This is a genomic window from Streptomonospora wellingtoniae (genome assembly GCF_031845375.1).
Taxonomy (GTDB): domain Bacteria; phylum Actinomycetota; class Actinomycetes; order Streptosporangiales; family Streptosporangiaceae; genus Streptomonospora; species Streptomonospora wellingtoniae.
In genome coordinates, this window is the sequence record NZ_JAVREK010000007.1 from 1 (window position 1) to 115,343 (window position 115,343).

A 115,343-nucleotide genomic window follows, 5' to 3' on the forward strand; every position below is an offset into this window, starting at 1 on the left:
CGGCGCCTCCGAAGGCGACACCCGGCGTCCGCGCAGCAGAGCGAGAAGCCGAACCCTCCAAGACAACACCACGTTGGAGAGGCGACGAGCGAGCGGAGCGGACGGCGCATCCGCTGAACACCCCAAGGCGGCGTGGATCCGGCTGGAGGACGTCCGGCTCGTCTACCCCGGCAGGGAGTCCCCCGCGCTCGACGGTGCGAACCTGCTGATCGAGCCGGGCCGGTCGATGCTGCTGGTGGGGCCGAGCGGGTCCGGCAAGAGCTCACTTCTCTCGCTGCTGCTGCGGTTCACCGAGCCCGTGTCGGGCCGGATCCTGGTGCGCGACGCCGACGACCGGCCGGGCGCCGATCGCACCGGCGCCGGGTCGGCGCCGGACGGTGCGGCGTGGAACCCGTTGCCGAGCATTCCCGCCGACGCGTGGCGGAGGCGCATCGCGTGGGTCCCGCAGTCGCCCTACCTCTTCGACGACACGGTCGCCGGCAACATCCGGCTGGGCTCGCCCGGCGCGGGCGTCGACGAGGTCCGGCTGGCCGCCGAGCACGCCGAGGCCGACGAGTTCATCCGCGCGCTGCCCGAGGGCTACGAGACCCGGCTGGGCGAGCGCGGCGCCCGCCTGTCCGCCGGGCAGCGGCAGCGCATCGCCGTGGCGCGCGCGTTCCTGCGCGACGCCCCGATCGTGCTGCTGGACGAGCCCACCGCCCATCTCGACGCCGACAACGCAGCAACGGTGCGCAGGGCCGTCAGGCGGCTGCTCTCCGGCCGCACGGGCGTGGTCGTCGCCCATGACACCCGCTGGGCAGACGCAGTCGACGAGGTGGTCCCGGTGCGGGGCGGACGCGTCGAATCGGGAGTGGCCTCATGAGCGGCGAAAGCACCCCGCAGCCCGCGCAGAGTGCTGCCGGGGCCGCGGCGGGGGCCGAGCACGGTGCCCGCCCGGCCGCTCCCGGCCGGGATCCACTGTGGCGGATGATCGCGCTGGCGCGGCCGCGAAGCAGCCGCTTCGTGCTCGGGGTGGTGCTGGGCGCGCTCGCGACGGGGTCGGGGGTGGCCCTGCTCGGCGTCGCCGCGTGGCTGATCGCGCGGGCGGCCGAGCACCCGCCGATCACGGCGCTGAGCGTGGCCGTCGTCGCGACCCGGGCGCTGGGGATCTCCAGGGGTGTCACCCGCTACCTGGAGCGCCTGGTGACCCACGACGCCGCGTTCCGGACGCTGGCCGACGTGCGTGTGCGGGTCTACGAGCGGCTGGCGCGCACCGAGCCGGTCCGGCGGTTCCGCTCCGGCGACCTGGTCTCGCGCCTGGTCAGCGACACCGACGCCACTCAGGACCTGCTGGTCCGCGGGCTGACGCCGCCGCTGGCGGCGCTGCTGACCGGCGGCTCGGCGGTGGTGTTCTGCACGGTACTGCTGATGCCGGGCGGTCTGGCGCTGGGCGCGGGGCTCGTACTGGCGGGGCTGGCGGTGCCGCTGTTCGCGGCGGCACTGGGGCGGCGCCCCGGGCAGCGCCAGGCCGCGGCCCGCGGCGAGCTGGCCACGGCTCTGGTGGACACCCTCTACGGAGCGCCGGACCTGGTGGCCTACGGCGCGATGGACCGCGCCGTGGCGCGGGTGAACGACGCGGACGAGGAGCTGACGCGGATCGCGCGGCGCGACGCCGCGGTCCTCGGCTTCGGGGCGGGAGCGGTTTCGCTGATCACCGGCCTGACGGTGTGGGGCACGCTGCTGCTCGGTGTCGCGGCCGTGGAGGGCGGTTCGCTCAGCGCCGTCTCGCTGGCCGTACTGGTGCTGACGGCCCTGGCGGCGTTCGAGATCGTGGCGCCGCTGCCCGCCGTCGCTGCGCGGCTCGGGTCGATCCGCGCGGGCGGCGAGCGGCTGTTCGACATCCTTGACACCCCGCCCGAGATCGCGCCGCCGCCGGAGCCGGGGCGTCGGCTGCCGTCCGCGGGCGGACCCGACGGCTCCGGCGGCGACGGCGCGGGGAGCGGCCTGCGCGTGCGCTCCCTCAGTGTCCGGTACGGACCGCAGGAGCCGTGGGCGCTGAAGGGGGTCGATCTCGAACTCGCCCCGGGCAGCACCGTCGCGGTGGTCGGGCCCAGCGGCGCGGGGAAGAGCACCCTGGCGGCCGTCCTGCTGCGGTTCCGCGACCCCGACGGCGGCGCGGTGGAGCTGGACGGCGCCGACATCACCCGCTACGACCCCGACGAGGTCCGCGGAGCCGTGACCGGAGTGCCGCAGGACCCGCACATCTTCGCGAGCACCGTGCGGGAGAACCTGCGGCTGGCCGCACCGGGTTCGGACGACGACCGGTTGTGGGAGGCGCTGGGACGCGCCCGGCTGGCCGACGAGGTGCGTGCGATGCCGCAGGGGCTCGACACCGAGGTGGGGTCGCACGGAATGCGGCTGAGCGGCGGCATGCGGCAGCGGCTCGCGCTCGCGCGGGCGCTGTTGGCGGCGCCTCGGGTGCTTGTTCTGGACGAGCCCACGGCTCATCTGGACCCCGAGACGCGCGACGCGGTCACCGACGACCTGCTGACGGCGGCCGAGGGGTACTCAACGCTGCTGATCACCCACGACCTGGCGGGACTGGACCGGGTGGACGCCGTCTACGTCGTGGCCGACGGCGAGATCCTCCAGCACGGCACCCACCAGGAACTGGCGGAGGTGGACGGCTGGTACGCGCGCGCTCTGCACGTGTAGGGGACGGGCGCGGTGCGCGTCGGCGCTTCTCCGCCGCATGCCCGGCCCGAAGGACGAGGAGCCGGACGGCCCGCACACTCATGGGGCGGAGGCGGCGGCGCACGTCCCGCCCGGCGTGCGAGCGGTACCGCTCCGCACTTCTTCCACGCCGCAGCCGGCCGCGGGGCGCGGGGAGCAGCCGGTCGGAGCCGTCCACAGGCGGTGAATCCGTCTGGAACCGGGCCTTCCGGAACTTCGAGCATGGAGGTCGACCGGGCGTCCATCGGGGACGTCCTCAGCTCCATCGGAGGTGCACCATGCGCATGACCGCCCGAGTCCTGTTCACTGTCCTCGTCTGCACAGTGCTCGCCGTCGGCGTCGGACCGCTGCCACCGCCGCCGGCCGGCGGCGCGGTCGAGGAGGTCGGCATGCACGAGCTGGCGGGCTTCACCGTCGGACACCTGCCCGAGGGCGTCGGAGGCCAGGTCTCCGACTTCCACACCGAGTGGGGCGGCGTCGCGTTCTCCTCGCGGGTGTGGGAGCGGGAGCTTCCCGACGGCGGCTACACAGTCGACCTGAAGGTCAACGTCCTGCGTGGTGAGCGCTTGGGCGACCTCGCGGCGGTGCGGGACTTCCTCTCCGAGTACCACGAGCGCGACATGGCCGACGGGGCCCTGCGCCCGTTCCGCCACGGCGAGGCGGCCGGGCACCGGATTGACGGCCTGGTGTTCTGGCTTGTCGAACCCGGTCTCGTGGTGGAGGTGCGCCTGGATCCGGCGCACTTCGGCGAATCCGCGCTCACCGCGACCGCGCTGGGTGTGCACCGGGTGGAGCAGACCGAGCGGAGCGGCTGACCAGCGCCGAGCGGACTCGGGCCGACCGGGCGTCCCGGGCCCTCCGCCCCAGCCGCCGCAACCGCTGCGGGGGCCTGCCTTCACCACATCGTCCAGTCCACCCAGTCGTCCATCGGCCGCCGATAGCGCACCCGAAGGGCTCCGCCCTTGATGTTGCCGGTGATCCGGAAGTGCGGGGCCGGCGGGGCGGGTATGTCGGGCACGGCCGAGTCGCAACTGCCGAATAAGGACGTGTCCACGGCGGCAACAGCCGTAGCCGCGTCCGGAAGAACGATCTTGATAAAGCCCCACGGGCCGTGCAGCACGATATCGACTGTGTCGACGAGCAGGTTCGCCTCGGAGAAGTCCAAGCGGGTGTCGCCGTAGGGATTTCCGATCTCGACCCGCCGGGGCACGCGCCAGTTCCCGTTCCGGACCACGGTGCCGGCCGTCGAGCGGATGACCAGTGGAGTGGAGGGGCCGGTCAGCGCCGCCGCGCCGGCGCCTTCCCGCGGTGCGGGCACCGGCGCCGGCGGCGCGACCCCCGCCACGGGGAGATCGGCGGTGACGGGCGCGAGATCGGCGTAGGTGCGGGCACGGTAGGTCAGGTCGAGGCGTTCGTGCAGTTCGTCGAGCGTGATGCGGCCTTCGGCGACCGCCTCCCGCAGGAGGCGCGCCACTTCGTCGCGGTCGTCGTCCGACGCCCGCATCGACCGCGCATCGCTGTCTGGCTCCACTCCGCTCCCGTCGCCGTGCCGGACCGGTCGTCGTCGGCCGGGGCTCCGCGTGCCGGGGCGCTTCCGTGCCCTCGGCGTGCGCGAAAGTTCTGTCGCCCGTCGGTTTCACTTATAGCGGCAAATCATCCCAGAGGACTATAGAGGGACGGAATCATCTCAAGGTAAGCAAAACAAGACCCTGGGAAAAGTGCTCAGTATTCCGCTGTACGTGCGATGATTGTTCGTCGATTTGATCGGTGGGTGCGACGCGAGGACATCTCCCCTGCCTAGGCCCGGTCGTCGGCGCCGCGAGCAGCATGCCCGCGCTGCCGAAGCGCCATGCGGATCGATTCTTCGCATGCGGTCGTCCGCTCGCGGTGCCGGGTGTTCGGCCCCGGAGCCGGAGGAGCCGTCCCACCGGACAAGTCGGCTGAGGCCCCTGCCGGGGTAGGACGGGCCCCGGCAGGGCCCTGAGCCTCCACCCGTCCGCGGTGCGCGGCCGCGCCGCTCGGGCGCAGGCCCCCTCCGCACCACACTTAACGGACACCCCTGACACCGTGCTCCGCCACGGGAGCCGACTGGGATCGTTCCGCTTGTCTCCGGGCCTTTCCGCATCAGTCGCCCCTTTTTCGGTCAGCCGGAAAACTGCCTTCCGGACTCCGCAGGCACCCCGCTGAATCGGACCTCATCGCCCGCATCGGCACCATCCCACCCACTGCATCGAAAACACCTCCGAAACAGGCGCCGTGAGCTGCCCTTTCATCGCCGGGGACGATGCGCCGGAATCCGCCTGGCATCCGCCGTCCCGCCGCGTTTGCCCAAATTCCGGCGCGAGCATGCCTGTTAATGAACGCGCTGGTCGGCGGCCGATCCGCCCCCGAAACCCCTCCCGACACGACCTCGACACAGCACCTCAGGAACGCGACCGGAGGAATACGCAGACGTGCCCAAGCTCGCCATTTCCCCGACCTTCCTCTCCGAGTTCTCCCGACTCGACCATGGCATCCAGACCGCGGCGCTCACGGCCGTGCAGGCGTACATGACGGGCGACGGCGCCCCGACCGAGACCGTCGCCGACGCATCCGACCCCAGGGTCCGACTGCTGCAGGTCGGCCAGGAGTGGAGCGGAGTGGTCGCCCCCGGCGCCGAGGGCTCCGAGTGGCTGATCACGATCCGCCCGCACGACGAAGCGGCGGCGCTGGCGCGGGAACTGCCCGCGGCGGAGCGTCCGCCGGCGCCCCGTGCGGGATCGTCCGCGCTCGCCGAACCCGACGACGGCGCGGTCGAGCTCGTCGAACAGGCCTCGGACGGCTCCCCTGCGCTCACCGGACCGCCCCGCGTCTCGGGCCCCGAGGAGCTCTCCGCCGTCCTCGCCAAGTCCTTCGCCGACTGGCAGATCACCCTGCATCCGCGCCAGCACCGCATCGTCGACGCCCGCTTCGCCGGCTCGGCGCAGGTCACCGGAGGCCCGGGCACCGGCAAGACGGTGCTCGCGCTGCACCGCGCCGCACACCTCGCCCACCGCGACGCGGCCCGGCACCCCCACGACGAACGGCGCAGCATCCTGGTCACCACGTTCAACCGGGTGCTGGCCCAGATCCTGTCCCAGCAGCTCGACCGCGTCCTTCCCGACCGCGAGCTGCGCGACCGGGTCGAGGTCGCCACCGTCGACAGCCTCGCCCGCTCCCTGGTCCAGGAGCGCAGCGGACGCAGCCCCGAGACGCTCGGCCGCGAGGAGCTGAGTGGGCGCTGGCGCGACGCCGCCCGCGCCGACGGCCTGCCGTACTCCGGCCGGTTCCTCGTCGACGAGTGGGAGCAGGTGATCCTCGCGCAGAACCTCACCCGCCTGACCGATTACATCCGCTGCGAGCGCAGCGGCCGAATGCTGCACCTGGCGCCCGAGCACCGAACGCAGGTGTGGGAGACGATTCAGCGCTACACGGGCGGGATGGAGGTCGCCAACGAGTGGTCCTATCCGCAGGTCGCCCTGGAGGCCGCACGCGTGCTCGGGCGCTCCGGCCCCCGCTACCGCCACGTCGTCGTCGACGAGGCCCAGGACCTGCACCCGACCCAGTGGAGGATGCTGCGCGCCGCGGTGCCCGCCGGTCCCGACGACCTGTTCATCGTGGGCGACCCGCACCAGCGCATCTACGACAACCGCGTGTCCCTGGCCTCTCTGGGGGTGAACGTGCGCGGCCGCAGCCACCGCCTGCGCGTGAGCTACCGCGTCTCCCAGGAGATCCTCAGCTGGGCGATGCCGATCCTGGGCCGCCATCCGGCGTTGGGCATGGACGACAACGCCGACACCCTCGCCGGCTACCGCTCGCTGCTGCACGGCCCCGAGCCCGTCGTGCGCGGCTGCGCGTCGCGGACCGAGGAGCGCGCCGCCATGGGCGACTGGGTGCGGGTCTGGCTCGAGGCCGGCGTCGCTCCCGGCTCGATCGCGGTGGCGGGCCGCAACCAGTGGGTGGTCCGGCACATCGCAAAGGAACTGCAGGCCCGCGGCGTGCCCACCGCTCCCCTGGACTCCGCCGAGGACGTCCGCGCGGTCCGGGTGGGCACGCTGCACCGGCTCAAGGGCCAGGAGTTCCGGTGCCTGGCGATCGTGGGCATGAGCGATCCGCTGCTGCCGCCCAAGGCCGCGGTCGACTCCGCGGAGGGCGACCCGGTTGCACTGGAGCAGGTCTACCAGCAGGAGCGCAACCTGCTGTTCGTGGCCGGCACCCGCGCGCGCGATGCGCTCTACGTCTCCTACACCGGTGCGCCCAGCCGGCTCCTGCCGCGCGTGGACGGCGTCGGCCCGCACGCCGGGGCGGCCGAGCCCGCCGGGGCGCTGTCCGGAGTCTGACCGGCTGAGCCGGCCCGGTCGGCACGGCAGCGGTGGGGCGGTCTGCGGACCGCCCCACCGTCCGTTCGGCGGCGGCAGGCCCGCCCGCACCGGGGCGGACGGCGGCGCCGTCGGGGGGTGCCGTCGGCGGGCGCCGCCCTCAGGGCTTCACCCTCTCGTCGAGGCCGGTGATCTCCACCGTCCGGGCTTGGGCCAGCGGCTGGTCGGCCTCCAGGTCGGTCACGGTCATCGACGGCAGCAGCAGCGGGGGCGGGAAGTCCGGCGTGAACTCCAGCGGGATGCCCAGGATCCGCACCTTCATCCGGGTGACGTGCATGACGACGTCACCCGACATGGTCATCGCGGGGATGCCGAGCGACGTGGTGGTGCCGTCGTGCTCGCTCCACTGCCGCGCGCCGGTGAACTCCGCGGTGTCCATGGTCAGCTTGAGGTAGCGCACGGTTCCGCCCTCGACGGGATACTCCACCACACCCTCGAAGGCCGCACCCTCCATGCTCAGTTCGTCGGCGCTCAGCCCGGAGGTCTCGGTGTGGGCGAGCCACCGCCCGTCGCCCTGGTGCACCTGGAACTCGGGCGCCTCGCCGTCCTCCTTGGCCTGCCGGCAGGCTTCGAGCAGCGCCCGGTACTCCTCCTCACCCATGGCGGACGGCCCCTCCTGGACCTCGCACTCCGCGGCGGTCGGGGGCTCCTCCTCGCCCTGCCGGCCGGAGCCGTCCTGCCCTTCTTGCCCGCCGGTACCCGTACCGCCGTCGGTGCCGCCGTCCGAACCGTCCGCGCCTCCCGAAGGCGACGGCGCGGGCGAGGAGGTGGGGGTAGGAGTGGCGGAGGGGTCCCCGGGGGCGGGGGTCTCCTCGCCGCCGCCGAACCAGTCGTCCCAGGGCCAGGTGACCGTCGCGGGCACGGGGACCGCGATGGCCAGCGCCGCGGCCACCGCGGCCAGGGAGTGCAGCCGGTCACCGCCCGAGGAGCCGCCGGCCCCGCTGCCTCCTCCGGAGGCGGGGTCGTCGGCGGCCCGCCGACGGCGGCGCCCCGCGGAGTCGCCGCCGGGCGGGCCCTCCAGCGACGTGAAATAGGTGGCACCGCCGACTCCCGCGCCGCCGCGGACGGTCCCGGCCGCGCCCTCGGCGCCCTCGGCGGGGCTGCGCGCCGGGGCCGCTTCGTCGCGGGCCGCGGCCCGGTCGCGCTCCGGCGCGCCGGTTTCGGCGGAGGTTTCGTCCCCGCCGCTCTCCGCGGCCTCGTCACCGGCCTCGCCGGCCGCGCCCTCGCCCGCCCCGCCGCCGGGCCGGTCGATGGCCCGCTCCGCACCCGCGCGCCCGCGTTCGCCCGCGGGCTCCCTGCGCTCGCGGTGGGGCACCCAGGCCGCGGTTAGCGCACCGCCGACCAGACCGAAGAGCATCCCGAATACGAAGCCGCCGAAGTTCGAGGTGATGAAGGAGACCAGCGAGAGCAGCACCGCCGCGACGCCGTAGAAGATCCGCTGCGGCGGCTGGAGCCACACCAGGACTCCGACGGCCATCAGCAGGAGTCCGGAGAAGTACCCGGAGACGCCCGCGATGCCCTGCTGCACGATCAGGTCGAGGGGGTTGAGAGCGGGCGCCGCGACGATCACGATGCCGGCGAGGAGGATCAGCAGGCCGCCCCAGAATGGGCGGCTCCTGCGCCACTCCCGGAATGCCGAGCGCGTGGCCTTCCCCTCGCGTGGGGTGCCGTTCGGGGTCATCGAATCAGTAGCACTCGTGGTTGCCGGGCTTCACGCTCAGCTTCAGTCCGGTGAGGCTGAAGGTGCCGGCGTTGACCGACCACGCGGTCTGGCGGAGCCCGTCGATGGTGACGGTGTCGGCCTGCTGGCCGAAGACTCCGGGCTCGCCGCTCTCGCCGCTGGTGTTCTCGACCGTGCTGCCGTCGCGTCCGATCTCCATCTCGGTGAACTCGGCGTCGCCGGAGAGCTGCTGGACGTCGATCACCATGTTCTCGGCGACGGCCGGTTTTTCGCCCTGACCGGCCCTGACCAGCAGGGTCACCTCTCCGACCCCGGTATCCATCAGCACGGACTGGCAGAGGTTGCTCAGTTCGGCGTGGTCTATGACCGAGATGGCGACGGGGTGCTCGGTGCCGTCGGCGGAGGTCGCGGTGTCGGCGAACTGGGCGAAGCCGGACCCCTTGAGCTGGTCGGCGGAGACCTTGAAGCTCTCGCCCGAGACCGCGAACGACGCGGCGAGGGTGCCTTGGGCGGTCAGGCCGACGAGGATTCCCGCAGCGCCCAGCGCCGGGATGAAGGCGAGCGCGAACCGTTTCCACGCGGTGCCTCCGGAAGCGCGGGGAGCCTCCGCTTGCGTCTCCTCTGCCATTGGACTTCCTCCTTTACGGACACCGGTTCCGGAGTCCGCGACGGGGCGAGGGGGTGTGAGGGGTCGGCGGCGGTGTGTTACGCAGGACACCTTACCGGCCGGTAGGTGAGGAACATTACAATAGTTGATGTCACATTTCCAACCGCCCGACTCGCGCGCGGTTTCCGCCGGGAGGACGGCTTCAGCAGCATGAACGCTTCAAGGAAGGCGAGGCCGTGGCAAGGGACGAGAAGAGCACCGAGCCCGGGGGCGGCTCGGCCCCCACCTCCGGAACCGACGGGTCCGACAACGGCTTCGACTATGACGTCGCCGTGATCGGGTCGGGTTTCGGAGGCGCTGTAAGCGCCCTGAGACTGACCGAAAAGGGCTACCGTGTCGGCGTCCTGGAAGCGGGACGCCGCTTCACACCCGAAACCCTGCCCGAGACCTCGTGGGACGTCCGCAACTTCCTGTGGGCACCCGCCCTGGGCATGTACGGCATCCAGCGCATCCACCTGCTGCGCGACGTGATGATCCTCGCCGGCGCCGGAGTGGGCGGCGGATCGCTGAACTACGCGAACACGCTCTACACCCCGCTCGACGACTTCTACGACGACCCCCAGTGGCGCGACATCACCGACTGGCGCTCGGAGCTGGCCCCCTACTACGACCAGGCCCGCCGGATGCTCGGCGTGCGCACCAACCCGACCGTCACGCCCTCGGACGCGCACCTGAAGAAGGTCGCCGAGGACATGGGCGTGGGCGGCACCTTCCACCTGGCGCCTGTCGGCGTCTACTTCGGCGACAGCGCCGACGGCGACGGCCACCACACCGCCGAGCCGGGCAGCTCCGGCGGCGACCCCTACTTCGGCGGCGCGGGTCCCCGGCGCCGCGCCTGCATCGAGTGCGGCTCGTGCATGACCGGCTGCCGCCACGGCGCCAAGAACACCCTCACCGAGAACTACCTCTACTTCGCCGAGCGCGACGGCGCCGTGATCCACCCCTTGACCACGGTCGAACGGCTGCGCGAGCTGCCCGCCGAGGGCGGCCGGGGCCCGGGCTACGCCGTGGACGCGCTGGCCACCGGCGCCCCGCGCAAGCGCAGCTACGCCCGCACCTTCACCGCCCGCCAGGTCGTGGTCGCCGCGGGCACCTACGGCACCCAGACGCTGCTGCACCGCATGCGCGACGCCGGCATGCTGGCGCGGATCTCCGCGCGGCTGGGGACGCTGACGCGCACCAATTCCGAGTCGCTCGCGGGCGCGATGACCCAGAGCACCACCCCGGTCGAGGACTTCTCCCGGGGCGTGGCGATCACCTCGTCGATGCACCCCGACTCCCACACCCACGTCGAGCCGGTCCGCTACGGCAAGGGCTCCAACGCCATGGGCATGCTGGCCACGATCCAGGTCCCCGGCGGCGGCCGCGTGCCGCGGTGGCTGCGCTTCCTGGGTCTGGCCGCGCGCCACCCCTACATCTTCACGCGCAGCCTCTCGGTGCGCCGGTTCTCCGAGCGCACCATCATCGGGCTGGTGATGCAGTCCCTGGACAACTCGCTGACGACGTTCACCAAACGCGGCCTGCTCGGCCGCCGGATCCTGAGCTCGCGCCAAGGCCACGGCGAGCCCAACCCCACCTGGATCCCGCAGGGCCAGGAGGTGATGACCCGGCTGGCCGACGAGATCGGCGGGCACGCCGGCGGCACCGTCGGCGAGGTCTTCGACATCCCGCTGACGGCGCACTTTCTGGGCGGCTGCCCGATCGCCTCCTCCCCGGAGGACGGGGTCATCGACCCCTACCACCGGCTCTACGGCCACCCCGGCGTGCACGTGGTCGACGGATCGGCCGTCTCGGCGAACCTGGGCGTCAATCCGTCGCTGACCATCACCGCCCAGGCCGAGCGGGCGATGTCGCTGTGGCCGAACAAGGGCGGCGAGGACCCCCGGCCCGCGCCCGGCGCGGACTACCGGCGCGTCACCCCCGTGTTCCCGCACAGCCCGGCCGTGCCCGCAGGGGCCAGCGGCGAGCTGCGCTTCACGGCGCCGCTGCCGCTGAGCGTGGTCAACCGGCACGGACCCGGCTCCGCACCGGCGGAGGAAGCCGACCGCGTCTGACCCGGCCGCGGCGCGCCGCGGCGGCCCGCCCGGTCCCCGCGGGGCACCGGCCACCGGGAGCGCGGCCTCCCCCACCCCCGAACGCGAAGGAGGCGCCCCGTGCCCCCGCTCCGCAACGCCGTGGACCGGGCCCGGATCGTTCAGACGCCGGACGGCGCCGAACTGCAGGTGCACATCCGCGGCCCGGCCGACGCGCCGGTGACCGCGGTCCTGGCGCACGGCTGGGCGCTGGCGTCGGACACCTGGCGGCCGCAGGCCGCGCGGCTTGCCGCCGAACCCGGCGTCGCCGTGCGCACCGTCCGCTGGGACCAGCGGGGCCACGGCGGCTCCACGCTGGGCTCGCGCCCGCTGGGCAGCGCCGTGCTCGGCGACGACCTGATGCGCGTGCTGGAGCACTGCGCCCCGGAGGGACCCGTCGTGCTGGGCGGCCATTCGACGGGCGGGCGCGCGGTCATCGCACTGGCCGCGGCCCACCCCGGTTTCACGGCCGATCGGGTCTCGGGCGTCCTGCTGGCGGCGACCGGCGCGGGCCGACTGGAGGCGACCGGCCCCGGCCGGCCGCTCGGCGCGCGGGCGGGGGCCGCCGCCCGGCGGTGCGCGATGCGCGCGCTGGGGCTGGCTCCGGGTGCCGTCGACCGGCTGCGCCTGCTGCTTCCGCCGCACGCGGGCGCCTTCCGCGCGGCCGTGCGGCGGACCGCGTTCGGGCCGCCGCCGATCCGCTGCACGTGCGGGAGTGCGCCGAGCTGATCCACGGCACGCCGACCCGGGTGGTGGCCGGGTTCTACGAGTCGCTCGCCGGCCAGGACCTCTCCGCCGGGCTCGGCGCGCTGCGAGGGCTGCACGTGCGTGTGCTGGCGGGCGACCGCGACCGGGTGGTGAGTCCGCGCCACCCCCGCGAGCTCGCCCGCGCACTGCCGCGGGCGCGCCTGCGCGTGATGGCGGGCTGCGGCCACATGCTTCCGATGGAGGCGCCCGATGCGGTCGGCGCGGAGCTGGCGGCCCTGTGCCGCGGGGCGGTCGGTCTGCGGGAGGGCTGAATCAGGCCGAGCGCCGCCCGGCGCCGCTGCCGGGTGCGCCTCCGCCCGGCGCATCGTCCGGCGCCGCCCGGTCGGGCGCGCCGGCGCCCGGCGCATCGTCCGGCGCCGCCCGGTCGGGCGCGCCGGCGCCGCCGCCGGCCGTCCCCGCCGCAGCGCCCTTGCGCTCATTGATGTGCTCCAGGACCTCGGCGAAGTGCTCGCCCATCACCTCATGCAGGCTGCGAGCCATCGCGTCGGCGAGCATGGCGTCGACCGCGGTCTGGGCCAGCGGCCGCAGCCGGCGCACCAGCGTCGCGGTCTCGGCTATCTCGTCGCCCTGCAGGATGCCCTGCGGGGCGTGCTCGGCCAGGATGTGGTCGGCCACCGCGCGCACGAGCTCGCCGGCGAGGGCGCCCACACGCTCCTTGAGTCGCTCGGAGATGTCCAGCACGGTGCTCAGCTCCATGCCGGCGGCCACCAGTTCGGCGCCGGCGTTGAGCAGCCTCGGGCTGGGCACCCGGAAGCGCAGCCCTTCGCGCTCCAGCAGGCCCAGCCGCAGCGAACGCGTCACGTTCGGCGCGCTCACCTGCCCGGGGAACATCTCGCGCAGCTCGCGCATGGTGACGTAGCCGGGGATCTCGTCCGACCAGGGGTCGCCCATCGCCGACTCGAAGCCGAGGATGTCGTTGAGGTCGCCGCCGCGCTCCCAGACGGTGACGAGCTCACTGATGTTGGCGAAGGTATAGCCGCGCTTGAGCAACTGGCCGATCAGCCGCAGCCGCGCCAGGTGGGCCTCGGTGTAGATGCCCACGCGCCCCTCGCGGCGCGGCGGAGAGAGCAGCCCGCGGTCCTGGTACACCCGGACGTTTCGCACCGTGGTACCCGCGAGCCGCGCCAACTCGTCGATGCGGTATTCGGCCATGGCCCCAAGCCTATGGCGTCGCGCCCCGGCCGGCGGTCCACCGCGAGCGCGGGCGGGCGCGGCAACCGAATCCGGCACCGCCTCGCCTCCGCACACGACTACCGGTTGAATTGTGACAATGTCCGTTGTAATGTTTCGGCAACCGGTGTGGACGAGATCACATCCGCCCCTCAAGGCGCGGCCCGGCGCCCGCCGGCGGGACCAGCCGGTCCCCCCAGCGCCCGCAGCCGCCGGGCCGCCGCCGGATGAGGACGAGGAGGACCGACGTGACCGTTGAGCCGCAGACCCGCACGACCGACCGCGAAGACATCGCCAAGCGCCTGCTGCGCTCGTCGGCCAAGGCGTCCTTCGACCCCCTCGTGGAGATCGACTGGGACGCCCCTGTCGATCCGGACCGCTACGCCATCCGGCCCGAGCGCCTGTCCCTCTACGGCACCGAGCTGTGGGACTCCCTCACCGAGGAGCAGCGCAAGGAGCTCAGCCGCCAGGAGATCGCCAGCGTCGCCAGCATCGGGATCTGGTTCGAGACCATCTTGATGCAGATGCTGGTGCGCCACGCCTACGACCGGGACCCCACCACTAACCACGTCCAGTACGCCTACACCGAGATCGCCGACGAGTGCCGCCACTCGGTCATGTTCGCCAAGCTGCTGGACAAGCTCGACGCGCCCTTCTACCGGCTCGACCCGGTCGCGCACGTCCTCGGCAAGGTCTTCAAGACCGTCTCCAACGGGCCGCTGACCTTCAGCGGCGCCCTGTTCGTCGAGGAGATCCTGGACCAGCTGCAGCGGGAGATCATGGCCGACGAGGAGCTGGAGCCGCTCACCCGGGCGGTCTCGCGCATCCACGTTGTGGAGGAGGCCCGCCACATGCGCTACGCCCGCGAGGAGTTCGCCCGCGACTGGAACAGGCGCGGCGCCCTGGTGCAGCACTACAGCCGGCTGGTCCTCGGCCTGGTCGTCTACTACTCCGCGACCCGGCTGATCAGCCCCGAGGTCTACGAGCGGATTGGCCTGGACCCCCGCGCGGCCCGCAAGGCGGCCCGGCGCAACCCGCACTGGACCGACACCAAGACCTGGGCGGCCCGCAAGGTCGTCGCCACCCTCGACCGCGCCGGCGCCATCTCCGGCCCCGGCAGGTACCTCTGGCGCAAGGCCGGACTGCTCGGCCGCCCCGGCGCGGCCCCCTCGACCGCCGGCCCGGAGGCTCAACGCGCCTGAGCACCCGGGCCGGCTCTTTCCGCCGGCCCCGGCCGGGCCGCGCGGAGCTGCGGCCCGGCCGGGCGCCGGACCGCTCCACCGGCCGGAAAGGATCGGTTGACGTGACCGACGACCAGGACGTGACCGAGGACCAGGAGGCGGCGGCCCCCCATTTCCGGGTCGCCGTGATCGGCACCGGCTTCGCCGGGATCGGCATGGCGGTCCGGCTCAAGCGGGCCGGACTCGACGACATCGTGCTGCTGGAGCGCGCCGACGACGTCGGCGGCACCTGGCGGGACAACGACTACCCTGGCGCCGCCTGCGACGTCCCCTCCCACCTGTACTCCTTCTCCTTCGCCCCGAACCCGGACTGGAGCCGCAGCTTCTCGCCGCAGCCCGAGATCTGGGACTACCTGCGCCGGGTGGCCAAGGACTACGACGTGGTGCGCCACATCCGGTTCGGCCACGACGTGGAGGAGGCCCGCTGGGAACCCGAGCACGGCCGCTGGCGGGTGCGCACCAGCGGCGGCACCGTCACCGCGCAGTTCCTGGTAACCGGCTGCGGACCGCTCGCCGACCCCGCCTATCCCGCCATCCCCGGGCTGGACACCTTCCGCGGAGCCGTCTTCCACTCGGCCACCTGGGACCATGCACACGACTTCGCCGGCCGGCGGGTCGCCGTCGTGGGCACCGGCGCGTCGGCGATCCAGTTCATCCCCGAGATCCAGCCGACCGTGGGCAGGATGCGGGTGTTCCAGCGCACTCCGCCCTGGGTGATCCCGCGGCACGATCGCGGCATCACCGCGGCGGAGCGGCGGCTCTACAACGCCGTGCCGCTGCTCCAGCGCCTCGCCCGGACCTGCATCTACTGGGGACGGGAGACCTACGTCATCGGGTTCGCCAAGAACCCGCGGCTGCTCAGGATCGTCGAGAAGCTCGCCCGGGCCAACCTGCGGCGCGGGGTCGAAGACCCCGGTCTTCGGCGCAAGCTGGTCCCGGACTACACCATCGGCTGCAAGCGCATCCTGATGTCCAACGACTACTATCCCGCGCTGGACGCCCCCAACGTCGACGTGGTCACCGAGCCCATCGCCGAGATCGAGCCCGACGCCGTGGTCACACGCGACGGCACCCGCCACGAGGTGGACACGCTCATCTTCGGAACCGGCTTCCACGTCACCGACAGCCCTGTCTCGCACCGCATCCGCGACGGCGAGGGGGTGCTGCTCGCCGACCGCTGGCGCCGGGGTTCGGACATGCAGGCGCACCGGGGCACCACCGTCGCCGGCTACCCGAACCTGTTCGTGCTGGCCGGACCCAACACTGGCCTGGGACACAGCTCCCAGTTGTTCATGCTGGAGGCCCAGATCGGCTACACGATGGCCGCGCTGCGCTATGCCCACGACCGCGGCGTCGAACGACTGGAGCCGCGCGCCGAGGCGCAGGAAGCCTACAGCCGGTGGGTCCAGGACAAGACGGGGGGCACCGTCTGGGTCACGGGCGGCTGCGACAGCTGGTATCTCAACGACCAGGGCCGCAACACCACGCTGTGGCCCGGCTTCACCTGGGACTACAAGCTGCGCACCAGCCGCTTCGACCCCGGCGGCTACCGCCTGTGGCCCGCGCCCGCGTCCGGCCGGACGCGAGCCGCGGCGGGCCGGGCGCGGGAAGGGGGCAGGCGGCAGTGAGCGGGATGGGCGACGACGAGGAGGAGTACCACGGGTCGGCGACCCTGGTCGCGGGCGGCGTCGAGGCCGAGGTCGAGACGCACCTCGCCGGGCGCTTCGACCCGCTTGTGGGCGCCTACCGCTGGGTCGGCCGCGTCTCCGCCGGTCCGGCGGCCGACGCCGCCTACCGGTCCGGCGATACCGAGGTCCTGCTGCGCACCCCCGGGGGGCACGAGGGCGCCGGCACGCTGGCCGAGACCAACGTCTGGGGCGGGTACCGCATCGTGGGCACCGGGACGCCCCCGTTCGCGGTGCCCGAGGTCGCGCCCGACGAGGACTGAGGCGCGGCCGGGGCGGTCCGCCGCGGGCCGGTTACCAGGGGTCCTCCTGGCGGAAGAACGCCGCGCCGGCCCGGTGGACCTCCAGCTCGGCGTAGCCGGGCTTGATCACCCGGTCGATGAGCGCCAGGCGCTCGTCGTGGCCGATGAAGGCCGACTTCATCGCGTTGACCGTGAACCAGCGCAACGTCTCGGCGGTGTAGCCGAACTCCGCGCTGATCCGCGCCAGCTCCTCGCTGAGGCAGGTGCTGTCCAGCAGCCGGTTGTCGGTGTTGACGGTGACGCGGAACCGCAGCCGGCGCAGCGCGTCGACCGGGTGCTCGGCCAGCGACGGCAGCACCCCGGAGCTGACGTTGGAGGTCGGGCACAGCTCCAGCGGGATGCGCTTGTCGCGGATGTAGGCGGCGAGTTCGCCCAGCTTGGCGGAGCCGTCGTCGGCGAGGGCGATGTCGTCGACGATCCGCACTCCCTGGCCGAGGCGGTCGGCGCCGCACCACTGGATCGCCTCCCAGATGGAGGACGGCCCGAACCCCTCGCCGGCGTGCAGGGTGAGGTGGAAGTTGGCCCGCTTGACGTGCTCGCAGGCGGAGATGTGGCGGGTGGGCGGGAAGCCGGCCTCGGGTCCGGCGATGTCGAAGCCCACCACGCCGCGGTGCCGGTAGCGCACCGCCAGATCGGCTATCTCCAGGGAGTCGGCGGCCTGGCGCATGGCCGTGAGGAGCAGGCGCACGTCCGTGTGCGCACCGAACAGCCGCGCCTTGGCTCGACCGACCCGCAGTCCTTCCAGCACCGCGTCCACGACCTGCTCGCGGGTCAGCCCGCCTTCGGTGTGCTGCTCGGGCGCGAGCTTGACCTCGGCGTAGACCACGCCGTCGTCAGCGAGGTCCTGGGCGCACTCGGCGGCCGCGCGGGTCAGGGACTCGGTGTCCTGCAGCAGCGCCGGGAGCGGGTCCAGCCGGCGGGCCCGCTCCTCCGGGGTGGTCGCCGCGGCGGCGAACCAGTCCCGCAGGCGGGCGGGGTCGTCGGCGGGCAGGTCGGCGCCGGAGCGCGCGGCCAAGTCAAGCACGGTGCGCGGACGCAGGCCGCCGACGAGGTGGTCGTGCAGCAGCACCTTGGGTAGGCGCCGGATCGTCTCGTAGCCGAGTGGTGTCATCTTCCTCCTTGGAGTCCGTCGGGTTCAGACGCTGAGGGCGGTCACCGCCCTCATGCGGGTAAATTGCCCGGAAGTCTAGACGACCCCCGTCCGGCGCGGGCCGGGAGGGGGTCGGTGATTCCCGTTGATCTTGTAGCCATCGTGAAGGAAAACGATTTCCAGTGACGATAGCTACAAGATCAGCGGTGATGTGCCGGTGGTGTGGTCTCCGAGGGGCATCAGGCGCCTGAGAACGGCTGGCTCGCGGGCGGTCCCGCCGGCGGCAGGACGTGCTCGGAGACCTCGGAGTGCACCTGTTGGAGCCGGGCGCGCGCGGCGCGGCGCAGCCGGCCCAGACACTCGACCGCCGCCGACTCGTCGCCGACGAACCCGCCCTTGACCACCGCGGGCACGCCGTCCAGCGGCCCGCCGTTCAGCGTGCCGTGCACGGCCAGCGGCAGCACCTCTCCGGCCACGACGAACCCGTGCACGCCCAGCGCGTCGAACACGCTGGAGGTGACGTCGCCGCCGGTGATGAACAGGCCGCTGGGCAGGGCGTGGGTCCCGGCCTCCTCCTCGACCGCCTCCATCACCCCGGCGAGCAGGTCGGCGAGGCGGGCGGGCAGGGCCCGTTCGGCGCGGCGGGAATCGGCGGCGGGACCGGGGTCGAGCAGCCGCAGCGCCACGACGTCGGGGAAGACTGCGGAGGTCAGCCGGTCGATGAGCTGCCGCGCGACATCGGCGGCGTGGCTCCGGTCGCCGACGCCCAGGCGGACGGGATCGGCGTCGACGAACCGCGCGGGCCCCGAGCGGGCGAGGGCGTCGAACTGGCGCCGGGTCGGTCCCGTGGTGCTGCCGGCCACGGCCAGCAGCGGCCCCGGTGCACCGGCCTGGCCGCGCAGGCGCAGCGCATAGGCCAGCAGTGCGCCGCTGGGGCCGGGGTCGGCGGCCACCCACACCGTTCCGTCCTCGCGGTGCACCTCCGCTGCGGCCTGCGCGAGACCCTCGATGCGCTGCTCGTCCGCGGCGTCGCAGACCAGCACGGGATCGTGCCCGGAGCGCAGCTCGGCGGCGAGCATGCTCTCGGTGACCTGGCGGGCGGGCAGCCTGCGCACGCCCAGTGTGCTCTGGCGGGCGAGGATCGCCGCGACGTCGCCGGTGTCCATCGGGCAGAAGGGGTCGCGGGCCAGATCGGTGGCCTCCAGCGGCTGCCCGCCGAGCAACTGCACGCCGTCGACGGTGGTGCAGCCTGCGGTGGGGAACGCGGGCACGACCAGCGCGCGCACGGCCCAGCGGGCGGGCACGCGCTCGCGCACGGCCCGCCAGGCCGCCTCCAGTTCGGCGCCGACGTTGCCGCGCAGCGCGCTGTCGAAGCGCTTGACGACCAGGCCGACCGGCCAGATCGCCTCGACGACGTCGGTCACCAGGTCGGCGGCCTGCTCGGGCGAAGCGTGGCGGCTGTCGAGGTTGGCCACCACGACGTCGTACTCCTCGGCGACGGCGGCCACGTGCTCGGGGGTGACGGTGGCGACCCGCATCCCGGCGCGCGCGAAACGGGCGCCGGTGGCGTTGGCGCCGGTGAGGTCGTCGGCGAGGACGAGTACCTGGGCCACGGCTACCTTCCCTTCCTGCTGCACTGCGCCGGTCGCGGCGGCACCGCCCGCGGGCTTACGAGCCTCTCATCCCCGGCGCCCGAGCAGCACGGTTCCAGCCAGGGCGGCGACCGCGCACAGCGCGAGGACGTAGGCGACCACACCGGTCCAGCCGACGGCGTCGTAGAAGACTCCGCCCAGCCAGCCGAACGCGCTGGAGCCCAGATAGTAGGCCAGTGTGTACAGCGCCGCCGCCTGGGCGCGCGCGGTCGTGGCCCGGTGTCCCACCCACGCCGATGCTGTGGCGTGGGCCGAGAAGAAGGCGAAGGTGAACACGAGCAGCCCGGCGGCGACGGCCCAGAGCGCGGGGACGAGCAGGAGGCCGGCGGAGGCGGCCATACCGGCGACGCCGCACAGCAGCACGGCCCGCCGGCCGATCCGCTCGGCCAGGCGCCCGGCGGCGGCCGAGCCGGCGGTGCCCGAGAGGTAGGCGACGAACAGGGACGCCACGAGCGTCTGGGACAGGCCGAAGGGCGGGCCGGTCATCCGGAAGCCGAGGTAGTTGTAGACGGTGACGAAGGCGCCCATCAGGAACAGCGCCTGGCAGTACAGCCCGATCAGGCCGGGGTCGCCGACGGCGGAGCGCACGCGCCGCGCCAGGCCCGGCCCGGACGATCCGTGGTGCCTGGGGGTGAATCCGCGGGTGCGCGGGATCGCGACGGCGAAGACGACCAGCGCGGCCAGGGCGAGCAGCGAGTCGGCGGCCACGCCCCAGCGCCATCCGCCGAGGTCGGCGACCGCGCCGGCGACCAGGCGCCCGCTCATCCCGCCGACGGTGTTGCCGGCGATGTAGATCCCGGCCACGCGGGAGAGGTGAGCGGCGTGGACCTCCTCGGCGAGGTAGGCCATGGCCACGGCCGGCACCCCGCCCAGCGCCGCGCCCTGCAGGCCCCGCAGAAGGAGCAGCGTCCACATGTCCGGCGCGAAGGGTGCCGCCAATCCGAGCGCCGTGGAGACGGTCAACGCGACCGCCATGACCCGTACACGGCCGATGCGGTCCGCGATACCGCTCCAGACCAGCACGAACGCCGCCAGGCCGCCGGTGGCGAAGGAGACGCTCAGGGCCACGCTCGAGGCGGACGCCGCGAAGCTGTCGGCCAGACCGGGAAGCACCGCCTGGACCGCGTAGAGCTGCGCGAACGTGGCCACCCCGGCGGCGGTCATCGCCGCGACGATGCGCCGGTACCCGCTGCTGCCGGCCCGGTGGCCGACGTGTCCCCCTACCGCAGTCCCCTCATCCACACGTCCGACGTTAGCCGCGGAACGGCGCCCGGGCGCGCACCGCTCATCCCCGTTGATCTTGTAGCTAACGTGAGAGAGAACGATTCAAAATCACGATAGCTACAAGATCAACGGTGATGGGAGGCTCCTTCCCATCGCTCTAGCGCGTGCCCGCGCCGCGGGAGGCGAGGGCGGCGGCGATCAGGGCCAACGCGGCGCCGACGAGCAGGACCCCGGCGAACAGCCCGCTCAGGGCCGCAAAGCCCAGGACGGAGGTCCCAGCGACGACCGGCGCCGCGAGGCTGGATCCGATGTAGAGCCAGAAGCCGTACATGGCGCCGACCGCGGCGGACTGCTCTCCGGCGGCGGCCTGGGAGCCCTGCATCGCGGCGGGCACGGCCACGGCCGTGGCCAGCACGTAGCCCGCGATCAGCACGGTGAAGAGGCCGATCGAGCCGACGAGCGGAACGGAGAGCCCGGCGGCCGCGATGAACACGGCCGAGGCCGCCAGGCCGGCCGCGAGCCGGTGCAGCACCGAAAGCCTCGACAGCAGCGGTGCCACTAGGGGCGCGAGCAGGATGGCGGGCAGCCCGCCGGCGCGGAGCGCGAGCAGGGCGTCGTCGTCGGCGGCCACGCCGAGCGGGTCGGCGAGCCGGATCGCCGCGTACAGCCCCACGAAGCCGAAGAGCACGGTGACGGCGATCCCGTAGAAGGGCAGCAGGTGCGGCCGGACCGCGGCCTGAGCCAGGCCGCGGTAGGCCGCGGCGGGCGAGACCGCCTGCTCCGGCCGGTCGGCCACGAGCACGTAGCGGGCGAGCACGGCCACAGCGGCGGTGGCCGCGCCGGAGACCAGGAACACCGCCGGCCAGTCCCAGCGGGCGGTGATGAGCTGGGCGGCGACCTGTGCGACGACCGCGGCGGCGAGGAACGAGCTGGTCAGCGTGGCGAACGCGAAGGTCCTGCGGTGCGGCGGGATGGTACGGGTCAGGTAGGCGATCGCGGTGGGCGCGAAGGCCGCTGCGGCGCATCCCTGCAGGGCGCGGGCCGCGACGACGGTCTCGACCGTGGGCATGAAGGCCGTTACGCAGGCGAACAGGGCGGTTGCGGCGACTCCGGCGACGATGAGTCGGCGGTAGCCGACGCGCGGGCCGAGCGGGCCGACGACCAGGAACCCCAGTGCGTAGGCGGCACCGAACGCGGTGACCGCCCAGCTGGCCTGATCGACGGTGGACCCGGTGGAGTCGGCGATCGGGGACAGCAGCGGAAGGGCCAGGTACAGCTGGCCGAGCACGGCGAGGGCGGCCGCGGAGATGACCAGGATCTGCGGGGTCGGGCGCGGAACAGGGGTCGGCTGCGGGACCGGCTCAGCGGCTGCACGGCCGGAGGTCTGCTTGAGCATGCCGCTTACGAAACCAACCAAACAGTTGGATGTCAATTGGGTATGCTTGCGCCATGTCACCTAGGGACAGCGCGGCCACCCGCCGCAAGCTGCTGGAGGCGGGACGCGAGGAGTTCGCCGAGCACGGGATCGCCGGCGGGCGCATCGACCGCATCGCCGAGCGCGCGGGCGTGAACAAGGAGCGCGTCTACGGCCACTTCGGAAGCAAGGAGAAGCTGTTCCACGCGGTGCTGGAGGCGGTCAAGAGCGAGCACGCCGCATCGCTGCCGCGGCCGGGCGAGGACGTCGGCGAGTGGGTGGGGCGGCTCTACGACGCCCACGCCGCCAACGGCACCATGGTGCGCCTGCTGATGTGGGAGGCGCTGTACTTCAAGGACCGCCCACTGCCCGAGGACGGCGCCCGCTCCGACGTCTACGCCACCAAGGTGCTCGCTCTGGCCGGCAGCCTGGGCGTCGAGCCCGACAGCACGGCCGCGATGACCCTGCTCTCGCTGATCGGGATGGGCGCGTGGCCGTTCGCCATGCCGCATGTGGCGCGCCTGGTGGTGGGCCCGCGGGTGCTCAACGCCCAGGGCTCGGCCGACCTGCGCGCGCACATCGTCGCCATGGCGAGCGCAGCGGTACGCGGCGTGGAGCACACGCCGGCCGTCGAGGGAGGGAGCGAGGCCGGGCGAGCCTGACCGGAGCCGCCCGGCAGGCGACTCCGGCCATCCCGAACCAACTCAACCGTTGGTTCGACGCCCTGCGGCCGTCGGTCAGTCCGACCGCACCGCCGTCACCTGCCCGGTGCGGGCGCTGCGGCGCGCGGCCTCGATGACCTCCAGGCCGTGCACCACCTCGTGCAGCTCGACCGGCAGCGGCTCTCCCTCGCCGACCGCGTCGCGCACGCCCGCGTAGAACGCCGGGTAGGCGCCGCGCTCGCTGCGGACCGGCTGCGATTCCTCGACGGTGCCCAGCCGGCCCCACGCCGACTCCGGCTCGACGCCCCAGTCGGACACGTCGGGCCGTTCGCCGCCGTTCAGGCGTGCCTCCTGGGAGTCCAGCCCGTCGATCGTGAACGCCGCGCGGTCGCCCAGCACCCGGAATCGCGGCCCCATCCGGGCGGCGAATGCGCTCATCCACAGGTGCGAACGCACGCCGCCGGTGTGCGTCAGCGCCAGGAAGGAGTCGTCGTCGGCCGCCGCCCCGCGCCGGGCGTCCAATTCAGCGTAGACCGCCTCCACCGGCCCGAACAGGTTGACCGCCTGGTCGATCAGGTGAGGCCCGAGATCGTAGAGGATTCCGGCGCCGGCGTCGGGGTCGCCGCTGTCGCGCCAGGTGCCCCCGACCTCGGGTCGCCAGCGCTCGAACCGCGACTCGAAGCGGTGCACTCGGCCGAGCGCACCCTCCTCCACCAGCTTCCACAGGGTCAGGAAGTCGGAGTCCCAGCGCCGGTTCTGGTAGACGGTCAGCACCTGGCCGAGCCGCCTCGCGTCCTCGGCCAGGGCGCGCGCCTCCGCCGCGGTCAACGCGAACGGCTTGTCCACCACGGCGGCGAACCCGGCCTCCATCGCGGCCCGCGCGAGCGGCACGTGCGTCTCGTTGGGCGTCGTGACCACCGCGAGGTCGATGTCGCCGGTGCGCTTCCACAACTCATCGGCCGAGGAGAGCACCTCGGCCCCGGGATAGCGCTCCCGCACGGCCGCCTGGCGGTCAGGGTTGCGGGTCACCACCGCCGCGAGCCGCAGCCCCGGCGTGGCGTCGACGAGCGGCGCGTGGAACACCTCGCCGCCCTTGCCGTACCCGATGACGGCGACCTGCAGTTCTCGTTCAGCGTCGTTCGCAGAGGTCATCCCCCCACGGTAGCCAGCCCGGGCCACGGGCCCGGCCGCGGGATCGTGGCCGCGGTCGCGGGAAGTCCGCGGAAAGAACTGGGCGGAGGGTTGCGCGTCGCTACCGTGCCGCCACTATCGCGCCCACCGAGTCGGAACAGCTCTGGGCCGACCACATTCGGTGAACGCCAGACACTCTGTGTACCGGTTGGCTAGAGTCGCGCGGACCGAAGTGTTCCGGGAAGAAGGCCGCAGACGAATGTCCGTACTTACCGAAGGACCATGAACTCGCCGCGGGAGAGGTCAACTCGCCTATGACAGGGGCGGAGTTTCTCTCTCACCTGGAAGAGGTCACCGGCGAGAAGCCCAGCGAGGGGCCGTGAAGTTCACGTCCCTCAAGGTTTTCGATCGCGAACTCCGGCAGCTTCCCAGGGAGCATCGGCGGATGTTCCTGACAGCAATCCATAGGGACTTCTTTCCCGCGGTTGCGGCCGGAGCGTTCTCCGGAACGCCACCATGACCGACACGCCTTCGGATCCACAAACTCGGCGGGCACGATGTCTATTCGCTGACGTGGAGCTTCGCTTCACCGGATGGGCGGGCGACCTTCCACATCCAGAAGGACGAGGCTGGGGATCCTCTCCTGAATGTGGCGACGGATCGGTGATCACTCGATCTACAGGGACCCCTGACGTACCGGCGGGCTGTTGGTACTCAAGGCCAACAGCCCGCCTGCTATGCCGCTCCTATGCCGCTACGACCTCGGGGCTGTGCGCCGGGTCGAGTGCCAGGTCCAGCACCTCGCGGACGTCGCCGACCGGGTGGACGGTGAGCTGTCCCCGGATGTCCTCGGGGACGTCGTCGAGGTCCGGCTCGTTGCGGGCCGGGATCAGGACCGTGGTGATCCCCGCGCGGTGCGCCGCCAGGAGCTTCTGCTTCACGCCCCCGATCGGCAGCACCCGGCCGGTCAGCGAGACCTCGCCCGTCATGGCCACGTCGGAGCGCGCGGGGCGGCCCGACAGGAGCGAGGCCAGGGCGGTGGTCATGGTGACACCGGCGCTGGGCCCGTCCTTGGGGATCGCGCCCGCGGGGACGTGCAGGTGGACGCCCCGCTCCTTGAGGTCGCCGACCGGCAGCTCCAGCTCCGCGCCGCGCGAGCGCAGGTAGGACAGGGCGATCTGCGCGGACTCCTTCATCACGTCGCCCAGCTGGCCGGTCAGGGTCAGTCCGCTGGCGCCGGACTCGGGGTCGGCCAGCGACGCCTCGACGAAGAGCACGTCGCCGCCGGCCCCGGTGACCGCCAGGCCCGTGGCCACCCCCGGTACCGAGGTGCGGTCGGCGGTCTCCGGCGTGTGCTTGGGCCGCCCGATGAAACCGGCCAAGTCGTCGGATCCGACCGTCACCGGCAGGTCGCGCTCGCCCAGCGCCAGGCCCGAGGCCACCTTGCGCAGCACCCGGGCGACCGTGCGCTCCAGCTCGCGGACCCCCGCCTCGCGGGTGTACTCGGCGGCGATCCGGCGCAGCGCCCCGTCGGCGAGCTCCACCTCGCCCGGCTCCAGCCCGGCCCGCTCCAGCTGGCGCGGGAGCAGGTGGTCGCGCGCGATGGTCACCTTCTCGTCCTCGGTGTAGCCGTCGAGCTGCACCAGCTCCATCCGGTCCAGCAGCGGGCCGGGGATGGACTCCAGCGCGTTCGCGGTGGCGAGGAACACGACGTCGGACAGGTCGAGGTCGACTTCCAGGTAGTGGTCGCGGAAGGTGTGGTTCTGCGCGGGGTCGAGCACCTCCAGTAGCGCCGAGGTGGGGTCGCCGCGGAAGTCGCTGCCGACCTTGTCGATCTCGTCGAGCAGCACGACCGGGTTCATCGAGCCCGACTCCTTGATCGCGCGGACGATGCGCCCCGGCAGCGCGCCGACGTAGGTGCGCCGGTGGCCGCGGATCTCTGCCTCGTCACGCACGCCGCCCAGGGCGACCCGGGTGAACTCGCGTCCCATCGAGCGCGCCACGGACGCGCCCAGCGAGGTCTTGCCCACGCCGGGCGGGCCGACCAGCGCGAGCACGGCTCCGCTGCGCCGACCGCCGACCACGCCCAAGCCCTTGTCCTCGCGCCGCTTGCGCACCGCCAGGTACTCGACGATGCGCTCCTTGACGTCGTCGAGGCCGGCGTGGTCGGCGTCGAGGACCTCGCGTGCGCCGGCGATGCCGTAGGCGTCCTCGGTGCGGGTGTTCCAGGGCATGTCCAGGATCGTGTCGAGCCAGGTGCGGATCCAGCCGGACTCCGGCGAGGAGTCGCCGGCCCGCTCCAGCTTGTCGACCTCCTCCAGCGCGGCCTTGCGGACGTGCTCGGGCAGTTCGGCCGACTCCACGCGCTCGCGGTAGTCGTCCTCCTCGCTGCCCGGCCGGCCGGAGATCTCGTTGAGCTCCTTGCGGATGGCCTCCATCTGGCGCCGGAGCAGGAACTCGCGCTGCTGCTTGTCGACGCCGTCCTGCACGTCCTGATCAATGGTCTCGGCGACATCGAGCTCGGCCAGGTAGTCGCGGGTCCACTCGCCGAGCAGCCGCAGCCGCTCGGACACGTCGTAGGTCTCCAGCAGCTGCAGCTTCTGGGCGGTCTTGAGGAACGGGGAGTACCCGCCGCGGTCGGCCAGGCTGCCCGGGTCCTCCAGCTGCTGGATGCCGTCCAGGATCTGCCACGCGCCGCGCTTCTGCAGGTAGGTGGTCAGCAGGGACTTGTACTCGCGCGCCTGCTCGTGGACCTTGCCGGGGTAGCCGCCCTCCGGCGGCTCCTCGCTGTGGACCTCCGCCGAGACCCACAGGGCGGCGCCGGGTCCGGTGGTCCCGCTGCCCACCCGGGCCCGCGCCGTACCCCGCACGACCGCCGCCGGCTCACCCTCGGGAGTGCGGCCGACCTGCTCGATCACCGCCACGGTGCCTACCGCGGCGTAGTTGCCGTCGCTACGGGGGACGATCAGCACCCGCGGCTTGGCCGCGGACCGGACTCCGGGACCCTTCGCCGCACTGTCGCCGCCGGCGCGCGCGGCGTCGACCGCGGCGCGCACCTCGGAGTCGCCGATGTCCACCGGCACGACCATTCCGGGGAGGACGACCTCGTCGTCGAGGGGAAGCACGGGGAACGTCGCGTTGGACTGCGCTTCAGTCATCAGACCCTCCTTGTTGAGTCACTACCACTCAATAAACGAGAGTCCGGTTTTGTTCCCCCCGTTGTGTTCGCCGTGAGCGATCGCCCGCAGCCCTTCCGGAACGGCGCCCATCACCGTCGATCTTGTAGCTATCGTCACTGGAAATCGTTTTCCTTCACGATGGCTACAAGATCGGCGGGGTGCGCGCTCTGCTTCGCGGCCCCGTTCAGCGCACCAGGCCGGCGCGGTAGGCGATCACGACGAGCTGGGCGCGGTCGCGGGCGTGCAGTTTGACCATGGCGCGGCTGACGTGCGTGCGCGCGGTGGCTGGGCTGACGACGAGCCGGTCGGCGATCTCACCGTTGGACAGCCCTTCGCCGACCAGCGCGAGCACCTCGCGCTCCCGCTCGGTCAGCTCGCCGAGGTCGGGGCGCGGCCCGCCTGCGGGCGCGCGTGCCGTGAACGAGGCGATGACGCTGCGCGTGACCGAGGGCGAGAGCAGCGACTCCCCCGCCGCGGCGAGCCGGATGGCGCGCAGCAGCTCGCGGGGGTCGCTGTCCTTGATCAGGAATCCGGCGGCGCCGGCGCGAAGCGCGTCGAAGACGTACTCGTCCAACTCGAACGTCGTCAGTACGACCACGCGGGTGCACTCCAGCGCGTCGTCGGCCGCGATCTCGCGCAACGCGGCGATGCCGTCCATGCCGGGCATGCGCACGTCCATCAGCACGACGTCGGGGAGCTCGCGGCGCACCAGCTCGACGGCCGCGCGCCCGTCGGCGGCCTCGCCTGCGGGCTCCATGTCGTCCTCGGCCTCGATCAGCACCCGCAGGCCCATGCGCACCAGGGCCTGGTCGTCGGCGACGGCGACGCGGACGGTGCTCACCGCTCCCCCGCGGGCAGTTCGGCGCGCACCCGGAACCCGCCGTCGGCGCGCGGGCCGGCCTGCAATCGCCCGCCGACTGCGCGGGCGCGCTCGCGCATGCCCGCGATGCCGCTGCCCTCCTCGTAGGCCCGGCCGGGACGCGCGTGCCCGCTGTCGGTGATCTCCACGGTCAACTCCTCGGGGTGGTAGCCGATGGTTACGGTCGCCGCACCGCCGCCGTGCCGGACGGCGTTGGTCAGTGCTTCCTGGACGATGCGGAACGCGGCGTGCTCGACGGCGGCCGGCAGCGCGGTCCGCTCGCCTTCGGCGCGCACCCGCACGCGGTCCCCTGCGGGATCGATACCCGCAGCGAGCTCGTCGATACGGTCCAGACCGGGAACCGGTTCGCGCGCGGGTCCGGGCGCCCCGCCGCCGGAGGCCGCCGACCCCGACGGCTCGTCCGGCGTGTCCGCGCCGCGCTCGTCCTCGCCGCCGATGCGGAAGACCGCCAGAGTTCCGCGCAGCTCCTCCAGCGCGTCCTTGCTGGTCCGGCGAATCGCCTGGAGCGCGGGTTCGGCCTGCTCCGGACGCTTGCCGAGCACGTGCAGGGCCACGCCCGCCTGCATGTTGATGACCGAGAGGCTGTGGCCGACGACGTCGTGCACTTCGCGGGCGATGCGCAGCCGCTCCTCGTAGACCGAACGGCGCACCTCGTCGTCGCGTTCGCGCCGGGTGCTCTCGCGGCGCGAGCGCACGATCACGCCCAGCGCGGCCGGCACCAGTAGCAGGGCCAGCTGTATCGCCAGCGAGCCGGCGGCGCCGGGCTCGAACAGCCCGATGTAGGGGCGGTCGGCGCGGTCGGCCAGGAAGAGGGGCACGGCCAGCCCCGTCCACGGGGTCCACTGCCGCAGCGGCAGCTGCGCAGCCATCGTGTAGGCGAGTAACGCGGGCCCGATCCGCAGCATCCCGCCTTGCTGGTCCAGGGCGTAGAACACGGCGGTCGCGATCATGGCGCAGGCGAAGGCCGTGCGGGGGCGGAAGCGGCGGACGGCCAGGCAGGCGGCGACCACCGCGACGCAGACATAGGCCAGCGGGGGCAGCGCGGCGAACTCGGGGCCGGCGCCCGGGGCCCACGGCGGCGGCCCGCCCGGTTCCGGGCCGCCCGGCGCCCACGGCGGTCCGGAGCCGGCCTGCGACCACGGCCCCCGGGCATGGGCGGCGCCCAGCGACAGCACGCCCACGAACAGGGCGATCGGCACGTCCAAGGCGAGGACGCGGGCGCTACGTCGGCTCACCTGCACGACGGTAGTCGGCCCGGCCTTCCGGGGCGTCAGCGCCGCGTCGTATCCGCGCTGGTGCGGTGAGCGCAGGCGGAGCCGCTCGGTGTGCGACCAGCGGGCCGCACCGGACGGTGAAAGGCCCCGCGGCGGGCGTCGGGGACTCCCGCCGCGGGGCCTCTGCGCACCGCCGCGTGCCCGCGGCCCGCGCCTCAGCTCTTCTCGGCGGAGCGCTCGGCGAACACCGGGTCGTCCAGGTCGCGGCCGCGGGTCTCCCGCGCCGCCCCCACCGCCCCCACCGTCAGCACGCAGGCCGCGGCGACATACACCGACACCGGAAGCGAGGTACCGAACGTCGACAGCAGCCACGTGGCGATCAGCGGCGCGAGCCCGCCGGCGAAGATCGACGCCAACTGGTAGCCGATGGAGGCCCCGGAGTAGCGCGTCCTGGTGCCGAACAGCTCGGAGAAGAACGCCGCCTGCGGCCCGTACATCGCCGCGTGCAGCACCAGGCCGACCCCCGCGGCGGCCAGCACCATCCCGAACCCGCCGGCGTCGATGATCGGGAAGAACGCGAACGCCCACAGCCCGGTCCCGATCGCGCCGAAGGCGATGACCGGGCGGCGGCCGAACCGGTCGGAGAGGGTCCCCCAGATCGGGATGGCGACGAGCTGCACCGCCGCGGCCGCCAGCAGGGCGTTGAGGACGGTGCTGCGTTCGACTCCCGACTCCTGTACCGCGTAGACGAGGACGAACGCCGTGATCACGTAGTAGGAGATGTTCTCGGCGAGGCGCACCCCCATGGCCACCAGGATCTCCCGCCAGTGCCGGAGCACGACCTCGACGATGGGGGCGTGCTCGCCCGTGTCCTGCTCCGCGCGGGCCTGGGCGGCTCGGGCGGCCGCGGCCTGGAAGACCGGCGACTCCTCGACGGAGAGCCGGACATAGAGGCCCACGATGACCAGGAGCCCCGACAGCAGGAACGGGATGCGCCAGCCCCAGGCCTCGAAGGACGAGTCCGCCATGGTGGCGGCCAGCACTGCGAGCACGGCGGTGGCCAGCAGGTTGCCGCAGGGCACCCCCGCCTGCGGCCACGACGCCCAGAATCCCCGGTGCTTGGGGCTGCCGTGCTCGGACACCAGCAGGACGGCGCCGCCCCATTCGCCGCCGAGGGCGAAGCCCTGGATCAGCCGCAGGGTGATCAGCAGCAGCGGCGCGGCCGTTCCGATGGTCGCGTAGGCGGGCAGCAGGCCGATGGCGAAGGTCGCTCCGCCCATCATCAGCAGGCTGATGACCAGCAGCTTCTTGCGGCCGATGCGGTCGCCGAAGTGGCCGAACACCAGGCCGCCCAGGGGCCGGGCGAAGAACCCGATCGCGTAGGTGCCGAAGGAGAGCAGGATTGCGGTGAGGGGGGCGGACTCGGGGAAGAACACGGTCCCGAAGACCAGAGCCGCCGCCGAGCCGTAGAGGAAGAAGTCGTACCACTCCACTGTGGTGCCGATGAGGCTGGAGGTCACGACCTTCGCGAACGATCCGCGAGGTGCCGCGACCGGGGCGTCGGAGGGGGAGTTTGGCACAGCCATGTGATCGTCTTCCGCTCGGTTTGTGGGGGTTGCGTCGTCGCAGCGTAGAAGCGGGCTTGTGATACGGGCCATATCCGCCGGGCACCGACACCGCGGGCGGGGTGTGTGCCGCGGCCACACATCCCGCCCGCGGACGAGGGGGCGGCCGACCGGGCGGCGGAGGGGCCCGGGCTCCGCACCGGGCGCCGGCGGCGGACGCCAGGGCTCCGCACCGGGCGCCGGCGGCGGCTACCGCGGGATGCGGAATCCGGCGGCACGGCAGCGGCACCGCCTGCGGAACCCCGGCCGCCACGGGCACCGAGCGCTCCCCCGCCCCTGGTCGCACCGCTTCGGCGTGCGCGGCGTCCACCGCCGGCCCGCTGCCGGGGGTACCGGGCTCGGCCCGACGGGGTTATGGTCGTCGGCAACATGCCGTGAGGCGCCCGTATGGGCGCGGCGGATATCCGCTGCCGGGGAGGGGGAACCCTAGATTGGCGCCATGACGACCCGCGAATCCCCCCGGGCGGCCCCGTCCGCGCCCCCCGCGGCGGCGGCCGGCCGGACCCCCGTCGAGCCGCTGCCCGCCGACTCCGCCGCGGCCGCCCGAGGTCCCGACCTGCGGGGCCGAACCGCCGTCGTCACCGGCGCGGCCGGCGGGATCGGCCGGGCGTGCGCCGAGCGGCTGAGCGCCTCCGGCGCCGCGGTGCTCCTGGTCGACCGCGACGCCGACGGGGTGCAGGCTCTGGAGGAGGCCGGTACCGGCACCGCCGCCCCCGTCGACCTGACCGATCTCGACGCTGCGGCCGAGGTCGCACGCGGCGCCGACATCCTGGTCAACAACGCCGGCGTGCAGACCGTCGCGCCGATCGAGGAGTTCCCGCCCGACCGCTTCGCGCTGATCCTGCGGCTCATGCTGGAGGCGCCCTTCCGCCTGGTGCAGGCGGCGCTGCCGCACATGTACGCCCAGGGCTGGGGGCGGATCGTGAACATCTCATCAGTGCACGGGCTGCGCGCCTCGCCCTACAAGTCCGCCTACGTCTCGGCCAAACACGGCCTGGAGGGCTTCTCCAAGGTCGCCGCGGTCGAGGGCGCCGCCCGCGGGGTCACCTCCAACTGCATCAACCCCGGCTACGTGCGTACCCCCTTGGTCGAGGCCCAGATCGCCGAGCAGGCGCGCGCACACGCGATCCCCGAGGACGAGGTGGTCGAGGCGGTGCTGCTGGCCCGCAGCCCGCTCAAGCGGCTGATCGAGCCCGCAGAGGTCGCGGCGATGGCCGCCTACCTGTGCGGCCCCGAGGCTTCCTACGTAAACGGGGCCTCCCTGGCGATGGACGGAGCATGGAGCGCGAGCTGAGCGAGCACACGGCACAGGATCAGGCCCCCACCCGGGCGCAGGCGGCGCAGGAGCAGGCCGCGGCGGATGCGGGCGGCAAAGGTGCTCAGGTGCAGTTCCTGCGCCTGCTGCTGCGGGACGCGCCCGCCGTCGAGTACGAGCGCCCGCTCGTGCGGGCGCGCGCGGCGGGCGGCGGCGCCGAGGAGCTGGCCGACCTGGAGGAGGCCAAGGTCCTGGCGCTTCGCGTGCGCACGGTGCTCTCCGACCGGCGGCGCCGGGAGTCCGAGCTGAGCGCCCTGTTCGAGACCGCCAACGACCTGGCGGGCATGCGCGACCTCGACCAGGTGCTGAGGGCCATCGTCGACCGCGCCCGCAACCTGCTGGGCACCGACACCGCCTACCTGACCCTGCGCGACACCGCAGTGGAGGACGGCGACACGGTCATGCGGGTGACCTCCGGATCGGTCTCGGCGCGGTTCCAGCAGCTGCGGCTGGGGCCGGGCGAGGGCCTGGGCGGGCTGGTCGCCGAGACGGCGCTGCCCTACGTCACCGCCAACTACTTCACCGACAGTCGGTTCGAGCACACCGACACCATCGACGCAGGCGTGCTGGACGAGGGCCTGGTGGCGATCCTGGGCGTGCCGCTCCAGCTCAACGGGCGCGTCATCGGCGTGCTCTTCGCCGCCAACCGGCGCGAGCGCCCCTTCTCGCATGCGGAGGTGGCGCTGCTGGGGTCGCTGGCCACCCACGCCTCGATCGCCATCGACAGCGCCAACCTGCTGGAGGGCACCCGCGCGGCGCTGGAGGAGCTGAACGAGGTCAACCACCGGCTGACCGACCACAGCCGGGCGGTCGAGCGCGCCGCCGACGCTCACGACCGCCTCACCGACCTGGTCCTGCGGGGCGGCGGTGTGGAGGAGGTCGAGGCCGCTGTCAGCGCCGTGCTGGGCGGAGCGGTAACCGTCTACGACGCCTCGCGGCACGCCGAGCGCCTGGCAGCACCCGAACTGGCCCAGGCTGCGGGCGCGTCGCGCTCCAGCGGGCGCGCGGTGCGCACCGGAATCGGGTGGGTGGCCGCCGCGGTGGCCGGCGGGGAACCGCTGGGCGCGGTGGTGCTGGAGGGTGTCGACCTCGACGCCGCCGACCAGCGCATCCTGGAGCGCGCGGCGATGGTGATCGCTCTGCTGCTGGTGATGCGCCGCTCGGCGAGCGAGGCGGAGAACCGCGTGCGCGGAGACCTGCTGGACGCCGTGCTGGACGCGCCCGAACGCGACCCCGACACACTGCGCCGCCGCGCCGAGCGGCTGGGGGCCGACTTGGACGCCGAGCACGTGGTCGTGGTGGCCGAGGCGCCCGGCGCCCATCCCGGCCGCCTGCGTTCGGCGGCGATGCACCTGGCCGAGACCTCCGGCGGCCTGGCGGGCGCCCGGTCGGGCACGACCGTGCTGGTGCTGCCCGGTCCGCGGCCGGCGGAAGTGGGCCGCAAGGCGGTCAGCGCGCTGACCGCCGCCGTCAACACCGCGGTCACCGCGGGCGCCTCCGGCCCGGCCTCGGGACTGGCGGACTACGCGGTCCGCTTCCTGGAGGCGCGCCGGTGCCTGCGGACCCTGGTGGCCTTGGGCCGCTCGGGGGAGGTCGCCGCCCCGGAGGACCTGGGGTTCCTCGGCGTGCTGCTGGGCGGCGACCGCGACGTGGCCGGGTTCGTCGACTCGGTCCTGGAGCCGCTGCTGGACTACGACCGCCGCCGCGAGACGTCGCTGGTGGAGACGCTGCGCGCCTACTTCGCGCACGGCGGCAGCATGTCGCGGGCCAAGGACGAGCTGCACGTGCACGTCAACACGGTCGCCCAGCGCCTGGAGCGCGTGGGCCGGCTCATCGGTCCCGACTGGCACGAGCCCGGCCGTGCCCTGGAGATCCAACTGGCGCTGCGGCTGCACGCGCTGCTGCAGGGCGGGGTGGCCGAGGCCGAGGAGGCCGAGCGCGGCGGGGCCTGACCGGCCCGCGTCCGCGCGTGCCCGCACCTGTGCCGCCCGCGGCGGGCTGCTGGGGCGGCAGCGCGCGCCTGCGCAAGGCCCGCCGCGCGCATCCGCGCCCCGGCCGGCTCCGGCGGAACCGCCCGCGCGTGGCCCGTCGCCCCCGGGCGTAGGCGCTCTGGTGCGCGGCGCGTAGCGCGATCCCCGCCGCTGGGGCGACGCGCGGCGGGGCCGGGCGGCACAGGCTTGGGACATGGCACAACCACTGACAGCGGCGGCCGGACTGGGCGATGCGACGGCCCTGTTCGCCGGACCCGCCGCGAGATTCCACGCCCACCCGCCGTTCCCCGTGATGGGAGTCGCAATGCTGCTCGTCCTGCTTCTGCTGGGCCTTGTCGCCTACCTGCTGATCTCGCGGGCGAAGGGCCGCCGGCCGCTGTGGGCCGCCGCGCCCGAGCCGCCCGAGTACGCCGCCCGCAGGGTGCTCGCCGAGCGCTTCGCCCGCGGCGACATCACCGTCGACGAGTTCCTGGAGCGGGCCAGCGTGCTGAACTGGACGCCCGGCTCCCGGGAGGGCGGCCGCAAGTGAGACTCCGCCCGGGCCTGCCCCGCAAGGCGGTGCTGAGCCTGCACGTGATCGCATCGATGGGCTGGCTCGGCGTGCACGCCGGCGTGCTGACGCTGGTGGCCGCCGGGACGGCCGCCGACGAGGCGGAGCGGGCCGGCGCGCTCTACGGATCCGCCGCCATGCTGGGCGGGCTGCTCGTCCCGGCACTGAGCCTGACCGCGCTGGCCACCGGGCTGACCAGCGCGCTGGGAACGCACTGGGGACTGTTCCGCCACTACTGGGTGGCCGCCAAGCTGGCGCTGACCGCGGTGCTGGTGGCCGGCAGCAACCTGCGGCTGATGCCCGCGACGGCCGACCTCGCCGAAGCGACGCGCGGAGGCACCGTGCCGCCCCCGTTCGCCGACCGCCTCAGCCTCGTCGTCGCGCTCTCGGTGGCCCTGTCGGTGCTGTTGGCCGCCAGCCTGCTGTCGACTGGCAAGCCCTTCGGCCGTATCCGGCCCCGCCGGCGCTCCCGCGAGGAGGGCGTATCCGGTCCGCCCAGCCGACCCGCGCGCGTCGCACAGCGCGCCGCCCGCTGAATCCGGGAGCCGCCCGGGCGGCGAAGCGACAGCCGTTCGGCACCGTGGCATCCTCGTCCGGGCAAGCCAGACGCGGGAGGATCATGGCCGGCATGTGGCACGGCGACCTGTACGCCGACTTCGACGGCCCGGACAAACCGGGAGGCGGCGCGGACGACATCGACGCGCTGGTCCGCGCCACGTCCCCGGCGGCCGGGGAGGACCGCGCCGGACCGGCGGGCGCCGCTCCGGCGCCCGCCCGGGGCGTCCCCTTCGACGTGGTCACCGGCGTGGTCGAGACGCCCGTGGGCTTCCTCTTCTGCGCGATGACCGAGGCCGGGCTCGCGGCGTGCTCGTTCGCCCCGGAGGAGACCGTGGTCGAGCGGCTCGAACGTGCGGTCTCGGCCAACATCGGCCCGCACGACGCCCACCTGGACCCGGTGCGCCGCCAGATCGGCGCCTACTTCGCGGGGCGGCTGAGCGCCTTCACCGTCCCGCTGGACCTGCGGTTGACCGGCGACTTCGGGCGCGTAGTGCTGCGGTCGCTACTGGACGTCCCCTACGGCTCCACCGTCACCCTGGGCGGTCTGGCCGCGCGGATGGGCCGGCCCAACGCGCGCCGCGCCGTCGCGAGCACGCTCGCCGAGAATCCGCTGTGCCTGTTCCTGCCCTGCCACCGCGTGGTCGGCGACGACCACCCCGGCGACCCGGGGCCGTACTCGGGCGGCACGGCGGCCAAGCGCGGGCTGCTCGCCCTGGAAGCCGAGCACGCCGGCGCGTGAGCGACGCGGCGCCGCGGTGCGGTCAGCGCGCGGCCCGGCGGCCGAAGCGGGCGACGAGCTCGCCGGTCAGGCCCCGCGACGCGGCCTCGACCATCCCCAGCACGTTGCTGAACCCGTCCTCTCCACCGTAGTAGGGATCGGGGACCTCGGGGTTGGCCGTGCCGCCGGTCTTGGGCGAGAAGCCCCGGAAGAGTCGCAGCCGGCCGTCCACCGGCGCGGAGTCGGGGGCCAGCTGCACCAGCTCGTCGAAGTTGTCGAGGTCCATCGCCAGGATGAGGTCGCGCGCGCCGAACCAGGCGGGGTCGAACCTGCGCGCCGTGTGGTCGGTGGAGTAGCCGTGTATGCGAAGCGCGGCGGCCGCCCTCGGGTCCATGCCCGCGCCGATGTGCCAGCTGCCGGTTCCAGAGCTGTCGACGGCCACCGCACGGCCGAGGCCGGCGCGCGCGAGGTCGGCCGCGAGGACCTTCTCGGCCATCGGGGACCGGCAGATGTTGCCCAGGCACACCAGCGCGATCCGGTAGGGCCCCGTCGGATCGAGGGGATCAGGCAGGCTCATGATCACCACGGTAGCCCAGGCTGCGCGCGTGTCCGGCGCCCGGCCGGACCCGGCATCGCCGGAATCAGCCCTTGGGCAGGCGGACCACGGTGACGAAGAAGTCGTCGATCTGGCGGACCACCTGTATGAACTGCTCGAAGTCGACCGGCTTGGCGACGTAGGCGCTGGCGTGCAGCCGGTAGCTGCGCAGTATGTCCTCCTCCGCCTCGGAGGTGGTCAGCACGACGATCGGGATGTGGGCGAGCCCCTCGTCCTTCTTGACCTCCTCCAGCACCTCCCGACCGTCCTTGCGGGGCAGGTTGAGGTCGAGCAGGATCAGGTGCGGCATGGGGGCGTCGGCGTGCTCGCCCTCGCGCCGGAGGAAGCGCAGGGCTTCGACCCCGTCGGAGACGACGTTCAGGTTGTTGCCCACCTTGTGCTCCGCGAAGGCCTCCTTGGTCATCAGGACGTCCCCGGGGTCGTCCTCGACCAGCAGCACCTCTATGGCTTGCACCAAGTTGTCCTCGCTCAATCTCATCCGACCTGTCCCGAATCGGACCCGGGTGCGCCGGGCGCGGTGTCGTCTCCTGCGGACCGGGGCGGCGGGCCGGCGGCGGCCGTCCCTCCTGGGGAGTCCTCCTCGGCGGAGGGGTCGGCCTCCTGCGCGCCCCGGTCGTCCCGCGCCCCGAGCGGGGCGCGGGCGTCGCCGCCTTCCGCGCCCTGCGCGGGCCCGGCCGCCTTCTCCGCCCCGGCACGCCGGGGCTGCGCGGCCGCCTCGTCCGCGGCGCCGTCGTCGACGGGCAGCGACCAGCAGATGCGGGTGCCCCGCGACCGCTCGCCGCCGCTGTCGCCGTCTCCGTCGCCGTCGCTGTCGCCGGTTGACGTGTTCAGCCACATCCGGCCGCCGTGGAAGTCCACGATCTTCTTGCACATCGACAAGCCGATCCCGGTGCCGCCGTACTTGTCGCGGGTGTGCAGCCGCTGGAAGATCACGAACACGCGCTCGGCGTACTGCGGCTCGATTCCGATGCCGTTGTCGGCGCAGCAGAACACCCACTCGTCGCCTTGGCGCTCGGCGCCGACGTGCACCCGCGGCGGGTCCTCGCCGCGGAACTTGACGGCGTTGCCGATCAGGTTGAAGAACACCTGGGTGAGCAGCGTGCGGTCGCCGCGGACGGTGGGCAGATCGTCGGAGGTGACCAGCGCCCCGACCTCCTCCAGCCTGGTCTCCAGGCTGCTGAGCGCTTCGGCGAGCGCCTCGTCGAGGTCGACCGGCTGGTCGTCCTTGGTGCGGCCCACGCGCGAGAACGCCAGCAGGTCGTTGATGAGCGTCTGCATCCGTTTCGCGCCCTCGACCGCATAGTCGATGTAGGCGTCGGCGCGCTCGTCCAGCCGGTTCTGGTAGCGGCGCTGGAGGAGCTGGCAGAAGCTGGCGACCTTGCGGAGCGGCTCCTGCAGGTCGTGTGAGGCGACGTAGGCGAACTGCTCCAGCTCCAGGTTGGAACGGCGCAGCTCGTCGGTCTGGCGCTCCAGCAGCTCCGACTGCTCCTGGAGGGTCCGGCGGGCGGTGCCGACCTCGTCCAGGTCGCGGACGATGCGTTCGCGCATGGCGTCGACGTCGCGGCCGACGCGCTCGATCTCGGGCGGGCCGTGCAGCTCGATGCGGTGGGCGTAGTAGCCCTCGGACACTTGTATGAGGTGGCGCCCGAGCTCGTCCAGCGGTCGCAGCACCCAGTTCTGCAGCATGACCCACAGGAAGCAGCACAGCACCACCACCACCGCGCCGACAAGCACAAGCAGGGCCATGACCTGCTGGGTGGCCAGGGTCAGCCCGTCGCGCGCCTGGCTCAGCTCGTCGTCGATGCGCTGCTCCGTGCGGGCGCCGGCGGCGCGCAGGTCGTCGAAGCGGTCGCGGCCCATCTGGTAGTCAGCCGAGGTGATCTCCTGGCCGCCGTGCACCTTCTCCAGGGTGGGCTCGGCGAAGTCGTCCTGCCAGGCCTCGCCGGCCTCGATCAAGCGGTGGATGTTGCCGTCGACCTGGCCGTTCTGCTGGGCCACGGCGCGCAGCTGCGGCAGGCTCTCGTCGAGGTCCTGCCTGCCCTGCTGGTACGGGGCGAGGAACTCGATGTCGTTGGTCAGCGCGTAACCGCGGATGCCGTTGTCCATGTTCAGGTAGGCCGACATCGTCTGGCGCACGGCGCTTTGCGCCGGCGTCAGCTCGTCGACCTGACGGTCCAGGGCGTCGCGGGCGTTGAACGCGGCGAGGGTGATCGTCGAAACCGACGCGACCAGCACCACCGCCACGGTGGCGAGCAGGACGGTCACGCGGCGGCGCAGGGGCCACCTTCTCAAAGCCGGTCCTCGTGCGTGATGAGCAGCATGGCGACGTCGTCCTGCAGCGGCCCGCCGTTGTAGCGCTCCGCCTCGTCGACCAGGTGCTCGGGCAGGTCGACGATGGAGGTGCCGCGCTCCAGCACGCCGCCGACCATGCGCCGCAGCCCGCCGACCTCCAGGCGACCGGGCGGCTTGCCGTCGTAGGCGTCGACAAGGCCGTCGGTGTAGAGCATCAGCGTGGCGCCGCGGGGCAGCCGGAAACCGTCGATCTCGGTCTCGCGCTCGGGGAAGACGCCCAGCGGCGGCCGGGGCGCGACGGCGACCTCCTCGACGGCGCCGCGGTGCAGCACCAGCGGCGGCGGGTGGCCGAAGAGCCGGATCCGGGCGTCCTCGCTCCCGGTGTCCAGGCTTGTCTGGCACAGAGTGGCGTACATCTCCTCCTGCGCCCGCTCGCTGACGAGGATCTCCTCCAGCGCGGGCAGCACGTCCTCCTCGGCGACCCCGCCCATGACCAGGGCGCGCCAGGCGATGCGCAGGCTCACGCCGAGCGCGGCCTCGTCGGGGCCGTGCCCGCTGACGTCGCCGACGATGACGTGGGTGGTCCCGTCCTTCTGCACGGCGTCGTAGAAGTCGCCGCCGACCAGGGCCCGCTTGCGGCCGGGCCGGTAGAAGGAGCGGTGGCTCAGCGGGGAGCTGTCCAGCAGCACTTGGGGCAGCAGGCCGCGCTCCAGGCGCATGTTCTCGCGGGCGTACAGCTCGGCTTCGCGCAGCTGGCGGGCGTTCTCGTCGGCGCGCTGGCGCTCGACGGAGTAGCGCAGGCTGCGCGCCAGCAGCGAGCCGTCGACCTGCCCCTTGACCAGGTAGTCCTGCGCGCCTGCGGCCACGGCCGCGATGCCTTCGTGCTCGTCGTTGAACCCGGTCAGGACGACGACGGCGGCCGCGGAGGCGGTGGTGAGGACTTCGCGCAGCAGGCTCATGCCGCGGGCGTCGGGCAGGTTGAGGTCGAGCAGCACGCAGCCGCGGAAGCCCGCGAAGTGCCGGCGCGCCTCGTCGAGCGTACTCACCCAGGTGATGCGGGTGTCGAGTGCGGAGTCGGCGAGGAGCTCCTCGACCAGGAACGCGTCTTGGGTGTCGTCCTCGACGAGCAGGACGTCGACCGCCTCAGCGGTCGCGTTGGACTGCCGCTCCATAACGGCCTCAGCCGCGCGGCCGGGATCGGCCGGCCACGGTTGCTCGGTATCGGTCATGGTCACGGGCTCGCGTCCGGGTTTGCTGGTATCCACACATCGCCTCTACGTCGACCGGTGCGCGGTGCGCGTCGTCAGCCGTTGCGGCAGTCAAACGATAATCGCCTGCACGTCTTGTCGCTAGCGGGATTGCACGGAGGGATTCAACGACGGCTGGGGACACCGCGCCTTCGGTGCGCTCGATCGCACCTGCGTGCACACCCAGGCTACCCGCCTTCCGCCAGCTCGCTTTCTCGACACGGTGTCATCTCACTCTTGAAGACGTCCCCCGCGTGCTGACATCATGTCAGTATCCTGATTGGGATAAAAGCCAACAAAGGAGGGCATGTGCCCACTGCGGAAGGCCGCCGCCCCACCGAGGACCCCGACTTCCGCGCCCGCACCGCCGCCCCCGAGAACACGCGAGCGCCGTTCTCCGAGCTACTCAAGCGGGCTACCCGTTCGGCGCACGAAGACGCCGAGCAGCACGGCTTCACCCGCGCCCTGTTGGCCGGCCGCCTGCCCCGCGAGGGGTACGCGGCGATGATCGCGCAGCACTACTTCGCCTACCTCGCACTGGAGCGGGTCGGGCGCTCACTGGCCGGCGACCCCGTCGCCGGCGCGGTCGTCGACCCCGGACTGTTCCGCGTGCCCGCGCTGGAGCGCGACCTGGGCGCCGTATACGGAGGGAACTGGCGCGAGCGCATCGCCCCCACGGCGGCCACCCGCGCCTACACCGCGCGCATCGAGCAGACGAGCGACGACCCCGCCGGGTACGTGGCCCACCACTACACCCGCTACCTCGGCGACCTCTCCGGCGGGCAGTTCATCCGCAAGGCCGCAGCCGGCGCCTACGGCCTCGACGAGCAGGGCGGCACCTCCTTCTACGACTTCTCCGCACTGGGCAGCCTGCCGCGGTTCAAGGCCGGGTACCGGGCGCGGCTGGACGCGCTGCAGCTGAACGGGGCCGAGCGCGACCACGTCGTGCGCGAGACACGACTGGCCTACCGGCTCAACGTCGCGGTACTGGCCGATCTCGGCCACACCTTCGCCGCCGAGACGGCGGCCTGAACCCGGGCGCCGCCACCGCGACGCATACCGGGCGCCGCCGCCGCGTGACACCATGGGCCCATGCCCAAGATCTCGGCGCCCACCATCGCAGCGCACCGCGCGCAGACCCGCGAGCGCATCCTGGAGGCGGTCGCCGCCCTCACGCGCGTGCAGGGCATCGACGAGATCTCCATGACCGACGTGGCGGCCGAGGCGGGCATCACGCGCACGGCGCTGTACAACTACTTCCCCGACAAGCCGTCGCTGCTGCTGGCCTTCACCGAGCAGGCCACCACCGGCTTCGTCGACCGCTACCACCGCGAGCTGCCCTCGGGCGCCGGCGCCGCCGAGCGGCTGGAGACCTTCGTGCGGTTCCAGGTCGAGGCGCTGGCCGAGCACCCCCACCCCGCGGCGGCCGAGCTCGGCGCCAGCCTGGGCCCCGACGCCTACCAGGCCCTCGCCGAGCACGTCGCGCCGATGCAGCGGCTGCTCACCGGAATCCTGCGCGAGGGCGTCGACAGCGGCGAGTTCGCGGCGGCGCCGGTGGAACCGGTGGCCCGCCTGGTGCTGGCGATGCTCGGCGCACAGCGGGCGCCCCTGCAGCACGGGGAGACCACGCCCGGTGACGCCGGGCGCCTGGTGGCCGCGTTCACGCTGCGCGCGCTCGGCGCCCGCGCCGCCGACACCGGCGGTCACACCGCGTCACCATCGCTCACCTGAGGTCATACCGGCGCGACCGGAACGGGCAGCGGCTGCTCCCCGACTGCGCACGTGCGCCGGAGCCGGGGCAGAATCGGGCACCGCCCAGCCCAGCCCCACGCTCCGGAGGAGCCCCCGGTGTCCCTGCTCCTGATCCTGGCCGGCGCCTTCCTGGTCGCCGTCGCGATGTTCAACCGCATCCCCCGGTTCCGGGCACGCGCCATCCCCCAGTTGGTACGGGCGCGACTGACCGAAGCGGGTCGGGCGACGCTCACCGCGGTGGGCGGCAGCGCGCTGATCGTCGCCTTCTTCCTGGCGCTGTCGGGAAAGTGACCGCGGCGCCGGCTCAGCCCAGCACCGTGCGCAGCCGGCGCGCCGCCAGCCGGGCTGCGCTGGTGGCGGCAAGGGCCGTGGCCACCGCGGCCGAGGCCGCCGCGGCCTCCAGCGCCGCGCTGCGGCACTCGGCGTCGCGCTGAGCGGCCGCGCGCTGCTCAGGGCCGAAGCGGCCCCCGCAGTCGTGCGGGTCCAGCTCCAGCCGGCGCCAGCGGCTCGGCCACGCGGCCGGCGGGCGCTCGGGGTGGCCGCGCAGGGCGACCGCAGACGGCGTTGCCGCGTACGAGGTCCGCGGCTTGAGGGGAGCGGAATCCGGTTCCCCCGAATCCAGTTCGATCGGGGCGGGTCCGGTGTAGCGCAGCGTGCCGGGGGCGTTGGCCAGCAATTCGGCCAGCAGTTGGGCGCAGGCGCGGGCGTCGCCCAGCGCGGTGTGCTGCCCGGTGGGCCAGTGCCCGCTGAGGGTGTGGCAGGCACGCGGCAGCGAGTAGCGGGGCAGGTCGAGCTGGGAACGCAGCGACAGCAGCGTGCACAGGCCCGGCAGGCCGCCCGGCAGGCCGGCGGGAAGCAGCTCCGAGGCGAGGAAGCGGCCCTCGAAGTCGAGCTTGTGCCCCACCAGCACCGCGCCGGAGAACAGTCCGCGCAGCACGTCCACCAGCTCGGCGGCCTTGGGCGCGCCGATGACGTCGCTGGCGCCGATGCCGTGGAACTCCTGCCCGGTGACGGGGGCGCCGGGGTCGACCAGCGTGGTGAACTCCCGCAGCAGGGTGCCGTCGCCGCGCACGCGCACCACCGCGATCTCGCAGATGCGGGCACCCTCGCCGGGGTAAAGCCCGGTGGTCTCGACGTCGACGACCGCGTACTCCAGATCGCGCGCGCCGCGGGCGGCGCCGCGGCGGCGGGTCAGGGCACCCGTCCGGACCATCCGCCCGGCGTCGGGTTCGGCGTCCAGCACGTCGTCCACACCCCGTCCGATCCTCATCGCGGCACCTCCCGCGGCCAGACACTACGACACGCGAGGGAAGACCGGCGCCCCGAACGGCGTTGAACCAGCGGCCCGGACCCGCCACCCCCTGGCTCCGGCCGCGACGTATGAGCGCCCCCGACCGAGGAGTCTCCCCATGCAGCAGAGCCCGCAGCCGCAGTACGTCCCGCTGGTTGAGGTGGTCCGATCGGGATTCGCCGAGGGGGTGCACTTCGGCACGGCGGTGGGGCTCACCGCCCGGGGTGAGATCGGCTACGTCCGCGGCGGGGCCGAGGCCCCGATGCTCCCGCGCTCGTCCGCCAAGCCCTTCCAGGCCGCGGCAGCGCTGCGCGCCGGCGCGAACCTGGGGCCGGCGCAGACCGCGATCGCCGCGGGCAGCCACAGCGGGGAGCCGCGCCACGTCGAGACGGTGACGGGGATGCTGGCGGACGCCGGCCTGGACGCCGGCGCCCTGCGCTGCCCGGCCGACTGGCCGCTGGACCGCGGCGAGCGCGACCGGCTCCTCAAGGAGGGCGGTGCGCCCTCCTCGCTGCTGATGAACTGCTCGGGCAAGCACGCGGCCATGCTCGCCGCCTGCGTCGCGCGCGGGTGGAGCACCGAGGACTACCTCGAACCCGGCCACCCGGTGCAGGAGGCGGTGCGCCGGGAGGTCGAGGAGATGTGCGGCGAGCCGGTCGCCCGCACCACCGTCGACGGGTGCGGTGCGCCGCAGCTGGCGGTGTCGCTGCTGGGCCTGGCGCGCGGCCTGCGGGCGATGACCCTGGCACCAGCGGGCTCGCACGAGGCGGCGGTGCTGGATGCCATGCGGAACCGTCCCGAGTACGTGGCCGGCGAAGGGCGCACCGACACCCTGCTGATGCGCGGCCTCCCGGGCGCGGTGGCCAAGATGGGGGCCGAGGGCGTGCTCGTCGTGGCCGCGCCCGGCGGCGAGGTGGCCGCGGTGAAGCTGAGCGACGGCGACCCGCTGTTCCGGGCGCGCACCCTGGCGGCGCTGGTGGCTCTCGCGGCGCTCGGCGCCGACGTCTCGCCCGTTCGCGACCTGGCCGCAGCGGAGGTCCGCGGCGGCGGCAGGCGGGTGGGCCGCTTGCGCCCCGTCGCGGACGAGGCGCTCGCCTGACCCGTGCGCACCGGCGGCCGCCGCGGGGCCGGGCGGAGCCGGGCCGGCTCCGCGGAACCGGGCCGCCCCCTGTGAACGCCGCGGCGGAATCGGAAGGCGCTGGGCTATGTTTCCTCAAGACGGGGGCGTGCGGCGGCGCCCGAAGCGGCGGCCCACCGGTTCGCCGGTTCCGCACGAGCGACCACGACCGACGGAGGGCGGCACATGGGCGACATCCGCAGCGTCGCGATCGCCGGCGCGGGCATGGCCGGCTTGCACGCGGCCGAGTCCCTGCGCGAGGCCGGTTTCGAGGGCCGGATCACGATGATCGGCCAAGAGCCGCACCGCCCCTACTCGCGCCCGCCCCTGTCCAAGGAGTTCCTCACCGGCAAGGGCGCCGGCGCCGGGATCGACCTGCGCGAGGACTCCGCGTTCGACGGCCTGGGACTCGACCTGCGCCTGGGCCGGTCCGCGCAGCGGCTGCGCCCGCGCGAACGCACCGTCGAGCTCGACGACGGCTCGCAGGTGACCGCCGACGGCCTGGTGGTCGCCACGGGCTCCCGCGCCCGCCGCCCCCGCACCGCGCTGGAGGGAGTGCACGTGCTGCGCACCGTCGAGGACGCCGAGGCCGTACGCGACTCCTTCAAGGCCGCCGAGCGCGTCGTCGTCGTCGGCGCCGGGTTCGTCGGGGCGGAGGTCGCCTCCAGCGCCCGCGCGGCCGGGCTGGAGGTCGTGCTGCTGGAGGCGGCGCCCACCCCGCTCACCCGCGTCGTCGACCCGCGGATCGGCGGCGTCTTCGCCGAGCTGCACCGCGACCACGGCGTCGACCTCCGGCTGGGCGTGGGCGTGACCGGGTACGAGGGGCGCGGGCGCGTCGAGCGGGTGCGCCTCAGCGACGGCAGCGCGGTCGAGGCCTCGCTGGTCGTGGCGGGCCTGGGCGCGCTGCCCAACACCGGCTGGCTGGAGGGCTCGGGTGTCGGACTGGCCGAGGGCACGGGCGGCGTGCTCTGCGACGAGTACTGCCGGACCGCCCTGCCGGGGGTTTACGCGGCGGGCGACATCGCCGCCTGGCCGCATCCGCGCTACGGCGGCCTGATGCGCCTGGAGCACTGGACCAACGCGGGCGAGCAGGCGGCCGCGGCCGTGCGCAATCTGCTGGCGGGAGGCGGCACCCCCTACACGCCGGTCCCCTACTTCTGGTCCGACCAGTACGGGATGAAGATCCAGCTGCTGGGGCAGGCCGCCCCCGCCGACACCGCCGAGATCGTGTACGGCTCGGCCGAGGACCGCAAGTTCGTCGCCCTCCTCGGCCGAGCCGGCATGCTCGTGGGCATCCTGGGCCTGCGCTCCACACCGAAGGTGATGCGGCTGCGCCGGCTCCTTGCCGAGCCCACCACCTGGGAGGATGCGCTGGCCGAGGTCAGCCCTCGATCGTGATGGCCTGCTTGGGGCACATGCGGGCGGCCTCCTCGACCTCGGCCCGCAGCTCCTCCGGGGGCTCCTCCTGCAGCACGTAGAGGAAGTCGTCCTCGCGCACCTCGAAGACCTCCGGCACCACACCCATGCACACCGCGTTGCTCTCGCACAGGTCGAAGTCGACGTTGACCCGCATGTTCTCCTCGCTCTGCACCGTCGGACCGCTGCTTGCAGTCCGAGCCTAGCCCGCGCCGGGCCGCCGAGGACCCGCCGCACGCGAGGCGCCACGGCGGGCGGAGAGACCGCTCAGGTATCGGCGAAGTCGTCGGTGGCCTCGATGAGGCGGTGCAGGATGCCGGGCTCGCTGAAGGCGTGGCCGGCGTCGTCGACCAGGTGGAACTGCGCCTCGGGCCAGGCACGGTGCAGGTCGTGGGCCGTCTTGACCGGGGTGCACACGTCGTAGCGGCCCTGAACGATCACACCGGGGATGCCGCTCAGCCGGTCGGCGTTGTCGATCAGCTGCCCAGGGGTGAAGAAGCCGCCGTGGGCGAAGTAGTGGTTCTCGATGCGGGCGAAGGCCAGCGCGTACTCGGCTTCGGCGTGCTTGGCGCGCACCCGCTCATCGGGCAGCAGGGTGATGGTCGAGCCCTCCCACGTGCTCCAGGCGCGGGCGGCGGCCAGGCGCACATCGGGCTCGGGCGAGGAGAGCCGGTGCGCGTAGGCCCCGATGAGGTCGTCGCGCTCCTCCTCGGGGATGGGCGCGAGGTAGTGCTCCCACAGGTCGGGGAAGAGGTAGCTGGCGCCGTTCTGGTAGAACCAGCGCAACTCCTCGTTGCGCAGGGTGAAGATGCCCCGCAGGACCAGTTCGCTCACCCGCCGGGGATGCTCTTCGGCGTAGGCCAGCGCGAGCGCGCTGCCCCACGAACCGCCGAACACCTGCCAGCGGTCCACGCCCATCATCGTGCGCAGGCGCTCCAGGTCCTCAACCAGCGCCCAGGTGGTGTTGGTCTTGAGGTCCACGTCGATGCCGCTGGCGTGCGGGGTGCTGCGGCCGCAGTTGCGCTGGTCGAAGAGGAGCACGCGGTAGCGCTCGGGGTCGAACAGGCGGCGGTGGTCGGGTGAGCAGCCCGCCCCCGGTCCCCCGTGCAGGAACACCGCAGGTTTGCCCGCCGGATTCCCGCACAGCTCCCAGTAGATCCGGTGTCCATCGCCCACGTCGAGCATGCCGGAGTCGTAGGGTTCGATGGACGGGTACAGCGTGCGCATGGGTTTGGCGTCCTTCGTCGCAGATGTGGCCGCGGCCAATCCTAGAACCGGGACGACCGGGCGCGGTGCCGCGAGTCCGCCGCGGGACCGCGGTGGCGAGCGCTCGGGCGCGGTGCCGGAATGGCGGCCACGCCGGGGCTTTCGCACGCCGAAACGGGTCCGCGCGCCACGATCGTTCCAGCGCACGGCGTCGTCTCCGCAGTCCGCCCCGCGGCGGCGCTTCCCGCTCGGCCGGGAGCGTCGCGGCCGCCGGGCGTCCCCGCGGCGGACACCCGTTCCAGAGTGTGACCAGGGTCACACGAAACAGCGTGAACCTGCGCAGGCACCGGCTTCCGGGCGTTCGCACCGAGGAGCCCCGCGCCCGGCGGCCCTCAGGGGACGCGCCCGGGTCCGCGGGGCGGCACCGCAGGACACTCCGGCGCCCTGCCCGCCGCCCGCCCGCGTTAGTGTTCGGAGTGGGTCCGCAGGGGAGACGGAAGTAGGGACGAAGACGGCATGCCCAACACCAATGACACACGCGTCGCCAGCTACCAGCCGCTGATCGCGCCCAAGGACCTCCTCGCCGAGCTCCCGATGGGGCCGGAGCGCGCCGCACTGGTCGAGGACGCACGCGGCGAGGTCAAGCGCGTGCTCGACGGCGCCGACGACCGCCTGCTCGTCATCGTGGGCCCCTGCTCCGTGCACGACCCCGAGGCCGCGTTGGACTACGCCGAACGGCTCAAGGCGCTGACACCCTCCCTGAGCGAGGACCTCTGCCTGGTCATGCGCGTCTACTTCGAGAAACCGCGCACCACGCTGGGCTGGAAGGGCCTGATCAACGACCCCGGACTGGACGAGAGCTACGACGTGCACCGGGGGCTGCGCACCGCGCGCAAACTGCTGTTGGACATCGGGTCGATCGGCGTGCCGGCCGGCACCGAGTTCCTCGACCCCATCACCCCGCAGTACATCGCCGACGCGGTCACCTGGGGCGCGATCGGCGCCCGGACCACAGAGAGCCAGGTCCACCGCCAGCTCGGCAGCGGCCTGAGCATGCCGGTGGGCTTCAAGAACGGCACCGACGGCGACGTGCAGGTGGCGGTGGACGCCTGCGGGGCCTCCGCGGCCTCGCACACCTTCTTCGGCATCGACCCCTCGGGCGCGGGTTCGGTCGTGGTCACCGCGGGCAACCCCGACTGCCACGTCATCCTGCGCGGCGGGCGCAGCGGCCCCAACCACGACGCGGCCAGCGTCGCTCCCGCCCTGGAGGTCGTCGAGCGCTCCGGGCTGCCGCGGCGGCTGATGATCGACGCCAGCCACGCCAACAGCGGCAAGGACCACACCCGCCAGCCCGGGGTGGCCGACGCCATCGCGGCGCAGGTCGCCGACGGCCAGCGCGGCATCATCGGCGTGATGCTGGAGAGCTTCATCGAGGAGGGCGCCCAGAAGCTGGGCGACCCCGCGGAGCTCTCCTACGGGCGCTCCATCACCGACACGTGCATGAGCTGGTCGACCACCGAAGACGTGCTGGTCCGGCTTGCCGAGGCGGTGCGCAAGCGCCGCTCGGTCTAGCCCCGGGTCGCGCGCCTCCCGCGCACCGGGCCGCGGCCCCCGCGAACGCGGAGCGCCGGCCGGGCCCCGCCCGCGCGGGTCCGGCGCTCGGGCTCCGCCCGCGCTCCCGCCTCCCTGGCGGTCGGCGTCTCCGCTGGCAGGTGCGGTGAAGTGGGCGTTTCGTGTCCCCGTGGCTGTTCGCGCGAAAGCCGCGCTGCTAGCCTGGAACCGGTCGTTGAATCCGTACGGGAGAGAGTCCGTGCAGCCGGCACGGGCCGCCGAAGGAGCAATTCCTCCCCAGAGAACCTCTCAGGCGCGCCGGACCGTACGGTCGAGACCACTCTGGAAAGCAGGGGCTCACAGCCCCTCGCCGAAGGTGCAAGCCGCGTCCGCGCGGCGAAGCTCTCAGGCATCATGACAGAGGGGGAGGATGGCAACGCCTGTGACGAAACGACGTCCATCCTCTCGGGAGTGCGAATGACTGCGCCGGACCAGGGATCGGCACTGCGGACAACGCCGCTGCACGCCGTCCACGAGCAGGCCGGGGCCGCCCTGGTCGACTTCGCGGGCTGGGAGATGCCGCTGCGCTACAGCGGCGAGCGCGCCGAGCACACGGCCGTGCGCGAGACCGCGGGCCTCTTCGACCTCTCCCACATGGGCGAGATCCACATCACCGGCCCCCAGGCCGCCGACATGCTGGACTACGCCCTCGTGGGCCACCTGTCCAAGGTCACGCCGGGCCGCGCCCGCTACACGATGATCACCGCGGCCGACGGCGGCGTCCTCGACGACCTCATCGTGTACCGGCTCGCCGACGACGAGTACCTGGTGGTGGCCAACGCGGCCAACGCCGAGACGGTGCTCGCCGCCCTCAGCGAGCGCGCCGCGGGCTTCGAGGCCCTCGTCGAGGACCGCTCCCCCGACTACGCCCTGATCGCCGTGCAGGGCCCGGCCGCCGCCGACATCCTGGCGCCGCTCACCGACGCCGACCTGAGCACCATCAAGTACTTCGCGGGATACTCCCACCAGGTCGCCGGACACCCGGCCCTGCTGGCCCGCACCGGCTACACCGGCGAGGACGGCTTCGAAATCTTCCTCACCCCCGGCGACGGCGCACCCGCCGTATGGGACGCCCTGCTGAGGGCCGGCGAGCCGCACGGCCTGCTCCCGGCCGGACTCTCCGCCCGGGACACGCTGCGCCTCGAAGCCGGCATGCCCCTTTACGGCAATGAACTGGACGCCCGGACCACCCCCTTCGAGGCCAACCTCGGCCGGGTCGTCAAACTGGACAAACCGGGCGATTTCGTGGGCCGCGACGCGCTGCAGAGCGTCGCCGACTCCGGCCCGCGCCGCCGCCTGGTCGGCCTGGTGGCCCGCGGCCGCCGTCCGCTGCGCAAGGACAACACGGTCCTGCTGGACGGCGAGCCGGTGGGAGTGGTCACCAGCGGGGCGCCCTCGCCCACGCTGGGCAAGCCCGTCGCCATGGCCTACATCGACAGCGCGGCCGACCCGTCCTCCGGAGAGGCCGCCGTGGACGTGCGCGGCCGCGCCGAGGCCGTCGACGTCGTCGACCTGCCGCTCTACCGCCGGGGGCGCTGACCTCTCCGGCGGCCGAAACCGCGCACGCTGCGTGCGCCGCCGCAGGCCGAAGCGGCAGAATTCGACCGGGTGGAACCGCCGGCGGTCCACGCCGAACCGGTCGGGCGGCCGTACGTGAAGGCGCCGCGCCCTACCCGGCCCAGACACCGGACAACGACGACCTCCTGGAGAGTTGAATTGAGCGTTCCCGCGGAGCTGAACTACACGAGCGACCACGAGTGGGTGGCGGTCAGCGACGGTGTCGCAACGGTCGGCATCACCGCATTCGCCGCCGAAGCGCTCGGCGACATCGTCTACGTCGAACCGCCGGAGACGGGCACCACCGTCGCCGCCGGTGAGACCTGCGGGGAGGTGGAGTCCACCAAGTCCGTCAGCGACCTGTACGCGCCGGTCAACGGCGAGGTCGTCGACGTGAACCAGGCTGCCGTGGACAACCCCGAGGTCATCGGAACCGATCCCTACGGCCAGGGGTGGCTCTTCAAGGTGGAGGTCACCGAGGAACCGTCCGAGCTGCTCTCTCCGGAGCAGTACACGCAGTTGACCGAAGGCGAAGGTTAATCACATGCCCTCTCAGCGGAATCTGCTCGACCAGCCCCTCGACCAGCTCGATCCGGAAGTCGCCGCAGCCGTCGGCGCCGAGCTCGACCGGCAGCGCGACACCCTGGAGATGATCGCCTCGGAGAACTTCGCTCCGCAGGCGGTGCTGGAGGCCCAGGGCACGGTCCTGACCAACAAGTACGCCGAGGGCTACCCCGGCAAGCGCTACTACGGGGGCTGCGAGCACGTCGATGTGGTCGAGCAGCTCGCGATCGACCGGGCGAAGGCGCTGTTCGGCGCGGACCACGCCAACGTGCAGCCGCACTCGGGAGCCCAGGCGAACACGGCCGTCTACTTTTCGCTGCTCAAGCCGGGCGACACGATCCTGGGTCTGGACCTCGCGCACGGCGGGCACCTGACCCACGGCATGAAGCTGAACTACTCCGGCAAGATCCTCAACGCGGTCGCCTACCACGTCCGCCCCGAGGACGGCACCGTCGACTACGACGAGGTCGAGAAGCTGGCCAAGGAGCACCGGCCGAAGATGATCGTCGCCGGGTGGTCGGCGTACCCGCGCCAGCTGGACTTCGCGCGCTTCCGCAAGATCGCCGACGACGTCGAGGCGCTGTTCATGGTGGACATGGCGCACTTCGCGGGCCTGGTGGCGGCCGGCCTGCACCCCAGCCCGGTACCCTACGCCGACGTCGTCACCACCACCACGCACAAGACCCTCGGCGGTCCGCGCGGCGGGCTCATCCTGAGCAAGGAGGAGTTCGGCAAGAAGATCAACTCCGCCGTGTTCCCCGGAATGCAGGGCGGACCGCTGGAGCACGTGATCGCCGGCAAGGCGGTCTCGCTCAAGATCGCGGCCGGCGAGGAGTTCGCCGACCGGCAGCGGCGCACCGTCTCCGGCGCCAAGATCCTGGCCGAGCGGCTGATGCGCGAGGACGCCGTGCAGTCGGGCGTGCGGGTGCTCAGCGGCGGCACCGACGTCCACCTCGTGCTGGTCGACCTGGTCAACTCCCAGCTCAACGGCAAGGAGGCGGAAGACCGGCTGCACGAGATCGGCATCACGGTCAACCGCAACGCCGTGCCCGACGACCCGCGGCCTCCCATGGTGACCTCGGGCCTGCGCATCGGCACCCCCGCGCTGGCCACGCGCGGGTTCGGCGACGAGGACTTCACCGAGGTCTCCGACGTCATCGCCGAAGCGCTCAAGCCGGAGTACGACGCCGCGGCGCTGCGCGGCCGCGTCGAGGCGCTCGTACGCAAGAATCCGCTTTACCCGGAGCTGTAGAGGGCAGTCCCCTGCCCTCCTGGTGCGGCCGGGCAGCGCCGGCGCGTTCCGCCCCGGCCGCACCGAACACCCGAATCGCTCCTGTACCCGCAAGGAGGGCAGGAATGGCAATCAGCGTCTTCGACCTGTTCACCATCGGCATCGGTCCGTCGAGCTCGCACACTGTCGGGCCGATGCGGGCCGCACGAAGGTTCGCCGCCGGGCTGGCCGAGTCCGGGCTGCTCGAACGCACCGCCGCGGTGCGCGCCGAGCTTTACGGCTCGCTGGCACTGACCGGTAAGGGGCACGGCAGCGACCGCGCCGTTGTGCTCGGACTGCTCGGGCAGACGCCCGAGGACGTCGACGTCGACGCCGCCGCGGCGACGGTCGAGCGCGTGCGCACGGAGCACCGGCTGGCCTTGGCCGGAACGCACGAGGTCGCCTTCGACCCCGAAACGCACCTGGAGTTCCGCCGCAAGGAGACGCTCCCGGGCCACCCCAACGGCATGCGCTTCGTGGCCATGGATTCCGCGGACGCGGAGCTGCGGGCCCACACCTACTTCTCGGTGGGCGGCGGCTTCGTCGTCGACGAGGAGGCCGTGGGCGCCGACCGGATCACGGCCGACGAAACCCCGCAGCCCTACCCGTTCGCCAGCGCGGCCGAGCTGCTGGAGACCTGCCACGAGGCCGGCATGTCCATCAGCGCCGTCATGCTCGCCAACGAGCGGGCGTTCGGGCGCACCGACGAGGAGATCCGCAAGGGCCTCCTGGAGATCTGGCGGGCCATGCGCGCGTCCGTGCGCCGGGGCGTGACCACCGAGGGCACCCTGCCCGGCGGCCTGAAGGTCCCCCGCCGGGCACCGCGGCTCTACCGCCAGCTCGGCGGCCACTGCGGTCCCGAGGGCCTTGCCGGCCCCGACCGCAGCGACCCGGGCGACCCGATGCGCGGAACCGACTGGATCACGCTGTACGCGCTTGCGGTCAACGAGGAGAACGCCGCCGGCGGCCGCGTGGTCACCGCGCCCACCAACGGTGCGGCCGGGATCGTCCCGGCGGTACTGCACTACTACGCGCACTTCACCCAAGGCGCGGGCGACGAGGGAACGATGCGCTTCCTGCTCACGGCGGGGGCGATCGGCATCCTCTTCAAGCAGAACGCCTCGATCTCCGGCGCCGAGGTCGGCTGCCAGGGCGAGGTCGGCTCGGCGTCGTCCATGGCCGCAGCGGGACTCGCCGAGGCCTGGGGCGCGACCCCGGCCCAGATCGAGAACGCGGCCGAGATCGCGATGGAGCACAACCTGGGCCTGACCTGCGACCCCATCGGGGGCCTGGTACAGGTCCCCTGCATCGAGCGCAACGCCCTGGCCTCGATCAAGGCGATCAGCGCGGCCCGCATCGCGCTGCGCGGCGACGGCAGCCACTTCGTCTCCCTCGACAAGGTGATCCGCACCATGCGCGATACCGGCCGGGACATGATGGACAAGTACAAGGAGACGAGCCGCGGGGGGCTCGCGGTGAACGTCATCGAGTGCTGAAGCCGACTCAGCACCGCTGATCTTGTAGCTATCGTCACTGGAAATCGTTTTCCTTCACGATGGCTACAAGATCAACGGGGGTCGGGACGTGCCGACCTCGCTCGAAGCCCGGCCGCACCGGTGGTCGCCGCGTGGTATACCGGGGCCCGCGACGATGAACGGGTGCCGCCCTCGCGGCGGCGGTCTGGCAGGGGGCACGGTGCAGGGCAGCAGACTCGGGTTGAACGCGGACCCTCACGGCCCCTTCCACGGCCCTCTCGCGCACGCCTACGCCTGCGCCGCACACATCCAGGTCGCCAACGAAGCGGCGTGGAACAGCCCCGGCGGCTGCTCCTGCTGCACGCCCGAGCAGAAGCGGGAGGGCCTGAGCGAGGACTGGGGAATCGCGTCCCCCGACGCTTGGCGCCGGCAGGCCGAGGCGCTGGTCTCCGAGGACAGCAACGCGCCCGCCACCACCTTGCTTGAGCTGCGCATGGTGTCCTCGCAGGCCGTCGGCCAGCCCATCGACGCCGGGCTGTGGCGCGACGCCATCGCGCGAATGTGCCGGCAGCGGGGTCTGGACGAAGCCGTCTACCAGCGGTTGATCGATCTGGCCGGTACCATCCTGGACTACGAGAAGCGGTTCATGGCCGACGGCCTGCTGCCTCCGGGCGCGATCGTCCCCGCGATCAAGGCGTGGGACCTCGGCCGCGGCGCGAACATGGCGCGCTGGGGCGTCCAGTGCGGATACGCCGACATGCAGACGTCGCAGTGGTTCGCGATGCGCGCGAGCGAGCAGGCGCTCCGCTACTACACCACGTGGTGGGACTTCTCAGCGGGCTACATCCTGGGGCGCTGCCTGCACTTCGACCAGGGCTCCTTCAGCCACTGGTACACCACCCCCCTGGAGGTGCACCACCTGATGATGACGCACCCGCAGAGCCCGTGGCTGAACCTGCCGTTCCGCGGCTGAGCACGCGGTTGCGCGACCCGTAGCGCGGACGCGGCTTCAGGCTCCGCCCCCGTCCGCCTTCACGAGCCCGACGAGCGCCGCCCAGGCGGAGCCGGAGAAGTCCAGGTGCCCCGCAGCGGCGTCCTCCGAGTCGCGGACGGCGACGCCGAAACCCGGCCGGTCCGCGACCTCCACGCAGTTCTCCTTGAACGAGTAGCTCGACTTGCGGAAGTGGAGCCGCGCGGCTTCTGCAGGGAAGTCCATGGCGGCAGGATTCCCCCGACACGCAGTCGCGAACCCTGCACGGACCGTCGAAGAAAGCTTCCATCGCACGCCGCCGCGCGGAGCATTCCTTCATGCGCTCTGCCGCCACCCGCCGACCCGGAGAGACCCCGGCGGCGCCCCCCGCGATCAGAGTGTCGGATCCCACCCTGTCCGAGCGCCGCCGTTGCGCCCCCGCCCGCGACCTGCGCGGAGCCGAATGCACGCGCTGTGTATCCGATACACGACCCAGCGTTTTTGGAAATAATGCTTCCAGATAGGTTGACGTGTCCGACGCCAACTCCTAAGTTTCTTAACACTTCAGGTGCGGATCCGAACACTGAGAGCGAATCCGGTCGGCATGCAACCCGGATTCGCGTCCATTCCCCGCTCACGGACGCGAGACGCCTGGAAGGACCTTTCGTGAACGCTCCCCGACATCCCCGGCACACCTCCGGCGGTCACCGCTTCAGCGGTGTCTTCCGCCGCTTCCCGCGGCTCTCCGCGGCCCTGGCCGGTGCAGCCGCGCTGTCCACCCTCGGCGTGGCCGCGGTCGCCGCACCGGCTGTCCTCGACGGCCCCGACCCCGCCTCCGCCACTCCTGCCGCGGCGGACGGCCAGTGGCTCACCGGGTACTGGCACAACTTCGCCAACGGCTCCACCACGATGCCGATCAGCGAGGTGCCCTCCGCCTACAACCTCATCGCGGTGGCCTTCGCCGGCAACACCGCATCCCCCGGCGGCATCACCTTCGACGTCGCCGACAGCGAACTGGGCGGCTACACCGACCAGCAGTTCAAGGACGACGTCGCGGCCGTCCAGGCCGAGGGGCGCAAGGTGGTGCTGTCCATCGGCGGCCAGAACGGCCACGTGGACGTCACCAACTCCACCGAGGCCGCCAACTTCGCCGACTCCGCCTATGCCCTGATGCAGGAGTACGGGTTCGACGGGATCGACATCGACCTCGAACACGGCATGAACGCCCAGTACATGGAGGAGGCGCTGCGGTCCCTGCGGAACAAGGCCGGCTCGGACCTGATGATCACGATGGCGCCGCAGACCATCGACTTCCAGGCGCCGAGCTACGCCTACTACAAGCTCGCCCAGAACATCGGCGACATCCTGACCATCATCAACATGCAGTACTACAACTCCGGCTCCATGCTGGGCTGCGATGACCAGGTCTACTCGCAAGGGAGCGTCGACTTCCTGACGGCCCAGGCCTGCATCCAGCTGGAGCTGGGCCTGCGCCCCGACCAGGTGGGGCTGGGGCTGCCCGCCACACCCGACGCGGCGGGCGGCGGCTACCAGTCGGCCGGCAACGTCATCCGGGCACTCGACTGCCTCGAAGAGGGGCGCAACTGCGGGTCCTTCACCCCGAGCGAGCCCTACGGGCCGATCGGCGGCGCGATGACCTGGTCGATCAACTGGGACGCCACGAACGGCTACGCCTTCGCCGACGCTCTCGGTGCGCGGCTGGGGACCGGCTGATCCGCGTAGCAGCGGCCGCCGACCGTCCGCGCCCGCGCAGGCGCACGACGCGGAGCCGTACCGTCCGGCCCTGACCCCGCCGGAGAAGGTGGCCGGCCCCGGCAAGACACGCCGCGCCGGGACCGGCCACCGTCAGACGGCTTCGGCCCCCGGCCGAGGACCGAATTTCCCGCCCGGGCTCCCGATCCGCCCCCGTCGGCACGCCCGGCCCCTGCCCGGATCGGAAGCCCTCCCACAGGGTGCGGCGCACCGTTCATCCCCTGGCGCCGCACCCTCTCGCTTCCGGCTCCTCCAGAGCCGCCGCTTCCTCACCGTTCGACCGGTACCTCCTCGCACGCCATGGGGGCGCCTCGAGCGACGAGGAAGTTCGTCCGGTGCTGCGCACCCTCCTTCGGCACGAAGTTCTCGATGACCATGGAGTCGTTTGCGTCCATCGCGAACGCCCACGGCACCCGCGAGCCCACCGGGGGCCGAGGCTCCTGCGCCTCCACCGCAGAGTCCGGCGAATATGCACGCCCCACGGCGAACTCACCGTCGCCCCCGGACCGTCCGGGAAGCACCGTCATGGATCCCACCCTCAGATCGGAGGCGCACCGGGTGCCCGGCTCCGGGTTCCTGATCTCGACCGCCACCCCCGCTGCGCGCAGGTCGGCGGCCAGATCGCGCTGCTCGTCCCGATCCAGCGTCAGGTCCTTGATGCTCACCTGCACGCTGCCGTCCGGCTTCTCCTCGACGGCGTAGGCGGGCGGCGCCGCCATCCCGGGCAGCACGATGAACCCGGCCGCCACCGCGGCTCCCCCGGCCAGGGCGAATCCCACCCGCGGCGCGGTGACCAGCCGCCGCCGCGGCGCGGGCCCGGCCGCAGCCTCCCGTTCGGCCGCGTTGAGTGCGACCTCCTTCTTCAGCTCGGCGAGCAGTCGGTCCTCGAAACGTTCCGTCTTGTCTGCGTTCATGCCTGTCCCCTCGCGTAAGAGATCCCGACCGGGGCGTCCCCGGCCCGCATGCCTTCGGCGGCACGCGCGGCGCCGGCGCCGGTGGCGCCTCGCCCGGCCGGCGGCTCGTCAGCGGCCGGGCCCCTGCGCGCGGCGGCCGCGAGCGCCTTGCGCGCCCGGTGCAACCGCACGCGCGCGGTTACCTTGCGGATGCTGAGCGCCGCCGCGGCCTCGGTGACGCCGAGCTGGTCGACCGCGACGAGCTCGAGCACCTGGCGCTCGCCCTCGGGCAGCTCGGCCATCGAGCCCAGCAGTGCGCGCGCCCGGTCCTCGGCGTGGATCCGCTCCTCCATACGGGTGATGTCGTCGGAGTCCAGCAGCCGGCGGCCGGCCAGACGGCTGCCGCTGTCGGCCTCACGGGCCGCCCGCCTGCGTTCGGCCGAGACCACGTTGCGCGCGATCCCGAACAGCCAGGCCTCCTCCTCGCCCCTTTCGGGGCGGTAGGAGTCGGCGGAGCGGATCGCCGCCAGGAACACATCGGCCGTCAGGTCGGCGGCGGTGTGCGGGTCGTCGACCCGCCGTGCCACGAACCTGGTGATCTTCTCGACGTGCCGCCGGTAGAACTCCTCGAACCGGTCCGGGTCGCGCGCGGCTTCCCGGGGTCCCGCACGTCTGCCTCTCTCACCTGCCACTTGGCGCCTCTCAGCATCCTGATCGCCTTCCGCATGCATTCACGAGTACTTGGCGGATCGCGGACGAGGCGTTACCGGCCCAGGTCGGGTCCGGCGGCGGAGGCGAGGGGAGCCGGTGGAGGGCTCCGGCGGAGAGCGGCGGCAGAGCCGGGGCCGCCGGGGAGCGGCAGGGGCGGACGGCGGCACGCCCCGACCCAGCCCGCCCCAGCCCCGCCCGGAGGGCCGGGCGGGGCTGGGGCGGGCGACGAGAGGCCCGGGGCACGGCCTCAGACCACCGGCAGCCGCATGCCGCGGATGCTCGCGGCCACACCGTCGTTGGCCTCGGCGATCTCGCGACGCTCGGGCGGAACCGGCCCGTAGAGGGTGGTGCGCTGCCGCAGCGGGCGCCCGGTGGGCTCGACCAGGGTGCGGATGTCGCCGATCGTCTTGAACGATCCGTTGTCGGAGCCCGCCATACGGCTGATGGTCTCCTCCATCAGCGTGCCGCCCACGTCGTTGACACCGCCCGAGAGCAGCTGGCGGCAGGTGTCCTCGGCCAGCTTCACCCACGAGCACTGGATGTTGTCGATGGTGCCGTGCAGCAGCAGCCGGGCCAGGGCGTGCACCGCCCGGTTCTCGCGCACCGTGGGACCGGTCCGCGCCAGGCCCGCAAGGTAGATCGGCGCGCTGGTGTGCACGAACGGCAGCGGCACGAACTCGGTGAAGCCCGGACGGCCGTTGCGCTCCAGCGAGCGCTGCTGAAGCGAGCGCAGCAGCTTGATGTGGGCCACCCAGTGCTCAGGGGTGTCCACGTGGCCGTACATCATCGTGGAGGTGGTGGGGATTCCCAGGTCGTGGGCCGTCGTGACGACGTCGATCCACGCCGAGGCGGGCAGCTTGCCCTTGGTGAGCACCCAGCGGACGTCGTCGTCGAGGATCTCGGCGGCGGTTCCCGGCAGCGAGTCGACTCCGGCCTCGTGCGCCCGCTCCAGCCACGTACGCACCGGCGCGTCGGTGCGCGCCGCGCCGTTGACCACCTCCATCGGGCTGAAGGCGTGCACGTGGATTCCGGGCACGCGCTGCTTGACCGCGCGGGCGAGGTCGAAGTAGGCGCTGCCGGGCAGGTCCGGATGGATTCCGCCCTGCATGCACACCTCGCTGGCCCCGGCCTCCCATGCCTCGGCCGCGCGGTCGGCGACCTGGTCCAGCGAAAGGGTGAAGGCGTCGGCGTCGGTGCGGCGCTGCGCGAAGGCGCAGAACCGGCAGCCGGTGTAGCAGACGTTGGTGAAGTTGATGTTGCGGGTGACGACGAAGGTCACGTCGTCGCCGACGGTGTCGCGGCGCAGCGCGTCGGCGAGCCCGGCCAGTTCCTCCAACTCGGAGCCGTGGGCGTGCAGCAGCGCCAGCGCCTCCTCGTCGTCCAGGCCGGCCGGGTCGCGCTCGGCGTGCCGGAGGGCGTCGCGCACCTCGGGGTCGAACCTGCGCGGGGCGCCCGCGCCCAGTTCGGGGCGGGGCAGGCGCTCGCGAAGACGCTCCCAGTCGCCGTAGACGGCGTCGAAGTCGCCGCGGCGGTCGGTGGTGCGGCCCTCGGTGTCGACAGCGGTGTGCAGGTCGGTGCGGCCGCTGGAGACCTGCTGGGGCTCGGGCTCCTGCCAGGGGCGGCCGACGACCTCGGCGTCCTCGCGGGCCAGGCCCGATTCGGGGTCGGCCAGCGCGGCCACGTGGCCGGCGACGCGCGGGTCCAGCCACGGCTCGCCCTGGCGGACGTACTCGGGGTAGACGGTCAGCCGCTCGCGCAACCGGAACCCGGCCTCGGCGGTCCGCTCGGCGAGCGCGTCGATCTGCGGCCACGGGCGCTCGGGGTTCACGTGGTCGGGGGTCAGCGGGGAGACGCCGCCCCAGTCGTCGATGCCGGCGCGCAGCATGAGGCCGTACTCGTCGCCGATCAGGTTGGGCGGGGCCTGCACTCGCGCCTTGGTGCCCATCACCAGGCGGGTGACGGCGACGGTGGCGGCCAGCTCGGCCAGCTCGGCGTCGGGGCGGTGCATCATCGCGGTGCCGGGCTTGGCCCGGAAGTTCTGCACGATGATCTCCTGGATCGCTCCGTACTCGCGGGCGGCCCGGCGCATGGCGAAGACCGAGTCGGCGCGCTCGGCTTCGGTCTCGCCGATCCCGATGAGGATGCCGGTGGTGAAGGGGACGGTGCAGCGCCCGGCGTCCTCCAGCACGCGCAGCCGCACCGCGGGGTCCTTGTCGGGGCTGCCGTAGTGCGGCAGGCCGCGCTCGGTGAACAGCCGCTCGGAGGTGGTCTCCAGCATCATGCCCATGGACGGAGCCACGGGCTTGAGCCGCTGGAAGTCCGACCAGCTCAGCACGCCGGGATTGAGGTGGGGCAGCAGGCCGGTCTCCTCCAGAACCATGATCGCCATGGCGCGGACGTAGGAGAGCGTGTCCTCGTAACCGCGCTCGTCCAGCCACCGCGCGGCCTGCTGCCAGCGGTCCTCCGGACGGTCGCCGAGGGTGAAGAGCGCCTCCTTGCAGCCCATGGCGGCGCCTTGGCGGGCGATCTCCAGCACCTCGTCCGGCGAGAGGTAGGGGGACTCCAGGTGGCCGGGCGCGGTGGCGAAGGTGCAGTAGTGGCAGCGGTCGCGGCACAGCCGGGTGAGCGGGACGAACACCTTGCGGCTGTAGGTGACGACGCCGGGGCGCCCGGCGGCCTCCAGGCCGGCGTCGCGGACGCGGGAGGCGTGGTCGAGCAGGACCTCCAGGTCGTCGCCGCGGGCGTGCAGCAGCACCTCGGCTTCGGCGGGGTCGAGGGACTTTCCGTCGCGGGCCCGGGCCAGTGCACGGCGCATGGCGGAGGGTGCGGGGGCGGATTCGGCGGTTTCGCTGTTCCGATGTCCGGCACGAGTCATGGTCGGCACGATACGGCGGCGCCTCCGCGGCTCTCCGTCCGCCCCGCCGGGTACGCCCCGGTGTGCCCGGACCCACTCTCGGGGCCGCCCGGCCGGCGCGGAGCCGGGGACGCCCCGGAAGCGGACGGGAGCGGCGGCCCGCCGGAGCGGTTCAGGCGGGGTCTCCGCCCTTCTTGCGCGCGCGGACGAGCACGATGCTGCCGCGGGTGTTGGGGCTGCGGGCGTCGCCCAGGGCGATCAGGGGGACCAGCGGGGCGGCGGCGTTGAAGCCGACCCGGCCGCCGCGGGCCGAGACCGACAGGTAGGTGCGCTCGGCCAGCGGTCCGCGGAACTGGTAGCTGTGGCCGAGCACTTCCAGCCCCAGCGAGTCGAGCAGGGCCGTGAGCGACTCGTGGGTGTAGGTCTGCTTGACGTGGTAGCGGCGGCTGTGCGCGGCGAACAGGTGCGGCCAGCGCTCGCGCCGGGACAGGCAGTCGGCGGACATCACCAGCTCACCCCCCGGCTTGAGCACCCGCGCCATCTCGTCGAGGGCGGCGGGCCCGTCGTCGAAGTGCTCGATGGCGCAGATCGAGAGGACCTTGTCCACCGACGCGTCGCGCAGGGGCAGCCGCAGCGCGTCGCCCTCCACGAGCGCGGGAGCGTGGCTCAGCTTGGCGCCGCGCAGCATCTTGGCGCGGGCGAGGTCGACGGAGAGCGCATCGGCGCCGCGCCGCCGCGCCCGGCCGGCCCAGTAGCCGTCGCCGCCGGCGACGTCCAGCACGGTCTGGCCGCGCAAGTCGGAGCCCAGCCAGCGAAGCAGCGCATTGGCCTCGCGGTAGCGGCAGACATGAACCTGGTGACCGGCGAAGGCGACGACGTCTGGCATTCCCACGCGCCACAGCCTACGGGAACGCCGCACGGCATCCGCGCTGCGCGGGAGGGCGGAGCCGTGCAGGGAGGAGGGGCGCGGCTCCGGAACCTGCGCAGTGATCGGTGGGAGCGCCGCACGCGGCGGAGCGGCGACGTGCGGGCGCTCTCCCCGCGCGAGGCACCGGGAAGGGGCACCGCGGCGGCCGGGCAGGCGCGGACGCGTGCGCCGCGCGCGGGCTCCACGCGCCGTCCCGCACGCATCAGCGATCTGTCAGGGGTGCGGCAGCGGCGGCGGTTAGCGTTCCCTCCATCGGCCGCCGTCGGCGGCGGGCCCGGCGTCCGGCGCCGCGTGCGACAAGGCTGGTGTGGAAGGGGTGCCCGATGCCGACGGCGACCGCACCGCCCTGGGAGGCCGTCGTCGCGGGCGGCGACGACGCACCGGAACTGGCCGCGCGCGGGCGCGACGGCGCCGGGACTCCGGTGGTGCTCCTGCACGGGCTCGGCAGCACGCTGGAGGAATGGGAGCCGGTGGCCGAACTGCTCGCGCCGCGGCGTGCCGTCCTCGCCTACGACCTGCGCGGGCACGGGCACTCGGCCGACGGCGCCTGGACCGTCGAGGGCCATGTCGCCGACCTGGCGCGGGTGATCAGCCGATTCGCGCTGCGCAGCCCGGTCGTCGCCGGGCACGGCCTCGGCGGCGTCGTGGCCACCCTGCTCGCCACGCGTCGCGGCGACCTCTCCGCGGCGGTGACCGTCGACGCGTTCCGCCTGCCTCGCGCGGGCTTGGTCGCCGAGCATCTCGGGCTCGGCCCGCAGGAGGCCGAAGCCAATGCGGCGGCCTTCGACGCGTTCGCCGTCGACCAGATGACCGCCGCCTGCTCGCCGATGCCCGCCGACGTCTTCGACCGGTTGCTGACGAGCTACCGCGCGGGTGCCTTCGGCCTGCCCGGCGCGGCGCTGGAGGCCATGGCCAGGCGCGCGGCGGTGCGCGACGAGAGCCTGGTGTCCCTGCGCCCGGGCCCGCGCGCCACCCGCGCGCTCTGGGCCGATCTCGCCTCCCACGACACCGACGCCGTGGCCGCCCGCCTGCGCGTGCCTACCCTGACCCTGGTCACCGGCCGCCCCCTCCCGCCGATCCCCGGCGCACCGATCCGCTTCGGCGAGATCTTCGCGGCCCACACCGCCCACGAGCTCGCCTCCCGGTTCCCCTGCCGCACCTCCAAGCGCTTGGACGCTGCCTTCCCGGGCCATGTGAGCGACCCGCACACGGTGGCCCAGGCGATCGCGGACTTCCTCGACGGCCTCGGGACCTGAGCAGCAACCGTGCCGCCCTGCCCTCCGCACAGAGTCGGCGGAGGGGGAGGGAGGCCACTCCGGGACTAGGCTGGCGGGGTGCTGAACCGCCTTCGCGCCAACCGGTGGATCCGCCTGGCCGTCGTCCTGGTCGTGCTGGCGTGCGCCGGAGTCGCGCTGTACAGCCGGTGGGGCGAGGCGCGCGACGCGCTGGCAGCCCTGTCGCCGTGGGCCGTGGGCGGCTCTCTGGCGGCTGCGCTGGCCGGGCTCGGGGCGCAGATGATGGCCTGGCGCGCGCTTCTGGCCGACCTCGGATCCCGGCTGCCGGTGAGCACCGCCGCACGCGTGATGTTCCTGGGGCAGCTCGGGAAGTACCTGCCCGGTTCGGTGTGGGCGTTCGTCGCCCAGGTCGAGATGGCCCGCGACCACGATGTGGCGAGGCAGCGCGGGATTGCGGCGACCGTCCTTGCGGTCGCGGTGACTCTGACCGTGAACCTGGCGGTGGCCGCCGCAACGCTGCCGTTCGTCAGCGCCGAGGCCGCGCGCCGGTGGTGGTGGGTGCTGGTGCTGGCGCCGGTGCTGCTGGCGCTTCTGCACCCGCGGGCCGTCACGGCGCTGATCCACACGGCCACACGGCTGGCTCGCCGCTTCCGCCGGCTTCTCGGCCCCCGGGCGACAAGGCGCCGATCAGGTGCGGCGGATCGCGGCGAATACGGCGGCGGCACACAGGAGCCGAGCATCGGAGCGAACGGAGCGCCGCTTCGGGAGAATACCCAGCTGGAACGTGTCTCCGGGCGCGGGATGGCCGGTGCGCTGGGCTGGTCGCTGGCCGCCTGGGTGCCGTTGTCGCTGCACGTGTGGGCGCTGGTGGCGGCGGCGGGCGGCGGGCAGGACGCCCGGGCGCTGCCCATCGCCGCCGGGGCCTACGCACTGGCCTGGACCCTCGGCATACTGGTGGTCTTCGCCCCCGCGGGGCTGGGTGTGCGCGAGCTGGTGCTGGTAGTGGGGCTCGCTCCGGTCCTCGATCCCGGATCCGCGCTGGTCGTCGCCGCCCTGTCCCGGTTGATCATGACCGCCGCGGACCTGCTGTGGGCGGGCGGCGCGCTGCTCGCAACACGGTCGGCCGCGGCCGCGCGGCCGGACCCTCCGACAGCGAGCGGGCGGAGCGCCGGCGGCGGCGACGGAGGCGGCGACGGCGGCGGCGACCAGGTGGCCGGCTGACCGAGCCGCGCGCGTCGGCCCCGCAGACGAGTGCGACCGCGGCGGGACCGCCGCCGCACCGCCCGAACGCCGCTCGGTGCGCACCGCCTGAATTCCCGGTGCGCACCGAGCAGTCCGCGCTCTAGTGTCGACGTATGGCCTCCCCCCGCAACCTGCTGAACGTGGTCGACGTCGAGGCGACGTGCTGGGAGGGCGAACCGCCCGACGGCCAGGTCAGCGAGATCATCGAGATCGGCCTGACCGTCGTCGACCTCCGCGCGGGCGAACGCGTCGCGCGGCACGGCATCCTGGTCCGTCCCGAGCACTCGACCGTCGGCGGCTTCTGCACCGAGCTGACCGGCCTGACTCAGGAGCAGGTCGATCGCGGCGTCGGGTTCACCGACGCCTGCCGCCTGCTCGCCGTCGAACACGAGGCGGGGCGGCGCTCCTGGGCGAGCTGGGGCGACTACGACCGCAGGCAGTTCGTGCGCCAGTGCCGCGCCACGGCGACCCCCTACCCCTTCGGGAACCGGCACACGAACGCGAAGGCGGTCTTCGCCCAGGCACACGGTCTGCGCAATCGGGCGGGGATGGCCCGCGCGCTGGAGGTGGCCGGCCTGCCGCTGGAGGGCCGCCACCATCGGGGCGAGGACGACGCCTGGAACATCGCCGCGCTGGTGGTGTCGCTGGCGCGGCGGGGCGACTGGCCCGAGACGCGGGCGCCTGCGGCGAACTGACTCTCGCGCCGCACCGCAACGCGCCCCCTGCTCGCTCCGCGCTCGAAGCGAGCCACGCCGCCGGAAAGTCCGGGCGTCCACCGCCGCGGCTACACCTCCGGCGGCGCCAAACTGCCGCCGTCCACACGCGGCGACGAGCCGTCGCCGCCCGCCGACTCGCCGCTGCGCAGCGGCGGCACCCAGCCTGCCTCGGGGTCGTAGCGGCGCACCACCTTGCCGGGGATGCCCGCGACGACGCTGTGGTCCGGGTAGTCGCCGGGCCGCACCACGGAACCGGCGGCCACCACGCAGTTGCGCCCCAGCCGCACGCCGGGTAGCACGACCGCGTTGGCGCCGATCCAGGTGCCGTCGCCGATACGCACGGGGTCGTCGGCCGGCCATTGGCGGCCCACCGGGACGTCGACGTCGGCGTAGACGTGGTTCTGGTCCGTTATGTAGACGTAGGGGCCGGTGAACACGTCATCGCCCAGTTCGATCGAACGGTGGGCGACCACGTGCGAACCGCGTCCGATCGTGCACCCGTCGCCGATGTGGATGACCGGGCCCGCCGCGTCCAGTCGCTGGCCGGGCACCATGCCCGCGGTGAGCGTGATCTCGGCGCCTACAAGCGTGTGCGCCCCGAGCGCGATCCACGGCTCGCCGAAGACCGTCGCGGGCGGGAAGGCGATGGAGGTACCCGGCCCGTATCCGGCGAACCTGCGCGCGGCACGCGACCCGGAACGGATGTCGGCGTGGCGCCGCGCCCACGACCACAGCCCGCGCAGCATCCAGGACACCAGTCGTGACACCCGTATCCCCGAATCTACTGGTCGGTAATGAGGAGGTGTCCAGATTATGCACGATCGTCCCAGAGGAGAAACCGCACCCCTCCCGCCCCGGCACAGCACCGCCGATCTTGTAGCCATCGCAAACGGAAATCGTTTTCCTTCACGATGGCTACAAGATCGGCGGGAGAACGGTCCAGGTCGGCGGCTACAACCGCGCCGCCCCGCTGCGCAGGCCTCCGGCGGGTGGCCGGGACCGGCAACCCGCCGGACCCGGCCGCCCCCGCCGGCCTGACTCCTCAGCCTCAGCCCGACAGATGGGCCAGGATGTCCTGGCGGGTCAGCACACCCGACGGCTTGCCTTCCATCAGCACCACCACCGCGCCGGCCTGCTGCAGCAGCTCGACGCACCTGCTGACAGGCTCGCCGGAGCCGACGACCGGAAGCGCCGCGCCCATGTGCTGCTCGACCGGCTCCTCCAGCCGCGCCCGCTCGTGGAAAAGCGCGTCGAGCACGTCGCGCTCGGCGATGGCGCCCACGACCTCGGCGGCCATGACCGGCGGCTCCTCCTTCATAACGGGGAGCTGGGAGACGCCGTACTCGCGCATGATCGACACCGCCGTGCCCACCGTCTCGTGCGGGTGGATGTGCACGAACTCCGGCAGCTCGCGGCCCTTCGCGGACAGCACGTCGCCGGCGGTGGGCTCCCCGGTCTCCTCGGAGAGGAAGCCGAAGTCGGCCATCCACTCGTCGTTGAAGATCTTGCCGAGGTAGCCGCGGCCGCCGTCGGGCAGCAGCACCACGATCACGTCGTCGGGGCCGGCGCGCTCGGCCACGCGCAGGGCGGCGACCATCGCGGTGCCGCAGGAGCCGCCCACCAGCAGCGTCTCGTCGCGGGCCAGTCGGCGGGTCATCAGGAACGACTCCTTGTCGCTGACCGCGATGACCTCGTCGCAGACGGAGGGGTCGTAGGTCTCCGGCCAGATGTCCTCGCCCACACCCTCGACAAGGTAGGGGCGCCCGCTGCCGCCGGAGTAGACCGAGCCCTCCGGATCGGCGCCGATCACCTTGACCCTTCCGCCGGAGGCCTCCTTGAGGTAGCGCCCCGCGCCGGTGATGGTGCCGCCGGTGCCGATTCCGGCCACGAAGTGGGTGACGCGGCCCTCGGTCTGCTCCCAGATCTCGGGGCCCGTGGAGCGGTAGTGCGACTCGGGGTTGGCCTGATTGGCGTACTGGTTGGGCTTCCACGCCCCCGGGATGGTCTCGGCCATGCGGTCCGAGACCGAGTAGTAGGAGTCGGGGTGGTCGGGCGCCACCGTCGTCGGGCAGACCACCACTTCGGCGCCGTAGGCCCGCAGCACCGCCAGCTTGTCGTTGCCCACCTTGTCAGGGCAGATGAAGACGCAGCGGTAGCCCTTCTCCGCGGCCACGATCGCAAGCCCCACGCCGGTGTTGCCGGAGGTGGGCTCGACGATGGTGCCTCCGGGGCGCAGCGCCCCGCTCTTCTCGGCCTCCTCGACCATGCGCAGCGCGATCCGGTCCTTGACCGAGCCGCCCGGGTTGAAGTACTCGACCTTGGCCAGAACCGTCGGCTCGAGTCCGCCGACGACCTTGTGCAGCCGCAGCAGGGGGGTGTCCCCTACGAGGTCGATCAGGGTGTTGTGCACCCGCATTGCTGAGCCCCTCTCACATCCAGCACCGTTGCTGAGGACCGCCGCGCCCGGTCGGGGCCGGAACGGCCGCTGCCCCGACTGTAACCGGCGCCACTCCCGCGCGCCCCGCCTCCACCAGGGACATCGGTGCCGTTCTGCACTTCCGCGGCCGCAGAGCGGCCGTATTCCCGCTGACGGAGCGGTGACACCCCGAAGACCCCGCAGCGCACGGGATATGAACCCCGCCTCCAGCGGGAACACCGTCAGAGAGCAGGCCGTTCCTTCGGGTACGGGCTCGGCCGAAGAGGTGCCCGCCGCGCGGTGCCCGCCGCTCGCACCGCTCGGAAGGGCCCGCCTTCCGACGGGCCGACAACTGACAGTGCGTTGCAGGGAGGCGGATATGGTGTTGCGCGCCGCTCGTGCCAGGCGGATCGCCACGGCCACCGCGTTCGGTGGCGGCGGGCTGACACTGCTGGGAGCCTCGACCGTCGCCCTGCTGTACCTGCAGGTGCGGCTCGCGGTGAAGGCGGTGGGCTTCACCGAGTGGAAGGCGCCCCGGGTCAACGGCGTCTACGGCCAGGGCGAGGGCGAGCCGATCACCTTCGCGATGATCGGCGACTCCACGGCGGTGGGCTTCGCCGTCGCCGACGGCTCCGAGACACCGGGCAGCATGCTCGCCTCGGGAATCGCGGCGGTGGCCGACCGCCCTGTGCGCCTGCGCAGGGTTGCGCGGGTCGGCGCCACCTCGGCCGACCTGCCGGCGCAACTGGAGAAGCTGCGCAATCGGCCGCCCGACCTGGCGGTCATCTTCATCGGCGCCAACGACGTGATCCACCGGCTTCGGCCCGCCGACTCCGTGCGCCACCTGCGCGACGTCGTGCGCGAGCTCATGGGTGCGGGCACCGCCGTGGTCGTGGGCACCTGCCCGGACCTGGGTACGGTCCAGCCGATCGGGCAGCCGCTGCGCTCCATCGCCCGCCGCGCGTCGCGCCAGCTCGCCGCTGCCCAGACCATCGGCGTGGTCGAGGAGGGCGGCCGGACGGTCGCGCTGAGCGACCTGCTCGCCTCCGACTTTCTGGCCCGGCCGCACGAGCTTTTCGGACCGGACCGGTTCCACCCCTCGGCCGAGGGATACGCGTACGCCGCCGCCGCGGTGCTGCCCTCGGCGTGCGCGGCGCTGGGGCTGCTTCCGGACACGGCGCTGCAGCCCGACGCCGGGCCCGACGAGGACGTGCTCCCGGTGCACCGGGCCGCGGCCGAGGCGGCCGAGGAGGCCGGCAGCGAGGTCAGCCGCGCCGCCGAGGGGCAGCGGGCGCGGGGGCAGCGGGGCCGCTGGGCGGCTCTCCTGCGGCGGCCGTGGAACCTGCGCTCGGGTGAAGGCGCCGAAGACGATCATGCGGTTGCGGAGCAGGTCGGCGAAGGTAGCTCCGCGGCCGCGACGGGTAGCGGCCGGGGAGCACCCGGCAACACGGCCCCGGAGGTGAGTGAAGGCTCCGCGACAGGTTAACGTCGGGTACCACAGCGACCGACCTACCAGTCGGTAACCTCCTCGCACCAGAAAGGCCGCGGACATGCCCGAAGCCGTCATCGTCGCAACCGCGCGTTCGCCCATCGGGCGCGCGTTCAAGGGCTCGCTCAAGGACATCCGCCCCGACGACATCACCGCCCAGATCGTCTCCGCCGCGCTGGCCAAGGTCCCCCAACTCGACCCGTCCAGCATCGACGACCTCATGCTGGGCTGCGGGCTGCCCGGCGGCGAGCAGGGCAACAACCTCGCCCGGGTCGTCGCCGTCCAACTCGGCTTGGACGGCGTCCCCGGGACCACGCTGACCCGCTACTGCTCGTCCTCGCTGCAGACGACCCGCATGGCCTACCACGCCATCAAGGCGGGTGAGGGCGACGTGTTCGTCTCGGCCGGCGTCGAGATGGTCAGCCGGTTCACCAAGGGCAACAGCGACTCGCTGCCCGACACCAAGAACCCGCTGTTCGCCGAGGCCGAGGAGCGTACGGCCAAGCGCGCCGAGGGCGCCGCCGAGAAGTGGCGCGACCCGCGCGAGGACGACCGGCTGCCCGACGTCTACATCGCCATGGGCCAGACCGCCGAGAACGTCGCCCAGATCCGCGGCGTCTCCCGGGAGCGCCAGGACGAGTTCGGCGTACGCTCGCAGAACCTCGCCGAGCGCTCCATCGACAACGGGTTCTGGAACCGCGAGATCACCCCCGTCACCCTGCCCGACGGCGGTGTCGCCGACGCCGACGACGGCCCGCGCCGCGGAACCTCCTACGAGAAGGTCTCCCAGCTCCAGCCCGTCTTCCGCCCCGACGGCACGGTGACCGCGGGCAACTGCTGCCCGCTCAACGACGGCGCCGCCGCGCTGGTCGTCATGAGCGACACCAAGGCCGCCCAGCTCGGCCTGACCCCGATCGCGCGCATCGTCTCGACCGGTGTCACCGCGCTGTCGCCGGAGGTCATGGGACTGGGCCCGGTCGAGGCCTCGCGCCAGGCGCTGGCCCGGGCCAACATGGGCATCGGCGACATCGACCTCGTCGAGATCAACGAGGCCTTCGCCGCACAGGTGCTGCCCTCCGCCGACGACCTCGGCATCGACATCGACTCCCAGCTCAACGTCAACGGCGGCGCGATCGCCGTGGGCCACCCCTTCGGCATGACCGGCGCCCGCATCACCACGACGCTGCTCAACGGCCTGGACTACCACGACAAGACCTTCGGCCTTGAGGCGATGTGCGTGGGCGGCGGCCAGGGCATGGCGGCCGTCTTCGAGCGGCTGAGCTGACCGGGCTCCTCCGGCGGCCGAATCGGCGGCCGGACCGGGGGCCGGGGCGCGGGGCGCTCCCGGTCCCCCGACGCTCGCGAACCCCCTTCGTGCCGGGGCTCGCACGCGTGCGCGCGGCGGGGGGATGAACAGCGGGTGGCCGAAGCGGGACGGCGGACCGACAAAGCCGGGTGTAAAAGACCGGCCGAAGGTCTTGTCCGAACCGTGATCCTGATGCAGTGTCGCAGGTAAGTGCCACTCACCAACGGAGGTGCCAATGTCGGTAACCCACTCGCCGGAGATGCACGCGCAATTGATCGCCCGGATCCCGTCCGTCACCGGCCGCGAACTCAGCGAGTGGTTCGACACTCTGGAGAACGGGCCCGGTCTCACCCGCTGCCTGGAACGCGCCAACTGGCTCGCCGACGAGTACAACCTCAGCCACGGCTACGCCCAGGCGATCGTCCAGGAGTACGACCGGCGCCGCCGCAACCGCATGCCCGTCCCGAATCAGCGTACGAGCTGATGATCACCGCACCCCCGCGCAGCGCCGGCCCCTCGCAGCACGGCGACGCCCCGCCCGGTCCGACCGAGCGGGGCGTCTGTCGTTTCGGTGCCGGCTGCGCGGGGGCGCGGCGGCGGGCTCACGCCGCGCTCACGGGGCCTCGCGCGGGCTGACGACGGCTACTCGCTGAAGAGCGACTTCAGGATCCACAGCAGGCGCAGGATCTCGATGTAGAGCCAGACCAGTGTGACGGTCAGGCCGAACGCGAGCTGCCAGGAGTACTTGCGCGGCAGCCCCATGTTCAGTGCGTCCTCGATCTGGCGGAACTCGATCATGAGCATCGCAGCGGCCAGGGTGACCGCCAGCAGCGAGATGCCCAGGCCCAGCAGCGAGGGCTCGCGCAGCCCGAACCCGCCGGGGATGAACAGCGCGGCCACGAAGTTGACCAGCAGCAGCACCAGCAGGCCCGCGGCGGCGGCGGTGACGACCTTGACGAAGGTGTTGGTCACCCGGATGATCCGCAGGCGGTAGACGGCCAGCACCGCGCCCGCCGCGATCAGCGTCCCGAAGACCGCCTGGGTCACCAGGGAGCCCATCGCCATGCCGTTCTGCGACATCAGCGACAGCTCGAAGACGCCGCTGAGACCGCCGACGAGCAGGCCCTCCAAGGCGCCGTAGGTCAGGATCAGCGCCGGGTTGGTGGACTGCTTGAAGGCGATCACCAGGCCCAGGACCAGGCCCCCGAGGGCCCCGATCAGGGCGAGGCCGAAGCCGAGCGGGTTGCCCGACACGGCCAGGAAGTAGGTGGGCACCGCGGTCAGCACGACCAGGCCGAGCGTCATCGCGGAGCGGACGACCACGTCGTCGATGCTCATCCGCTCCGCCGCGGAGGGCGTCTGCGGACCGTAACCGGGCTGGGGGTAGCCGTATCCGGCCTGCGGCGACGGCTGACCGTAGGGCTGGGCGTATCCGGCCTGGTAGGGGGCGCCCTGGCCGTACGGCGTCTGGCCGTATCCGGCCTGGCCGGACCGCATCGCCCGCTTGAGAACGGGGTTGGAACTCCTCATCCGCATGTCTGCGCAAGCCTTTCCAGGGCGTGACGTGTCTGCCGCTAACGTAACGCACAGCATCGCCGGCGGGTTCCCGCGCCATATCACAGGTAGGACTCGGCCCCGGCCGCACGCAGCGCAGGGCACCGCGGCCGGCCGGTGAGGACCGGCCGGTGCCGCGGCCCCTCTGCCCCGGGTCAGCCGTTCGTGAGCAGGGACCGGGCGAAGAAGGCCACGTTGGCCGGGCGCTCGGCGAGGCGCCGCATGAAGTAGCCGTACCACTCGTCGCCGTAGGGCACGTAGACGCGCATGCGCCTGCCCTGCTCGGCGATGCGGCGCTGCTCGTTCTCCCGGATGCCGTAGAGCATCTGGTGCTCGTAGTCGCCGGGGCCGCGGCCGCTGGAATCGGCGAGTGCGCCGGCGATCGACACCAGTCGCGGGTCGTGCGAGGCCACCATCGGGTAGCCCTGCCCGCCCATGAGAACGCGCAGGCAGCGGACGTAGGAGCGGTCGACCTCGGCCTTGTCCCGGTAGGCGACCGATGCGGGCTCGTCGTAGGCGCCCTTGCACAGCCGCACGCGCGAACCGGCTCCGGACAGGTCGCGGCAGTCCGCCTGGGTGCGGTGCAGGTAGGCCTGGAGTACCGCGCCCACCCACGGGAAGTCGGTCCGCAGCTCGGCGAGGATGGCCAGCGTGGAGTCCACGGTCGTGTGGTCCTCCATGTCCAGGGTGACCGTGGTGCCCGCCGCCGCGGCGGCCTCGCAGATGCGCCGGGCGTTGTCCAGCGCGATCTTCTCGCCGTCGTCGGGCAGGAACTGGCCCACCGCCGACAGCTTCACCGACACCTCGGCGCGGTCGGCCAGGCCCGTGCGGCCCAGCTCTGCGAGCAGCCGCGAGTAGGCGTCGACGGTCTCGTGCGCCTGGTCGGCGTCGCGGGTGTCCTCGCCCAGGTGGTCCAGGGTCACCAGGCGGGCGGCGGTCAGCCGCTCGACAGCGGGCAGCGCCGACTCCAGCGTCGAGCCGGCGACGTACTTGGCCACCAGGCCCCGGGTGACCGGAGCACGCTCGACCAGCGTGCGGCAGGTGCGCGACCGCGCCGCGGCCAGCAGTGTCGTACGAAGCATGTGCGACCTCGTTCTCCTCGTGCCCGCCGATCCGGGTAGCGGTCCAGCGGTGCGGCTAGCTCGTGCCCCGCCGGGCCCGCGCCCGGTCGGGGCGCGGGCCCGGCGGAGTGTCCGCCCACAGGGTGTGTCCGGCCGGCTCCGTCCCTCGCGCGCGGCGCACGCGCCGTGTGGGCCGCGCGCCCGAGGCGCGGGGCGCGGTCCTCGGCGCGGGGGGCCGCGCGGCGGGAGGGTGCCTCGAACGCCCCTACCCCTGGTGGGGGTAGGCGGAGGACTTCGGTGGGACGAAGGTCTCCTTGATCGAGCGCGGGCTCGCCCAGCGGGCGAGGTTCTGCGCGCTTCCGGCCTTGTCGTTGGTGCCCGAGGCGCGGGCGCCCCCGAACGGCTGTTGCCCGACCACGGAACCGGTCGGCTTGTCGTTGACGTAGAAGTTGCCCGCGGCGAAGCGCAGCCTGTGGTGCGCGGCGGTGATCGCCTGGCGGTCGGTCGCGATGACGCCGCCGGTCAGCGCGTAGGGCGAGCCCTGGTCGACGACGGAGAGGATGCGCTCGTACTCGTCGTCCTCGTAGACGTGCACGGCGATGAGCGGGCCGAAGTACTCGGTGCGGAACACGTCGTCGTCGGGGTCGGTGCCCACCAGCACAGTGGGCCGCACGAAGTAGCCGGTGGAGTCGTCGGCGGTGCCGCCCGCGACGACCTCCAGCGTCTCCTCGTTGCGGGCGCGCTCCAGGACGCCGGCAAGCCGGTCGAAGGAGCGGCGGTCGATGACGGCGCCGAGGAAGTTGCCCAGGTCGGTGACGTCGCCCATGGGCAGCGCCTCGACCTCGGCGACCAGGTCGTCGCGGAGCCGCTCCCAGACCGAGCGGGCGACGAACGCGCGCGAGGCCGCCGAGCACTTCTGGCCCTGGAACTCGAAGGCGCCGCGCACGATGGCGGTGCGCACCACGTCCGGGTCGGCCGAGGAGTGGGCGACGATGAAGTCCTTGCCGCCGGTCTCGCCGACGACACGGGGGTAGGAGCGGTAGGTCTCGATGTTCTCGCCGACCGTGCGCCAGAGCTGCTGGAAGACGCGGGTCGAACCGGTGAAGTGCACCCCGGCCAGGTCCGGGTCGGCCATGGCGACCTCGGAGACGTCCTTGCCGTCGCCGGTGACCATGTTGATGACGCCGGGGGGCATCCCGGCCTCCTCCAGCAGCCGCATCAGCAGGTGCGCGGCGAACTGCTGGGTGACGGCGGGCTTCCACACCACGACGTTGCCCATCAGGGCGGGGGCGGTGGGCAGGTTGCCGGCGATGGCGGTGAAGTTGAAGGGCGTCACGGCGTAGACGAAGCCCTCCAGCGGGCGCTGCTCGACGCGGTTCCACTGGCCGGCGGGGCTGTAGGGCTGCTCGGCCATCAGTTTGCGGGCGTAGGCGACGTTGAACCGCCAGAAGTCGATCAGCTCGCAGGCGGCGTCGATCTCGGCCTGGATCGCGGTCTTGGACTGTCCGAGCATGGTGGCGGCGTTGACGGTCTGGCGCCAGGGGCCGGCCAGCAGGTCGGCGGCGCGCAGCAGGACGGCGGCGCGCTCGTCGAAGGGCATGTCGCGCCAGGCGGGCGCCGCCTGTTTGGCCGCGGCCACGGCCGCGCGGGCGTCGTCCTGCGTCGCGGTACCGAGGGTGCCCAGGACGTGTGCATGCTTGTGCGGCTGCACGACGTCCACGCGCGCGCCGGCGCCCATGCGGCGCTCGCCGCCGATGGTCATGGTCAGCTCGACGGGCTCCTTGGCCAGCTCGGAGAGCTTGGCGGTCAGCTCGTCCCGTTCCGGGCTCCCGGGCGCATAGGTCAGAACCGGCTCGTTGGCCGGGGTGGGGACGTTCGTGACGGCGTCCATGGGCCCTCCCTCGGTTCGTCTGGTGGAACCGGACAAACGTAGATGAAGCAGGCCGAGGTCGGCCTTGTCGCGCACGCCACGATTCCCACCGCGCGGTTGGCCGATAGGACAAACGGGGATGCGACAGAATAGACGGTCATGGACGTGCCATCGGATCCCTACGCAGCGCCCGCCGCGGCCGGTACCGCAGGTGAGGGCGCGGGCATCCCGCTGCGCCGGCTGCTGCTGGCCGTGGGCGACCCGCTCGTGGACGTGCTCGCGGCTCCCGCGGGCCTGGATGTGCGGGTGGACAATGTGGTCATCGTCGACCCCGAGGACGAGGCCGAGGCCTTCGCCGGGGACCTGGTGCTGCTGATCGGGGCGCGCGGCAGCGCCGCCCGGCACCTGGTCCGCGCGGCCGCGCGGCGCGGCGCGGCCGCCGTGGCGGTGAAGGTCCACTCCGACGAGCCCGCGTATCCGCCGCCCCAGGGCTGGGGCACGGCGCCGCAGGTGCGGCGCGGCGGCGAGGAGGTCGCCCTGCTGCGTGCCGAGGCCAGCGATGCGGGGGTTGCGCTGCTGGGCGTGCGCCCGGAGGTGCGCTGGGACCAACTGCAGTCGCTGTGCCGCAGCGTGCTCGACGACGCCCGGCTGACCTCCGAAGCCGACCTGGGCGAGACCGCCGGCGACCTGTACTCGCTGGCGCAGACGATCTCCGCGCTGACGGGCGGGCTGGTGACCATCGAGGACGCGGCCAGCCGGGTGCTGGCCCATTCGAGCGGCGAGGAGGCCGACGAGCTGCGCCGGCTGTCGGTACTCGGGCGCCGCGGCCCCGAGCAGTACCTCGCACTGCTGCGGGAGTGGGGCGTGTTCTCGCGGCTGCGCGCCGGCGAAGAGGTGGTGCGCATCGACGAGCACCCGCAGTTGGGCATCCGGCGGCGGCTGGCGGTGGGCATCCACGCGGGCTCGCAGCCGCTGGGCACGATCTGGGTGCAGGAGGGCGCCCACTCCCTCGCCGAGGACGCCGAGCAGGCGCTGCTGGGCGCGGCGCGGATGACGGCGCTGCACCTGGTGCGGCACCGCACCGAGGCCACGGTGGGGCTGCGGCTGCGCGACGACCTGCTGGCCAGCCTGCTGGAGGGCCGCATCGAAGCGGCGGCGCTGGCCGACACGATCGAGGTCAACACCGACCGGCCGGCACTCGTGGTCGCCTTCGCCATCTCGCCGTCGGGGGCGCCGGGCGCGGGCGGTCGCGCCGAGCCCGCCCGCGGCGGTGGGACCGACCGCTCCGGCCGGGAGCTGAACCGGCGGCGGCTGGTGGACCTGATCACCGTGCACACCGCCGCCTACCGCCGCACGTCGCTGGTCACGGCAGTGGGCGGACGGATCTACGTGCTGATGCCCGACCTCGCGCGGGGCGGCGGGTCGAGCGGCTCCGGCAACGCGGACTCCGCGGCCGACTCCTCCCGGCGCTCGGCCGAGTCGTCGGTGCTGGCGCTGACCCGAAAGACCGTCGAGGCGGCCCGGGCCACGCTCGGGGTGGCGGTGCAGGGGGCCGTGGGCTCGGCGGTGAACTCGCTGGGCGCCATCCCCGACTCCCGCGCCGAGGCCGACCGCATCCTGGACGCGATGGGGCGCGACCTGGCGATGGACGTCGCCACCATGTCCGACGTGCGCACCCGGGTCCTCATCAGCGAGACCCTGGCCTACCTGCGCGGCACGCCCGCACTGCGCGACCCCCGTGTCAGCGCCCTCGCCGACCACGACGCCGCGCAGGGCTCGGACCTGGTGGTATCGCTGCTGGCCTACCTGGAGGAGTTCGGCGACGTCCGCACCGCGGCCGCCCGGCTGCACATCCACCCCAACACCCTGCGCTACAGGGTCCGCCGAGCGGAGTCGGTCAGCGGCATCGACCTCTCCGACCCCACCCAGCGGCTGTTCACCCACCTCCAACTGCTGATGGAGCGCGCCACGTGACCGGCCCCGCAGGCGGGCCCGTCCTATGGCGCCATGGCATCGAGGACCGGAACGAGCTGCTCCTCCTCGTAGTCGAGGTGCCCCTCCAGCTCGGCGACGAGGCGGTCGACGTCGGCGGCGACGGCGGCGGGGTCGGCGGCGGAGTCGGCGAGGCGGGACTTGAGCTGTTCCAGCAGCACCTCCACGCGCTCGTGTTCCTCACCCAGGCGCGCGATGACGCCGGCGAGCTCGGGGCGGGCCTCGGCGATACCGGGGAACATCCCGGCGTCCTCCATCGTGTGGTGGTGGCCCAGGCCCTGGCAGACGGTCAGGCAGTTGATACGCAGCTGGGCGCCCAGGGCCGGGCCCGAGCGGGCGACCTCCTCGCGAATCGTCGCGAGTTCGCGCCGGAACGCGTCGTGCAGGACCTTGAGGCCCTCACCCATGCGCGTCTCGACGGCCTCGCCGCCGACCGGATGCAGCGCGACGACGGGGATGGTGCGCTCGGTACCGGCCTGGTACTCGGCCCAGCCGGGGTCGGCCTCGGCGGCGCGGGCGAAGAGCGTCTCGCGCTCCCGCCCTTCCAGCACGACGGCGTCGGCCTCCAGCACGAACACCCCGTTCTCGACGGTCACGCGCGGGTGGGCGCGCAGGTTGTGGAACCAGGCCGGATGGCGGTCCGCGCCTCCGGCGGAGGCGATGACCAGGATGCGCTCGCCGTCGGGTAGGAACCCCAGCGGCGTGGTGCGGCGCCTTCCCGAGCGGGCTCCGGTCGTGGTCAGCAGCAACAGCCGGGCCCCTTCGAACATGCCGCCGACGCGGCCGTGGTTGGCCCGGAACTCCTCGATGATCGCCCTGTTGAAGTCGCCGGTGTCGAATCCGTCTTCGCTCTGCTCTTCGGTCATGCGGTGCTTACTCCCAGTGTGGTCGATCCGCTGTCGCGGGCGTCGGTCTGCGGCGAGGACGCGCGGAATCCGCGCAAGCGGGCGCGGTGCGCGAGACGCGGTTTCGGGCGCACACGCGTCGCCCCGCCGCCGAGCGCGGCAGCCTCGGTGGCGGCGGGCCGGAGCGCGCCTGGAGGCCGCGCGGGCGCGGCGGAACCGGCGCGCGCGGCGGGTGCGAGACCGGGCGGTCCGAACGCCCGCGCCCGGGGTGCCGGCGCCGGTGCAGACCGGGCCGCGACGGACCGGGGGTTGCGAGGGGATGACGCGGGTGTGCCCGCGACGGTCAGACGGCGCCTGTGAATCGGCTGCTCACGACATCATCCCCTTCGGCGGCTCGGGGTGCCCTCCGCAGGCCGCATGCCTCTCCGGCGGCGGTTGGCACCCCCGGAATCCAAGCCCATGGCGGCGACCGCGTCAACAGCGCTGACCGGCTCCGGACACCGCGGCGCAGAGGGCCGGGCGGATGCGCCCAGAGGGGAGCCGCGGCGCTGCGGAGAGGGCGGGTGTCGCTGCCGTGCTCGGGAGGCGGCGGTGCCGCCGCACACCCACGAAGCCCGGCCGGCGTACCCGCGCCGAGCTCAGCTGTACCCCCGGTCGGACTCGAACCGACACTTGTGACCCTTTTAGGGGGCCTGCCTCTACCATTGGGCTACGAGGGCGGCACCATCCTACCGGGGATGGCCGATTCAACGGGATTCGCGCCGGTTCGACCAGCCGACATGCGCAGGCGCCTCGCGCTCGCGCGAGCCCTCACCGCCGCGACGGCGCCGCTCCCACGGGCGTGCCCGCCCTGCCCCGCCCTGGACCGGCCCGCTCGAATCCGTCGACCGCCCGGGCGCGTCGCTCCCCGTGTCATGGTGCGCCGTCTGCATCGGTGTGACCGCCGTCCCCGGACGTTCCGACGGAAGGGCCCCGCAATGCGGCCGACGATGTCCGGGCACTGCTGCGTTGCCCGGGAGGGGACCGGCACCGCCGTCGTCGGCCCGGGCCGACCGAGCCGCAGGAGCGCAGAGGTACGGCCGGCCCCCCGCCAGGGGCCGGCCGTCATGGGGCATCCGGCTACCGCGCTAGCTGACCCGGCGCAGCAGCTGCCCGTTCTCCACCTGGGGCCTGCTCGCGTCCTCGAAGGCTTGGCGCGGGTCCTCCATCTCGGGCAGGGCCGCGAAGTCGCGCCGCAGGAAGAACCCGACGATCCAGTCCGCCAGCACGCGCATCTTCCGGTTGAAGGTCGGCACCGCGTAGAGGTGGTAGGAGCGGTGCGCGTACCACGCCAGCCGACCGGTCAGCTTGATCCGGCCGAAGAGCTGGGCGGCACCCTTGTGCAGTCCCAGGCCGGCCACCGCGCCCAGGTTGCTGTGGACGTAGCGGGTCATCTCCTTGCCGCGCAGCGCGGAGATGACGTTGGCGGCCAGCACGGGGGCCTGGCGCACGGCGTTCTGCGCGTTGGGCGGGTAGAAGCCGCCCTTGCCGTCGGGCACCTGGGCGTTGTCGCCGCCGGCGAAGGCGTTGTCCACACCGTTGACGGTGAGGTACTCGCTGGTGTCGAGGTGGCCCTTGGGCCCCAGCGGCAGGTCGCCGGCCTGCACGACCGGGCTGGGCTTGACGCCGGCGGTCCACACGAGCGTCCCGGCGTCGAACTCGGTGCCGTCGCTGAGCTTGATGCGCTGGTCGACTGCGGACTCCAGGAACGTGGACAGCCGCACGTCGATCCCGCGCCGCTTGAGCTGGTTCAGCGACTTCTCACCGACGTCGCTGCCCACCTCGGGCAGGATCTTGTCCGCCGCCTCGATCAGGTAGAAGCGCAGGTCGTCGGCGCTGATGGAGGTGTAGATCCGCGTGGCGTCGCGGGCGAGGTCCTCCAGCTCGGCGACCGCCTCGGCACCGGCGAAACCGCCGCCGACGAAGACGAAGTTGAGCGCCTTGCGGCGGATCTCGGGGTCGTCGGTGGAGTCGGCGATGTTCAGCTGCTCCAGCACGTGGTTGCGCAGGAAGACGGCCTCTTCGACCGTCTTGATTCCGATCCCGCACTCGGCCAGCCCCGGGATGGGCAGGGTCCGCGAGACGGCGCCGGTGGCCATCACGATGTGGTCGTAGGAGATCCGGCGGGGGTCGCCCACGGCGGGCTCGAAGTCGACCGAGCGGTTCGCGTGGTCCACGCGGATCACGCGGCCCGTGAGCACGCGCACCCGGTCGAAGACCTTGCGCAGCGGAACGACGACGTGGCGCGGGGAGATGCTGCCGGCAGCGATCTCCGGAAGGAACGGCTGGTAGGTCATGTAGGAGTTGGGGTCGACGACCGTGATGCGGGCTTCGCCCGGCCCCAGCTTCTTCTCCAGCTGCTTCGCGGTGTACATGCCCAGGTACCCACCGCCGACGATGAGTACGTGCGGGATGTCTTCCCTGTCACCGCCGCCGTGCACGAGGCGGTAGTTCCTGCCTTCGGTCATCGCGCATCCGCCCTTGAATCCCGTTCCACGCCCCCGGTCCGGGGCGCCAAAATCGGTAAGTCTTCGTTGACTGGCATGTTCCCTGTCGTCTTCCGACGGAAAGAACGCTCTTCTTCACCCGAGAGTCGAGGGTCCCTCTCTCTCCTCCTGCTTGTGCATTCTTTCACAAGCCGCTCTTAACATGAAAGCGGCGCCGGCCACAGGTTTAGACCATGATTCGCCGCATCATGCGATCGTTTATGCAGGTCAGAGAGCTTGTGAAGGGATTCACGCACTGAATCGCAGGTGACGCGTCTCACCGGGGCCGCCAACCGGGGTCACACTCGCCCGGCGGCTCCGTCCCAGCACACGGCGCCGGTTCGCGCCGTAGCCCGCACCGTGTGCCGGCCGGCGCACGCCGCAGCCTCGGAAGAGGGCTACTGCGCGTCCGCGGTCCCCTGGATGCTCGCGTCGGCCGCACCCAGGCACAGGCCCCAGGCGATCCCGTCGAGGATGTCGTGCTCGCTGGCCGCGAACCCCGCGGCTCCGGTGCGCGCCACCACCCGCGAGAGGATCAGCGCGCCCGCGCCGATCACGTCCACCCGGCCCGGGTGCATGACGCCGATCGCGGCCCGCTGCCCGTGGTCCATCGCCAGCAGCTCGTCGGCGATCTCGTGCGTCCGCTCCGCCGGGACCCAGGAGTGGTGGATGCGCTCGGGGTCGTAGGCCGACAGCTCCATCGCGATGCCCGCCACGGTCGTAGCGGTGCCGGCCACGCAGACCAGCGACGCCGCCTCATCCAGCGGGACGGCCTCGGCGGCCTCGTCCAGCGCGGCGTCGATGTCGGCGGCGGCCGCGGCGATCTGCTCGGCCGTGGGCGGGTCGTCCGCAAGGTGGCGCTCGGCCAGCCGCACGCAGCCGATGTCGACCGAACGGGCCGCGCGCACCGCGCCGGCGCCGTCGGGGGCGTTGCGCGGGTCGCTCCAGCCCAGCACGAACTCGGTGGATCCACCGCCGATGTCGACGATCAGGAACGGCGCGTCGAAGCCCGCGCCGGCGTCCTCCAGCTCGGCCGTGGCGCCGATGAAGGACAGCTCGGCCTCCTCGTCGCCGGTGATGACCTCGGGCTCCACGCCGATGATCTCCTCCACGCCCCGCACGAACTCGCCGCGATTGCGCGCGTCGCGGGTGGCGCTGGTAGCCACCATCCGCACCGCCTCGGGACCGAGATCGACGCCGTTCTCGCGCATGAGGTCGGCGTAGCCGCGCAGGGCCGCGAACGTGCGCTCCAGGGCCTCGGGCGTGAACTCGCCCGTGCGGTCGACGCCCTGGCCGAGCCGCACGACCTCCATGCGTCGTTCGAGGTCGATAAGCTGCACGTCCTCGTCCTCCACCCCGATCAGCGCCGAGACCAGAAGCCGGATGGAGTTGGTGCCGCAGTCCACGGCCGCCACGGTGGTCACCTGGTCGTCCCTTCGCTGTCGTCGTGGTGCGCCCGCGGTCCTCCCGCGGCGTCCGCGCCCTCGCCGCCGGCACAAGCACAGGGCCCGTCCGCCCACCAGCGCGGCAGCGCGTCCAGCGCCTCCCGGCCGAAGGGGTTGGCGCCCGGCCGCGCCAGCTCGTGGGCGACCAGGGCGTGCAGGCACTTGACCCGCTCGGGCATGCCGCCGGCGCTCTGCGTGCCCTCGGGCAGTGGATCGCCGCCGTCGCTGCGGGTCTGCTCGGCCCGCTCGTCCAGGTAGGCGCGGTGGGCGCGCTCGTAGTCCGCGCGCAGCTCCGGGTCGTCGGCGAGGCGGTCCTGCATCCGGCGCATCGCGCCGCCCGCCTCCAGCGTCCCGATCGCCGAGGCAGCGCGCGGGCAGGTGAGGTAGTAGAGCGTGGGGAACGGGGTGCCGTCCTCCAGGCGCGGCGCGGTGCGCACTACGTCGGGCAGCCCGCACGGGCACCGGTGGGCCACCGCCCGCAGGCCGCGCGGCGGGCGCCCGAGCTGGGCCCGCACCGCTGCGGCGTCTGCGTCGTCGACGGGGTCCGGCGGGGCGGCGTGTTCGGCGGAAGTCATCGCGCCTTCAGCGTAGTGCCCGGTGGCACCCGCTGCGCACGCCTCGCGGACGGCCCGGCCGCCCGCGACCTACCATCGGGGCCATGGCCGATACCTGGATCGCCGACTTCTGGTTCGATCCCTCCTGCCCCTATACGCGCGTCACCGCTCGGTGGCTGGCGGAGGCCGCCCGGGTGCGCCCGATCAGGGTGCGCTGGCGGGTGATGAGCCTGTCGGTGCTCAACGAGAACCGCGACGACGACCCCGAAGGCGACCCCGAGGGCTACCTGTGGATCCCGGCGCGCATCTGCGCCGCGGTCCAGGCCGAGCACGGCCACGATGCGCTGGGGCGCTTCTACGACGCGCTGTGGGCCTCCCGCGAACGGGAGGACGACTACGCCGCGGGGTTCGAGCAGGCGCTGGTGCGGGCGGGACTGCCCGCCCATCTCGCGCGGTCCGGGACCTCCGACGCCTACGACGAGGCGCTCCGGGCTTCCCACGAGGAGGGCTTCGGTCTCGTCGGCGGCGACACCGGCACTCCGGTGCTGGCCGCCACCGCGCCGGACGGCAGGCGGGCGGCCGCCATGTTCGGCCCCGTCGTCTCCAGAGTGCCGCGCGGAGAGGACGCAGGACGGCTGTGGGACGGTGCCGTGCTGGTGGCCGGCACCGCCGGGTTCCACACTCTCAAGGGCCCGCCGGAGGCCGAGATCGCGGACTGAGCCGGACGCACGCGGCACGCCCGGCAGGCCGGGCGGATCGCCTCAGTCGCCGGGCCGCCCGTCGGACGCGCTCCCGTTCTGCTCCGGGCTGTCGGCGGCCAGCACGGACTTCCACACCTGGGTGAACCACGGCTCGCCGGATCCGGCCGCGGCGTCGGCGTCCTGGTCGTCGGAGTCGGAGACCACGACATAGGCGCGCTCGCCCGGGTACTGGTAGTGCAGCCGGGTGCGGGCCTCGCGCTCGATGTAGGCCGGGTTCTTCAGCTGCTTGTTGCGCTCCTGGAGGTCTGCGACGGCCTGCTCGGTCTGCGCCTGTTCCTCGCGCAGCTCGGCGATGCGCGCGCGCTGGGCCAGGTACTCGCGCAGCGGGTAGGCCAGGCTGAGCGCGATCACGCAGATCACCAGGGCGAGGATCGCCGCACGGCTGGTGAACGCCGGGCGCGTGCGCCCGCTGCCGGAGCCCGGCGGCGCTCCGCCCCGTCCCCCCGACGAGCGGGAGCCCGATCCGCGCCCCGGGCTCTTGGCCGCGCCGCTGCGGGTCTTGGAGGAGGGGGCCGCACCGATGGGCACGACCTTGGAGGGCTTCGACTCGCTCTCGCCCGCTCCGGCCCTGTCCCTGCTCCCGCCCCCGGCCCCCCTCGCGGCACCGCCCGGGGTTGTGCTCCCGCGGCTCCCGGCTGCTGCCGAAGCGCCAGAGGCCGGCGGCCGGCCCTTCGCGGGGCGCGGCCGCTTCGGCTGCTCTGGCACCTCGGGCATAAGCGGTCAGACTAGCCCTGCGGGCGGAAGCGCGGGAAGGTCGACACGCCGGCGTACAGGGCCGCGTCGTCGAGCTCCTCCTCGATGCGGAGAAGCTGGTTGTACTTGGCCACGCGCTCGCTGCGGGCGGGGGCGCCGGTCTTGATCTGGCCGGCGTTGGTCGCCACGGCGATGTCGGCGATGGTGGTGTCCTCGGTCTCGCCGGAGCGGTGGGAGATCATCGCGGTGTAGCCGCTGCGCTGAGCCAGCGAGACCGCATCCAGGGTCTCGGTCAGGGTGCCGATCTGGTTGACCTTGACCAGCACCGAGTTGGCAGCCCCCTCGGAGATGCCGCGCTGCAGCCGCTCGGGGTTGGTGACGAACAGGTCGTCGCCCACGATCTGCAGGCGCGAGCCCAGCGTGGAGGTCAGCTGCGACCAGCCGGACCAGTCGTCCTCGTCCAGCGGGTCCTCGAGTGAGACCAGCGGGTAGGAGTCGGCCAGCTCGCCGTAGTAGGCGGCCATGTCCTCGGCGCTGCGGCTCTTGCCCTCGAAGCTGTAGACGCCGTCGGTGCAGAACTCGGTGGCGGCCACGTCCAGGGCCAGTGCGATGTCGCGCCCGGGGGTGTAGCCGGCCTTCTGCACCGCCTCGATGATCAGGTCCAGCGCCGCGCGGTTGCTGTCGAGGTGCGGGGCGAACCCGCCCTCGTCGCCGACGCCCGTGCCCAGCCCGTGCCCCTTCAGGACCGACTTCAGCGCCTGGTAGACCTCGGCGCCCCAGCGCACCGCTTCGCGGAAGCTCGCCGCCCCCACGGGCGCGACCATGAACTCCTGGATGTCGACGTTGGTGTCGGCGTGTGCACCGCCGTTGAGGATGTTCATCATCGGCACCGGCAGCAGGTGGGCGTTGGGGCCGCCGATGTAGCGGAACAGCGGCAGGCCGGAACTGTCGGCCGCCGCGTGGGCGGTGGCCAGCGAGGCGCCGACGACGGCGTTGGCGCCCAGCCGGGACTTGTCGGGGGTGCCGTCCAGCTCGATCATGGCGCGGTCGATGAGCCGCTGCTCCTCGGGGGCGAAGCCGATCAGCTCGTCGGCGATGTCGTCGTTGACGGCGGCCACCGCCTTCTCGACGCCCTTGCCGCCGAAGCGGTCGCCGCCGTCGCGCAGCTCGACCGCCTCGAACTGCCCGGTCGACGCGCCGCTGGGGACCGCCGCGCGCGCGGTGGTCCCCTCGTCGAGCAGGACCTCCACCTCGACCGTCGGATTACCGCGGGAGTCGAGGATCTCCCTCGCCTGCACTGCCTCGATCGACGACAACGTTGCAACTCCTTCGATTCGTGTGCGGACCCGGCTCAGGCGCTTGTTGCGGATGTGACGCGGCAGGTGCGGCCTTCCCGACTGCCGGCGCGGGCCCCAGCCGCACCCTGTGCGATCCGCCCGAGCCACGGGCGTCACCCGCCACCCTAGCGATCGGGGGCGGCCGCGGTCCTGTCGGCACCCGAAATTGGTCTAGTCCACACCGGACGCCCCGAAACCGTTGGAGATCGGCGGTGGTGCGCCGACCGCAAAGAACCCCCGGCCGGACAACCGTCGCGCCGATGCATGGCGTCTATCCCTACTAAAGAGGTATAAATAGAGGTGTTACTTCGACATCCCTGATCCCGGAAGGCCGCCCGTTATGCAGACGCTCGTCCTCCTGGGTTTCGTCGGCCTGCTGGCGCAACTCATCAACGGCAGCCTGGGCATGGGCTACGGGATCAGCACGACCAGCGCCCTGCTGGTCATCGGCACGAGTCCCGCCCTCGCCTCGGCCACGGTCAACCTCTCCCAGGTCGGCTCGCAGATCGCCTCGGGCTTTGCGCACTGGCGCTTCGGCAACGTCGACTGGGCGGTGGTCTGGCGCATCGCGCTGCCCGGCGCCCTGGGCTCGTTCGTCGGAGCCGTGTTCCTCAGTCGCCTGTCCACCGATGCCGCCGGTCCGCTGATGTCCACGATCCTGCTCGTCCTGGGCACCTACCTGCTGGCGCGGTTCACCTTCCGCGACCTCCCGCACCCCGACCTCAGCCGGCCCCTGCGCACGGTCTTCCTCGCCCCCGTCGGCCTGTTCGCCGGGTTCATGAACTCCACCGGCGGCGGGGGCTGGGGACCCGTGGGGACCTCCGCACTGCTGGCCAGCGGGCGGCTGGAGCCGCGCAAGGTCATCGGGTCGATCAGCGTGGGCGAGTCGGCCGTGGTGGTCGCCGGCAGCATCGGGTTCGCCGTCGGCCTCGGGTTCGGCGGAATCAACATCACCTGGGTGGTCGTCCTGCTGCTGGGCGGGCTGCTGGCCGCGCCCATCGCCGCCTGGCTGGCCAGCCACGTGCCCGCGCGCATGCTCGGCTCCCTGGTGGGCGGACTGATCATCTTCACCAACACCCGGGTCCTGCTGAGTAGCGAGGCGGTCAGCGCCTCCGCCGGCGTCTCCTTGGCCGTCTACTGCGCGGTGGCCCTGGGGTGGGCGGCCGCCGTCGCCTGGTCGCTGCGCGCCCACACCATCGAACGGCGCATGCGGCGCGCGAACTCGGCACCCGAGCACGCTGCGGCCACCGGGGGCGCCGACTGAGCCGCGGGGAGGAGTGCCACCACGCGCCTGTCGGCTGTATCCGAAACCGCGTTTTCGGCCCTGACTTCAGGGAAGATGGCAGACGCGCGCCCATGCCCGAACCCTCCTGCCGCCGCCGGTGCCCGTCCCCTCGCGTCCTGCACCCCCCGCTGAACCCGCGGCACCAGGGCGCAGGCGCGCGGCGAGCGGGACCGACCGGCGCACCCGAGGCGAGACGGAAATGGCGACACCAGCAACCGGCGTGAACGCCCCGCCGCCGAGCGTTCCGACGCGGCGCCGCAACGCCGAGCTGGTCATGACGCTCTTCGCAGTAGGCCTGTTCGCGCTGGTCCTGAGCCTGGCCGGCCTGCAGGTCGACGGCAGCGTCCCCGACCGGTTCGCCCTCTACACCTGCGTCTTCGGCGGGCTCGCCGCCACGGCGCACATCGCCGTGCGCTTCCTCGCGCCCTGGGCCGACCCGCTGATCCTGCCGCTGGCCACCGCTCTCAACGGCATCGGCGTGGCCGTGATCTGGGGGCTGCACGCCTCCGCGGGCGAGGGCCCGAACGAGTCCGACCGGCAGCTTCTGTGGACCGCGCTCGGCATGGCCGCCTGCATCGCGGTCCTCGCGGCCGTCCGCCGCCCGGCGGCGCTGCAGGGCTACCGCTACATCACCCTCACCGGCGGGCTCGTACTGATCATGCTGCCGATGCTGCCCGGCGTCGGCATCGAGGTGTTCGGCGCGCGGCGGTGGATCGGCTTCGCCGGCTACACCGTGCAGCCCTCGGAGTTCGCCCGCATTCTGCTGATCGTCTTCCTGGCCGGATACCTCGGCCACAAGCGCGACGTGCTGGCCCTGGCGGCGCGCCACCTGCGAGTGGGCGAGGTGAAGGTCTTCAGCCTTCCGCGTATGCGCGACTTGGGGCCGATGACCGCGGCCTGGGGCGTCGCCATCCTGCTCCTGGTGGGCACCCGCGACCTGGGCACCTCCCTGGTGCTGTTCAGCGTCTTCCTGGCGATGCTCTACGTCGCCACGCGGCGCAAGTCGTGGGTGGGCATCGGCCTCGCGATGTTCCTGGCCGGGGCGACTGTGGCCTGGCAGGTCTTCTGGCACGTGCGCCAGCGGGTGGCCATCTGGCACTCCCCCTTCGACCCGGACGTCTACCGGGAGGTCGGCGGCAGCCGCCAGCTGGTGCAGGGGCTGTTCGCGATGGCCGACGGCGGGCTGACCGGCATCGGCTTCGGGAACGGCCGCACCACCGGCCTCTTCGCCTCCGACAGCGACCTGATCCTTGTCTCCGTCGGCGAGAAGCTGGGCCTGACCGGGTTGATGGCCGTCCTCCTGATGCTGCTCCTGCTGACCGAGCGCGGCTACCGCACGGCCCTGGTCTCGCGCGACGTATTCGCCAAGCTGACCGCCTCCGGAAGCGCGTTCCTGCTGGGCTTCCAGGTTTTCGTGGTGCTGGGCGGCGTCACGCGGCTCATCCCGATGACGGGCATGACCACGCCGTTTCTGTCAGCGGGCGGCTCGTCGCTGGTCTCGACGTGGATGATCATGGGCCTGTGGCTGCGGCTCAGCGACACCGCGCGCCGCCCCAGTTCCGCCGTGCCCGCCCGCGATTCCGCCGGCATGCCCGAAGCCGGGCAGCAGCCGGGCCGGGCGCTCTTCCACGCACCCTGAAGCCGCTCGACCTACCAGTAGGCGCGCCACTGCTCGGGGGTCAGCGAACGCGGATCGAGACCGTCGGCGCGGGCCGCCGCCTCGGCCGCGCGGACCCGGGCGTCGAAGCGCCGCGCCGCCGAGCGCAGGTCGATCTCGGGATCGGCGCCGCTGCGGCGCTCGTCGGCGACGCCGGCGAACAGCGCACCACCGCCCCCGCCGTCGTCGCCCACCAGATCCTCGGGGACCCCGTTGCGCACCGCCCGCTTCTGCAGCTCGTAGGCGAGCAGCGCGGCGGGCTGCCCGAAGGGGACGCCCTCCAGCACGGAGTCCCCGCGGCCCTTCTCGGCGCGCTCGGCTGCCTTGATCTCCTCCCAGTTCGCGCGTACGCCGTCGGCGCCGTCGACCTCCGCACCGCCGAAGACGTGCGGGTGGCGGCGGGTGAGCTTGTCGACGATGCCGGCGGCGACGTCGTCGATGGTGAACCCGTCGGCGCCGCGCTCCTGGGCCACCCGGGAGTGGAAGACCACCTGCAGCAGGACGTCGCCCAACTCCTCGCGCAGCGTCGCCAGGTCGCCCTGCTCGATGGTCTCCAGCGTCTCGTAGGCCTCCTCGATGAGGTACTTGGCCAGCGAGGAGTGCGTCTGCGAGGCGTCCCACGGGCACTCGCGCCGCAGCACGTCCATCACCCCGACCAGGTCGAGCAACCGGCTTCCGAGCGCAGCGCCTCCGGTGCCGTCCGCCTCGCCGCCGGCTCCGGCGCCGCCGTCCGGCGGGGTCCCGCCGCTGTTCGGGTTCATGGCTCTGTGGCCCCTTCCGCTTCCAGACTCCCCGGCTTCCACGGTTCTCCGCTCCCGGCTTCCGCCCGCCCTCAGACGTTCTCGGCCGGAAGCCAGCCCCCGGCGCGCAGGGCGGAGAGCACCTCAGCGACCGACTCGCCCACGGAGCGGCCCTCGGTGTCGAGCACCAGCTCGGCGTCCTCCGGTTCCTCGTAGGGGTCGGAGATCCCGGTGAACTCGGGGATCTCGCCCGCCCGCGCCTTAGCGTAGAGGCCCTTGCGGTCGCGCGCCTCGCACACCTCCAGCGGAGTGGCCACGTGCACCAGGAAGAAGTCGCCGACCTCCTCGACCATCGCGCGCACCTCGGCGCGCGTGGCGGCGTAGGGTGCGATGGGCGCGCAGACCGCGACGCCGCCGTGGCGGGAGATCTCGGCCGCGACGTACCCGATCCGCCGCACGTTGAGGTTGCGGTCGGCGCGCGAGAACGTCAGGCCCGCCGACAGCATGCGGCGCACGACGTCGCCGTCGAGCAAGGTCAGCGTGCGCCCCGACCGGCGGATGCCCTCGGCCACGCCGCGCGCGATGGTGGACTTGCCCGAGCCCGAGAGCCCGGTGAACAGGACGGTGAGCCCGCGCTCGGTGCGCGGCGGCCGGATGCGCGCCAGCTCCCCGGCCACGCGCGCCGGGGTGAACCACGGGGGCAGAGCGAGGCCCCGCGCCAGCGTCTCCTCGACCTCGGCCCCGTCCGGCAGGTCGGCGGCCGCCTCCGGCGCCACCTCGCCGACCGGGCGCCACTGCTCCTGGGCGGTGTCGTAGACCCACCCGGGTGCGGCGGCGACCGGGACCGGCGCCTCCTCCTCGGCGCCGTGGGACGGCGCGGAGTCGAGGGCCAGAAGGCGCGTCGCACCGTAGGCGGCGGCGACGTGGGCGTGCAGCAGGTCGCGGCGCTCGGCGGGCAGCCCGGCGGCGCCGTCGGCGCTCCAGCGGGGCAGGGTCGCCACGACGAACCGGGCGGGTGCGGGCAGCAGCGGCTCGGCGGCCAGCACGACCGGGGCCAGGCCCTCCGTCTCCAACGGGGCGTCGATGATCACCAGCACCTCGGCGCGGTCGGCGCCGGCCAACTCCTCGGCGGCGGCCCGGACCTGGTGGAGCTCACGGTGGTGCAGAGGGCGGGCCGTGACCACGGCCAGCACCGGGACGCCGCCGTCGCCGGCGAGCTCGCGCTGGCCGCGGACCTCCGCGGGCGAGAAGCGCAGATGGCGCAGCGCACCGTAGACGGGAGGCTGCGCGAAGCGGACCTCGCCCGCCAGCCGGTGGCCGGGCGCGCCCGCGCCGTCGCCGTCCTCGGCGCCGGCCCACCAGCGCTGGCCGACCCGCAGCTCGGCCAGTGGCGCCCCCTCGGGGTCGGTCAGCGTCAGCCGCTCGGCCTCGGCGAACTCGTCGGGCACGGGCAGGGTGACCGGTATCGGCCACGGGGTGCCGTCAGGCAGGCGGCCGCGCTTGGCGACCGAGGCGGCCTCCTCCCGGGTCATGAACCCGGCCAGCGGGTAGGCCCCGTTCAGGATCAGCTCCAGGTGGGCCAGGCTTACCGGATCGGGCGCGAACACCGGTGCCGCCGCCTCGTCCCCGCTGCGGTCACTGCTGTCGCTCAACCCGGCCTCCCCGTTCGTCTGCGCTGCCACGTCTGCGCAACAGCGTATTGGGCGCCGCGTGCGGACGGCATCCCGCCCGCCTTCCCGCACAGCCCTCGATAAGGGGTGCTTCGCGCGGGCGGTGCCGACCAAGCGCGCGAGGGCCGGGAACACCCGGGGCCGCGGCGGCGTTGTCACTAGTGGTCGCGCACGTTGGCGACCGACCGGCCGCCCCAGTGCGACCGGCCGATCCGCGCCCGGAACGGCCGGGGGCGCAGGTGTGCGCCCGCCGGTTCATCCCGACTCCACCTTCCTTCTCCGGTTCTCCGGACGATCACGCCCCGCCCGACCGCTGCCGCTGGCGCGGCCCCGGCGGGCAGAGCGGGGGGACATGACCCGGACCACATCCCGGATCTCCGACTCCGTGCACCCGCGACCGGCGAGCGGCGTAGGCTTGACCCCGGGGAGTACGACCACCCGCCGCGGGCCGGGCACCGGTCCTCGGCGGCTCGCGGCCGATCCCCCGCACACGGCAACCGCATCCGCCGGACACCCGCTCCCCCGACCGCGCACCGCGGAGCCCAGCACGGCCGAATCCCTGTCACAGCCTTCCCTCTGGTGATATGAGCCTTACCGGACTTCTCTCGGTCGTCGCCGACGACCCGGCCCTCAGTGCGGCGGTCGAGACCGCCCGCACCGGCCATGACCCGCACCTCGACCTCGTCGCGCCGCCGTCGCTGCGCCCGTTCGTGATCGCCTCCCTGGCCGCCGGCGCCCCCGTGGGCGCCGAGCGGCCGGTGCTCGCCGTGACCGCGACCGAGCGCGAGGCAGGCGACCTCGCTGAGGCGCTGGAGTCCCTGCTGCCGGCGAACTCGGTCGCCCTGTTCCCGGCGTGGGAGACCCTGCCGCACGAGCGCCTGTCGCCGCGCTCGGACACGGTCGGTCAGCGCCTGGCCGTCCTGCGCCGCCTGGCCCACCCCGACCCCGCCGACCCGCTCACGGCGCCGCTGCGCGTCGTCGTGGCACCGATCCGCAGCGTCCTGCAGCCGCTGGTGGCAGGGCTCGGCGACCTCACTCCGGTGCGCGTGCGCCCGGGCGACGAGGTCGAGTTGGAGGGCTTGGTCCAGTCGCTGGTCGACGCCGGCTACGCCCGCGTCGACCTGGTCGAGAAGCGCGGCGACATCGCCGTGCGCGGCGGGATCCTGGACGTGTTCCCGCCCACCGAGGAGCACCCGCTGCGCCTGGAGCTCTGGGGCGACCGGGTCGAGGAGATTCGGTACTTCCAGGTCGCCGACCAGCGCTCGATCGGCGAAGGCGACCAGTCCGAGGCGGCCTCGGGCCTGTTCGCTCCGCCGTGCCGCGAGCTCCTGCTCACCGGGCCGGTACGCGAGCGCGCCCGTGAGCTCGCCCAGCGGTACCCGGCCCTGGCCGAAGTGCTGGACAAGCTCGCCGAGGGCTCCTCGGTCGAGGGGATGGAGGCCTTCGCCCCGGTCCTCGCCGAGCGCATGGAACCGCTGTTCAACTACCTGCCCGAGGGCGCGCACATCGTCGGCTGCGACCCCGAGCGCATCCGCACCCGCGCCCTGGAGCTGGAGGCCACCAGCCGGGAGTTCCTGGACGCGTCCTGGATCAACGCCGCGTCCGGCGGCGAGGCGCCCATCGACCTGGGCGGGTCCGCCTACAAGTCCATCGCCGAGGTCCGCGCCGACGCCGACGCCCTCGGGCTGCCCTGGTGGTCGATCTCGCCGTTCGACTCCGGCCCCGCCGCGGCTTCGGCCGAGGCCGCGGACGACGAAGGCGGCGGCCGGCGCGGCGACGCCGGCCGGGAGATGGGCGCGTCGGCCGCCGACACCTACCGCGGCGACACCGAGCGCGCCCTGGCGGATGTGAAGTCGTGGCTGCACGACAGCTGGAGCGTCGTGCTGCTGACCCCCGGGCACGGGCCCGCCGAGCGCCTCGTGGCCATGCTGCGCGACGCCGGCTTGGGCGCGCAGCTGCGCTCAGAGGTCGACACCCCGCCCGACCGCTCCGTGGCCACGGTGGCGACCGGCGTGCTTGAGCACGGGTTCGTCTGGCGCTCGGTGCGGCTGGTCGTACTGACCGAGACCGACCTGGCCGGGCAGCGCTCCTCCACCCGCGACATGCGCCGCATGCCCAGTCGGCGCCGCGGCACCGTCGACCCGCTGCAGCTGAAGTCGGGCGACTACGTCGTCCACGAGCAGCACGGCGTTGGCCGCTACATCGAGATGGTCAGCCGCAACATCCAGGGCGCCACCCGCGACTACCTGGTCATCGAGTACGCGGCGACCAAGCGCGGCCAGCCGGGCGACCGGCTGTTCGTGCCCACCGACCAGCTTGAGGAGGTCACCCGCTACGTCGGCGGCGAGGCTCCGACGCTGTCCAAGATGGGCGGCGCCGACTGGTCCAAGACCAAGAGCCGCGCACGCAAGGCCGTACGCGAGATCGCCGGCGACCTCATCCGGCTCTACAGCGCCCGCCAGGCCTCGCCCGGGCACGCCTTCGGTGCCGACACCCCGTGGCAGCGCGAGCTCGAGGACGCCTTCCCCTACGTCGAGACCCCCGATCAGCTCGCCGCGATCGAGGAGGTCAAGCAGGACATGGAGAAGTCGGTGCCGATGGACCGGCTCATCTGCGGCGACGTCGGATACGGCAAGACCGAGGTGGCGGTGCGCGCCGCGTTCAAGGCGGTGCAGGACGGCAAGCAGGTGGCGTTGCTGGTGCCCACCACACTGCTGGTCCAGCAGCACATGTCGACCTTCTCCGAGCGCTACGCCTCCTTCCCCGTGACGGTGCGCGCGATGTCGCGTTTCCAGACCGACGCCGAGGCCGAGGCCACCCGCGAAGGCCTGCGCAAGGGCGAGATCGACATCGTGATCGGCACGCACCGACTGCTCTCCAGCGAAACCAGGTTCAAGAACCTCGGCCTGATCGTCATCGACGAGGAGCAGCGCTTCGGCGTCGAGCACAAGGAGACCCTGAAGCGACTGCGCACCCAGGTCGACGTGCTGGCGATGTCGGCGACCCCCATCCCGCGCACCCTGGAGATGGGCATGACCGGCATCCGCGAGATGACCACCATCCTCACCCCGCCGGAGGAGCGCCACCCGGTGCTCACCTTCGTCGGACCCTACGAGGAGAAGCAGATCGCGGCCGCCGTCCGGCGCGAGCTGATGCGCGAGGGCCAGGTGTTCTTCGTGCACAACCGGGTGGCGTCGATCGACAAGGTCGCGTCGTCGATCAGCCGGCTCGTGCCCGAGGCCCGGGTGGCTTACGCGCACGGCCAGATGAACGAGCAGCAGCTCGAACGCGTCATGATCGACTTCTGGGAGAAGAACTACGACGTGCTGGTCTCCACCACGATCGTGGAGTCGGGGCTGGACGTGCCCAACGCCAACACGCTGATCGTCGACCGCGCCGACACCTACGGCCTCTCGCAGCTCCACCAGCTGCGCGGGCGCGTGGGCCGGGGCCGGGAGCGCGCCTACGCCTACTTCCTCTACCCGCCGGACAAGCCGCTGAGCGAGACCGCGCACGAGCGGCTGGCCACAGTCGCCCAGCACACCGAGACCGGCGCGGGCATGTACGTGGCGATGAAGGACCTGGAGATCCGCGGCGCGGGCAACATCCTGGGCGCCGAACAGTCCGGGAGCATCGCCGGAGTCGGGTTCGACCTGTACGTGCGCATGGTCGGCGAGGCCGTCCGCGAGCTCAAGGGCGCCCCCGACGCGGGAGGCGCCGAGGAGTCCGAGACCAAGGTCGAGCTGCCGATCGACGCCCACATCCCGCACGGCTACGTGCCCGGCGAGCGGCTGCGGCTGCAGGCCTACAAGCGCATCGCCGGTGTCGGCAGCGAGGAGGACGTCGCCGCGGCCCGCGAGGAGCTGGTGGACCGCTACGGCCCGCCGCCCGAGGCGGTGGACAACCTGCTGGAGGTCGCCCGGTTCCGGGTGCTGGCCAAGCGCGCGGGGCTCACCGACGTCGTGCTGCAGGGCAGCCAGATCCGGTTCGCGCCGGTCGAGCTGCGCGAGTCCCAGCGACTGCGACTGCGGCGGCTCCACCCCAGGGCCGTGTACAAGGAGCCGGCCCAGACCCTGCTGGTGCCCGCTCCGAAGGCGGGCGGCCTGGGCGGCCGCCAGCTGCGTGACCTGGAGCTGCTGACCTGGTGCCGTGAGCTGGTCGGGGCCGTCTTCGAGCCCGGCAAGCAGAACACCGCCGCGCCCGCCTGAGAAGCCGCCGGCAACAGGACCCGATCCCGTCGATCTTGTAGCCATCGCAAGGAAAGCGATGGCCATTGGCGATTGCCACAAGATCGGCGGGGCTGCTGTCGAGACCCGGCCCGTCTTGCGCGTGGATCACCTGCACCTGACCTTAAAACGACTACTCTTGGTGTTTGGTTCAGCACCTAAAGTGGTAATCGGGGAATGGAGCGGGCCGGGATGGACACCTCCGCCGAAGGAGACCTCGCAGACGCGGCGGCCGCACTGCGCCGCCGGTGGCGTATCGCGGCGGCCTGCGCCGTCGCCGGGCCGCTTCTGGCCTCGGGTGCGCTGCTGGCGGCCCCGCCCACCTACACCTCCGTGACGGCCGTCCACGTCCGCCCCACAGGCGTCCCCGAGATCACCGGCGAGCAGTCGGGCCGGACCAACGGCGAGGTCAACCTCGACACCGAGGCGCAGATCGTCCGGTCGGCCGAGGTGTCGGCGGCGGCCGCCGAGCGGATCGGTCCCGGTGCCGACCCCGCCGAGCTGCGGCGCGAGGTCGAGGTCGGCGTTCCCCCCAACAGCAGCGTCCTGCGCATCTCCGCACCCGGCCCCGATCCCGCCGCGGCCCGCCGCGCCTCTGCCGCCTTCGCCGGCGCCTACCTCGACTACCGGGCCGACCAGGTCGACCGGCAGATCGGCGGCACCCTCTCCGCCCTGCGGGACGAGGCCGACTCCCGCTACGCGGAACTCGACCGCCTCACAGCGGAAGGCGGCGCCGAGCAGGCCCGCATCACCGCCCTGCAGAGCGAGATCACGGAGCTGAACAAGGAGATCCACCCGCTCGCGGCGCTGCGGGAGTCGGTGGTCCCCGCGCAGGTCATCACCTCCGCCACCACACCCGAAGAGGCGACGTCGCCGGTTCCTCCGGTGTGGCTGGCGACGGGCGGCGCGCTGGGGCTGGCGGCCGGAGTCGCGGCGGCCTTCGGCGCCGAGCGGCGCGACCGCAGGCTGCACACCGTCCGCGACGCCCGACGCGCCGCGGGCCTCCCGGTACTGCTGCACGCACCGCGTACCGGCGGACGCGCACGCGGAGGCGAGCGTGCACGGGCGCGAGCGCGCCAGGAGGCCAACCGGGCGGCACTGAGCCTGGTCGCCGACCTCGGCCGATCCGGCGGCCGGTCCTGCGGCGCGGTGGTGCTCGTGCCGGGGATCGGCGGCGGGGCGGCGACCGCGGCGGCCGAGGAGCTCGGCGCCGCTCTGGCGCGCATCGGCGCCGACGTACTGCTGGTCCGCGCCGACCCGGCGTCCGCCGAGTGGGCCGACAGAGCAGAGGCCGCGCCCGTCGGCGCCGGCCTTGCCGACGTGCTTCTCGGTGGCGCCGACCCCGCCGAGCTGGAGCGCCGCACCGCGGCCGCGCCGGGCCTGCGCACTCTGGACTACGGCAGCGCCGACGCGACCGACGTGCTGCAGCGCCCGGCCACCGCCCGGTTGCTGGAGCGGCTGCGCGAGCAGGCCGACGTCGTCGTGGTCGCCACCGCCCCCACCGCCGAACGCGCCGACGCCTACGCGCTGACCCGCTGCGCCGACGCCGTCGTTCCGGTCGTCGAACTGGCCGCCGACCGCGCCGACGACCTGCGGTCGGCGCTGGACGCGTTCGCCTCCCTCGGCGCACACGTCCCGGGCGCCCTCGCCGCCGAGCCCCGGAAGAAGCGGCAGCACCGCGGCCGCAGCGGCCGGGCGGGCGAGCGGACCCGCGCGGTGGACGGGCGCGCAGCCGGGACGGGGATGCCGCGCGCCGGCTACCCGGCCTCGGCCCCGCACGGTTCACCGACCGGATCGCCCGGCGGCGAGGACCGGCACGACGGCACCGACCTCACCCTGCAGCGCTGATCGGGATGGCAGGAATCCGGCCTCCCGAAGCCTCCCGGACAACCCGCCGCCGCGCCGCCCGCACGTCCGGCGGCGCCGCAGCGGCCCGCTCGGTCGTCCGGGCAAGGACGAGACGATGAGCCGGCGGTCGCCGCAGCCGGCGGCGGAAGCCGCCGGGGCCTCGCCGCCGACCGCTGCGCCCTCTCCCACCGGACCCGGGGCCGACCCGTGCACGCCCGCCGCCGGCGGCACGGGGCGACGGGGCCTGTTCTCCCCGGGCTGGCCGGTCGTGTGGCTGCTCGCCGGCTACCCGTTGTGGTGGGCGCTGGGTCTGGGACGGTTCGCGTTCGTCGCGTTCGCCCTGCCCATGGCCGTCGAACTGGTGCGCCGACACCGCGCCGCCGGCCTCCGGCTGCCTCCCGGCTTCGGCCTTTGGGCGCTGTTCCTGCTGTGGTGCGCCGCCGGGCTGAGCCTCATCGGCACCGCGCCGCCGGGCACGCTGCCCGGAAGCGGCGGGATCCTCGGCGCACTGGTGCGGTTGGCCGTCTACCTGTCGCTGACGGTCCTGCTGGTCTACGTCGGCAATCTGAGCCGCCGCGAGCTGAGCGACCTCGCCGTCGCGCGGTCCCTTGGCTGGCTGTGCCTGGCGACCGTCGCCGGCGGCCTGCTCGGGATGGCGGCGCCGGGATTCGGGTTCACCGCGCCGACGGAGTTGCTGCTGCCCGCCGGCCTGGCGGCCGATCCTTATGTACAGGAGCTCGTCCATCCCGCGTCCGCTCAGGTCATGGAGGTACTCGGCTACGAGTCGCCGCGGCCCAAGGCCCCCTGGGAGTACACCAACACGTGGGGGAACATGCTCTCCCTGCTGCTGGCGTGGCTGCTGGCGGGGTGGATGCGGTGGCGCGAGCCGGGCGCCGACGGCCCCGTTCCGACGCGGCGCACGCGCGCCGACCTGCTCCGCGCCTGGACGGCGGGCACCGCCGTCGTCCTGGCGGTCGCGCCCGTCGTCTACTCGCTGAACCGCGCGGTGTGGGCGGGCCTGGCGCTGTCCCTGGGCTTCGTCCTGGTCCGACTGCTGCGCCGGGGCCGGGTGGTCGTGGTGGCGGCCGTGAGCGCCGCAGCGTGCGCCGCGCTGGCCGTCGCGCTGCTGTCCCCACTGATGGACGTGGTCCGCGAGCGGCTCGACAACCCGCACAGCGACGACGGCCGCGCCGCCACCAGCGTCGCCGCCGTACAGGCCGCCAACGCCTCGCCCGTGCTGGGCTGGGGCACCACCCGCGACATGGCGGGCAGCTCGCAGTCGATCGCGATCGGCCCCTCGCCCGACTGCCCCGGCTGCGGCAGCCACACCATCGGCAACAACGGGCAGTTCTGGCTGCTGCTGGTCGCCCACGGCTGGGGCGGCGCGGCGCTGTTCCTGGCCTTCTTCGGCCAGGTGGTGTGGCGCTACCGGCGCGAGTCGACGGTGCTGGGCACGGCGGCGCTGCTATCGGTGCTGCTCCTGTTCTGGTACATGTTCTTCTACGTCGCCCTCGCGGCGCCGCTGGCCGTCACCATGATCGCGGTCGCCCTGCTGTGGCGGCGCGCGGCCGAGGGCGCCGGCGGAGGCCCCGCGCCGGGGGGTGCCCGGTGAACGGCGAGACCACGTACCTGACCGGTCTCGCCGAGGTGCTGTGGCCCTGCGGCGGCCTGCTGGGGCGCGGTGAGCCGGGAAGGGTCCGCGGCGGGCCGGCGCGCGAGGGCACCGGCAGCGCCTACCTGCCGGTCCCCTCGGCGCACAACCCGCGGATGATCCTGCCGGCGGGCAACCGCTACGCCGCGGCCCGCGCGATCGGCGCCTTCGCCCAGCGCCATTCGCTGCGGGACCGGCTGCGTGCGGCGGCCCTGACCGCGGCCTTCGCCAGCGGGATGGCGCCGCTGCTGCTGCGCGACCGGCTGCACGTGGGGCCGGGCCACACGGTGGAGCACGAACTTTCGGCGGCGCTGGACCGCCGCGTGGTCATCGCCGTCCACGTCGGTCCGCCGCGCGCCAACCGGAAACCGGTCCTGCTGCTGCTCACCCCGGCGGGCCGGACCGTCGGCTACGCCAAGATCGGCGTCAACGAGCTGACCTCGCGGCTGGTGCGCGCCGAGACCCGCGCACTGGGGCTGCTGGCCGAGTCGCACCTGCGCGACATCACGGTGCCCCGGCTGCTCCACGAAGGCGAGTGGAACGGCCGCCCGCTGCTGGTGCAGGACGCTCTGCCGGTCGGCAGCCAGACCGACCGGCCCACGCGCCGCCAGCTGCTGCGCTGCGTCGTACAGATCAGCGCCCTGGAACCGGTGCGGGTGCTCCGGCTGTCGCTGAGCCCGTACCGTTCCGCGCTGGCCGAGCGGATCGCGGCGCTGGGCGGGCGCCCCGAGACGGAACCGCTGCGCGCGTGCCTGAACGCGCTGCCCGACGTCCGGCTCCCGTTCGGTGCCTGGCACGGCGACCTGACCCGGTGGAACATCGCCGGAACACCCCGGCGCGCCTTCGTATGGGACTGGGAGCGCCTCGCCTTCGGCGTGCCCGTCGGCTTCGACGCGCTGCACTACGAGCTGAACGAGTGCGTCCAGGACGGCGTGCACCCGGGTGTGCACCGCTGGCTGGACTCCGGCGCCCGGCTGCTGCGCGATCCGCTGATCACCTCTGCCGGCCTGGTGCCCGGCACCGAGGCCACGGTCATGGCGCTGTACCTGCTCGACCTGGCGACGCGCTATCTGCAGGATCGCCAGGCCGAGGCGGGCGGCAGCCTGGCCGCCGTCGACGACTGGCTGCTTCCGGCGCTGTCCGGCCTGCGGGAGCGCGCCGCCCGCGAGATCGGGGGGGCCGGATGAGCCGCGCCGGCACCCGCTGCCGGTGTGAACCGCCCGTGCCCTTCGCCGGTGCCGCGGAATCCGGAAAACCCACGGAAGGTGAGCGATGACGCATGCCAACACCCGCCGGCTGCCGGTGCCGGAGCCGGTCAAGCGCTCGGTCCGCTCGGTGCACACCGCGCTCGGGCAGGCCACCCGGGGCGTTCGCGCGCTGCCGACGTTCGTGGTGGCCGGCGCGCAGCGGTGCGGCACCACGTCGCTGTTCCACGCCCTGGTCCAGCACCCGCAGGTCTTCGGCCCGCCGCTGCGCAAGGGGGTGCACTACTTCGACACCGACTACCACCGCGGTCTGGACTGGTACCGCGGGCACTTCCCGCTCCGGGCCCTCGTCCGCCCCGGCAGCGGGCGCCCGCGCATCGAGGTGGGCGAGTCCAGCCCCTACTACCTGTTCCACCCGCTTGCGGCCGAGCGGCTCTCCCGCGATCTGCCGGGCGTGAAGGTGGTGGTGATGGTGCGCGATCCGGTCGAGCGCGCCTACTCCGCCCACAGCCACGAGTTGGCGCGCGGCTTCGAGACCGAACCGTTCGAACGGGCGCTGGAGCTGGAGGCCGAGCGGCTGCGGGGCGAGGAGGAGCGGCTGCGCGCCGACCCCGCCGCGCACTCCCACGCCCACCAGCACCACTCCTACCTGGCGCGCGGCCGCTACGCCGAGCAACTGCGCCGGCTGGAGCGGCACGTGGGCCGCCACCGGCTGCACGTCGTCGAGAGCGAGGCGTTCTTCGCCCGCCCCGAGCAGGCCTTCGCCGGAGTCGAGGACTTCCTGGGCATCGCCCACTGCGACCGGATCCGGTTCGGCAGGCACAACGCGCGCGCCCGGGACGCGATACCCGAGCGGCTGCGTGCCCGCCTGGCCGAGCACTTCGCCGGGCACGACCGGGATCTGGCCGAATGGTGGGGACGTGAGCCGCTGTGGCGCAGGTGAGCACCGCCGGCCACGGCCGGGCAGGGCTGCGCCGGGTCGCCCGCGGCGGCGCCATGAACATGGCCGGCGCCGCTGCCGGAGCGGTGCTGAACCTGGCCATCGTGGTCGCGGTCGCCCGGGGGTTCTCCGCCGACACGGCCGGATTGCTGTTCTCGGCGACCTCGGTCTTCCTTCTCGCATCGGCGGTGGCCAACCTGGGCACGCCCAGCGGCCTGGTGTACTTCCTGGCCCGGTTGCGCGCCCGCGGCGCCGAGCACGCCGCTTCGCGGGTCCTGCGCACCGCCCTGGGGCCGGCGGCGGCCTCGTCCCTGGCGGGTGCCGTGGCGATGTTCGCGCTCGCCGACGACCTCGCGTCGCTCATGGGCGAACCGGACGCCGAGGCCTACCTGCGGCTGGTCGCGGCTTTTCTGCCCTGCGCGGTGCTGACCGACGCGGCGCTGGCCGCCACGCGTGCGCACCACGTGATGCGGGCGGGGGTGCTGCTGGACAAGGTGGGCCGCCCGCTGGCGCAGCTGGTGCTCATCGCCGCGGTCGCGGCGAGCGGCTGGGCCGGACTGCTGACGGTGGCCTGGGCGGGCCCCTACCTTCCGGCGGCCGTCCTGGCGTGGTGGTGGATGCGGCGCATCCTCGGGGCGCATCGCACAACGCGGGAGGCGCCGCCGTCACCGGTGCGGCCGGTCGCCCCCGACTCGCCGCGCCCGGGCCGGACGGCGGCAAACGCCGAGTACGCCGAGCACCCCGGGGACGAAGTGACGCCCCGCGCGTTCTGGGCGTTCTCGCTCCCCCGCTCCCTTGCAACGGTCGCTCAGCTCGGCATCCAGCGGCTGGGCATCGTGTTCGTCGCCGCGCTGGCCGGCCCGTCCGAAGCCGCGGTGTTCACCGCCGCCTCCCGCTTCCCGGTCGCCGGGCAGTTCGCTGCCCAGGCGCTGCAGTACTCCGCCGAACCACGGTTGGCCGAGCTGCTGGCCGAGGACGACCGCCGCGGCGCCAACACCCTCTTTCGCGCGAGCACTGCATGGCTGATCTGCCTGAGCTGGCCGTTGTTCCTGCCGGCGATCGTCTACGCACCCCTGCTGATGGAAACGTTCGGCGCGCGCTACGCGGCCGGCGCCCCGGTGCTGGCGGTGGTCTGTCTGGCGCAGCTGCTCGCGGCGGCCCTGGGGATGGGCGACCTGGTGCTGGCGATGACCGGGCGCACCCGGCTGAACCTCGCGAACAACCTGCTTGCGCTGGCCGCCAACGTCGCGCTGTGCCTGGTGCTGGTGCCTTCGACGGGCGCGGGCGGCGCGGCGGCGGCGTTCGCGGGGGCGGTCGCGGTGCGCAAGGCGCTGCCGCTGGTCCAGCTGGGGCGCTCGCACGGACTGCACCCGTTCGGTGCCAGGTGGGTGCTGGCGGCGGGAAGCTGCCTGGTGTGGTTCGGCGGCGCACCCCTGCTGTGTGCGGCGGTGCTCGGCACGGGACCGTGGTCGCTGGCGGTGGCGATGGCGATCGGCTCGGCGGGGCTGGGAGCGACCCTGTGGCGCCTGCGCGACCGCCTGGAACTCGACCACCTGCTGCGCCGGGACGCCGTCCTGTCCGGGCCCGGCTGAACCCGGCCGGGCGGCGCGGCCGTAAGGAGGCGAGCCGCATGTCGCCGCCAGTCCGTCCGGGCGGTTCCCCCGACCTGCGCGACATCAACCCTAAGTGACCAAGAAATCACTTCTGGTTATGCGATGATGACGGCATGCCAACCGCCCCGGTCCTCTTCGTCGCGTCGAGCGGCGGCCACCTCGCCCAGCTGTGGTCACTGCGGCCCTGGTGGTTGCAGCACAGCCGGATCTGGGTCACCTTCCCCACAGCCGAGGCCCTGCGGCTGCTCGACGGCGAGGACGTGCGCCCGGCCTACCATCCCACCACCCGCCACCTGGGCAACCTGCTGCGCAATACGGTGCTCGCGGTGCGCACCCTGGCGCGCACCCGCCCGGCGGCGGTGGTCTCCACCGGCGCCGGGGTCGCCCTGCCGTTCTTCGCGCTGGCGTGGCTGCTGCGCATCCCGACCGTCTACATCGAGGTTTACGACCGCATCGACGTCCCGCCGCTGACGACGCGGCTGTGCCGGCCCTTCACCCGCCTGCACCTCGCGCAGTGGGAGGAGCAGCGCGCGTTCCTCCCCGACGCCATCACCGTGGGACCGCTGCTGTGACCGGCGAACACCGCGGGCCGGAATCAGCCGAACCCCGCACGACCGCCGAAGGAGCCGACCGGGGCGCCGCCGAAGCCGCCGGCGCGCGCCCGCTGGTCCTGGTCTCCGTCGGGACCGACCACCACCCCTTCACCCGGCTGATCGACTGGGCCGACTGCTACGCGTTCGACCGCCCCGAGGTGCGGGTCCTGGTGCAGCACGGAGCCTCGCGGGCGCCAGCGGCGGCCGAGGGCACCGCCTGCATGGACCGCGGCGACCTGGGGGCCGCCATGAGCAGGGCCGCGGCCGTCGTGACCCACGGAGGCCCGGCCACCGTCGTCCAGGCGCGCGAAGCCGGGCGCCTGCCGATCGCCGTGGCCCGCGATCCCGAGCTCCGCGAACACGTCGACGACCACCAGCTGCGCTTCGTGGACCGGCTCGAGGAGGCGGGTCTCGTGCGGGCCTGCTCCAGCTACCAGCAGTTCTGCGCCACCGTCGACAAAGCGCTGGACCAGCCCGAGGACTTCCGGCCGCGCGAGCCGCACAACGGCGGCACCACCGCCGCCGCGCTGCGCGCGGGCCGCCTGATCGACCTGCTCGCCCGTCCGGCCGCTCCGCACGCCGACCGGCCGCCGCCGCTTCCTCCACCGGACTCCGAGCTGCCGGAGATCACCGCCGTGGTGCCCACGTGCGACCGCCCCGACCTGCTGCGCCGGACCCTGGAGCACATCCGCTGCCAGGACTACCCGGCCACCGTCCATACGATCGTGGTCTTCGACGGCACCGAGCCCGACCACTCGCTGGCGAGCGCGGACGGACACCGGCCGGTGCGGGTGCTGGCCAACTCCGCGGCGCCGGGCCTGGCCGGGGCCCGCAACACCGGCGTACTGGCCGCCCCGACCGAGCTGGTCGCCTTCTGCGACGACGACGACGTCTGGCTGCCCGGGAAGCTGCGGGCTCAGGCGGCGGTGCTGTGCGCCGAGCCCGGCACCGAGCTGGTGTGCTGCGGCATCCGCGTCCGCTACGACGGCTCCGAGTCCGACCGGCTGCTGCAGCGCTCCAGCGTGGACTTCGCCGACCTGCTGCGCTCGCGGCTGACCGAGCTCCACCCGTCCACGTTCCTGCTGCGGCGCAGCGCCCTCGTCGAGGGGTGCGGCGGCGTCGACGAGCAGATCCCCGGCGGGTACGGCGAGGACTACGAGCTGCTGCTGCGACTGTCCCGGCGCGCGCCGATCCGCACCGTGGCGGAGCCGCTGGTGCGGGTGCTGTGGCATCGGCGCTCCCACTTCGGCGGCCGGTGGCAGACGATCTCCGCCGCCTTGCGCTGGCTACTCGCGGCCTACCCGGAGTTTCGGCTGGTGCCGCGCGGCTATGCCCGCGTCGCCGGCCAGATCGCCTTCGCCGAGGCGGCGGCGGGGCGGCGCGGCGCCGCGGTGGAGTGGGCGGCGGCGGCGCTGCGCGCCCATTGGGGCGAACCGCGCGCCTACCTCGCGGCGGCCGTCGCCTGCGGGGCGTCCGCGGGCGCGGTCTTGCGCATCCTGCACAGGCGCGGCCGGGGCGTCTAGCCGGGGCGGGCGTGTTCCGGCCGGACTCCCGGCGAACCGGTCGCCGGTGCTCTCCCGGGGCCCGGGTGGGCCGGGCGCGGCCTCACCCCTCGCCCCGCGCTCGGGCGCGCAGCTTGCGCGCCCGGTCGGCGATCTCGATCGCCTCATCGACGGCCTCGCGCGCCTGGTGGGGGACGGTGACGTAGCGGTGGCGGGAGGCCTGCAGGTAGCCGCGGGTGGCCTGGTGGTTCCGCAGCACGCGGAAGTCGCAGCTCGGAGCGGTGATGCCGTCCCACAGCTTGACGGCGCGGACGCGCTCGTATTCACGGAGCGTCTCGGGGATGTCGGCGTACCACTCCCGCGTGGCCGCCGGGTCGCCCGGGATGGGCACGGTGCCCATCTCACCGATCATCACCGGCTTGTCCGCGTCGATGCCGTGTTCGGGCCCTTCGTTCTGGAACCACTCGTAGGCGGGGCGCAGCGCCTCTTCGAACGTGTCGACATGGTTCCAGCCCGGCTGCAGCTCGCAGCCGGTCATGTTGTAGGCCTCCCAACTGATCCAGTCGACGTAGTCGTCGCCCGGCCACAGGCTGGGCAACCGGTCCAGGTTGCCCTTCCAGCCGGTGACGTTCCAGACGAAGACAGCGTTGTCGGCGCCGTTGGCGCGGTAGAGGTCGACGATGTGCCGCCAGGCGCGGACGAACTGCTCGGGCGTGCCGCGGGTGTTGTAGCGCTGGTTCGCGTCGGCCTCGTGGTCGAAGGTGACGAAGAACGGGCGGCCCAGGTCGGCGATGCGCCGCGCCTGACCGCGCAGGGAGTCGTCGAAGCGGCCCTCGATGATGTCGCCGTAGCCCTGGACCGGGTGCCCGTCGGCGTTGAAGCGCCGGGCCTCGATGTTGGCATGGAGGAACCGCCCCTCCTCGGCCAGGCGGCGCTCCGCGGCGGTGGGCACGCGGTGCTGGTCGACGCCGTGCCAGGTGTAGACGATGTCCAGGGGGCGGTCGACGGCCTCCTCAAGGGGCCGAACGTCGCCGTGGTAGGGACTGGCCCCCCACCACACGCCGCAGCTCGGTGCCAGGATGTCATCGACGGTGCAATCCGCAGAGCGATAGGCGGACGGCGTCGGCGAAGGCCCCGGAAGCCCCGGATAGCCCGGATAGCCCGGATAGTCCTGCGACGGCTCGACGCCGGCGCCGGGCGTCTCTGCGGCCGACTGCGAGGGGAAGCCGAAGATCGGCCAGGATGTCTCGGCGGCGTTCGACGGGCCCTCCCCCGTGCGCCCCGCTCCCGACGGGGCTGGAGTGGGCTCGGCCGCCGTGCTGGAACCGGAACCGGGATCGGGCACCGACGTGGCCGGGCCGGAAGCCGCAATCGCGGGCGACGAGGCGGAGGGCGCGGCCGACGCCCTCGGCGACGCGGCGGCGCCGGGCTCTGCCGAGGAGCCGTCCGCACCGCCGGTCGGCGACGCGTACCCGGCTGCGGGCCCGACCGCGTCGGTGCGCTGGGTGGAGGCGCCCACCACGCCGGTGGGCGTGCACGCCACCACCGCGACCGTCACCGCCAGTGCGGCACCGCCGCACCGTCCGGGCGTGCAGAGATACGGTACGCGGCGGGCGGCGTGCCCGCTGCGGCCGGTACCGTCATCTCGCCGTCGTTCTCCCATAACAAAGAGATACCATCTAAACACGGAGTGCTACATGTCGTCGCAATCGCTCGGCGCGTCGCATCCCGGAAAATTCCGACACCGCGTACCGCCAGCGCGGCCGGTCCGCCGGACCGGCCTCCTCCGGCGTCCACGGTGCGGGGCGGCGACTCAATAGCCGAACCTCGGCCGACTCACGCAGGTCAGCGCAGAGACCGCGGCCCGCCCTGCCGGGGTGAGTCCGCTGCGCCACGCGGTGTCGGCGCGCACCCGCACCGCGCCGGTGCGGAACCGCATCGGGTTGCCCGAAACCGTGTGGGTGCACGACAGCCGCGCCGTCCCCTCGGCGTCCACGGGCAACGCTCCGGTGTGGCCGGCGAACGCCGCCACGGCACCGAACTCGCCCGCGGGGTCGGCCGCGAAGTCCTCGTAGCGCACCCGGAGGGTCGGCACCCCCAACCGGGTCAACCGCGCCAGCACCTCGTTCTGTGCCGTCCACTGCACAGCGGCGCGGCCGGGCGAGTAGCGGGCCATCTCCTGCTCGGGGCTGGAGGCCGTCGCGTCGGGCCGGGGGACGCGCTTGCTCCAGGCGTGCGCGACCGCGCGGGGATCGCGCAGCACGTGCACCAGCCGCAACCGCCGCCCGTAGCGGTGGCGCAGGCAGGCGGCCAGCGACGCGTGCTTGCTGGAGTCGACGACCACCGGGCATCCGCTCACGCGCGCGGCGGCGGCGTAGAGGCGGTCGTAGAGCGCGGTGTAGCGCATCAGGGACTCGGCTGTGCGCGCCGGCGGGCGGCTGCCCAGCAGGGCGGGCACGAACCGCGTCCGGTCGACCGCGCCCTGGAGGGCGAGCGCCTCCGCCGGGTCGAGGCGGTCCCAGCCCCCGAACGCGGCGGCCCCGACCTCCTGCCAGAAGCCGCACTCGCCGAAGGGTGCGCCGCAACCGCAGGCCTCGCCGTCGATCAGCGCCCGGCGCCACAGGTGCACGACTTCGCCCAGCGAGCACACGCCCGGCAGCTCGCCCAGCAGTCGCTCGACCAGCGTGGAGCCCGATCGGCCCATACCGCCGACGAAGAGCAGTTGGAAATCGTCCACGGCCGCACTCTAGTACGCCGCGTGTCCACCTGAACACACTCGGCAATCGAACGTCGGGGCCGGTCCGCCCCGCTCCGGATCAGAGCGGCGCGTGCACGGGCGAACCGGCCCCTCTGCGCCCTACTCGGCGCGGACGATCATCCCGGCGGCGACCGTGGTGTTGCTGCCCTCCTCGATGAGGACGAAGCCTCCGGTGAGCCGGTTCTCCTTGTACTCGTCGGCGAATAGCGGCTGGGTGGCGCGCATGCTCACCCGGCCGATCTCGTTCAACGAGAGGTCCTCGGCGTCCTCGTCGCGGTGCAGCGTGTTGACGTCCAGCCGGTAGCGGATGTCGCGCACCATGACCTTGGCGTTGCGGGTGGTGTGCTTGATGACCAGCCGGGACCGCGGCGTGAGCTTGCGGCTCTCGGCCATCCAGCAGACCATCGCCTCGATGTCCTGGGAGACCACGGGCTGGTTGTTGGGCCGGCACAGCATGTCGCCGCGCGAGATGTCGATCTCGTCCTCGAGCAGCATCGTCACCGACATGGGCGGGAAGGCCTCGTCCAGCTCGCCGTCAGCGGTGAGGATCTTGGCGATGCGGCTCGTCAGCCCCGACGGCAGGTGCATGATCTCGTCGCCGGCCTTGAACACGCCGCCCGCCACGGTCCCCGCGTAGCCGCGGTAGTCGTGCAGCTCGGGGTCGGCCGCGCGCTGCGGCCGGATGACGAACTGCACGGGGAACCGCGCATCGATCAGGTTCCGGTCGGAGGCGATGTGCACGTGCTCCAGGTGGTGCAGCAGGGAGGAGCCGTCGTACCACGGCATGTTGATGGAGCGGTCCACCACGTTGTCGCCGTGCAGGGCCGAGATCGGGATGTAGGTCAGGTCGCTGACGTCGAGCTTGGTGGCGAAGTCCGTGAACTCCTGCTTGATCTCCTCGAACCGCTCCTGGGAGTAGTCGACGAGGTCCATCTTGTTGATGGCGACCACCAGGTGGGGCACCTGCAGCAGCGTGGCCAGGAAGGCGTGGCGCCGGCTCTGCTCCTGCAGGCCCTTGCGCGCGTCGACCAGGATGACCGCCAGGTCGGAGGTCGACGCCCCGGTCACCATGTTGCGGGTGTACTGGATGTGCCCGGGGGTGTCGGCGATGATGAAGGTCCGCCGCGGCGTCGCGAAGTAGCGGTAGGCGACGTCGATGGTGATGCCCTGCTCGCGCTCGGCGCGCAGGCCGTCGGTGAGCAGTGCCAGGTTGGTCTGCTCCTCGCCGCGGCCGCGGCTGGTGCGCTCGACGGCGTCGAGCTGGTCCTCGAAGATCGACTTGGAGTCGAAGAGGAGGCGGCCGATCAGGGTCGACTTGCCGTCGTCGACCGAACCGGCAGTGGCGAACCGCAGAATGTCAGTACTCATATGCACGCGTTCCAAGTGGGTGGGGAGGGCGCCGGGGCTTAGAAGTAGCCCTCGCGCTTGCGGTCTTCCATGGCCGCCTCGCTCGAGCGGTCGTCGGCGCGGGTCTGGCCGCGCTCGGTGATGCGCGTCGCGGCGATCTCGGCCATGATCTCCTCCAAGCCCGTGGCCGAGGAGCGCACCGCACCGGTGCAGGTCATATCGCCGACTGTGCGGTAGCGGACGGTCGCCTCGAAGAGCTCCTCGTCATCGTTGCGGGCGATGTAGGGGCTCTCGGAGAGCAGGATGCCGTCACGCTCGAAGACGGTGCGCTTGTGCGAGTAGTAGATCGGCGGCAGGTCGAGGTTCTCGCGGGCGATGTAGCCCCACACGTCCAGCTCGGTCCAGTTGGACAGCGGGAACACCCGGATGTGCTCGCCCCGGTTGATGAGCGTGTTGTACACGTTCCACAGCTCGGGGCGCTGCGCCTTGGGGTCCCACTGGCCGAACTCGTCGCGGAAGGAGAACACCCGCTCCTTGGCGCGGGCCTTCTCCTCGTCACGCCGGGCGCCGCCGAACGCTGCGTCGAAGCCGTGCTGGTCGAGGGCCTCCAGCAGCGCCGAGGTCTGCAGCCGGTTGCGGCTGGCCCAGCGGCCGGTGGGCTCGACGACCTTGCCGGCGTCGATCTGCTCCTGCACCGAGGCGACGACGAGCTTGACCCCGGCCTCCGCCAAGCGGCGGTCGCGGAACTCCATGACCTCGGGGAAGTTGTGCCCGGTGTCGACGTGCATCACCGGGAAGGGGATCGCACCCGGCCAGAAGGCCTTCTCGGCGAGCCGCAGCATGACGATGGAGTCCTTGCCGCCCGAGAAGAGCAGCACCGGCCGCTCGAACTCCGCGGCCACCTCGCGCATGATGTAGATCGCCTCGGCCTCCAGGAAGTCCAGCTGGGAGAGCTGGTACCTGCCGAGCGGTGCCGTACTGGCCTGACTCATGAACCCGCCTCACGCTCCTATGACGCACACGAGGGGTGGCTGCCGTGCACTCAGCCCGCCGCGTGTGGATCCGCGCCGTCGCGCTCGGCGACGCCGCGGATACTAGCCAACAACATATTCGACAATTCCGGTCGACAGACAAGAATATCCGGGAGCGAGGGATCGGTCCTGTTGTAGGACAGTTCGCTGCCGTCGATGCGCGACGTGTGCAGGCCCGCCGCGTTCGCGACCGCCACCGGGGCCGCGCTGTCCCACTCGTACTGACCGCCCGCGTGCACGTAGATGTCGGCGATGCCGAGCAGCACTGCGCAGATCTTGGCGCCGGCCGAGCCCATCGGGACGATCTCGGCGCCCAGCTGGTTGGCCAGCCGCTGCACGAACTCCGGAGGGCGGGTACGACTGGTGGTGATGCGCAGCCGCTGCTCGTTGGGGCGCTCCTCGGGCAGCCACGGCGGGTCGACGGTCGAGACCGTGCTCCCCTGGGCGGGAAGCGCGACCGCGCCCGCGGCGAGCTCGCCGTTCTCCCACAGCGCAACGTGCACGGCCCAGTCGGTGCGGCCGGACTCGGAGAACTCCCGAGTGCCGTCGAGCGGATCGATGATCCACACTCGGCGGGCGCTCAGCCGCGCCTTGTCGTCGATGCCCTCCTCCGAGAGCACCGCGTCGCTGGGACGCAGGCGGCCCAGGCTGGAGAAGAGGAACTCGTGCGACGTGCGGTCGCCGAGAGTGCGCAGGACCTCGGGCTCGTCGAACCCCTGCCGGGCCCGGAGCCGGAGCAACTGCTGCCCCGCCTCGGTCGCCAGGTCACGCGCGACTTCATGATCGTTTCGGATGCTGCTCACCGGCCTTAGTACGCTCCCGCTCCGCGGACAACTGCTGACCATGTCTTCCACAGGATCTGGACGTCCAGGGTCAACGACCAGTTTTCCACGTATCGCAGGTCCAGTCGGACGGATTCCTCCCAGGAGAGGTCCGACCGGCCGCTGACCTGCCACAGCCCTGTCATGCCCGGCTTGACCACCAGGCGCCGACGCACGTCGCGGCCGTATAGCGCCACCTCTTCGGGCAGCGGGGGCCGCGGACCCACGAGTGACATATCTCCCCGCACGACGTTGATGAGCTGCGGGAGCTCGTCCAGCGAATAGCGGCGCAACCAGCCGCCGATCGCGGTCACCCGGGGGTCACGGCGCATCTTGAAGAGTACGCCGTCGTGCTCGTTGACAGGACGGAGTCCCCGCTTGAGGTCGTCCGCCCCGACCACCATGGTACGGAACTTGTAGACCGTGAACTCGACACCGTCCTTGCCGACTCTCGTCTGGCGGAACAGCGCCGGACCTCCGTCCGGCGCGCGGATCACCGCGGCAAGTCCGAGAAGGAACGGCGCGAGCGCCGTCAGGGCGAGTGCGGCCGACGCCCGGTCGAACAGTCCCTTGACCACGCGCCTCGCACCGGCCAGTTCCGGGTGCTCGACGTGCAGCAGCGGCAGCCCCGCCACGGGGCGGATGGTGGTGCGCGGGCCAGCCACCTCCATCAGGGCCGGGGCCACCGTCAGGTCGGTGCCGCTCTTCTCCAGGCGCCAAGCCAGCCGGCGCAGCTCGACGCCGTCCATCTCCGGGCAGGACAGCACCGCGACGGTGTCGGCGCCGGCCCGCTCGGCGGCCTCGGCAGCGTCGGCGAAGCCGCCCAGCACCGGGCAGCCGTCGACCTCGCCGCCGGCGGCCGCCTGCCCCGGGGGCAGGCACACGCCGATGACGCGCATTCCGTGATAGGGCTCGCGGCGGAACTGCCGGACCAGGTCGCGCGCGGACTCCGGGTGGCCCACCGCGACCACACCGCGCATGCACCGCCCCCGCGCGCGCATCCGGTGCAGCCGCTTGCGCCAGGCGTAGCGCATGACCAGGCTGGCCGACACGACCGCGGCCAGCGCCAGCAGCACGTATCCGCGGGCGACGTCGACCCGCGCGGCGTAGGCGCAGACGGCCACCCCCGCCGTCAGCACCACGCCCGCGCTGAGTACGCGGCGGAACTCCTCGGTGCCCTGCCCGATGAACCGGCGCGCATAGCCGCCGCCGACCGCGACCACCAGCATCCACAGCACGGGAAGCGCCAGCGAGAACATCAGGTACCCGTGCCCCGCCGGGGTCTCCAGGGGGTCGGCGAAGCGGATGTGCAGCGCGCACGCGCCCGCGACCGCGCCGGCGCAGGCGTCGATCCACCGTAGTCCGCGGACGTAGGAGCGCATCCAGGCCGGAGCCGCTCGGACGGTCGGCGCGCCTGCGGCCTGCGCCGGGACCCGTTCGACTACGACCATAACCCCCACCTCGGCACGGCCCCGCTCCCCGACCGGACTCCCGCGCGGACGCCCCGAACCGCCCGACGGCGCAGGGGGCGGGCGGCATCCTGCGGCTCCCGGGCGCCTGGACGGCACGGCACGCGTCCGAATCCGGTACGCGGGGAAACAAGGGGTGCGTGAACGCGACCTGACGCGAGCGATCATAGCCAAACGTGACTACCGCGTCGCGCGACGTGACGGATCGTAACCGGAAAAGCCGTGTCGCCGCACCGGATTCGGGCCATGCCGAATCGGGACGGCCCAGGGGATGAGCTGCCGAGCGCCCCGTGCGGCTTCACGGGGCGGAACGGTCGGCGCTGGGCACGCGCGTCCGCCGGTCCGAAGAGCGCAGGCGGGCCGGGAGCGGTCAGGCGGCGGAGTGGTAGATGTTCTGCGCCTTCTCCAGGCCGTCCGTCAGCACGGTCTCGACGGCGTCTGCGGCGCGCTCGACGACGACACCCAGCTCCTTGCGCTCGGTGGAGGAGAAGTCCTTGAGGACGTAGGCGGCTGCGTCCATCCGCCCGGGCGGGCGCCCGACGCCCGCGCGCACGCGCAAATAGCCCGGATCGGACAGGGACTCGCTGACCGAGCGCAGGCCGTTGTGCCCGCCCGCGCCGCCGCCGCGCTTGAGCCGCAGCGCGCCGAAGGGGACGTCCAGCTCGTCGTGGATCACCAGGACGCGCTCCGGCGGAACCTTGTAGAAGCGGCTGAGCGCCGCGACGGGGCCACCGGAGAGGTTCATGTAGGTGCGCGGCTTGGCCAGGACCGCGGGCACGCCCCGGATACGGGCCTCGGCGACCTCGGCGCGCGCCTTGTGTGCCTTGAACCGCTGCCCGCAGCGCTCGGCCAGGGCATCGGCGACCATGAAGCCGACGTTGTGCCGGTTGCCGGCGTAGGAGGGGCCGGGGTTGCCCAGACCCACCACCAGCCAGCGCTCGGTCTCGACCGGGGCCACCTCACCGCTCCGCTCCTCGGCCGGCGCGCCCGCGACCGCGCCGGATGACGGCGCCACGCCGCCGGGCAGGATCCGCCGCAGGAGAGCACGCATAGCCGTCCGCCGTCCGATTCCCTATGTCGCGTGCGCCGCGCTCCCGCAGGCGCGCGGCGCAGCGCTGCGGCCGGGGCACCCGCGGTGCGGGCGCTCCCGGCCGATCGCCTCGGACCTACTCCGAGGAGGAGGAAGACTCCTCCGACGACGACTCGCCGGACTCGTCGGACTCGCCCTTGGCGACCGCCTCGGCCACGTCGGCCGCGACATCGGCCTCCTCGGTCTCCAGCGCCTCGACCTCCGCGTCGCTGCGCTCGGGGGCGATCGTCAGGACGATGGTCTCGGGGTCGGTCGCCAGTTCGGTGCCCCTGGGCAGCTTCAGGTCGGCCGCCGTGACGTGCGCGCCGACCTCCAGGCCCTCGACGTCGAACTCGACGCCCTCGGGGATGTGGGTGGCCTCGGTCTCGACCTCGACGGTGACCAGTTCCTGGTTGAGCACGCCGCCCGGCGCGATCTCGCCGGTCAGCGTCACCGAGATCTCGACGTTGACCTTCTCGCCCTTCTTCACCACGATCAGGTCGACGTGCTCGAGGAAGCCCTTGATGGGGTCGCGCTGCACGCTCTTGGGCAGCGCGAGGTTGTCGGAGCCGGTGAGGCCGTCGACGCGCAGGAGCACGTTCGGGGTCTTCAGGGCCAGCATCAGCTCATGGCCCGGAAGCGTGATGTGGCGAGGGTCGGTGCCGTGGCCGTAGAGGACGGCCGGCACCTTACCCGCGCGGCGGACGCGCCGTGCGGCGCCCTTGCCGAATTCCGTGCGCGGCTCGGCAGCGATGCGTACCTCGGACACGACAAAACTCCTCGGGATCGTCCCCGCGAACCGCGGGGAACACGACTTTACGTAAAACGGCTCCCGCGTAGACGGCGACGTCCTCAGGGGCCGAGGGGCCGCTGCCTGCCGACGGCGGAACGGACCCGCGCCGCATGGAGCACACCCGGAACGGGCGCGAACACTCGCCGACGGCGCCGCACCGGCCGCGGAGGTGCGGCCGTGTTCCTGTCCAGCGCCCAACGCGTCCCAGCGGGAGCTGGGGACACCCGATCCAGTCTAATGGCTCTGCCGGGCCCCTCGAACATATACCGACGCCTGCGGACGCGCTCACCGCGCCCGCAGGCGGACCGCTCCGGGCCCCGGGTCAGCCCTCGAACAGGCTGGTGACCGAGCCGTCGCTGAAGACCTCGCTGATGGCGCGCGCCAGCAGAGGAGCGATCGACAGCTGAGTGAGCTTCTCGAACCGCCGGTCCTTGGGGATCGGCAGCGAGTTGGTGATCACGACCTCGGAGATGCGGGAGTTCTGCAGCCGCTCGGCGGCGGGCCCGGAGAGCACGCCGTGCGTCGCCGCTGCGATGACCTCGCGGGCGCCCTGCTCGAACAGGGCGTCGGCGGCCTTCACGATGGTGCCGGCGGTGTCGATCATGTCGTCGACGAGCACGCAGGTCCGGCCGTTCACCTGGCCCACGACCTCGTGCACCTTCACCTGGTTGACCACGTCGGGGTCGCGCCGCTTGTGGATGATCGCCAGCGGCGAGCCCATGCGGTCGGCCCAGCGGTCGGCGGTGCGCACCCGACCGGAGTCGGGCGAGACGACGGTCGACTCCTCGGACGGACCGACGCGCGACTGCACGTAGTCGGCCAGCAGCGGCAGCGCGAACAGGTGGTCGACCGGACCGTCGAAGAAGCCCTGGATCTGGTCGGTGTGCAGGTCGATCGCCATGAGCCTGTCCGCTCCCGCGGTACGGAAGAGGTCGGTCATCAGGCGGGCCGATATGGGCTCGCGGCCCCGGTGCTTCTTGTCCTGGCGCGCGTAACCCAGGAACGGTGTCACCAACGTGATGCGCTTGGCCGATGCCCGCTTCAGGGCGTCGACCATGATCAGCTGCTCCATGATCGACTCGTTGATCGGGTCGGAGTGGCACTGCAGCACGAAGGCGTCGCACCCGCGCACCGACTCCAGGTAGCGCACGAAGATCTCGCCGTTGGCGAAGTCCTGGAACTTCGTCGGCGCGACCTCGATGCCGAGCTGATCGGCCACCTGCTCCGCCAGATCGGGGTGCGTGCGCCCTCCGAACAGCATGAGCTTCTTCTGACCCGCGGCCTTCATGCCGGTCACTTCAGAGATCCCCCACAGACACTGACTCAGTCAACCTTCATCGCGGCGCTCGACGGACCCGGAAGGCCCGTCCTGCGCCCGTTCGGCCGCCTCCGCGGCGGCCGTTCCCGGGCGCTTGCGCCCTACCCAGCCCTCGATGTTGCGCTGCTTGCCGGCCGAAACCGCCAGCGCACCGGGCGGGACGTCTTCGCGGATCACGGTGCCGGCACCGGTGTAGGCGCCGTCGCCAACGTGTACCGGCGCGACGAAGGTGTTGTCGCTGCCGGTGCGGGCGTGGTCGCCGACGGTGGTGCGGTTCTTGGCGACACCGTTGTAGTTGACGAACACCGAGGAGGCGCCGATGTTGACGCCCACGCCGATGTCGGCGTCGCCGACGTAGGTCAGATGCGGGACCTTGGAGCCCTCGCCGACGGTGGAGTTCTTCACCTCGACGAATGCGCCGATCTTGCCGGCGGGCTCGATCACGGTTCCCGGGCGCAGGTAGGTGTAGGGGCCGATGCTGGTGTTCGCGCCGACTTCGGCGTCGTCGGCGACGACGTGGCGCACCCGGGCCTCGGCGCCCACGCGGGTGTCGCTGAGCCGGCAGCCCGGACCGACCACGGCGCCCTCGTCGACGACGGTGCGGCCCAGCAGCTGGGTCTGGGGTTCCACGACCGCGTCGACACCGATCTCGACGTCGGCGTCGACCCAGGTGGAGGCGGGGTCGACGATGGTCGCGCCGGCGCGCATGTGCCCGTCCAGCAGCCGGTCGTTGAGCATCCGGCGCGCTTCGGCCAGCTGCACGCGGTCGTTGACGCCCTGGATCTCGGTCCACTCCCGCGCGACGGATGCGCCGACGCGGTGGCCGTCGCCGCGCAGGATCGCCACGGCGTCGGTGATGTACTCCTCGCCCTTGGCGTTGTCGGTGGACAGCCGGCCCACGACCGAGGCGAGGCGGGCGCCGTCGAAGGCGTACATACCGGAGTTGATCTCGTCGACGGCGCGCTGCCCTTCGGTGGCGTCGGCGTGCTCGACGATCGCGGTGAACTCCCCGGAGGGGTCCCGGACGACGCGGCCGTAGCCGGCGGGGTCGGGTACCTCGGCGGAGAGGACGGTGACGGCGTTGCCGGCGGCCTCGTGCGCCTCGACGAGGTCGGCGAGGGTGCGGCCGCGCAGCAGCGGCGTGTCGCCGTAGGCCAGGACCACGGTGCCGGACAGGGCCACGCCCTGGGCGGCCAGCTCCTCCACGGCCATGCGCACGGCGTGGCCGGTGCCGTTCTGCTCCTCCTGCACGGCGGTGGAGACCGCCGGGGCGGTGTCCTTGAGGTGCTGGGCGACCCGTTCGCGCGCATGGCCGACCACCACCA

General features: G+C 73.1%; 94 protein-coding genes, 1 tRNA gene and 1 riboswitch (1 of these 96 running past the window's edge). Of the genes, 46 read left to right on the plus strand and 49 right to left on the minus strand.

Annotation, left to right across the window (positions count from 1 at the left end; translation table 11 throughout):
• The 3 genes from RM446_RS08680 to RM446_RS08690 form a co-directional block, all read left to right on the plus strand.
• On the plus strand, positions 1-862 hold an 862-nt coding region (locus tag RM446_RS08680; RefSeq protein ID WP_311544674.1), incomplete at its 5' end, for an ATP-binding cassette domain-containing protein.
• A complete protein-coding gene (cydC, locus tag RM446_RS08685) occupies positions 859-2,694 on the plus strand; it encodes a thiol reductant ABC exporter subunit CydC (RefSeq protein WP_449657176.1) in 1,836 nt (611 codons plus the stop codon). The genes RM446_RS08680 and cydC, both read left to right, overlap by 4 nt.
• 302 nt (positions 2,695-2,996) lie before the next feature.
• Complete coding sequence (locus RM446_RS08690) at positions 2,997-3,527, plus strand: hypothetical protein (RefSeq protein ID WP_311544675.1); 531 nt, start codon at positions 2,997-2,999, stop codon at positions 3,525-3,527.
• An 80-nt stretch (positions 3,528-3,607) separates the two neighbouring features.
• Here the strand turns inward: RM446_RS08690 and RM446_RS08695 are convergent, their stop codons facing one another.
• Positions 3,608-4,243, minus strand: a complete 636-nt coding sequence (locus RM446_RS08695; protein WP_311544676.1) for a DUF1707 SHOCT-like domain-containing protein — start codon at positions 4,241-4,243, stop codon at positions 3,608-3,610.
• A gap of 922 nt (positions 4,244-5,165) precedes the next feature.
• On the opposite strand from RM446_RS08695, the gene RM446_RS08700 reads away from it, so the two are divergent.
• The gene (locus tag RM446_RS08700) at positions 5,166-7,070 is read left to right on the plus strand and encodes a UvrD-helicase domain-containing protein (RefSeq protein ID WP_311544677.1); all 1,905 of its coding nucleotides are present in this window, start codon (positions 5,166-5,168) and stop codon (positions 7,068-7,070) included.
• Positions 7,071-7,209: 139 nt separating this feature from the next.
• Here RM446_RS08700 and RM446_RS08705 read toward each other — a convergent pair whose 3' ends face one another.
• Positions 7,210-8,790 carry a DUF6114 domain-containing protein gene (locus RM446_RS08705; protein WP_311544678.1) on the minus strand — a complete coding sequence of 527 codons (1,581 nt, stop codon included), beginning with the start codon at positions 8,788-8,790 and terminating at the stop codon, positions 7,210-7,212.
• Positions 8,791-8,794: 4 nt separating this feature from the next.
• Complete coding sequence (locus RM446_RS08710; RefSeq protein ID WP_311544679.1) at positions 8,795-9,418, minus strand: DUF6230 family protein; 624 nt, start codon at positions 9,416-9,418, stop codon at positions 8,795-8,797.
• 311 nt (positions 9,419-9,729) lie between these two features.
• Between RM446_RS08710 and RM446_RS08715 the strand changes: the two genes are divergently transcribed.
• The 3 genes from RM446_RS08715 to RM446_RS08725 all read left to right on the plus strand — a co-directional run bounded on the left by RM446_RS08715 (position 9,730) and on the right by RM446_RS08725 (position 12,548).
• Positions 9,730-11,511, plus strand: coding sequence for a GMC family oxidoreductase (locus RM446_RS08715; RefSeq protein WP_311544825.1), 1,782 nt, complete (start codon positions 9,730-9,732; stop codon positions 11,509-11,511).
• A gap of 99 nt (positions 11,512-11,610) precedes the next feature.
• Positions 11,611-12,258 (plus strand): alpha/beta fold hydrolase, encoded by a 648-nt coding sequence (locus RM446_RS08720; protein ID WP_311544680.1) that lies wholly within the window; start codon positions 11,611-11,613, stop codon positions 12,256-12,258.
• Positions 12,237-12,548 carry an alpha/beta fold hydrolase gene (locus tag RM446_RS08725; protein WP_311544681.1) on the plus strand — a complete coding sequence of 104 codons (312 nt, stop codon included), beginning with the start codon at positions 12,237-12,239 and terminating at the stop codon, positions 12,546-12,548. Before RM446_RS08720 ends, RM446_RS08725 begins: the two co-directional genes overlap by 22 nt.
• A 1-nt stretch (position 12,549) precedes the next feature.
• Here RM446_RS08725 and RM446_RS08730 read toward each other — a convergent pair whose 3' ends face one another.
• Complete coding sequence (locus RM446_RS08730) at positions 12,550-13,449, minus strand: MerR family transcriptional regulator (RefSeq protein WP_311544682.1); 900 nt, start codon at positions 13,447-13,449, stop codon at positions 12,550-12,552.
• 245 nt (positions 13,450-13,694) lie between these two features.
• Here RM446_RS08730 and RM446_RS08735 point away from each other — a divergent pair, with 245 nt between their 5' ends.
• The 3 genes from RM446_RS08735 to RM446_RS08745 all read left to right on the plus strand — a co-directional run bounded on the left by RM446_RS08735 (position 13,695) and on the right by RM446_RS08745 (position 16,656).
• On the plus strand, positions 13,695-14,669 hold the full coding sequence (locus RM446_RS08735) for an AurF N-oxygenase family protein (protein ID WP_311544683.1): 975 nt from the start codon (positions 13,695-13,697) through the stop codon (positions 14,667-14,669).
• A gap of 101 nt (positions 14,670-14,770) precedes the next feature.
• On the plus strand, positions 14,771-16,336 hold the full coding sequence (locus RM446_RS08740; protein ID WP_311544684.1) for a flavin-containing monooxygenase: 1,566 nt from the start codon (positions 14,771-14,773) through the stop codon (positions 16,334-16,336).
• Between the two features lie 5 nt (positions 16,337-16,341).
• On the plus strand, positions 16,342-16,656 hold the full coding sequence (locus tag RM446_RS08745) for a DUF4873 domain-containing protein (protein WP_398694811.1): 315 nt from the start codon (positions 16,342-16,344) through the stop codon (positions 16,654-16,656).
• Between the two features lie 31 nt (positions 16,657-16,687).
• Here RM446_RS08745 and RM446_RS08750 read toward each other — a convergent pair whose 3' ends face one another.
• From RM446_RS08750 to RM446_RS08765, 4 genes are all read right to left on the minus strand, one after another.
• Positions 16,688-17,806, minus strand: coding sequence for an adenosine deaminase (locus RM446_RS08750; RefSeq protein WP_311544686.1), 1,119 nt, complete (start codon positions 17,804-17,806; stop codon positions 16,688-16,690).
• Between the two features lie 218 nt (positions 17,807-18,024).
• Entirely contained in the window at positions 18,025-19,398 is a 1,374-nt protein-coding gene (locus RM446_RS08755) for a four-carbon acid sugar kinase family protein (RefSeq protein ID WP_311544687.1), read from the minus strand.
• A 66-nt stretch (positions 19,399-19,464) separates the two neighbouring features.
• The gene (locus tag RM446_RS08760; RefSeq protein WP_398694755.1) at positions 19,465-20,679 is read right to left on the minus strand and encodes an MFS transporter; all 1,215 of its coding nucleotides are present in this window, start codon (positions 20,677-20,679) and stop codon (positions 19,465-19,467) included.
• A 139-nt stretch (positions 20,680-20,818) separates the two neighbouring features.
• A complete protein-coding gene (locus RM446_RS08765; RefSeq protein ID WP_311544688.1) occupies positions 20,819-22,057 on the minus strand; it encodes an MFS transporter in 1,239 nt (412 codons plus the stop codon).
• Positions 22,058-22,110: 53 nt separating this feature from the next.
• On the opposite strand from RM446_RS08765, the gene RM446_RS08770 reads away from it, so the two are divergent.
• Positions 22,111-22,737, plus strand: a complete 627-nt coding sequence (locus tag RM446_RS08770; protein ID WP_311544689.1) for a TetR/AcrR family transcriptional regulator — start codon at positions 22,111-22,113, stop codon at positions 22,735-22,737.
• A gap of 75 nt (positions 22,738-22,812) precedes the next feature.
• On the opposite strand, the gene RM446_RS08775 is transcribed toward RM446_RS08770, so the two are convergent.
• The 5 genes from RM446_RS08775 to RM446_RS08795 form a co-directional block, all read right to left on the minus strand.
• Positions 22,813-23,889 carry a Gfo/Idh/MocA family oxidoreductase gene (locus RM446_RS08775; protein WP_311544690.1) on the minus strand — a complete coding sequence of 359 codons (1,077 nt, stop codon included), beginning with the start codon at positions 23,887-23,889 and terminating at the stop codon, positions 22,813-22,815.
• 725 nt (positions 23,890-24,614) lie between these two features.
• Complete coding sequence (gene lon, locus RM446_RS08780) at positions 24,615-27,026, minus strand: endopeptidase La (protein ID WP_311544691.1); 2,412 nt, start codon at positions 27,024-27,026, stop codon at positions 24,615-24,617.
• Positions 27,027-27,231: 205 nt separating this feature from the next.
• Entirely contained in the window at positions 27,232-27,888 is a 657-nt protein-coding gene (locus RM446_RS08785; protein WP_311544692.1) for a response regulator transcription factor, read from the minus strand.
• Entirely contained in the window at positions 27,885-29,162 is a 1,278-nt protein-coding gene (locus tag RM446_RS08790; RefSeq protein WP_311544693.1) for a sensor histidine kinase, read from the minus strand. Before RM446_RS08790 ends, RM446_RS08785 begins: the two co-directional genes overlap by 4 nt.
• Positions 29,163-29,356: 194 nt before the next feature.
• On the minus strand, positions 29,357-30,727 hold the full coding sequence (locus RM446_RS08795; protein WP_311544694.1) for an MFS transporter: 1,371 nt from the start codon (positions 30,725-30,727) through the stop codon (positions 29,357-29,359).
• 478 nt (positions 30,728-31,205) lie between these two features.
• On the opposite strand from RM446_RS08795, the gene RM446_RS08800 reads away from it, so the two are divergent.
• The 5 genes from RM446_RS08800 to RM446_RS08820 all read left to right on the plus strand — a co-directional run bounded on the left by RM446_RS08800 (position 31,206) and on the right by RM446_RS08820 (position 35,919).
• The gene (locus RM446_RS08800) at positions 31,206-32,060 is read left to right on the plus strand and encodes a 3-hydroxybutyrate dehydrogenase (RefSeq protein ID WP_311544695.1); all 855 of its coding nucleotides are present in this window, start codon (positions 31,206-31,208) and stop codon (positions 32,058-32,060) included.
• Positions 32,045-34,033, plus strand: coding sequence for a helix-turn-helix domain-containing protein (locus RM446_RS08805; protein WP_311544696.1), 1,989 nt, complete (start codon positions 32,045-32,047; stop codon positions 34,031-34,033). Before RM446_RS08800 ends, RM446_RS08805 begins: the two co-directional genes overlap by 16 nt.
• Before the next feature lie 232 nt (positions 34,034-34,265).
• On the plus strand, positions 34,266-34,601 hold the full coding sequence (locus RM446_RS08810; RefSeq protein WP_311544697.1) for an SHOCT domain-containing protein: 336 nt from the start codon (positions 34,266-34,268) through the stop codon (positions 34,599-34,601).
• Positions 34,598-35,158, plus strand: a complete 561-nt coding sequence (locus tag RM446_RS08815; protein WP_311544698.1) for a hypothetical protein — start codon at positions 34,598-34,600, stop codon at positions 35,156-35,158. Before RM446_RS08810 ends, RM446_RS08815 begins: the two co-directional genes overlap by 4 nt.
• An 83-nt stretch (positions 35,159-35,241) precedes the next feature.
• Entirely contained in the window at positions 35,242-35,919 is a 678-nt protein-coding gene (locus tag RM446_RS08820) for a methylated-DNA--[protein]-cysteine S-methyltransferase (protein WP_311544699.1), read from the plus strand.
• Positions 35,920-35,941: 22 nt separating this feature from the next.
• Here the strand turns inward: RM446_RS08820 and RM446_RS08825 are convergent, their stop codons facing one another.
• From RM446_RS08825 to RM446_RS08840, 4 genes are all read right to left on the minus strand, one after another.
• Positions 35,942-36,475 (minus strand): low molecular weight protein-tyrosine-phosphatase, encoded by a 534-nt coding sequence (locus RM446_RS08825; protein WP_311544700.1) that lies wholly within the window; start codon positions 36,473-36,475, stop codon positions 35,942-35,944.
• A gap of 64 nt (positions 36,476-36,539) precedes the next feature.
• Positions 36,540-36,992 carry a response regulator gene (locus tag RM446_RS08830; RefSeq protein ID WP_311544701.1) on the minus strand — a complete coding sequence of 151 codons (453 nt, stop codon included), beginning with the start codon at positions 36,990-36,992 and terminating at the stop codon, positions 36,540-36,542.
• Positions 36,989-38,806 (minus strand): sensor histidine kinase, encoded by a 1,818-nt coding sequence (locus RM446_RS08835; RefSeq protein WP_311544702.1) that lies wholly within the window; start codon positions 38,804-38,806, stop codon positions 36,989-36,991. Before RM446_RS08835 ends, RM446_RS08830 begins: the two co-directional genes overlap by 4 nt.
• Entirely contained in the window at positions 38,803-40,041 is a 1,239-nt protein-coding gene (locus RM446_RS08840) for a PP2C family protein-serine/threonine phosphatase (protein WP_398694813.1), read from the minus strand. The genes RM446_RS08835 and RM446_RS08840 overlap by 4 nt, the downstream gene beginning before the upstream one ends.
• 321 nt (positions 40,042-40,362) lie before the next feature.
• Here RM446_RS08840 and RM446_RS08845 point away from each other — a divergent pair, with 321 nt between their 5' ends.
• The 3 genes from RM446_RS08845 (at position 40,363) to RM446_RS08855 (ending at position 42,096) form a co-directional block, all read left to right on the plus strand.
• A complete protein-coding gene (locus RM446_RS08845; protein ID WP_311544703.1) occupies positions 40,363-41,085 on the plus strand; it encodes a biliverdin-producing heme oxygenase in 723 nt (240 codons plus the stop codon).
• Positions 41,086-41,145: 60 nt separating this feature from the next.
• A complete protein-coding gene (locus tag RM446_RS08850; RefSeq protein WP_311544704.1) occupies positions 41,146-41,784 on the plus strand; it encodes a TetR/AcrR family transcriptional regulator in 639 nt (212 codons plus the stop codon).
• A gap of 117 nt (positions 41,785-41,901) precedes the next feature.
• Positions 41,902-42,096 carry a hypothetical protein gene (locus RM446_RS08855; RefSeq protein ID WP_311544705.1) on the plus strand — a complete coding sequence of 65 codons (195 nt, stop codon included), beginning with the start codon at positions 41,902-41,904 and terminating at the stop codon, positions 42,094-42,096.
• Positions 42,097-42,109: 13 nt separating this feature from the next.
• On the opposite strand, the gene RM446_RS08860 is transcribed toward RM446_RS08855, so the two are convergent.
• On the minus strand, positions 42,110-43,075 hold the full coding sequence (locus RM446_RS08860) for a 3'-5' exonuclease (RefSeq protein WP_398694765.1): 966 nt from the start codon (positions 43,073-43,075) through the stop codon (positions 42,110-42,112).
• Between the two features lie 139 nt (positions 43,076-43,214).
• Here RM446_RS08860 and RM446_RS08865 point away from each other — a divergent pair, with 139 nt between their 5' ends.
• Positions 43,215-44,195 (plus strand): asparaginase, encoded by a 981-nt coding sequence (locus RM446_RS08865; protein WP_311544706.1) that lies wholly within the window; start codon positions 43,215-43,217, stop codon positions 44,193-44,195.
• 204 nt (positions 44,196-44,399) lie between these two features.
• The gene (locus tag RM446_RS08870) at positions 44,400-45,611 is read left to right on the plus strand and encodes an NAD(P)/FAD-dependent oxidoreductase (protein ID WP_311544707.1); all 1,212 of its coding nucleotides are present in this window, start codon (positions 44,400-44,402) and stop codon (positions 45,609-45,611) included.
• Here the strand turns inward: RM446_RS08870 and RM446_RS08875 are convergent.
• Together RM446_RS08875 and pip are read right to left on the minus strand one after the other, a co-directional pair.
• Entirely contained in the window at positions 45,595-45,786 is a 192-nt protein-coding gene (locus RM446_RS08875; RefSeq protein WP_311544829.1) for a ferredoxin, read from the minus strand. The two genes, RM446_RS08870 and RM446_RS08875, sit on opposite strands and share 17 nt — an antisense overlap.
• 110 nt (positions 45,787-45,896) lie before the next feature.
• Positions 45,897-46,856, minus strand: coding sequence for a prolyl aminopeptidase (pip, locus tag RM446_RS08880; RefSeq protein ID WP_311544708.1), 960 nt, complete (start codon positions 46,854-46,856; stop codon positions 45,897-45,899).
• A gap of 495 nt (positions 46,857-47,351) precedes the next feature.
• Here pip and RM446_RS08885 point away from each other — a divergent pair, with 495 nt between their 5' ends.
• From RM446_RS08885 to RM446_RS08910, 6 genes are all read left to right on the plus strand, one after another.
• Positions 47,352-48,407, plus strand: a complete 1,056-nt coding sequence (locus RM446_RS08885; protein WP_311544709.1) for a 3-deoxy-7-phosphoheptulonate synthase — start codon at positions 47,352-47,354, stop codon at positions 48,405-48,407.
• A gap of 311 nt (positions 48,408-48,718) precedes the next feature.
• Positions 48,719-48,817: riboswitch (glycine riboswitch) on the plus strand.
• 46 nt (positions 48,818-48,863) lie between these two features.
• Positions 48,864-49,985, plus strand: coding sequence for a glycine cleavage system aminomethyltransferase GcvT (gcvT, locus tag RM446_RS08890; RefSeq protein WP_311544710.1), 1,122 nt, complete (start codon positions 48,864-48,866; stop codon positions 49,983-49,985).
• 177 nt (positions 49,986-50,162) lie between these two features.
• Complete coding sequence (gcvH, locus tag RM446_RS08895) at positions 50,163-50,543, plus strand: glycine cleavage system protein GcvH (protein WP_311544711.1); 381 nt, start codon at positions 50,163-50,165, stop codon at positions 50,541-50,543.
• Positions 50,544-50,547: 4 nt separating this feature from the next.
• Positions 50,548-51,819, plus strand: coding sequence for a serine hydroxymethyltransferase (locus RM446_RS08900; RefSeq protein WP_311544712.1), 1,272 nt, complete (start codon positions 50,548-50,550; stop codon positions 51,817-51,819).
• 104 nt (positions 51,820-51,923) lie between these two features.
• The gene (locus RM446_RS08905) at positions 51,924-53,333 is read left to right on the plus strand and encodes an L-serine ammonia-lyase (protein ID WP_311544713.1); all 1,410 of its coding nucleotides are present in this window, start codon (positions 51,924-51,926) and stop codon (positions 53,331-53,333) included.
• A gap of 220 nt (positions 53,334-53,553) precedes the next feature.
• On the plus strand, positions 53,554-54,285 hold the full coding sequence (locus RM446_RS08910; RefSeq protein WP_311544714.1) for a DUF1266 domain-containing protein: 732 nt from the start codon (positions 53,554-53,556) through the stop codon (positions 54,283-54,285).
• Between the two features lie 36 nt (positions 54,286-54,321).
• Here RM446_RS08910 and RM446_RS08915 read toward each other — a convergent pair whose 3' ends face one another.
• Positions 54,322-54,528, minus strand: a complete 207-nt coding sequence (locus RM446_RS08915; RefSeq protein ID WP_311544715.1) for a DUF397 domain-containing protein — start codon at positions 54,526-54,528, stop codon at positions 54,322-54,324.
• 507 nt (positions 54,529-55,035) lie between these two features.
• Here RM446_RS08915 and RM446_RS08920 point away from each other — a divergent pair.
• Positions 55,036-56,016 (plus strand): chitinase, encoded by a 981-nt coding sequence (locus RM446_RS08920; protein ID WP_398694816.1) that lies wholly within the window; start codon positions 55,036-55,038, stop codon positions 56,014-56,016.
• Positions 56,017-56,324: 308 nt separating this feature from the next.
• On the opposite strand, the gene RM446_RS08925 is transcribed toward RM446_RS08920, so the two are convergent.
• From RM446_RS08925 to RM446_RS08940, 4 genes are all read right to left on the minus strand, one after another.
• Positions 56,325-56,969 (minus strand): hypothetical protein, encoded by a 645-nt coding sequence (locus tag RM446_RS08925; protein WP_311544716.1) that lies wholly within the window; start codon positions 56,967-56,969, stop codon positions 56,325-56,327.
• Positions 56,966-57,640 carry an RNA polymerase sigma factor gene (locus RM446_RS08930; RefSeq protein WP_311544717.1) on the minus strand — a complete coding sequence of 225 codons (675 nt, stop codon included), beginning with the start codon at positions 57,638-57,640 and terminating at the stop codon, positions 56,966-56,968. Before RM446_RS08930 ends, RM446_RS08925 begins: the two co-directional genes overlap by 4 nt.
• Before the next feature lie 266 nt (positions 57,641-57,906).
• Positions 57,907-60,534 carry a bifunctional FO biosynthesis protein CofGH gene (locus RM446_RS08935; protein ID WP_311544718.1) on the minus strand — a complete coding sequence of 876 codons (2,628 nt, stop codon included), beginning with the start codon at positions 60,532-60,534 and terminating at the stop codon, positions 57,907-57,909.
• Positions 60,535-60,685: 151 nt separating this feature from the next.
• Positions 60,686-61,399 carry a class I SAM-dependent methyltransferase gene (locus RM446_RS08940; protein WP_311544831.1) on the minus strand — a complete coding sequence of 238 codons (714 nt, stop codon included), beginning with the start codon at positions 61,397-61,399 and terminating at the stop codon, positions 60,686-60,688.
• 365 nt (positions 61,400-61,764) lie between these two features.
• Here RM446_RS08940 and RM446_RS08945 point away from each other — a divergent pair, with 365 nt between their 5' ends.
• The 3 genes from RM446_RS08945 (at position 61,765) to RM446_RS08955 (ending at position 64,613) form a co-directional block, all read left to right on the plus strand.
• The gene (locus RM446_RS08945; RefSeq protein ID WP_311544719.1) at positions 61,765-62,697 is read left to right on the plus strand and encodes an alpha/beta fold hydrolase; all 933 of its coding nucleotides are present in this window, start codon (positions 61,765-61,767) and stop codon (positions 62,695-62,697) included.
• 78 nt (positions 62,698-62,775) lie between these two features.
• Complete coding sequence (locus RM446_RS08950; RefSeq protein ID WP_311544720.1) at positions 62,776-63,897, plus strand: lysylphosphatidylglycerol synthase domain-containing protein; 1,122 nt, start codon at positions 62,776-62,778, stop codon at positions 63,895-63,897.
• 134 nt (positions 63,898-64,031) lie between these two features.
• Positions 64,032-64,613, plus strand: coding sequence for a 3'-5' exonuclease (locus tag RM446_RS08955; protein ID WP_311544721.1), 582 nt, complete (start codon positions 64,032-64,034; stop codon positions 64,611-64,613).
• 89 nt (positions 64,614-64,702) lie between these two features.
• On the opposite strand, the gene RM446_RS08960 is transcribed toward RM446_RS08955, so the two are convergent.
• Both RM446_RS08960 and RM446_RS08965 read right to left on the minus strand, forming a co-directional pair.
• Positions 64,703-65,401, minus strand: a complete 699-nt coding sequence (locus RM446_RS08960) for an acyltransferase (protein ID WP_311544722.1) — start codon at positions 65,399-65,401, stop codon at positions 64,703-64,705.
• Positions 65,402-65,682: 281 nt separating this feature from the next.
• On the minus strand, positions 65,683-67,050 hold the full coding sequence (locus tag RM446_RS08965; protein WP_311544723.1) for a cystathionine beta-synthase: 1,368 nt from the start codon (positions 67,048-67,050) through the stop codon (positions 65,683-65,685).
• Positions 67,051-67,432: 382 nt separating this feature from the next.
• Between RM446_RS08965 and RM446_RS08970 the strand changes: the two genes are divergently transcribed.
• The 3 genes from RM446_RS08970 to RM446_RS08980 all read left to right on the plus strand — a co-directional run bounded on the left by RM446_RS08970 (position 67,433) and on the right by RM446_RS08980 (position 70,329).
• The gene (locus RM446_RS08970; RefSeq protein WP_311544832.1) at positions 67,433-68,536 is read left to right on the plus strand and encodes an SGNH/GDSL hydrolase family protein; all 1,104 of its coding nucleotides are present in this window, start codon (positions 67,433-67,435) and stop codon (positions 68,534-68,536) included.
• 64 nt (positions 68,537-68,600) lie between these two features.
• Positions 68,601-69,824: an acetyl-CoA C-acetyltransferase gene (locus RM446_RS08975; protein ID WP_311544724.1), complete on the plus strand. Its 1,224-nt coding sequence runs from the start codon at positions 68,601-68,603 to the stop codon at positions 69,822-69,824.
• A gap of 256 nt (positions 69,825-70,080) precedes the next feature.
• A complete protein-coding gene (locus RM446_RS08980; protein ID WP_311544725.1) occupies positions 70,081-70,329 on the plus strand; it encodes a DUF4287 domain-containing protein in 249 nt (82 codons plus the stop codon).
• A gap of 158 nt (positions 70,330-70,487) precedes the next feature.
• Here the strand turns inward: RM446_RS08980 and RM446_RS08985 are convergent, their stop codons facing one another.
• The 3 genes from RM446_RS08985 to pruA all read right to left on the minus strand — a co-directional run bounded on the left by RM446_RS08985 (position 70,488) and on the right by pruA (position 74,351).
• Positions 70,488-71,381, minus strand: coding sequence for a Bax inhibitor-1/YccA family protein (locus RM446_RS08985; protein ID WP_311544726.1), 894 nt, complete (start codon positions 71,379-71,381; stop codon positions 70,488-70,490).
• Positions 71,382-71,554: 173 nt separating this feature from the next.
• Positions 71,555-72,481 (minus strand): proline dehydrogenase family protein, encoded by a 927-nt coding sequence (locus RM446_RS08990; protein WP_311544727.1) that lies wholly within the window; start codon positions 72,479-72,481, stop codon positions 71,555-71,557.
• A 244-nt stretch (positions 72,482-72,725) separates the two neighbouring features.
• Entirely contained in the window at positions 72,726-74,351 is a 1,626-nt protein-coding gene (gene pruA, locus RM446_RS08995; protein WP_311544728.1) for an L-glutamate gamma-semialdehyde dehydrogenase, read from the minus strand.
• A 138-nt stretch (positions 74,352-74,489) separates the two neighbouring features.
• On the opposite strand from pruA, the gene RM446_RS09000 reads away from it, so the two are divergent.
• Positions 74,490-76,304 carry a PucR family transcriptional regulator gene (locus tag RM446_RS09000; protein ID WP_311544729.1) on the plus strand — a complete coding sequence of 605 codons (1,815 nt, stop codon included), beginning with the start codon at positions 74,490-74,492 and terminating at the stop codon, positions 76,302-76,304.
• Between the two features lie 23 nt (positions 76,305-76,327).
• On the opposite strand, the gene RM446_RS09005 is transcribed toward RM446_RS09000, so the two are convergent.
• The 5 genes from RM446_RS09005 to RM446_RS09025 all read right to left on the minus strand — a co-directional run bounded on the left by RM446_RS09005 (position 76,328) and on the right by RM446_RS09025 (position 81,712).
• Complete coding sequence (locus RM446_RS09005; RefSeq protein ID WP_311544730.1) at positions 76,328-77,188, minus strand: nitroreductase/quinone reductase family protein; 861 nt, start codon at positions 77,186-77,188, stop codon at positions 76,328-76,330.
• Between the two features lie 624 nt (positions 77,189-77,812).
• Positions 77,813-77,886, minus strand: a tRNA-Leu gene (locus RM446_RS09010).
• A 408-nt stretch (positions 77,887-78,294) separates the two neighbouring features.
• Positions 78,295-79,674, minus strand: coding sequence for an NAD(P)/FAD-dependent oxidoreductase (locus tag RM446_RS09015; protein WP_311544731.1), 1,380 nt, complete (start codon positions 79,672-79,674; stop codon positions 78,295-78,297).
• Positions 79,675-80,090: 416 nt separating this feature from the next.
• Entirely contained in the window at positions 80,091-81,116 is a 1,026-nt protein-coding gene (locus tag RM446_RS09020; protein ID WP_311544732.1) for a Ppx/GppA phosphatase family protein, read from the minus strand.
• The gene (locus tag RM446_RS09025; RefSeq protein WP_311544733.1) at positions 81,113-81,712 is read right to left on the minus strand and encodes a DUF501 domain-containing protein; all 600 of its coding nucleotides are present in this window, start codon (positions 81,710-81,712) and stop codon (positions 81,113-81,115) included. Before RM446_RS09025 ends, RM446_RS09020 begins: the two co-directional genes overlap by 4 nt.
• 83 nt (positions 81,713-81,795) lie before the next feature.
• Here RM446_RS09025 and RM446_RS09030 point away from each other — a divergent pair, with 83 nt between their 5' ends.
• On the plus strand, positions 81,796-82,410 hold the full coding sequence (locus RM446_RS09030) for a DsbA family protein (RefSeq protein WP_311544734.1): 615 nt from the start codon (positions 81,796-81,798) through the stop codon (positions 82,408-82,410).
• Positions 82,411-82,452: 42 nt separating this feature from the next.
• Here the strand turns inward: RM446_RS09030 and RM446_RS09035 are convergent, their stop codons facing one another.
• Together RM446_RS09035 and eno are read right to left on the minus strand one after the other, a co-directional pair.
• Positions 82,453-82,980 (minus strand): FtsB family cell division protein, encoded by a 528-nt coding sequence (locus RM446_RS09035; RefSeq protein ID WP_311544735.1) that lies wholly within the window; start codon positions 82,978-82,980, stop codon positions 82,453-82,455.
• Positions 82,981-83,177: 197 nt separating this feature from the next.
• Positions 83,178-84,461 (minus strand): phosphopyruvate hydratase, encoded by a 1,284-nt coding sequence (gene eno / locus RM446_RS09040; RefSeq protein WP_311544736.1) that lies wholly within the window; start codon positions 84,459-84,461, stop codon positions 83,178-83,180.
• A gap of 361 nt (positions 84,462-84,822) precedes the next feature.
• On the opposite strand from eno, the gene RM446_RS09045 reads away from it, so the two are divergent.
• Both RM446_RS09045 and RM446_RS09050 read left to right on the plus strand, forming a co-directional pair.
• Entirely contained in the window at positions 84,823-85,746 is a 924-nt protein-coding gene (locus RM446_RS09045) for a sulfite exporter TauE/SafE family protein (protein WP_311544737.1), read from the plus strand.
• A 220-nt stretch (positions 85,747-85,966) separates the two neighbouring features.
• Positions 85,967-87,406, plus strand: a complete 1,440-nt coding sequence (locus RM446_RS09050; RefSeq protein ID WP_311544738.1) for an FtsW/RodA/SpoVE family cell cycle protein — start codon at positions 85,967-85,969, stop codon at positions 87,404-87,406.
• 11 nt (positions 87,407-87,417) lie between these two features.
• Here the strand turns inward: RM446_RS09050 and RM446_RS09055 are convergent, their stop codons facing one another.
• Positions 87,418-88,071: a MazG family protein gene (locus RM446_RS09055; protein ID WP_311544833.1), complete on the minus strand. Its 654-nt coding sequence runs from the start codon at positions 88,069-88,071 to the stop codon at positions 87,418-87,420.
• A gap of 185 nt (positions 88,072-88,256) precedes the next feature.
• Complete coding sequence (gene cysC / locus RM446_RS09060) at positions 88,257-89,816, minus strand: adenylyl-sulfate kinase (protein WP_311544739.1); 1,560 nt, start codon at positions 89,814-89,816, stop codon at positions 88,257-88,259.
• A 602-nt stretch (positions 89,817-90,418) separates the two neighbouring features.
• On the opposite strand from cysC, the gene mfd reads away from it, so the two are divergent.
• The 8 genes from mfd to RM446_RS09100 all read left to right on the plus strand — a co-directional run bounded on the left by mfd (position 90,419) and on the right by RM446_RS09100 (position 103,433).
• Positions 90,419-94,042 carry a transcription-repair coupling factor gene (gene mfd / locus RM446_RS09065; protein ID WP_311544740.1) on the plus strand — a complete coding sequence of 1,208 codons (3,624 nt, stop codon included), beginning with the start codon at positions 90,419-90,421 and terminating at the stop codon, positions 94,040-94,042.
• Between the two features lie 210 nt (positions 94,043-94,252).
• The gene (locus tag RM446_RS09070; protein WP_311544741.1) at positions 94,253-95,908 is read left to right on the plus strand and encodes a chain length determinant family protein; all 1,656 of its coding nucleotides are present in this window, start codon (positions 94,253-94,255) and stop codon (positions 95,906-95,908) included.
• 115 nt (positions 95,909-96,023) lie between these two features.
• A complete protein-coding gene (locus RM446_RS09075) occupies positions 96,024-97,520 on the plus strand; it encodes an O-antigen ligase family protein (protein WP_311544742.1) in 1,497 nt (498 codons plus the stop codon).
• A complete protein-coding gene (locus RM446_RS09080) occupies positions 97,517-98,746 on the plus strand; it encodes a phosphotransferase (protein ID WP_311544743.1) in 1,230 nt (409 codons plus the stop codon). Before RM446_RS09075 ends, RM446_RS09080 begins: the two co-directional genes overlap by 4 nt.
• A gap of 85 nt (positions 98,747-98,831) precedes the next feature.
• On the plus strand, positions 98,832-99,707 hold the full coding sequence (locus RM446_RS09085) for a sulfotransferase family protein (protein ID WP_311544744.1): 876 nt from the start codon (positions 98,832-98,834) through the stop codon (positions 99,705-99,707).
• Complete coding sequence (locus RM446_RS09090) at positions 99,695-101,296, plus strand: lipopolysaccharide biosynthesis protein (RefSeq protein WP_311544745.1); 1,602 nt, start codon at positions 99,695-99,697, stop codon at positions 101,294-101,296. Before RM446_RS09085 ends, RM446_RS09090 begins: the two co-directional genes overlap by 13 nt.
• A gap of 134 nt (positions 101,297-101,430) precedes the next feature.
• The gene (locus RM446_RS09095; protein WP_311544746.1) at positions 101,431-101,889 is read left to right on the plus strand and encodes a UDP-N-acetylglucosamine--LPS N-acetylglucosamine transferase; all 459 of its coding nucleotides are present in this window, start codon (positions 101,431-101,433) and stop codon (positions 101,887-101,889) included.
• Between the two features lie 92 nt (positions 101,890-101,981).
• Positions 101,982-103,433: a glycosyltransferase gene (locus RM446_RS09100; RefSeq protein WP_311544834.1), complete on the plus strand. Its 1,452-nt coding sequence runs from the start codon at positions 101,982-101,984 to the stop codon at positions 103,431-103,433.
• A gap of 82 nt (positions 103,434-103,515) precedes the next feature.
• Here RM446_RS09100 and RM446_RS09105 read toward each other — a convergent pair whose 3' ends face one another.
• From RM446_RS09105 to glmU, 10 genes are all read right to left on the minus strand, one after another.
• The gene (locus RM446_RS09105) at positions 103,516-104,955 is read right to left on the minus strand and encodes a glycoside hydrolase family 26 protein (protein WP_311544747.1); all 1,440 of its coding nucleotides are present in this window, start codon (positions 104,953-104,955) and stop codon (positions 103,516-103,518) included.
• 270 nt (positions 104,956-105,225) lie between these two features.
• Entirely contained in the window at positions 105,226-106,116 is an 891-nt protein-coding gene (locus RM446_RS09110) for a sulfotransferase (protein WP_311544835.1), read from the minus strand.
• Positions 106,117-106,269: 153 nt separating this feature from the next.
• Positions 106,270-107,538, minus strand: a complete 1,269-nt coding sequence (gene cysN, locus RM446_RS09115; RefSeq protein ID WP_311544748.1) for a sulfate adenylyltransferase subunit CysN — start codon at positions 107,536-107,538, stop codon at positions 106,270-106,272.
• 38 nt (positions 107,539-107,576) lie between these two features.
• Positions 107,577-108,509 (minus strand): sulfate adenylyltransferase subunit CysD, encoded by a 933-nt coding sequence (cysD, locus tag RM446_RS09120; RefSeq protein ID WP_311544749.1) that lies wholly within the window; start codon positions 108,507-108,509, stop codon positions 107,577-107,579.
• A gap of 50 nt (positions 108,510-108,559) precedes the next feature.
• The gene (locus RM446_RS09125) at positions 108,560-109,351 is read right to left on the minus strand and encodes a 3'(2'),5'-bisphosphate nucleotidase CysQ (protein ID WP_311544750.1); all 792 of its coding nucleotides are present in this window, start codon (positions 109,349-109,351) and stop codon (positions 108,560-108,562) included.
• A gap of 5 nt (positions 109,352-109,356) precedes the next feature.
• On the minus strand, positions 109,357-110,820 hold the full coding sequence (locus tag RM446_RS09130) for a sugar transferase (RefSeq protein ID WP_311544751.1): 1,464 nt from the start codon (positions 110,818-110,820) through the stop codon (positions 109,357-109,359).
• A gap of 388 nt (positions 110,821-111,208) precedes the next feature.
• The gene (gene pth / locus RM446_RS09135) at positions 111,209-111,889 is read right to left on the minus strand and encodes an aminoacyl-tRNA hydrolase (RefSeq protein ID WP_311544752.1); all 681 of its coding nucleotides are present in this window, start codon (positions 111,887-111,889) and stop codon (positions 111,209-111,211) included.
• 115 nt (positions 111,890-112,004) lie between these two features.
• Positions 112,005-112,676 (minus strand): 50S ribosomal protein L25/general stress protein Ctc, encoded by a 672-nt coding sequence (locus RM446_RS09140; protein ID WP_311544753.1) that lies wholly within the window; start codon positions 112,674-112,676, stop codon positions 112,005-112,007.
• Positions 112,677-113,022: 346 nt separating this feature from the next.
• The gene (locus RM446_RS09145) at positions 113,023-113,997 is read right to left on the minus strand and encodes a ribose-phosphate diphosphokinase (RefSeq protein WP_311544754.1); all 975 of its coding nucleotides are present in this window, start codon (positions 113,995-113,997) and stop codon (positions 113,023-113,025) included.
• A 30-nt stretch (positions 113,998-114,027) separates the two neighbouring features.
• Positions 114,028-115,343, minus strand: partial view of a bifunctional UDP-N-acetylglucosamine diphosphorylase/glucosamine-1-phosphate N-acetyltransferase GlmU gene (gene glmU / locus RM446_RS09150; RefSeq protein ID WP_311544755.1) — the 3' portion only. Its footprint extends 157 nt past the window's final position; 1,316 of the gene's 1,473 nt are visible here — the last part of the coding sequence; its start codon lies beyond the right edge, outside the window; it ends in the stop codon at positions 114,028-114,030.

Excerpts from the sequence above, each read along its gene's own strand:
- RM446_RS08980 (WP_311544725.1), top strand. The coding sequence starts at position 70,081 with ATGTCGGTAACCCACTCGCCGGAGATGCACGCGCAATTGATCGCCCGG.
- RM446_RS08965 (WP_311544723.1), bottom strand. The coding sequence starts at position 67,050 with ATGCGGGTGCACAACACCCTGATCGACCTCGTAGGGGACACCCCCCTG.
- RM446_RS08975 (WP_311544724.1), top strand. The coding sequence starts at position 68,601 with ATGCCCGAAGCCGTCATCGTCGCAACCGCGCGTTCGCCCATCGGGCGC.
- RM446_RS08875 (WP_311544829.1), bottom strand. The coding sequence starts at position 45,786 with ATGCGGGTCAACGTCGACTTCGACCTGTGCGAGAGCAACGCGGTGTGC.
- RM446_RS08800 (WP_311544695.1), top strand. The coding sequence starts at position 31,206 with ATGACGACCCGCGAATCCCCCCGGGCGGCCCCGTCCGCGCCCCCCGCG.
- RM446_RS09005 (WP_311544730.1), bottom strand. The coding sequence starts at position 77,188 with ATGACCGAAGAGCAGAGCGAAGACGGATTCGACACCGGCGACTTCAAC.
- RM446_RS08860 (WP_398694765.1), bottom strand. The coding sequence starts at position 43,075 with ATGAGGATCGGACGGGGTGTGGACGACGTGCTGGACGCCGAACCCGAC.
- lon (WP_311544691.1), bottom strand. The coding sequence starts at position 27,026 with ATGACTGAAGCGCAGTCCAACGCGACGTTCCCCGTGCTTCCCCTCGAC.
- RM446_RS08765 (WP_311544688.1), bottom strand. The coding sequence starts at position 22,057 with ATGCTCAAGCAGACCTCCGGCCGTGCAGCCGCTGAGCCGGTCCCGCAG.
- RM446_RS08750 (WP_311544686.1), bottom strand. The coding sequence starts at position 17,806 with ATGACACCACTCGGCTACGAGACGATCCGGCGCCTACCCAAGGTGCTG.
- RM446_RS08820 (WP_311544699.1), top strand. The coding sequence starts at position 35,242 with ATGGCCGGCATGTGGCACGGCGACCTGTACGCCGACTTCGACGGCCCG.
- RM446_RS08805 (WP_311544696.1), top strand. The coding sequence starts at position 32,045 with ATGGAGCGCGAGCTGAGCGAGCACACGGCACAGGATCAGGCCCCCACC.
- RM446_RS08915 (WP_311544715.1), bottom strand. The coding sequence starts at position 54,528 with ATGGACTTCCCTGCAGAAGCCGCGCGGCTCCACTTCCGCAAGTCGAGC.
- pruA (WP_311544728.1), bottom strand. The coding sequence starts at position 74,351 with ATGGACGCCGTCACGAACGTCCCCACCCCGGCCAACGAGCCGGTTCTG.
- RM446_RS09110 (WP_311544835.1), bottom strand. The coding sequence starts at position 106,116 with ATGGGCCGATCGGGCTCCACGCTGGTCGAGCGACTGCTGGGCGAGCTG.
- RM446_RS08985 (WP_311544726.1), bottom strand. The coding sequence starts at position 71,381 with ATGCGGATGAGGAGTTCCAACCCCGTTCTCAAGCGGGCGATGCGGTCC.
- RM446_RS08955 (WP_311544721.1), top strand. The coding sequence starts at position 64,032 with ATGGCCTCCCCCCGCAACCTGCTGAACGTGGTCGACGTCGAGGCGACG.
- RM446_RS08870 (WP_311544707.1), top strand. The coding sequence starts at position 44,400 with ATGGGCGACATCCGCAGCGTCGCGATCGCCGGCGCGGGCATGGCCGGC.
- RM446_RS08795 (WP_311544694.1), bottom strand. The coding sequence starts at position 30,727 with ATGGCTGTGCCAAACTCCCCCTCCGACGCCCCGGTCGCGGCACCTCGC.
- RM446_RS08850 (WP_311544704.1), top strand. The coding sequence starts at position 41,146 with ATGCCCAAGATCTCGGCGCCCACCATCGCAGCGCACCGCGCGCAGACC.
- RM446_RS08925 (WP_311544716.1), bottom strand. The coding sequence starts at position 56,969 with ATGAACGCAGACAAGACGGAACGTTTCGAGGACCGACTGCTCGCCGAG.
- RM446_RS08900 (WP_311544712.1), top strand. The coding sequence starts at position 50,548 with ATGCCCTCTCAGCGGAATCTGCTCGACCAGCCCCTCGACCAGCTCGAT.
- RM446_RS08905 (WP_311544713.1), top strand. The coding sequence starts at position 51,924 with ATGGCAATCAGCGTCTTCGACCTGTTCACCATCGGCATCGGTCCGTCG.
- RM446_RS08940 (WP_311544831.1), bottom strand. The coding sequence starts at position 61,399 with ATGCCAGACGTCGTCGCCTTCGCCGGTCACCAGGTTCATGTCTGCCGC.
- RM446_RS09000 (WP_311544729.1), top strand. The coding sequence starts at position 74,490 with ATGGACGTGCCATCGGATCCCTACGCAGCGCCCGCCGCGGCCGGTACC.
- RM446_RS08710 (WP_311544679.1), bottom strand. The coding sequence starts at position 9,418 with ATGGCAGAGGAGACGCAAGCGGAGGCTCCCCGCGCTTCCGGAGGCACC.
- cydC (WP_449657176.1), top strand. The coding sequence starts at position 859 with ATGAGCGGCGAAAGCACCCCGCAGCCCGCGCAGAGTGCTGCCGGGGCC.
- RM446_RS08770 (WP_311544689.1), top strand. The coding sequence starts at position 22,111 with ATGTCACCTAGGGACAGCGCGGCCACCCGCCGCAAGCTGCTGGAGGCG.
- RM446_RS08735 (WP_311544683.1), top strand. The coding sequence starts at position 13,695 with ATGAGGACGAGGAGGACCGACGTGACCGTTGAGCCGCAGACCCGCACG.
- mfd (WP_311544740.1), top strand. The coding sequence starts at position 90,419 with ATGAGCCTTACCGGACTTCTCTCGGTCGTCGCCGACGACCCGGCCCTC.
- RM446_RS09050 (WP_311544738.1), top strand. The coding sequence starts at position 85,967 with ATGGCGACACCAGCAACCGGCGTGAACGCCCCGCCGCCGAGCGTTCCG.
- RM446_RS08945 (WP_311544719.1), top strand. The coding sequence starts at position 61,765 with ATGCCGACGGCGACCGCACCGCCCTGGGAGGCCGTCGTCGCGGGCGGC.
- RM446_RS08810 (WP_311544697.1), top strand. The coding sequence starts at position 34,266 with ATGGCACAACCACTGACAGCGGCGGCCGGACTGGGCGATGCGACGGCC.
- RM446_RS08690 (WP_311544675.1), top strand. The coding sequence starts at position 2,997 with ATGACCGCCCGAGTCCTGTTCACTGTCCTCGTCTGCACAGTGCTCGCC.
- RM446_RS09075 (WP_311544742.1), top strand. The coding sequence starts at position 96,024 with ATGAGCCGGCGGTCGCCGCAGCCGGCGGCGGAAGCCGCCGGGGCCTCG.
- RM446_RS09095 (WP_311544746.1), top strand. The coding sequence starts at position 101,431 with ATGCCAACCGCCCCGGTCCTCTTCGTCGCGTCGAGCGGCGGCCACCTC.
- RM446_RS08745 (WP_398694811.1), top strand. The coding sequence starts at position 16,342 with ATGGGCGACGACGAGGAGGAGTACCACGGGTCGGCGACCCTGGTCGCG.
- cysN (WP_311544748.1), bottom strand. The coding sequence starts at position 107,538 with ATGAGTACTGACATTCTGCGGTTCGCCACTGCCGGTTCGGTCGACGAC.
- RM446_RS08990 (WP_311544727.1), bottom strand. The coding sequence starts at position 72,481 with ATGCTTCGTACGACACTGCTGGCCGCGGCGCGGTCGCGCACCTGCCGC.
- gcvT (WP_311544710.1), top strand. The coding sequence starts at position 48,864 with ATGACTGCGCCGGACCAGGGATCGGCACTGCGGACAACGCCGCTGCAC.
- RM446_RS08775 (WP_311544690.1), bottom strand. The coding sequence starts at position 23,889 with ATGACCTCTGCGAACGACGCTGAACGAGAACTGCAGGTCGCCGTCATC.
- RM446_RS09130 (WP_311544751.1), bottom strand. The coding sequence starts at position 110,820 with ATGGTCGTAGTCGAACGGGTCCCGGCGCAGGCCGCAGGCGCGCCGACC.
- cysD (WP_311544749.1), bottom strand. The coding sequence starts at position 108,509 with ATGAGTCAGGCCAGTACGGCACCGCTCGGCAGGTACCAGCTCTCCCAG.
- RM446_RS09015 (WP_311544731.1), bottom strand. The coding sequence starts at position 79,674 with ATGACCGAAGGCAGGAACTACCGCCTCGTGCACGGCGGCGGTGACAGG.
- RM446_RS09025 (WP_311544733.1), bottom strand. The coding sequence starts at position 81,712 with ATGACTTCCGCCGAACACGCCGCCCCGCCGGACCCCGTCGACGACGCA.
- RM446_RS09070 (WP_311544741.1), top strand. The coding sequence starts at position 94,253 with ATGGACACCTCCGCCGAAGGAGACCTCGCAGACGCGGCGGCCGCACTG.
- pip (WP_311544708.1), bottom strand. The coding sequence starts at position 46,856 with ATGCGCACGCTGTACCCGTCCATCGAACCCTACGACTCCGGCATGCTC.
- RM446_RS09055 (WP_311544833.1), bottom strand. The coding sequence starts at position 88,071 with ATGGACGTGCTGCGGCGCGAGTGCCCGTGGGACGCCTCGCAGACGCAC.
- RM446_RS09030 (WP_311544734.1), top strand. The coding sequence starts at position 81,796 with ATGGCCGATACCTGGATCGCCGACTTCTGGTTCGATCCCTCCTGCCCC.
- RM446_RS08830 (WP_311544701.1), bottom strand. The coding sequence starts at position 36,992 with ATGAGATTGAGCGAGGACAACTTGGTGCAAGCCATAGAGGTGCTGCTG.
- pth (WP_311544752.1), bottom strand. The coding sequence starts at position 111,889 with ATGCGTGCTCTCCTGCGGCGGATCCTGCCCGGCGGCGTGGCGCCGTCA.
- RM446_RS08865 (WP_311544706.1), top strand. The coding sequence starts at position 43,215 with ATGCAGCAGAGCCCGCAGCCGCAGTACGTCCCGCTGGTTGAGGTGGTC.
- RM446_RS08885 (WP_311544709.1), top strand. The coding sequence starts at position 47,352 with ATGCCCAACACCAATGACACACGCGTCGCCAGCTACCAGCCGCTGATC.
- RM446_RS08705 (WP_311544678.1), bottom strand. The coding sequence starts at position 8,790 with ATGACCCCGAACGGCACCCCACGCGAGGGGAAGGCCACGCGCTCGGCA.
- RM446_RS09085 (WP_311544744.1), top strand. The coding sequence starts at position 98,832 with ATGACGCATGCCAACACCCGCCGGCTGCCGGTGCCGGAGCCGGTCAAG.
- RM446_RS09045 (WP_311544737.1), top strand. The coding sequence starts at position 84,823 with ATGCAGACGCTCGTCCTCCTGGGTTTCGTCGGCCTGCTGGCGCAACTC.
- RM446_RS08730 (WP_311544682.1), bottom strand. The coding sequence starts at position 13,449 with ATGGCCGAATACCGCATCGACGAGTTGGCGCGGCTCGCGGGTACCACG.
- RM446_RS08935 (WP_311544718.1), bottom strand. The coding sequence starts at position 60,534 with ATGACTCGTGCCGGACATCGGAACAGCGAAACCGCCGAATCCGCCCCC.
- RM446_RS08825 (WP_311544700.1), bottom strand. The coding sequence starts at position 36,475 with ATGAGCCTGCCTGATCCCCTCGATCCGACGGGGCCCTACCGGATCGCG.